We start from the raw sequence: 115,343 nt of genomic DNA on the forward strand, positions 1-115,343 counted from the left end.
GAGAAGCTCGGCGTCGTCGACCTGGTCGACCTTGTTGAGGAACACGACGATCGCCGGAACGCCAACCTGACGAGCGAGCAGGATGTGCTCGCGGGTCTGCGGCATCGGGCCGTCGGCAGCCGAGCAAACCAGGATCGCGCCGTCCATCTGCGCAGCACCGGTGATCATGTTCTTGACGTAGTCGGCGTGGCCGGGGCAGTCAACGTGGGCGTAGTGGCGGGCCGGCGTTTCATATTCGACGTGCGCCGTCGAAATGGTGATGCCGCGTGCCTTTTCTTCCGGAGCGGCGTCGATCTGGTCATACGCCTTGAACTCGCCGAAATACTTGGTGATCGCGGCCGTTAGCGACGTCTTGCCGTGGTCGACGTGACCGATCGTGCCAATGTTGACGTGCGGCTTGTTCCGCTCAAACTTGCTCTTACCCATTGTAAGCTCTCCATTCTATCACCCCATGAGGGGTTGCAATTTCTTCAATTCGTTTGGGGTATTCCGATCAACGCTGACCGGAATACTTAGCCTGGATTTCCTGGGCGACATTCGCAGGAACCGGTGCGTAGTGATCGAACGTCATCGTGTACTGGGCGCGGCCCTGGGACATCGAACGCAGCTTGTCAACATACTTGAACATGTTGGCGAGCGGCACATTTGCGTTAATCACGACAGCAACGCCACGTGCTTCCTGGCCCTGGATCTGGCCACGACGGGCATTGAGGTCACCGATGCAGTCACCCACATAGTCCTCAGGCGTCACGACTTCGACCTTCATCATCGGCTCGAGAAGCTGAGCACCGGCCTTCTTCGCGGCTTCGCGGAAGCAGGCGCGGGATGCGATTTCGAACGCCAGAACCGACGAGTCGACATCATGGAAGGCCCCGTCGATCAGCGTCGCCTGGACACCGAGCATCGGGAAGCCAGCCAGCGGACCGGAGCTCAGAACGCTGAGGATACCCTTTTCGACGCCTGGGATGTATTCCTTCGGCACCGCACCACCGACAATCTTGGACTCGAACTTGAATTCGTCGCCATCGGGATTCGGCTTGAAGACGAGCTTGACGCGGGCAAACTGGCCAGTACCGCCAGACTGCTTCTTGTGAGTGTAGTCTTCGGTATGCTCGCGCGTGATCGTTTCGCGATAAGCGACCTGCGGCTCGCCGACGGTTGCTTCAACCTTGAACTCGCGACGCATGCGGTCAACGAGGATATCGAGGTGAAGTTCACCCATGCCGGCGATGATTGTCTGGCCGGATTCTTCGTCGGTCTTGACGCGGAACGAAGGATCTTCGGCCGCCAGGCGGCTAAGCGCAAGGCCCATCTTTTCCTGGTCGCCCTTGGACTTCGGCTCGATGGCGATCTGAATGACCGGCTCGGGGAATTCCATGCGTTCCAGGATGACCGGCTTCAGCGGATCGCAGAGCGTGTCACCGGTCGTGGCATCCTTGAGGCCAGCGAGCGCGACGATGTCGCCAGCAAAGGCTTCTTCGATGTCTTCGCGGCTGTTCGAGTGCATCTGCAGCATACGGCCGACGCGCTCGCGCTTGTCCTTGACCGTGTTCATCACAGACGAGCCCTTCTCGAGCTTGCCGGAATAGATGCGGCAGAACGTGAGCGAACCGACGAACGGGTCGTTCATGATCTTGAAGGCCAGCATCGAAAGCGGCTCGCTGTCGTCAGGGTGACGTTCGATTTCGGCTTCGGTCTTGAAGTCGATGCCCTTGATCGCCGGTATGTCGAGCGGCGACGGCAGGTAATCGACAACGGCGTCGAGCAAAGGCTGAACGCCCTTGTTCTTGAAGGCCGTGCCGCAGAACATCGGATGGAACTTGACGTCGATCGTGCCGCGACGGATGAGCGCGCGGATCTGGTCGTTGTCAGGCATGTTGCCTTCGAGGTAGGCTTCCATCGCGGCTTCGTCGATCTCGACAACGGTCTCGATCAGCTTTTCGCGATATTCTTCAGCCTTGGCCTTCATGTCCTCGGGGATCTCGACGACGTCCCACTGGGCGCCGAGCGATTCGTCGCGCCAGACCAGAGCGTTCATCTCGATCAGGTCGACGACGCCCTTGAATTCGGCTTCAGCGCCGATCGGCAGCTGGCAAACCACAGCGGTCGCACCGAGACGGGTCTTGATCATCTCCACCGAACGATAGAAATCGGCACCGGTCTTGTCCATCTTATTGCAGAAGATCATCCGCGGGACGTTGTACTTTTCAGCCTGACGCCAGACGGTTTCGGTCTGCGGCTCAACACCGGCATTGGCGTCGAGCAGCGCAATGGCGCCGTCGAGAACGCGGAGCGAACGCTCGACTTCGATGGTGAAGTCGACGTGGCCTGGTGTGTCGATGATGTTGAAACGACGAGCCTTGCCGTCACGGCCTTTCCAGTAGGTCGTGGTGGCAGCAGACGTGATCGTGATGCCGCGTTCCTGTTCCTGCTCCATCCAGTCCATGGTGGCTGCGCCGTCATGAACTTCGCCGATCTTGTGCGACTTGCCGGTGTAGTAAAGAATACGCTCGGTGGTCGTCGTCTTGCCGGCGTCGATGTGCGCCATGATACCGAAATTGCGGTAGTCTTCGATTTTATATTCGCGAGCCATAACAGACTGCCTCTCTTTCGATGATTACCAGCGGTAGTGCGAGAACGCACGGTTGGCTTCCGCCATCTTGTGCGTGTCTTCGCGCTTCTTCACAGCAGAACCGCGGTTGTTCGCGGCATCCAGCAGTTCGCCGCAGAGGCGATCGATCATCGTGGTTTCGTTGCGCTTGCGGGCAGCAGTGATCAGCCAACGGATCGCGAGAGCCTGACGGCGCTCGGGACGAACGTCGACCGGAACCTGGTAGGTGGCACCACCGACGCGGCGCGAACGGACTTCGACATGCGGCGCGATGTTGTCGAGCGCCTGATGGAAGAGACCGATCGGCTCAGCCTTCGCCTTCGCCTGGGCAGCGTCGAACGCGCCGTAAACGATGGTTTCAGCGACGGACTTCTTACCATCATACATGATGGCGTTCATGAACTTGGTGACCACCAGATCGCCGAACTTCGGGTCCGGGTTGATCTCGCGCTTTTCTGCTTTATGACGTCTGGACATATCTATCGTCTCTTAACTGTTGCTGGCGCTCATCACGCGGAGAACCTCGCGCAGCGCCGAATTCCGTTAATCCGAATTACTTCGGACGCTTCGCACCGTACTTGGAGCGGCGCTGCTTACGGTTCTTGACACCCTGAGTATCGAGAACACCGCGGATGATGTGGTAGCGAACGCCCGGAAGGTCCTTTACGCGGCCGCCGCGGATCATCACAACGGAGTGCTCCTGCAGGTTATGGCCTTCGCCGGGAATGTAGCCGATGACTTCGAAGCCATTGACCAGGCGGATCTTTGCAACCTTACGAAGCGCCGAGTTCGGCTTCTTCGGGGTCGTTGTGTACACGCGGGTGCATACACCACGCTTCTGCGGGTTTTCCTGCAGAGCAGGCACCTTGTTGCGCTTTACCTGTGCCTGACGTGGCTTGCGGATCAGCTGGTTTACGGTAGGCATGTAACCATCCCTTTAGAAAACTGTTTTCCTAACCCTTTCGGGCCATACGACGCCGTCTCCGGCACTTTCCACACAATACATCATGCGCAAAAACCGGACCGATCCACCATAGTTGGCAGATGACCCGAAAAAACAGAGGATACCCCTCGTAAAAGGAGCATCATGCGTGCAGCAATCTCGTATCAACGTGCTTTAGCGAACCTTGTTTGGAGCGAACTTCAGGACGCGTCGTCCCGAACCAGCCAGCCCCACATCGGCTCTGATGGGCCGGGTACTAAAGCCATTCACCTTTACAGTCAAGGGCCTCCGGTAATATTTTGCTCCGAAGCGCTGGAAACCACGGACTTGCAAGCGTGGCACCATTCTCAGCCGGCCTGCAAAACACCGCCTTGCGGGCAATTTACCACTTAACCTCCCGTTAACACAATATTCCGTTTGAACGGCGTCGGCTAAAGCGATAATTTGCGGCGATTGGGCCGGTGGATTGTCTTTGTCCGGTCACTTCTGATTCTTAAGACAGAATCACAAGCAACTGCGCACCAGGAGAAACTCCGCTGCCCGCGCCAACAGGAAAGAAAATGCCATGGAAGACGCCGTCAACGACAACGACCCTAAAGAGGGTTTCGTCTTCATCATCATTGGCAAAGCATATGCAGAAGGCGACAACGAGGGTATCGACATCCATGTGATGCTGCGCGCGCCTGACGACGACACCGCGGTGCGCGACGCGCTGAACGCCCTGTCGGAAGAGGGCTTCCACGAGGCCGACCTCGACCAGATCGGCACCATCATGGGTGAACCCGACGAAGAGCCACATGCTTCGGCTTATCAGGGTGCACTCGAGGGCGAAGTGGCGATCATCCGGTTTAGCTAGGATCGCGCACCTTTGCGCGATCTAGCTGCAGGCGAGGTTTCACAAGAGCAGATCGCCACCGACAAGGTCGACCGTACCTTTCAGTTCGAGCGCAAAATCAGCCGTTCCATCGCCATTGGCATCTCCCAACAGGAATGTGTTGTTGCCGGCCTGCAGATAGCGCAGTTCGCCTGCGACGTTGCTAAACGCGTTGGTGCCTATGAAGCTCAGTCCATTGATTGCAGAGAGATCGATTTGATCGTTCCCCTGCTCGAAATCGTCGATGACGCTGTGCGTTCCACTTCTGGTGCCGATGCTCAAGGACGTGAGAAAGACGAAGGTGTCGTCGCCATCTCCGCCCTCGAGCGAGTCTCCCGCAGCACCCGCCGTCAGGATGTCATTGCCTCCCTTGCCATTGGCCCAACCTCCTGAAGAACCCAGTGTCAGCTTGTCGTCGAAATCTCCGCCTCCGAGCGCTTCAATGCTCTTTGTCGTTTCAGTGTTGCCGAAGCCGTCATCCTTGATCTGGTTGCTGGTTAGAGACAGATCAACTTCTACACCGTGTTGCCCCAGATCCTCCCACCAGTCGAAGTTCACTTCATCCTTGCCCTTGCCGCCATCGAATGAATCGACGCCGCTGATACCCCTAAACTGGTTATCACGGCTGTCTCCAGTAAACCTGTCGTCAAAATAGGTGCCGTAGACTGCCTCGATGTTTTTGACTTTGTCGATCGTGCCGAAACCATCCAGAATTGTGCCATTGGCTAGACTGGCGACAATACCATCGTCACCATTAAAGCGTTCGTCTCGGTGATAGCGCAGCTCATCCCACCCTCCGCCACCATCGATGACATCCGCCCCTTTCATTCCAGCAAAGGCTTCGTCACGACTGCTGCCTTTCATCACATCCCGGTAGACCGAACCATCGAACTCCTCGAACCTGGTGTCGAATTTGTCCTTGTCGCCCCAACTGTCTGATATTGTTCCCTTGGTCGCATCCAGAGTGATGCCGTGCTTGTCATCTGCACTCCAGAAAGTGCCTGCAAATGATATTGTGTCCCAACCGGCACCGCCCCTCATCGTATCGTTGCCCTCGGAACCTGCCATATAGGACCCTGCTTTCCCCGCCACGATCAGATCATTTCCGTGGTTTTCGCCGAAACCGAAATCGTTGCCGACGTTGCTTCCGTAGATCTTGTCATTGCCGGCCGTGAGCTGTGTCATGAACTCCCAAATGTCGTCATTCTTGATAAATGCTTGCGAAAGCTTGCGTGCGTCGAAGGTGCCGTCTGACACGGAAATCAGGGTGCCGCCGCTGCCATCCAGGAACAGTACACCCGTAACTTTGCCCTTGGTGATATTGTCCCCCGCAAATGCAAGCCCATTCCCCTGCAAGACAATCTGGGCGCCGCTCACATCCTCATAGACCGCCCTTTTTCCGGTGTGAGATTTCAGCACAAGGCTGGTTTCATCATAGAAATCTCCGAAGAAGCCATATTCCGGCATCGCGTTGCCGACCTTTATCCTGGCCACAGTCATCTCCTCCCTTTACATTACCGGGATGGTTCCCGCGAAAGGCACTCACATCCATAGCGCCGAGATCTGCAATGAAGCCGGTTGGGGTGGCATGTTGGATAAAGATCCCTCCCCGGCTTGCTATCCGGATAAACATATTGGCAATTTGCCCGACGCCGATTGAGATGAACTGGCACAACTTAAAATGACGGGCAACGGCGCTGCCGCAGTCAGCATGGACGCAGGCTACAGACGCGGCCGGGCATTCCCCAGCGACAGATCGCGGTAAGGCGCAGATACAAGTATTCGGCGGCAAGTAACGGATAACATACTTATTTTAGATCTTTATTACAAGCGCTGCGAGGTATTAGGTCGTTACGGTTAAGTTGCCCGGAAGAAATGCTGCTTGAGCAGGATGGTCGCAACAAAAAAACCGCCGGGCTGCCCCGGCGGTTTTCAATTCTAGTACTTGGTCAGCGATTATTCGCCGGCAGGAACTTCGCTTGCGAGGTCCTGCAGCATCGGGGTTGCGTCTTCCGCACCCGAGCCACGCTTGCGCTCTTCGAGGATCATGTCGTCGCGGGCCATGGCGATCCGGCGGATCTGGGTCATGGTGCCGCCAGTACCGGCCGGGATGAGGCGGCCGACGATGACGTTCTCCTTAAGGCCCTGCAGCGTATCACGCTTGCCGGCGATCGCAGCCTCGGTCAGCACCTTCGTCGTTTCCTGGAAGGACGCGGCGGAGATGAACGACGGGGTCTGCAGCGACGCCTTGGTGATACCGAGAAGGACAGGCTCGCCGTAAGCAGGCTTCTTGCCTTCCTCGATCAGGCGCTCGTTGACTTCCTCCAGTTCAATCCGATCGACGTTGTCGCCCGGAATATAGGTGGTGTCGCCCTGCTCCGTGATCTCGACCTTCTGCAGCATCTGGCGAACGATCACCTCGATGTGCTTGTCGTTGATCAACACGCCCTGCAGACGGTAGACTTCCTGGATTTCATTGACGAGATAGGAAGCGAGTGCCTCCACGCCCTTGATGGCCAGAATGTCGTGCGGCGCCGGGTTGCCATCGAGGATGTAGTCGCCCTTTTCGATGAAGTCGCCTTCCTGAAGGTGGAAGGGCTTGCCCTTCGGGATCAGGTATTCGACCGGCTCGACACCGTCTTCCGCTGGCTCGATGATGACGCGACGCTTGTTCTTGTAGTCACGGCCGAGGCGGATCGTACCATCGATTTCGGCGATGATCGCGTGATCCTTCGGGCGGCGTGCTTCGAAGAGTTCGGCAACGCGCGGCAGACCACCGGTGATGTCCTTGGTCTTGGCGCTTTCCATCGGCGAACGTGCGAGCACGTCACCCTGGGAAACCTTCTGACCCGGCTCGACCGAAAGAATGGCCTCGACGGACAGGAAGTAACGGGCGTCACCACCACGGGCGAGCTTCAGGATGTTGCCGCTCTCGTCCTTCAGAACGATTGCCGGCTTCAGATCCGTCCCGCGCGGGGTCGAACGCCAGTCGATTACCTGGCGCTTGGTGATACCCGTGGATTCGTCGGTCGCTTCGAGGACCGAGATGCCGTCGACGACATCTTCGAACTCGATACGGCCGGCGACTTCCGTCAGGATCGGACGCGTGTACGGGTCCCACTCTGCAAGACGCTGACCGCGACGAACCTTGTCGCCGTCATCGACATGGATCTTCGAACCGTAGGCGACGCGCTGCGAGGAACGTTCCACGCCGCGCTCGTCCAGGATCGTGACCGCCATGTTGCGGCCCATGGCGACGAGAACGCCTTCTGAGTTGCGCAGCATGTTGCGGTTCTTGATCTGGATCGTACCCTCGTAGGAGGCTTCCAGGAACGAGCTGTCGACCACGGTTGCCGTGCCACCAAGGTGGAACGTGCGCATGGTCAACTGGGTGCCCGGCTCGCCGATCGACTGAGCGGCGATGACGCCGACAGCTTCACCCATGTTGACTGGCGTTCCGCGAGCAAGGTCGCGGCCGTAGCAGACGCCGCAGATGCCGGTGCGGATTTCGCAGGTCAGTGCCGAACGGATACGGACCGACTGGATACCGCACTTCTCGATGGCGATGACATCGATTTCCTGGATCATCGTACCGGCCTTGACGATGTTCTCGCCAGTCAGCGGGTTGTCGATGTCATCCAGTGCCGTACGGCCGAGGATACGCTGGCCGATGGAGGCAACGACCTGGCCGGCGTCAACGATGGCGGTCATGGTCAGACCGGTCTCGGTGCCGCAATCGACATGCGTGACGATGCAATCCTGGGCGACGTCGACAAGACGACGCGTCAGGTAACCGGAGTTCGCCGTCTTCAGCGCGGTGTCTGCAAGACCCTTACGGGCACCGTGGGTCGAGTTGAAGTACTCGTTAACGGTCAGACCTTCCTTGAAGTTCGACGTGATCGGCGTTTCGATGATCGAGCCATCCGGCTTGGCCATCAGGCCGCGCATGCCGCCGAGCTGGGACATCTGCTTCGGAGAACCACGAGCCCCCGAGTGGCTCATCATGTAGATCGAGTTCATCTGCTTCTGACGACCGCTCGGCAGGAACTCAACAGCCTTCAGGCGCTGCATCATTTCGTCAGCGACCTTTTCGGTCGCCTTGCCCCAGGCGTCGACAACCTTGTTGTACTTCTCGCCCTGGGTGATGAGGCCGTCGTTGTACTGCTGCTCGTATTCCTTGACCAGGCTCTCGGTGTCATCGACGATCGTGTACTTCGATGCCGGGATGACCATGTCGTCCTTGCCGAACGAAATGCCGGCGCGGCAGGCGTGGGCAAAGCCGAGCTGCATGATGCGGTCACAGAAAATGACCGTGTCCTTCTGGCCGCAATGGCGGTAGACCGTGTCGATCATCTTGGAGATGTTCTTCTTGGTCAGTTCCTGGTTGCAGACATCGAAAGGAACGTCAGGGTTCTTCGGCAGCAATTCGCCGACGATCATGCGACCAGGCGTGGTCTCATAGATCTTCGAAACGGGGTTGCCCTCGCGATCAACGGTCTTGAAACGACCGCGGATTTTCGAATGCAGCGTGACCACCTTATTTTCGAGCGCATGCTGGAGTTCACCGAGATCGGAGAACACCATGCCTTCGCCCGGCTCACCCTGTGCGACAATCGACAGGTAGTAGAGGCCGAGGACCATGTCCTGTGACGGAACGATGATCGGTGCGCCGTTGGCCGGGTGCAGGATGTTGTTGGTCGACATCATCAGCACGCGGGCTTCAAGCTGGGCTTCCAGCGACAGCGGCACGTGAACAGCCATCTGGTCGCCGTCAAAGTCGGCGTTGAAGGCGGTGCAGACGAGCGGATGCAGCTGAATGGCCTTGCCTTCGACCAGCGTCGGCTCGAACGCCTGGATGCCCAGGCGGTGCAGAGTCGGTGCGCGGTTGAGCAGGACCGGATGTTCGCGGATGACCTCGTCGAGAATATCCCAGACTTCCGGCTTTTCCTTTTCGACCAGCTTCTTGGCCTGCTTGACGGTCGAGGAGAAACCCTTGGCGTCAAGGCGTGCGTAGATGAACGGCTTGAACAGTTCGAGCGCCATCTTCTTCGGCAGGCCGCATTGGTGCAGCTTCAGTTCCGGGCCGGTCACGATGACCGAACGGCCGGAATAGTCGACGCGCTTGCCGAGCAGGTTCTGACGGAAGCGGCCTTGCTTGCCCTTGAGCATGTCGGACAGCGACTTCAGCGGACGCTTGTTGGCGCCGGTGATGACGCGGCCGCGGCGGCCGTTGTCGAACAACGCATCGACAGCTTCCTGCAGCATGCGCTTTTCGTTGCGGATGATGATGCCCGGGGCGCGCAGTTCGATCAAGCGCTTCAGACGGTTGTTACGGTTGATGACGCGGCGATACAGGTCGTTCAGGTCCGAAGTCGCGAAACGGCCGCCATCCAGGGGAACAAGCGGGCGCAGGTCCGGCGGGATCACCGGCACGACCTTCATGATCATCCATTCCGGCTTGTTGCCGGATTCCATGAAGTTTTCGACGATCTTCAGACGCTTCATCAGCTTCTTCTGCTTCAGATCAGACGTCGTTTCCGCCAGATCCGTGCGCAGTTCGCCAGCGATCCTTTCAAGCTCGAGGCTCGCCAGCATCTCATAGATGGCTTCAGCGCCGATCATGGCGGTGAACTGGTCTTCGCCGTACTCGTCAACAGCAAGCATGTACTCTTCTTCCGAGAGCAGCTGGTGTTCCTTGAGCGCGGTAAGGCCGGGCTCGGTGACGAGATAGTTTTCGAAGTAAAGAACGCGTTCGACATCCTTCAGCGTCATGTCGAGCAGCGTCGAAATGCGGCTCGGCAGCGACTTCAGGAACCAGATGTGGGCGACGGGCGCGGCAAGCTCGATATGGCCCATGCGCTCGCGGCGAACGCGCGACAGCGTGACTTCGACGCCGCACTTTTCGCAGATGATGCCCTTGTACTTCATGCGCTTGTACTTGCCGCACAGGCATTCGTAATCCTTGATCGGACCGAAGATGCGCGCGCAGAACAGACCGTCACGTTCCGGCTTGAATGTGCGGTAGTTGATGGTCTCCGGCTTCTTGATTTCGCCGTAGGACCAGGAAAGAATCTTCTCGGGCGAAGCGATCGAAATCCGGATGGAGTCGAACACCTGCGCCGGGGCCTGCGGGTTGAAAAGATTCATGACCTCTTGGTTCATGCCTGTCTCCTTGGGGTCGCCATACCCTGAAAATGGAAGCGGGGCTGGTTTTCTGGAGCAAAAACCCGCCGCCTCCTTAATGTTTCATACCGCTTCTCGCGGCGTTTCACCGTCCTGATCCGCTCGACGCATTGACATGCGAAACGGAAAAACGGCGAGGCCGCGCGCAAAACATCAGCTTTGCGCGCGGCAAGTGACAGAACCTTACTCGGCCGCGTCAGGCAATTCAGCCTGCGCTTCGTCGACGATCGTGTTCTCGAGTTCGACCGACAGACCGAGTGAGCGCATTTCCTTGACGAGAACGTTGAAGCTTTCCGGGATACCGGCTTCGAACGTATCGTCTCCGCGAACGATGGCTTCGTAGACTTTGGTACGGCCGGCGACGTCGTCCGACTTCACCGTCAGCATTTCCTGCAGGGTGTAGGCGGCGCCGTAGGCTTCCAGAGCCCAGACTTCCATTTCCCCGAAGCGCTGACCACCGAACTGGGCCTTACCACCAAGCGGCTGCTGGGTGACGAGCGAGTACGGACCGATCGAACGGGCGTGGATCTTGTCATCGACTAGGTGGTTGAGCTTGAGCATGTAGATATAGCCCACAGTCACCTGTCTGTCGAATTCCTCGCCTGTGCGGCCGTCATACAGAGTCGACTGTCCGGTATTGGACAGGCCGGCCTGCTCGAGCAGCACGTTGATGTCGGCTTCATGCGCACCGTCGAAGACCGGAGTCGCGATCGACACACCCTTCCTGGACTGTTCAGCGAGGCGCACGAGCGACTCGTCGTCGAAATCCTTGACCGGTTCGGCCTTCGGACCGGAGCCCATAAGCTCGGTCATGGTTACCTTCAGCGGTTCGATATTGCCCGAGGCCTTGTAGGCTTCGATCATATCGCCGATCTGGCGGCCCATGCCGGCGCAGGCCCAACCCAGATGGGTTTCGAGGATCTGACCGACATTCATGCGCGACGGAACGCCGAGCGGGTTGAGCACGACGTCAACCGACGTACCATCCGCGAGGAACGGCATGTCTTCGACCGGAACGATGCGAGACACGACACCCTTGTTGCCGTGACGGCCGGCCATCTTGTCGCCTGGCTGGATCTTGCGCTTCACAGCGACGAAAACCTTGACCATCTTCATGACGCCCGGCGGCATTTCATCACCGCGCTGGACCTTCTCGACCTTGTCCATGAAACGCTGTTCGAGCAGCGACTTGGACTCGTCGTACTGGCCGCGGAGCGATTCAAGCTCGCCCTGAGCCTTCTCGTCCTCGACAGCGAACATCCACCATTGCGAGCGGGGATATTCGGTGATGATCGGACGAGCCAGTTCGGTGCCCTTCTTGAAGCCCTTCGGACCAGCAATCGCCACATGACCCTGCAGCATCTCGACTAGGCGGCCGTAGACGTTACGGTCGAGGATTGCCTGTTCGTCGTCACGGTCCTTGGCGAGACGCTCGATTTCCTCGCGTTCGATGGCCATGGCGCGTTCGTCCTTTTCAACGCCGTGGCGATTGAAAACGCGAACTTCGACGACTGTGCCGTAGGTGCCCGGGGGCATGCGCATGGACGTGTCGCGAACGTCGGAAGCCTTTTCACCGAAGATGGCGCGCAGAAGCTTTTCTTCCGGCGTCATCGGGCTTTCACCCTTCGGCGTGATCTTGCCGACGAGGATATCGCCTGGCGTCACTTCCGCACCGATGTAAACGATACCGGCTTCGTCGAGGTTCTTCAGCGCTTCTTCCGAAACGTTCGGAATGTCGCGGGTGATTTCTTCCGGACCAAGCTTGGTGTCGCGGGCCATCACTTCGAATTCTTCGATGTGAATGGAGGTGAACACGTCGTCCGACACAATCCGTTCGGAAAGCAGGATCGAGTCTTCGTAGTTGTAACCGTTCCAAGGCATGAACGCGACGAGCGCGTTGCGGCCGAGCGCCAGATCGCCGAGATCGGTCGAGGGACCGTCAGCGATGATGTCGCCCTTGTTCAGGATGTCACCAACAGTGACCAGCGGACGCTGGTTGATGCAGGTGTTCTGGTTCGAGCGCTGGTACTTCTGCAGCCGGTAGATATCGACGCCGGACTTGCCCGGATCGAGGTCTTCGGTTGCACGAATAACGATACGCGTCGCGTCCACCTGGTCGACCACGCCGCCGCGACGAGCGCCGATAGCAGCGCCGGAGTCACGAGCAACGACCGGCTCCATGCCGGTACCCACAAACGGGGCTTCGGCGCGGAGCAGCGGAACGGCCTGACGCTGCATGTTCGAGCCCATGAGCGCGCGGTTGGCGTCGTCGTTCTCGAGGAACGGGATGAGCGCCGCAGCGACCGAAACAACCTGCTTCGGCGAAACGTCCATGAGATTGATCGTGTCGCGCGGTGCGAGCATGACGTCGCCGGCATGACGGCAGACGACGAACTCTTCCGCAAACGTGGCGTCGTCATTCATCACGGAATTGGCCTGTGCGATGTAGTACTTCGCTTCTTCCATTGCCGAGAGATAGATGACTTCGCTGGTCAGCTTGCCATCGACGATCTTGCGGTACGGGCTCTCGATGAAGCCGTACTTGTTGACGCGTGCGAAGGTAGCGAGCGAATTGATCAGACCGATATTCGGGCCTTCCGGCGTTTCGATCGGGCAGATACGGCCATAGTGGGTCGGATGCACGTCGCGGACTTCGAAGCCTGCGCGTTCGCGGGTCAGACCACCGGGTCCAAGAGCCGAAAGACGACGCTTGTGGGTGATTTCCGACAGCGGATTGACCTGGTCCATGAACTGCGACAGCTGCGAGGAGCCGAAGAATTCGCGAACGGCGGCAGCCGCCGGCTTCGCGTTGATCAGGTCCTGCGGCATCACGGTGTCGATTTCGATCGAGGACATACGTTCCTTGATCGCGCGCTCCATGCGAAGCAGACCGAGACGGTACTGATTTTCCATCAGCTCGCCGACCGAACGGACACGGCGGTTGCCGAGGTTGTCGATGTCGTCGATTTCGCCCTTGCCGTCGCGCAGGTCGACCAGCATCTTGACCACTGCCAGGATGTCGTCCTTGCGCAGAACGCGAACCGTATCGGCGACGTCGAGGTCGAGACGCATGTTCATCTTGACGCGACCGACGGCCGAAAGGTCGTAACGCTCGGCGTCGAAGAACAGCGACTGGAACATCGCTTCAGCCGATTCCATTGTCGGCGGTTCACCCGGACGCATGACGCGGTAGATGTCGAACAGAGCATCCTGACGGTTCTCGTTCTTGTCCACGTTGATCGTGTTGCGGATGTAGGCGCCGACATTGATATGGTCGATGTCGAGAACCGGGATTTCTTCGAAACCGGAATCGAGGATCAGCGGAAGCGTCTTTTCGTCGATCTCGTCACCAGCTTCGAGGTAGATCTCACCGGTGGCCGGGTTGACCATGTCCTCGGCAAGGTAGTTGCCGTAGAGCTCTTCGTCGGTTGCGCGCAGCGCCTTCAGACCCTTCTCCGTAAGCTGACGAATCAGGCGCGGAGTGAGCTTCTTGCCGGCCTCGACCACCACTTCGCCGCTATCGGCATCGATGAGATCGGTAATGACCTTTGTGCCCTTGAGCGTTTCGGCATTGAACGGCACACGCCATCCCTTGCCGTCGCGTTCGTAAAGGGATTTGGTGTAGAAGGTCGACAGGATGTCTTCGCTATCCATGCCAAGCGCCATAAGCAGCGACGACACCGGAATCTTTCGGCGGCGGTCGATACGCGCATAGACGATGTCCTTGGCATCGAATTCGATGTCCAACCAGGAACCGCGATACGGAATCACGCGGGCAGCAAACAGCAGCTTGCCCGACGAGTGGCTTTTGCCCTTGTCGTGGTCGAAGAACACGCCCGGAGAACGATGCATCTGCGAAACGATGACGCGCTCGGTGCCGTTGACAATGAAGGTACCATTGTTGGTCATGAGCGGCATGTCGCCCATGTAAACGCTCTGTTCCTTGATGTCCTTGATGGACTTGGAACCGGTGTCTTCATCGATATCGAACACGATAAGACGCAGCGTCACCTTGAGTGGAGCTGCGTAGGTCAGGTCGCGCTGGCGGCATTCATCAACGTCGAATTTCGGCGGCTCGAATTCGTAGGACACGAATTCCAGCATTGCCGCGCCCGAGAAATCGGTAATCGGGAACACGGACTTAAAAACAGCGTTCAAGCCTTCATCGGGGCGACCGCCAACTGGCTCGTCCACCATCAGGAATTGGTCGTAGGATGCCTTCTGAACCTCGATGAGGTTCGGCATTTCTGCGACTTCCGGGATTTTTCCAAAAAACTTGCGTACGCGCCTACGACCATTGAATGAAAGGGTCTGAGCCATCGTCGCTCCTATCGGTTTTAGCATTCGGGCCTGCAACAGACGGTTACCGCTGGCCAAACGGCTCCGTCATCAACTCGGGTACTCTTATCTTTAGAACCCAATACCCAAAAGCCTGTTTCAGGCTTTTGGGTAACCGGTTCGGCAGAACGGACAGTGGGAGATGGTGAAACACCATCCCCCGCCGTTATGTGTGTTACTTAAGTTCGATCTTGGCGCCAGCGGCTTCAAGCTTCTTCTTAAGGTCTTCGGCTTCTGCCTTGGAGACAGCTTCCTTGACAGTCTTCGGAGCGCCGTCGACGAGGTCCTTGGCTTCCTTGAGGCCGAGGCCGGTGATGGCGCGGACTTCCTTGATCACGTTGATCTTGTTGGCGCCGGCATCGGCGAGAACAACGTCAAATTCAGTCTTTTCTTCAACGGCAGCAGCCGGAGCAGCAGCAGCGGCAGCAGCAGCAACCGGAGCAGCAGCGGAAACGCCCCACTTTTCTTCAAGCATCTTGGAGAGTTCTGCAGCTTCCAGCACGGTCAGGCTGGAGAGGTCTTCAACGATCTTTGCGAGATCAGCCATTTTACTATTCCTTATTTTCAGTTCGAACTTGGTTGGTATTGTTGACAGCGAAGTACCGCCTTATGCGGCTTCGCTCTTCTCGGCATATGCTGCGAACACGCGGGCGAGCTGGCCTGCCGGTGCGTTGACAACCTGCGCGATGCGCGAAGCAGGGGTCTGAATCATACCCACCAGCTTTGCACGCAGTTCATCAAGCGACGGAAGGGTCGCAAGCGCTTTGACGCCATCAGCATCAAGACTTGTTGCGCCCATGGAACCGCCAATAATGACAAGCTTGTCATTGGTCTTGGCGAATTCAGACGCAATCTTGGGAGCCGTGATCGGGTCTTCGCTGAAACAAATCAGCGTCTGTCCCTTGAAAAGATCAGCGATCTTTTCCGACTCCGTGCCCTGAAGAGCGATCTTGGCCAGGCGGTTCTTCGCGACTTTGACGGTGCCGCCGGATGCGCGCATTCTTGAACGAAGATCGTTCATCTGCGCGACCGTGACGCCAGCATAGCTCGCCACGACGACTGAGCCCGAAGCCTTGAAGACCTCGTTCAGTTCGGAGACGAATTCGCGTTTTTCCGCTCTATCCACTGTCTCACTCCAGTTAAGCAGGACCACATTGAAGCCGTGGACCCTGCCGGGTTGCCTTTTGCCGCATGGGAATGATCCCAAGCGGCGCTCGAGGATCCTGTCCCCTCGCGTCTCATTTCTCGCGAAATGCAACACAAGGCATCCAAGGTTCGAACCGTTCTTTGCGACTTGCGTCGCGGAAACCGGATCTCAACCGTCTCATGCAGGCCAAGTGATTAAGGTTGACCACCTGCAATCTCGGACAGGAAATTCGATGGGTTGCCCCATCATTCCCCGGCCCGAAGGCCGGGAAATTCTTGAGAGAGCCCGATGGAAGGCTCCCATGAAACCAATCAAGCGGCCGAGATGGTGGCCGGATCGACCTTCACGCCAGGACCCTGGGTCGAGGAGATCGCGATCTTCTTGAGATAGTTGCCCTTGGCGCCAGCCGGCTTCGCCTTGACGACGGCGTCAGCGAAAGCGCGGATGTTTTCTTCAAGAGCCTTGGCTGCGAACGAAGCCTTGCCGATACCGGCATGGACGATACCAGCCTTTTCGACGCGGAACTCGACAGCGCCGCCCTTGGACGCCTTGACGGCGCCAGCGACGTCGACGGTCACGGTGCCGACCTTCGGGTTCGGCATCATGCCGCGCGGGCCGAGTACCTTACCGAGGCGACCGACCAGCGGCATCATGTCCGGGGTAGCAATGCAACGATCGAAATCGATCTTGCCGCCGAGGACGATGTCGAGCAGGTCTTCTGCACCAACGATGTCTGCACCAGCAGCCTTGGCTTCGTCAGCCTTGGCGCCACGGGCAAATACAGCAACGCGAACGTCGCGGCCAGTGCCGTTCGGCAGGTTCACAACGCCACGAACCATCTGGTCGGCATGACGCGGGTCAACACCGAGGTTCATCGCAATTTCAATGGTTTCGTCGAACTTGGCGACGGCGCGAGCCTTCACCATGGAGATCGCCTCATCAAGACCGTAGGACTTGTTGGGGTCGACGCCTTCGCGGATCTTCTGAATACGCTTTGCAATCTTCGGCATGATCAACCCTCAACCGTCAGGCCCATGGAGCGGGCGGAACCTTCGACCATGGCCATAGCGCCTTCGACGTCGGCAGCGTTCAGGTCCTTCATCTTGGCTTCAGCAATCTTGCGGACCTGATCACGGGTGATCGAGCCGGCCTTTGCCTTGCCAGGAGTCTTGGAACCAGCAGTAATCTTGGCTTCCTTCTTGAGGAAATAGGATACCGGCGGCTGCTTCATCGCGTAGGTGAAGGACTTGTCCTGGTAGTAGGTGATGACGACCGGGATCGGCATACCCTTTTCCATTTCCTGGGTCGCTGCGTTGAACGACTTGCAGAATTCCATAATGTTGATGCCGCGCTGACCAAGTGCAGGGCCGATCGGCGGGGACGGGTTTGCCGATCCTGCCTTTACCTGCAGCTTGAGCTGGCCTGCTACTTTTTTAGCCATTTCTCTGCCTCTTCTTCAGGTTCCGTTCGCAACATGCGATCCGGAACCGGTTAGAGCCGGTTTCCCGGCCCGAATGCCAACCCGAAGGCTGACGGCTGCGGTTGCGTGGTCCGACATTTATCGGGACCGGCTAAAGCCCCACGTCTCCCACGCGCAAAAGGGCGACGGGCAAGCCCGCCACCCAGTTTTTCATCAGACCTTTTCGACCTGACCGTATTCAAGCTCGACCGGCGTAGCGCGGCCGAAAATCGAGACTTCCACCTTGAGGCGGGAGCGTTCCTCGTCGACATCCTGCACGATGCCGTTGAACGAAGCGAACGGCCCATCGGCCACACGCACTTGTTCACCAACTTCGAAGGATACGGACGGCTTCGGATGCTCGACGCCATCCTGAACCTGGTTCAGAATGCGCTCAGCTTCGGAGTCCGGAATCGGCACCGGCCGGGAATCGGAACCCAGAAAGCCGGTGACCTTCGGCGTATTCTTGATCAGATGATAAGCCTCATCCGTCAACGTTGCGCGAACCATCACGTAGCCCGGGAAGAACTTGCGCTCGCTGTCGACCTTGCGACCACGGCGAATCTCAACAACCTTCTCGGTCGGCACGACGATGCGCTCGAAGAGATGGCTCAAGCCCTTCTGGCGAGCCTTATCTTCGATGGATTCAGCGACTTTCTTCTCGAAATTCGAATATGCGTGAACAATGTACCAGCGTGCCGCCATCTTCATCTCCGTCCGAAATTAGAAGCCGACATTCAGGATAAGGCCAATGACCCAACCCATCAGCCAATCGGCGAGAAAGAAAAAGATCGCCGCCAAGCCAGCCATGATGAATACCATCATCGTGGAGATCATGGTTTCGCGCCGGGTCGGCCAAGTCACTTTTGCCGTCTCAGAGCGGACCTGCTGCAGAAACGAAAACGGGTTGGTTTTGGATGCCATTGACTGCTCACGCCATTTCGGCGCGTAAAGCTGACTATGCCAGCCCCACGCACCGCGTGTCTGATTTAAACCTTACATAAACTCCGATTCCCTTTTTAACAAGGGGCAATCGAAGCTTTTTCCAGCGATGGTAACATTGCGCCATGCGCGCGTCGCCGCAACGCTGCTGTTGAATGGCAGGGGCAGCCGGGCTTGAACCGACGACCTGCGGTTTTGGAGACCGCCGCTCTACCAACTGAGCTATACCCCTACGCCCCTGTCCAGACTTCGCGAAACGCGCCGCTCTGAATGGGATGGCCGCGTGATATTCAATTTGATCTGAAAAGACAAGCGGTTTTGCGAAGAAAGTTTGGGATTGCCCACAATCGCCTTCCCCGATGCAACGGCGCGATCGCGTTTGAAATGAAAGAACCCGGACGAGCAGCCATTCGCCGTCCGGGTTCACTCACTATTCTAGTACTGAAGACCGGGTGCAAACCTAGCTTCATGCCGTCGGGCCCGCCGAACCTTTAATCCTTGCCGGTTCGGCGCACTTAGCCTTACGCCAGATCGTCCACAACGGCATCAGCCTTGCCCGAGATTCGGTGGGCAAGCGCGGCTTCCATGAACGGGTTCAGATCCCCGTCCAGCACGTCGGAAGGCGCCGAACTTTCCACGCCGGTCCGCATGTCCTTGACCATCTGGTAGGGCTGCAGAACGTAGGAACGAATCTGGTGTCCCCAGCCGATATCGGTCTTGGATGCGGCTTCGGCATTGGCCGCAGCCTCGCGCTTTTCGAGCTCGACCTCGTAGAGGCGCGAGCGCAGCATGTCCCAGGCCTTGGCCTTGTTCTTGTGCTGTGAGCGCTCCTGCTGGCAGGCCACCGCGATTCCCGTGGGAATATGTGTGATGCGCACCGCCGAGTCGGTCGTATTGATGTGCTGACCACCCGAACCGGAGGCGCGGTAGGTATCGATTCGGCAATCGCTTTCGTTGATCTCGATGTTGATCGAGTCGTCGACGACCGGATACACCCAGATTGACGAGAACGAGGTATGGCGCCGCGCATTGCTGTCATAGGGCGAGATCCGCACCAGACGATGAACGCCAGATTCGGTCTTCAGCCAGCCATAGGCGTTGTGGCCCTTGACCATGATGGTCGCTGATTTGATGCCGGCTTCTTCGCCATCGTGCATTTCGAGCACTTCGACCTTGAAACCCTGGCGCTCCGCCCAGCGTGTATACATGCGCAGCAGTATGTTCGCCCAGTCCTGGCTTTCAGTGCCGCCCGCACCCGAATGAACTTCGAGATAGGTGTCGTTGGAATCGGCCTCGCCGGAAAGCATCGCCTCGACCTGCCGGCGATTGGCCTCGACCAGCATTGCCTTGAGCGAGTTTTCCGCGTCGCGGATGACCTCCTGGTCACCTTCCATTTCACCGAGCTCGATAAGGTCGATGTTTTCCTGCAGATCCGCTTCGAACTTGCGGACGCTGGAAATTCCATCATCGAGCTGCTGGCGTTCGCGCATCAATTTCTGCGCTTCCTGCGGGTCGTTCCAGAGGTTGGGATCTTCGGCCTTGTTGTTCAGCCAATCCAGTCGTCTTACCGCCTGGTCCCAGTCAAAGATGCCTCCTCAGCAAGCTTACGGCCTGCTTGATTTCATCGACTACATTCACGATTTCATTGCGCATTCAGTTTTCCACCGTTTGGAATTCATCATTCGGCCCGTCACATAGTGACTGGCGCTTTCAAAGTAAAGCCGCAGAAAAGGTCAAAAGGCCGGTCAGAAGAGACCGCCCTGCCCCTTCTGGACGGCATCCTTCGCCTGCTGGGAGGAGTTCAGGATTTCTTCCGGAGAGGCATAGCCCTCGGCACCGATGACCGAGAATACATCGGCCGGTCCGGTCCCGGGCTTAAAGGCTTCCATGATCGTCTCAGGTTCGCCTTCCATGGCCTGCATGCCGGTCTTGCGATTGACCGCGATCAACTTCATGCCTTCAGGCACGATGAACTTTTCAGGCTTCTCGCCCTTGAGCGCTGGCTGCATGAAATTATTGAACAGCGGAGCTGCAAGCGAACCGCCCGTTGCACCGCGACCGAGCGGCTTGGGGTCATCGAAGCCCATATAGACGCCGGCAACGAGATTTGGCGTATAGCCAACGAACCATGCGTCCTTCTCATCGTTGGTGGTGCCGCTCTTGCCTGCGACCTCGCTGTCGAGCTTGACCTTGCCGGCGGCTGTGCCGCGCAGGATGACACCCTGCATCATCGAGGTAATCTGGTAGGCAGTCATCGGATCGAGAACCTGCTCGCGATTATCGATCACCTCCGGTTCGCCTTGTCCGGCCCATTCGTCAGCATTGCAGGTCTGGCAGATGCGCTCTTCGTGCTTGAAGATCGTCTTGCCGTAGCGATCCTGGATACGGTCGATCACTGTCGGCTTTATCTGCTTGCCACCATTGGCCAACACCGAATAGGCAGCCACCATGCGCATGACTGTCGTTTCGCCGGAACCCAGCGACATCGACAGCACCGGCTGCATCTTGTCATAGATGCCGAAACGCTCGGCATATTCGGCAACGAGGTTCATGCCCATGTCATTGGCCAGTCGCACCGTCATCAGGTTTCTCGACTTTTCAATGCCCAGGCGAAGCGTCGAGGGGCCGGCCGAGCCGCCGCCGTAGTTCTGCGGCCGCCATACCTGACCGCCGGACACTATTTCGATCGGTGCATCGAGAACAACCGAGGCTGGCGTGTAACCATTGTCGAGCGCGGCTGCATAGACGAACGGCTTGAACGAAGATCCAGGCTGGCGCATTGCCTGCGTCGCGCGGTTGAACTCCGATTGGCCGTAGGAAAAACCACCAACCATGGCAAGCACGCGCCCCGTATGCGGGTCCATGGCGATGAAACCACCCTGCACCTTCGGGGGCTGGCGAAGCCTGTAGCTGCCCGTATCGGCCAGCCGCTCCACGTAGACAACATCGCCAGGCGTCAGGACACCTGTGGGATTCTTTGCCGTCTTCCGCTCGCCGGTGGGCGATCTATAGGCCCATTTCATTGCTTTGGCGTCGATACGACCGGTAGCGCGGGCTTCATCGATCTTGCCTGCGGCGTCGACCTCGGGGCGAATACCGATATCGACACCCCCCTCATCCGTCGCAAGCACAATTGCGAGCTTCCACTCCGGCACGTCGCGGAACGGCACGACCTTCGAGAGCGGTATTCCCCAATCGGCGCCCGCATCGATTTGCTTGATCACGCCGTGGAAACCACGCATTTCGTCATAGTTGATCAAGCCGTCTTGCAATGCTTTGCGGGCAAACAGCTGCAGCTTGGGATCGAGCGACGTGCGCACCGAAAGGCCGCCTTCGTAAAGGGCATCCTCGCCGTACTTGTCCATCAGCTGACGACGGACCTCACTGGCAAAATAGTCCGACGCGAACAGGTACGGCGTGGTGCGCTTGGTGCTTACGCCGAGATCGGATTCCTTGGCCTGCTCTCCGTCCTCTTTGGTGACGTAGCCGTTCTCGACCATCCGATCGATCACCCAGTTGCGACGCTCGAGCGCCGCTTCCCGATGGCGGAAGGGATGATAGTTGGATGGTCCCTTCGGCAAGGATGCGAGATAGGCAGCCTCAGCGATTGAAAGCTCGGTGACGGGCTTGTCAAAATAGGTGAGCGCGGCGCTCGCAAGACCATAGGAATTCAGGCCGAAGAAAATCTCGTTGAGATAAAGCTCGAGAATGCGGTCCTTCGAATAGGCCTGCTCGATGCGGAAGGCCAGGATCGCTTCCTTGACCTTGCGGTCGATCGTCTGGTCTGCACTCAGAAGAAAGTTCTTGGCGACCTGCTGGGTAATCGTGGACGCCCCGACGGGCCGGCGACCGGACCCCATGTTCTGGACGTTTACGGCGACGGCGCGGACAAGGCCCTGAAAATCGACGCCGGCGTGCTGGTAGAAATTCTTGTCTTCTGCCGACAGGAACGCAGCCTTGACGCGGTCGGGGATCGCCTGGATCGGCAGGAACAGACGCCGCTCGCGGGCAAACTCGGCGATCAGTCGGCCGTCGTCCGCATGCACCCGGGTGGTCACGGGCGGAGAGTAGCTCGCCAGCACCTCATAATCCGGAAGATCCTTCGTGACTTCCCCGAGATAGGCAGTGAGCACCATCGCCGCTCCCAAAAACAGCACAGTGCCCAAACCGAAGAAGTAGCCGATCAGTCTTATCATTAAACTCTTTCCACGGATTGCACCGGCACGCCAGATTCGCCGGTTTTACCCCATCCGCCATGCCGTTTCCAGCATGGGGGCGACCTTTGCCTTCATGGTCCATACAGCGCGGAATGTGAGGAAAATAGGGCCAGAGGCGTTTTTCCACGCCCACCTGCACCGTCCGGGCCATTTTTGCGTGGAGTGGTTCTCATCCGCCACGCGCCACACCGGCTGTATCGAGATACCTGTCCACCGCCTGAGCGATGAGGTCGGCTATCTTCTTCTGCCAGTCCGGATCAGTCAGGAGTTTCTCATCCTTTGGGTTGGAAAGGAACCCCAATTCGAGCAGAATGGAGGGTACGTCAGGTGCTTGCAGCACCCGGAATCCGGCGTGACGAAGCGGATTGTTGATGAGCTCTATCTGGCCTTCGAACGATTTCACCAGCTTTTCGGCAAGCTGGATCGAAAACGCCTGGGTCTCGCGGCGCGTCAGATCGATGAGGATGTCGGTGATTTCCTCGGGCTCATCCTTGATTTCGAGCCCGGCGATGCGATCGGAAAGGTTTTCGCGTTCAGCAAGGCTTTCGGCCAGCTTGTCGGATGCCTTGTCCGAAATGGTGTAGACGGTCGCGCCGCGAATGTCTTTCTGGCGCAACGTATCGGCATGCAGGGAAATCAACAGGCGCGCCTGGTGCTGGCGGGCAATGACGACGCGTTCCGATAGGGAAACGAAGGTGTCGTCTTCCCGCGTCAGGAAGGCGCGCACTCCCTTTTCCTTGTTCAATCGCTCGACGAGCGCCTGTGCGAAGGAAAGCGTCACCGTTTTTTCTTCCACCTTGGTGGTCGTTCCGCGCGCGCCGGCGTCAATGCCGCCATGCCCGGCATCGACCGCGATGATGAACTCATCCGGTTTGACGGGGCCGATCTGCACGCCGACCCGATCGTTCTTGCCAGGGGCGACTTGTTCGGCGCCTTTCCATTGCTGGTTCTGGACGAGATCGGCAAATTGCTTTTCGGGGACCACTTCGGATTCAATTACCAGGCGAAACCCCTTGTCGGTTTCGTTGGGCCTGACCTCAGCCACGACAGCCTTGATTGGCCGATGTGCAGTCAAGACGATGCGGGACACGCCCTCACCCATCGTTCCGTATCTAATGTCGGAGTATAGTCCGATAGCCGCAAGATTCTGTTCGCCGAAGCCGAAGACCGTCTCGTCCAGATCGACAATGAGACGATTTGGACGCGCCGTATAGTGCAGCCGGAACGTCGGCTTGCGATCGAAATCAATGACGATGCGGGTCCGCGCGTCGTCACCAGCGATACGCGCCTCGTATGCGATCAACGGTTTTTGTTCCGGAAGCTCAGATTCCACAGCGGCCGCACTGAGTGCCGGCAACAGGATGGCAGCAATCGACAGGGCAATGGTCGCAACGGATTTCAACATGATTTAACCGAAAATTCCAACTCGAGCGCGGACCGTCAGCCTTGTAAGCTCAATCGACTCGTCACTCATCCTTGCCCGATTCGCGGGCGGCCGTATCCGCCTAGATGCAAAGACCGGCGTGAAGCTTGTCAAACCCCGTCAAGACAAATCACGGATTTCCCCGGAGGCGAGACATCCAATTGAGCAATATTGTGACGGTTTTGCGTCACCACTTGATATTCCATGCGATAAACCATAGAAGAAGGTAGGGTGAAAGGCGAAGACGGGATTCATTCGCTAGCGAGGCTGCCAGCCTATTGGCGCCATGGAAGCGATAATATCTGCCGCCGAAACGTGCTCACCCCAGGCTCAATCCGTTCGTGCGGGACCGTCCCGCATGTTGTTATGGCAGTTCGCTGCAGCACGCCCGTGCTTCGGGCAAATTCATCGGACCGCAAGGTCTTGGACATTGGCATTCTCGCTTGGTATTTCGACGTTGATGCAAGGGAAGTTGTTCTTAGCGGCTCATTTGGCAAGACCGGTTCAACCGGCTTCCAGCCGCCCCTTGGCACAGGCGCCTGTCGATACCGGGAGAGGCAGAAAATCCGGCACCAGTCGCTTGAACCGCTTACCGGACCCTAAGGGTCACCGGCGGTCTCCAGGCAGCTATTGCCGAGGAGTTGTACTTACATGGCAGACAAGATGCTTATTGACGCGTCTCACGCTGAGGAGACGCGGGTCGTTGTTGTTCGCGGCAACCGCATAGAAGAATTCGATTTCGAATCGGAGCACAAAAAACAGATCCGCGGAAACATCTACCTTGCGAAGGTCACACGCGTAGAACCATCGCTTCAGGCCGCATTCGTGGACTACGGCGGCAACCGCCATGGCTTTTTGGCATTTGCCGAAATTCACCCCGACTATTATCAGATCCCGCTTGCCGATCGCCAGGCGCTTCTGCGCGCCGAGGCTGAAGAGCACAAGCGCGACGACGACTTCGAGCCCGTAAGTGCCGGAGCCGACACCCCGGCTGAAGCATGGCCGGTATCGCCTGACCTTTCGGCAGATGACACGCCGCAGCCGGATATTGCTGCTTGGCAGGGCGAGCCGAAGGCGGCACCCGTTGCATCGGTGGAAACCGAGGTTGTTGTTGAAACCGCAGAAGTAATCGAAGCTGTTGAGGCTGCGGAACCTGAGCCAGCAGCCAAGCCAAAGCGCGTGCGCAAGCCTCGTGCGAAGAAGGCCAAGCCAACCGACGAAGCGGAAGCCGCGGAAGCTACTGCTGCGGACAGCGACGATAGCTCGACCCCGCCGGCAATGGCGATGGCCGCCGACATCGATTCGGTTTCCGAGGATGTGCCGCGCCGCTCGAACGATGATGACGACGACGACGATCATGACGAAGAAAAGGAAGTCATCGAGTCGGTCGGCGCCGAAGACGCCATGGAAGAGGTTCCGGACCGCATCGTCCGCAAGCCCCGCAAGCAGTACCGTATCCAGGAAGTGATCAAGCGTCGGCAGATCCTGCTCGTTCAGGTCGCCAAGGAAGAACGCGGCAACAAGGGCGCCGCGCTGACGACTTACCTGTCGCTGGCCGGCCGTTACTCGGTTCTGATGCCGAACACGGCGCGCGGCGGCGGCATTTCCCGCAAGATCACCAGCCCGCAGGACCGTAAGCGCCTGAAGGAGATCGCCCGCGATCTCGAGGTGCCGAACGGCATGGGCGTCATCCTGCGCACCGCAGGCGCCAACCGCACCAAGCCGGAAGTCAAACGCGACTTCGAGTACCTGATGCGCCTCTGGGAAAACGTCCGCACCAAGACGCTGTCCTCGACCGCTCCTTGCCTCGTTTATGAAGAAGGCAGCCTGATCAAGCGCTCGATCCGCGACCTTTACAGCAAGGATATCAACGAAGTCATCGTTGCCGGCGAGGAAGGCTATCGCGAAGCCAAGGACTTCATGAAGATGCTGATGCCGAGCCACGCCAAGGTGGTTCAGCCGTATCGTGATCTTCACCCGATCTTCTCGCGCGCCGGCATCGAAGCACAGCTCGACCGGATGCTGCAGCCGCAGGTGACACTGAAGTCCGGCGGTTACATCATCATCAACCAGACGGAAGCCTTGGTTGCGATAGACGTCAACTCGGGCCGTTCGACACGTGAGCATTCTATCGAAGACACCGCTCTCCAAACCAATCTCGAAGCTGCCGAAGAAGTTGCTCGCCAGTTGCGCCTGCGCGACCTGGCCGGCCTCGTGGTCATCGACTTCATCGACATGGAGGAGAAGCGCAACAACCGTCATGTCGAAAAACGCCTGAAGGACTGCCTGAAAAACGACCGGGCACGCATCCAGGTCGGACGCATTTCGCATTTCGGCCTGCTTGAAATGTCGCGCCAGCGCATCCGCGCATCGGTGCTCGAAAGCACCATGCAGGTCTGCTCGCATTGCGGCGGCACCGGGCATATCCGTTCGCAGTCGTCCGTCGCACTGCATGTGCTGCGCGGCATCGAAGAGTTTCTGCTCAAGAGCACGACACACGACATCATCGTGCATACGACGCCCGACACAGCCCTTTACCTGCTGAACCACAAGCGCGGCACGATCGTCGACTACGAGAACCGTTTCGGTGTCTCCATCCTGATCGACGCCGTTGGCGTAGCCGGCGGCCAGCATTTTGCCATCGAGCGTGGCGAAGCCGTTGAAAATCCGGTGAAGATCGAGCAGCTCATCCACTTCCCCGTCGAGGAGGAAGAGGACGATGACATCCCCGTCTTCGAGGACGAGGAAGAAGAAAAGGAAGAAAAGCCCGCAGCCGTCGAACCGGCTCGCAACGACGACCAGAGCGGCAAGAAGAAGAAGCGCAGGCGCAGGCGTCGCGGCGGAAATCGCAACGGTGCCGAAGGGGCAAATGCGCAGTCCGATTTCGTCTCCGACTCGTCGGAAGATTCCGATGATGGTGATGACAGCGACGACAAGGGCGACGCAGAAACCGAAGAAGCTGCAGCCGTTTCCGATGTTGACGCCGAAGCTGCCGAAAGCGATGCGCGCAAGCGCCGTCGCCGTGGCAAGCGGGGCGGACGTCGCGGTCGTGAAGGCGGCGAGACCGAACAGTCGGCTGACTCCGATGCAGATGCCGAAACCGTGGTATCCGAAGAGCCGGCAACCGATGAAGCTCCTGCTGTCGAAGCCGTGGCAGAAGCCGTAACCGAAAAGCCGAAGCGTCCGCGCCGCACGAAAGCCGCCAAGGCGGCTGCCGAGGCAACCGAACCAGCTACGAAGGTTGTTAAAGCGGCCCCTGCAGCGCCCGTTGCCGAAGCAGTGGAGGAAGCGCCCGCTACGGTTGACGAGGCCGTCGCAGACGCAGCTCCGGCAGAGCCGGCTGCCGAGGCTTCAGAGGAAGAGTCTGAAGCGTCAAAGAGCAAGGCACGCGCCAATCGTGGCGAGGCAGCGATCGCTGCCTCCAAGCCAGCGGTCGTATCCTCGAGCTCGACCGAACCGACTGAAGAAGCAGCCAAGCCCAAAAAGGGCGGCTGGTGGCAAAAAAGGGGGTTTCTTTGATCTAGTTCAAAAACTGATCAAAGGTTCCTAAACTACAAAAGCCCGCTTCTTGCGGGCTTTTTCATGCCATAAAGGTCACCGAATATACGCCGCGCTTCGACGACTTGTCGGACGATCACATTCCTGCGAGGCGGCTAGAGCCAGGTGCCTTTTCTATTCCCCGCGGGACAAACTGCCTCTATAGGTTAGCCCAGCAAATTCATCGCATTGCCCGCGTTGACGACAAGGATCGACTTTATGAAATTCAGGACTCTGCTTACCGCGACGGCGCTTTCCGCCTCCATTTTCGCCGCAGCGGCCACCAGTGCCAACGCCTTCGATGACACCGAGAAGAAGGAAATCGGCGAAATCGTCCGCGAGTACCTGCTGCAAAATCCGGAAATCATGATCGAGATTCAGCAGACCCTGCAGCAGAAGCAGGAAACCGAGCGGCTGGCCCAGGCCAAATCGGCCGTGAAGGACAATTACGACGCGATCTTCAACGCGCCGTACGATCTCTCCATTGGCAACCCGAAGGGCAAGGTCACCATTGTCGAGTTCTTCGACTACAATTGCGGGTACTGCAAGCGCGCCCTCTCGGATATGAACGCGGTCATCAAGAGCAATCCGGACGTACGGTTCGTTTTGAAGGAATTCCCGATTCTCGGCCCCGATTCGCTTGCCGCCCATAAGGTATCGGCGGCGTTTCGCCTGATCGCGCCGGAAAAGTACGGCGAGTTTCATCATGAACTGTTGGGCAACAAGGCGCATGCAGACGAAGCGCGTGCACTGGCGGTGGCTGAATCGCTTGGTGTGAGCGAAAAAGCCATCCGCGAAAAGATGACGTCTTCGCCGAGCGACGAAAGCGTGCAGGATGCCTACAAGCTGGCCACCAAGCTGGGCATCTCCGGCACCCCCTCCTACATCATCGGCGACGAGGCCGTCTTCGGCGCTGTGGGCGCCGATGAACTCAACGAAAAGATCGCCAATATCGGCCAGTGCGGCAAGGCCAGCTGCTGATTTCGCCGCCTTCCGGTGGCTTTAGTCAACAATTCGACACATTTGGGGGCTTGCAGCTTGTGGACAAGCTGCAAGCTGCCTGTTGCCTCTTTTCCTGTAACGCTCCGGGGTTTATAGGGGATCATGCGTAAAACCGGAAAGAATTGATGGCACACACTGTATTTGTCTTGAATGGCCCCAATCTCAACATGTTGGGAAAGCGGGAACCGGGAATTTACGGTGGGCAAACTCTCGAGGCGATCGCCGACGATTGCAGGAAATTGGGGGCTGAGCTTGGCCTTGAAGTCGACTTCCGTCAAACCAACCATGAAGGCGTTCTCATCGACTGGATTCACGAGGCCAACGACAAGGCGGCTGCGGTCCTCATCAATCCCGGCGCATACGGACACACGTCTATTGCATTGCATGACGCCTTGCGCGCAATCTCGGTGCCATCCATCGAACTGCACCTTTCCAACATTCATGCGCGCGAAGAGTTCCGTCACAAGACGTGGACTGCCCCCGCCGTCAAGGGTGTGATTTGCGGCTTCGGAGCCGACTCCTATCTTTTGGCGCTCCGCGCCGCCACGACACTCATCAAGTAACAAGAATCGGGACATTGAAAAATGGCTGACAAAAAAACGGGCATCGATCAGGAATTGATCCGCGATCTCGCCAACATCCTCAAAGATACGGATCTGACCGAAATTGAAGTAGAACAGGACGACCTGCGCATTCGCGTGTCTCGCAACAGCCAGTCGAACCAGCCTGTCTACGCCCCCTACCCGGCATATGCGCCGCAGCCGATGGCCCAGCCGCTCGCGGCAGCGGCTTCGCCTGTTGTTGCTGCCCAGGCAGAACCGGCAGTCGTCAACGGTTTCACGCTGACCTCGCCGATGGTAGGCACGGCCTATCATAGCCCGGCGCCCGGTAGCCCGGCATTCATCGAAGTCGGCTCGATAGTCAAGGAAGGCCAGACCGTTCTCATCATCGAAGCGATGAAGACGATGAACCAGATCCCCGCGCCGCGGTCCGGCAAGATCGCCGCCATCCTTGTGAGCGATGCCGCACCGGTCGAATTCGGCGAGCCCCTCCTGATCATCGAATAAGGCGGTATCGGCATGATTTCCAAGATCCTGATCGCCAATCGTGGTGAAATCGCCCTTCGGGTGCTGCGCGCCTGCAAAGAGCTCGGCATAGCAACCGTTGCTGTGCATTCGACCGCCGATTCGGACGCAATGCATGTTCGACTCGCCGACGAAAGCGTCTGCATCGGGCCTCCCCCCTCGCGCGACAGCTATCTGAACATTCATCAGATCGTTGCCGCCTGCGAAATCACAGGAGCGGATGCCGTTCACCCAGGCTACGGGTTCCTTTCGGAAAACGCCAAGTTTGCTGACATACTCGATGCGCACGGCATCACCTTCATCGGGCCGACCGCCGATCATATCCGGATCATGGGCGACAAGATCACCGCCAAGCAGACGGCCATGGACCTCGGCATCCCCGTCGTTCCGGGCTCTGCTGGTGAGGTGTTGAACGACGCAGACGCGCTGAAGACCGCCCGCGAAATCGGTTATCCCGTCCTGATCAAGGCCACCGCCGGCGGCGGCGGACGCGGGATGAAAGTGGCCAAGACCGAAGCCGACCTTCTCGAAGCTTTCAATACCGCACGTTCGGAAGCCGCCAACGCATTCGGTAACGATTCCGTCTACATGGAAAAGTATCTCGGCAAGCCCCGCCACATCGAGATCCAGGTATTTGGCGACGGTGCCGGCAATGCCATCCATCTCGGCGAGCGCGACTGCTCGCTGCAGCGGCGCCACCAGAAGATCTGGGAGGAAGCAAACTCCCCGGCCCTCAACGTCGAACAGCGCATGAAGATCGGCCAGATCTGCGCCGACGCGATGAAGAAGCTGAAGTACCGCGGCGCTGGCACGGTCGAATTCCTCTACGAAAATGGCGAATTCTATTTCATCGAGATGAACACCCGTCTTCAGGTGGAGCATCCGATCACCGAGGCGATCACCGGCATCGACCTGGTGCACGAACAGATCCGTGTTGCTTCCGGCGGCGGCCTCAGCGTGACGCAGGAGGAAATCGAATTCTCCGGCCACGCCATCGAATGCCGCATCAATGCCGAGGATGCACGCACGTTCGTGCCCTCTCCCGGCACGATCACCCACTTCCATGCTCCGGGCGGCCTGGGCGTACGCGTTGATTCCGGTGCCTATCAGGGCTACCGAATCCCGCCTTACTACGACAGCCTGATCGGCAAGCTGATTGTGCATGGACGCACACGCGTGGAATGCATGATGCGCCTGCGCCGTGTTCTCGATGAGTTCGTTATCGACGGGATCAAGACCACGCTTCCGCTCTTCCAGGATCTGGTGACCAACCCAGATATTGCCAATGGGGACTACGACATCCATTGGCTCGAAGACTACCTGGCGAAAACGTCTGTTTGACGGAAATCGTGATGGCGCGGCCTTTCAATCCCCTCGCCCTCACGCCCGAAATCCTTCTGCGCGCCTATTCCGCCGGACTTTTCCCCATGGCGGAATCGGCTGACGATCCGGATATCTATTGGGTGCAGCCGGAATTGCGCGGCGTTATTCCGCTCGACGCTTTCCACGTCTCCCACAGCCTGCAGAAGTCGATCAGGAAGCGGATATTCGATATCCGCTTCGACACTGCTTTTGATTCTGTCATGGAACACTGTGCCGAAGCCACCTCGGATCGGCCAAGCACCTGGATCAATCCACTCATCCTGACGCTTTACAAGGAACTTCACCGGATGGGTTATGCCCACTCGGTCGAGGCTTGGGAAGGTGATACGCTGGTCGGTGGTCTTTACGGCGTTACGCTCGGTTCGGCCTTCTTTGGCGAGAGCATGTTCTCGCGGCGGACGGACGCGTCGAAGATCTGCCTCGTCCATCTCGTCGAGCGCCTTCAGCAACAAGGCTTCGCCCTACTCGACACGCAGTTCACAACCGAACACCTCAAGACGTTCGGGGCGATCGACGTGCCACGAAAGGCCTATGAAAAGCTGCTCGAGAAGGCGATGCGCTCAGAGGATCTGGCGTTCTGAACGCCTACTGACCGTTGACTTTGGTCTCTTCCGGAGCAGGAACATCCGAGGATTGCTTGCAATCTGTCAACCACACATCGTAGATCGGGTGATCCACGGCGTTGAGGCCGGGAGATGCGGCAAACATCCAGCCGGTGAAGATCCGGCGTATTTTCCGGTCAAGCGTAATCTCGTCGACTTCGATAAAGCCGGAAATCTTCTGTGGCTCGGATTCGTCACGGCTGTAGCAGACTTTCGGCGTTACCTGCAGCGCACCAAACTGTACGGTCTCGTCGATATAGACGTCGAAAGACGTGGTCCGGCCGGTGATCTTGTCGAGACCCGAAAAGACGGCAACCGGGTTCTTGATCTTTTCGGCAAATGCAGGGGCCGGCGCAAGCGCCGTCATGAGGGCGAGAGCGGCAAATGCCATGCTTCCCGCCGTCCTGCTGCCGATCGCCATTGCTCGTGTCATGTATGCCTTCCGCTGCCGCTACGATTTGATCCGTGGGCCCAGCGTTAAAGATCAAATATGGCCGGAAAAAGAGATCAGCCGCGCGGCGTCCAGGCGTCGTAGTCGCCAGTCACGCGGGGACGTTCGCCACCGGCTGCGAGCGAACCCTTGGGGCGGTAGGCATTGGCCGTACCCGTCGCATTGGCACGGTGCGGTTTCTGCCATTCGCGTGGCTTATAGTCTTCGCGGCTCGGCGGGGTATTGGTACGGTGATGCATCCAGCCGTGCCAGCCGGGCGGAATGGCGCTTGCCTCGGCATAGCCGTTGTAAACCACCCAGCGGCGCTGCAGCCCGTAGGACGAAAGCGGACCTTCGTAGTAGACATTGCCGAATTCATCCGAACCCACCCGCTTGCCGTGGCGCCAGGTGAAGAAACGCGTTCCGATGGTCTGATGATTCCACCAGGTGAAAATCTGCAACAGCAACTTCATATCGTAGTATCCTGAACGATGCGGGCCACGCGCAGCAGGCATGGTCAATCACATCAGCTTATGCCGCCTGCCGCCGGAATTGTCCAGAGCGTTTCGCCCTTGCAGCACGCTTTCGCGCTTGCAATCCACCCCTTGCGCAGCCATCCTCGCCCCTGCTTAACAGCCGTTTGGCACCTGCATTAGGGGGAGACTGACATGACCCGCATTGGCCGCCTGGTCATTGCCATCCTGCTTGTGATTCTCATGCTGCCGAGCGCCCGCGCCGAAGGCATCGCCATCGTCCAGGCGCCGGAACAATCATTCGGCATTTGCAAGGGCCCGACGGCAAAAGAGGCCTTCGCCTGCGCCAGGAAGCAGTGCGTCAAGGGCGGGGCTGCACCGGACGACTGCCTGGAAATGGCTTACTGTGCCTATGGCTGGACGGTCGATGTGTTCATGCAGAGCAAGGAAGGCAATCACTGGCACGAATATCACTGCGGCTGGAAAACACACAAGGAAGCCGAAGCAGCCGGAAAGCTCGCCTGCAACAAGCAACGCATGCTCGAGTTGATGGAATGTAGCGTCGTGCAAATTTACGACCCAACCGCCAAACCGCAGATCAAAGACTGAATGGAAATGACAGGATGAACACCATCGCAGATATGGGCGCCAAGGCCCTTTCCGAACTCGGCGCCTGTCTCGATGCCGTCGATGAAGACCAGATGGTCGCCTTGATCGAGACGCTCGTAACCTCGCGGCGCATATGCCTTTATGGCTGCGGGCGAGAGGGACTGATGATGCGGGCGCTTTGCATGCGCCTCTATCATCTGGGGCTCGATGTCCACATGGTCGCCGACATGAACGCACCGCCGGTTGGCCCCGGAGACCTGCTGCTTGTCAGCGCGGGCCCCGGCTATCTCTCGACCGTGGAAGCCTTGCTGGGTGTCGCGCGTGCGGCCGGGGCGAAAACAGCGTGTTTTACTGCCGAACCCGGCTCGCAAGTTACCAAAAGCTCCGATTCGAGCTTTATCATTCCCGCGCAGACAATGGCGCGGGACCAGAATGTGCCAACATCGTTTCTGCCGATGGGCAGCCTTTATGAGGGCGCACAATTCCTGCTGTACGAAATTCTGGTGATGCGGCTGCGCGAACGATTGGGCGAGACGAGCGAGAGCATGCGCGCCCGCCACACCAATCTCGAATAATCAGAAAACGAGGCTTTTTTCGAGGATGGCCACCTCAGCGTCATGTGGCCGATCGCTACCCTGCTTGGCCCAGCCAATTTCGGCAAAGCCCAGGCTGGTAAAGAAGCCCTGAGACGCCTCATCGGCCTTCTCGACCTCGACGCGCATGCGCTTGGCATCGGGAAAACAGGTTTCCAGCTCGGCAAAAATGTCGCGGCCAATTCCCTGCCCCGTCAGATTGCCAGAGACATGGAGCCGGTGCAGGATGACGACACCCGTCTCTTCCTTGGCCATGGCGGCATAACCCATACCGCCAAGCTGGCGCCCGTCATCAGCCACGACGAACTCGGAATCAGGCCGCTTCAGGTCTGCCTTGAGGTTCTGTACCGAGCGTGGGGCCCTGGGTTCACACGCCTCGATTATTTTCGATACGGCGGCGAGGTCACCCTCGCCTGCCGAGCGTATGAAGAACAGGCCACTCACTCTTCGATGCCGAGCTTGGCCTTGACCAGGGCCTGTACGGCCTGTGGGTTGGCCTTGCCGCCTGTCGACTTCATCACCTGACCGACGAACCAGCCGGCAAGCGAAGGCTTTGCCTGGACCTTGGCAACCTGATCGGGGTTGGCGGCAATGATCTCGTCGACGGCCTTCTCGATGGCGCCGGTATCGGTGACCTGCTTCATGCCGCGGGATTCGACGATCTCGCGGGGGTCGCCACCTTCGGCCCAGACGATTTCGAACAGATCCTTGGCGATCTTGCCGGAAATCGTGCCATCCTTGATGAGGTCGAGGATGGCGCCGATCTGGGCGGGACCGACAGGCGTCTCATCGATCGACTTGCCTTGCTTGTTGAGCGCGCCGAGCAGATCGTTGATCACCCAGTTGGCGGCAATCTTGCCGTCGCGGCCATCAGCCAACTTCTCGAAATAGTCGGCAATCGCCTTTTCCGACACCAGCACCGAGGCATCATAAACAGTCAGGCCGAGATCCTTGACGAACCGCTCCTTCTTGTCGTCAGGCAGTTCAGGCAGGCTCTTCAAGAGTTCGCCGACGAATGCGTTGTCGAACTCCAGCGGCAGCAGGTCCGGATCGGGGAAATAGCGGTAATCGTGCGCATCTTCCTTGGAGCGCATCGAGCGGGTTTCGCCCTTGGCAGCGTCGAAGAGACGCGTTTCCTGATCGATGGAACCGCCCTCTTCCAGAATGGCGATCTGGCGGCGCGCTTCATATTCGATCGCCTGACCGACGAAGCGGATCGAATTGACGTTCTTGATTTCGCAGCGCGTGCCGAATGCACCGCCCGGCTTGCGGACGGAGACGTTGACGTCGGCGCGCATGGACCCCTCGTCCATATTGCCGTCACAGGTGCCGAGATAACGGAGAATCGTGCGCAGCTTGGTCAGATAGGCCTTGGCCTCATCCGACGAACGCAGATCCGGCTTGGAGACGATTTCCATCAGCGCCACGCCGGATCGGTTGAGATCGACATAGGACATGGTCGGATGCTGGTCGTGCATCGACTTGCCGGCATCCTGCTCGAGATGCAGGCGCTCGATGCCGATTTCCACATCCTCGAACTGGCCCTGGCGATCCGGGCCGATGGAGATGACGATCTTGCCTTCGCCGACGATCGGATCCTTGAATTGCGAGATCTGATAGCCCTGCGGCAGGTCCGGATAGAAGTAGTTCTTGCGGTCGAAGACCGAGCGGTGATTGATCTGCGCCTTCAGACCAAGGCCGGTGCGCACAGCCTGCTTGACGCATTCCTCGTTGATCACGGGCAGCATGCCGGGCATGGCGGCATCGACGAGCGAGACGTTGGAGTTCTGCGGGCGGCCGAACTCGGTCGAAGCGCCGGAAAAGAGCTTCGAATTGCTCGTCACCTGCGCATGTACTTCCATGCCGATCACCACTTCCCAGTCGCCTGTGGCGCCTGGAATGAAGCGTTTGGGATCGGGCGTGCGGACATCGACTAGGGTCATTTTCGGGCCTTTTGACATGCAAAACGATTCAACAACTCCGGTAGAGCAATTGCTCCGGAGAGGCAAGCGTTTGCGCGCAACTGAAGGCTGGCACCACGGTCCTCGACTTTTCTGTCGGCGCGCGAAATTAACGCTAAACGTTGAATTCCTGAATCAAAACAACGATGGGCTTCAATTCGAGAATCCTTTCTGTTACGTTTCAATCCAAGAGAACAAGAATATCGGGGCCATGCGTAGATTTTCGGCACATATTCGAGCCTCAACTGTCGTTGCCGCGTTCGCGCTTCAAGGAGGAGCGCTCGTTATACCACAAGCGGCACAAGCGTTCGAAATCTTCGGGATGAAGTTCTTTGAAGGCGACGACGAGGAGCTCGCCGTTTCCAACCCTGTCAGCTACACTGTGGAACTGTCTGGTGGCGACAAGGAACTGGACGAGAAACTGCAAAAATCCTCGCTGCTCTATCAGGAAAGCGCCAAGCCGGTATCTGGCGACCTCGGCCTTGTCATCAAGGCGCGTGACGACAGGGACCGATTGCTTGCTGCGCTGTACGAAGACGCGCGCTACGGCGGAATCGTCACTGTCATCGTGGACGGCACAGAGCTCGATGCGTTGCCGCCATTGCCGACATTTGCGCGCGACAAGCCGGTGCCTGTGGTCATCAAGGTCGATCCCGGACCCGTCTTCACGGTCAAGGACGTTTCGTTCAGGGGCGATGCGGGCAAATACAATCCGGCCGACTACGGGCTGTCTCCAGGCGTAGCGGCCGGCTCGAACCTGGTCGTCAAGGCCGCGGACAAGGTTGTCGCCGACCTCGAGGCGGAAGGCCGGCCACTGGCAAAACTCACCGAACGCCAGCTGATCGCCGACCATGCTACCGACACCGTCTCCGTCGTCATTGGTGCCGAGGGCGGTCCCGTTACCCCATTGGGCGAGATCAGCGTCAGCGGATCGAAACTCGTCAACCCCGAATTCATCACGAAATGGTCGCGCCTGCATGAAGGTGAACGCTACTCACCAGAAGAGATAAAGGATGCTTCGGAACGCCTGCGCAAGCTGGGGGTGTTTTCGTCCGTCGCCATCACCAAGGCCAATCAGCTCGACCAGAGCGGCCAGATGCCGCTGGCGATTGCGGTTGCCGACGGCAAACAGCGCTATTTTGGCGCAGGCGCACAGATATCGTCGATCGATGGCGCGGGCGTGCTGGGCTACTGGGGACACCGCAACCTGTTCGGCAACGCGGAATCCCTAAAGATTTCGGGTTGGGTTTCAAGGCTCGGTCAGGCGACAGACTGGTTGGATCTCGACTACAACGCCTCGATCGTCTTTTCCAAACCGGCTGCGTTCAACGAAATCACCACATTCAACGCCGGCGTCCTCGCGTCATCGGTCCATCCAGACAGCTACCAGTCAGCCCAGGTCTCCGCCTATGCAAACGTAGCCTGGGAGCTTTCAAAGCGGGATACGGTCACCGCCGGCACTGACTTCGCGTGGAACCAAACGGAAGACACATTCGGGACGCACGAATATCTGATCAAGTCCCTGCCGGTGACCTGGGCACGGGATGCCAGCAACGATTCGCTCAACCCGACCGATGGCTACAAGTTCAATCTGAGTACGAAGCCGAGTTACGAGTTCTACTACCAGAATATATTCACGTCGCTTGAAGGTTCCGCATCCGGTTACTACGCCCTCGACGCCGAGGACGATATCGTTCTGGCGGGCAAGCTGTCGCTGGGTACGCTCGTCGGCGTCGACGAAATCTCCCAGATCCCGGCAACGCGCCGCTTCTATGCCGGCGGTGGGGGTTCGGTTCGAGGTTACGCCTTTCAGGAGATTTCTCCATACAACAAGCAGGGCGACGCACTTGGCGGTCGCTCCTATGCGCTGACATCGCTGGAAGCCCGTATCGCGATCAACAAGACATTCGGCGTGGTCCCATTTCTGGACGTTGGTACGGTTGGACGGGAAATGTACCCGGATTTCAGCGATATACGCGCCGGCGCAGGTATAGGTATCCGTTATGCGACTCCGTTCGGGCCGCTCAGGCTCGATGTCGCCGTGCCATTGAACCGCTACGAGGACGGCAGCCGCTTCGGCATTTATGCCGGCATAGGCCAGTCGTTCTGAGCCGGCCGATGCCAGCTGGATGGCGGTTCGGCCTTCACGCAATGAGGAAACCGGGCTAGACTTCTGAACATGAACAATTTTCTCCGCTTCCTCTGGACCTTCTTGAAGGGACTGGCCGCCGTACTCCTGCTGGCTGTGGTGCTGCTGGTCGCAGCTGTGGCCTGGCTTGGCTTCACGACCTCGGGCAATCGATTTGCCGCCGACCAGGTGGCGCAGCTGATTTCGACGCCGGACATGCAGGTGTCGCTCAAGGGTGCAAGTGGCCTGCTGCAGGGCAAGTTCAGGCTGGACAGTGTTGTCCTCGCCGATACGCGCGGTCAATTCGCCAAGATAGACGGCATCGCACTCGACTGGGTGCCGTCCGCGCTCCTGAAGATGCGGTTTCATGCCACCAACATTTCAGCGGCAAATGTAGCTTTGGATCGGCTTCCGATCAGCACAGTGGAGCCCAAACCGTCGGAAGGCTCGTTCTCGTTGCCGGTAGAGATTGCCGTGGATCATATCGACCTGCCGGCCATACTCCTGGCGGCTGCAGTCGCCGGACGCGACACTGACGTTGCGCTCGCCGGCTCGGCGAAGGCGGTCCGCGACCAGATTTCGCTCGACATAGAAGCCAAGGAAAAGGCGCGTCCCGATTCCAGAGCGATCGCAAAGCTGGCCTATGGGGTCAATGCACGCACGCTCACGCTCGATGGATTGCTCGCCGAGCCCGGCGACGGGATTATTGCCCGATTGCTGCGCCTGCCCGGGCTGCCGTCGCTTGAAATCGCGGTCAAGGGCGATGGATCTCTCGACGACTGGAAAGGCAACATCAACGGCCGGGTCAACGGCGTCGAAACGCTCAACCTCCGCGGCAGCCACACGCGGTCGCAATCGGGGCTTCACTCCGTGCTCCTGAACGGCGGCGGTCAACTCGCCGAGCTGCTGCCGCCTTCCCTGCGGCCGCTGTTTGCAGGCCAGACGGATGTCGATGTCGACGCACAGTTTTCCGAAAGCGGTCTGCTGGAAGTGCGGTCCGGCACGATCGCCAACGACAGCCTGCTGCTGGATGCTTCTGGAAAGATAGACCCGAAGGGCGAAGCAACACTCCAGGCGCGACTTGGATCGCCAAGCGATGTCATCGATATCCTGCTGCCGATGGGAGCTGACCAGCTGCATGCGCAGATTTCGTCGGCGACGCTTTCTGTGACCGGGCCATTTCATAGCACGCAGATCGATTTCAACGCCATCATTCCCTCTCTGCAGACGGCTAAGGCCGGCGTGCGGAGCCTGTCGCTCAGCGCTGCGGCACCAAAATTCAACCTGGCCGACCGGGCGGGCGCCCTGTCGCTGTCGCTGTCGGCCGGAGAAACGCGATTTGACAACGAGCAGGCAGCCAAGATTGTGCAGGGCCCACTCGCAATCCGTGGCGATGTTTCGCTTGCCCCCGAGAAAATCGTCGCAGAGAAAGTTACCATCGAAAGTCCCCGCCTTGGCGGCACCATTTCCGGCGCATTTACGCCGGCATCGCAGGACCTGACGTCGGACTTCAATATCTTCCTTTTGCCGGAGGGCGTTCTGCCGCCTGACCTCGCCGCAAAGATCGAGGGGACGCTCGGCCTTTCGGGACATGCCAGTGCCAGCCTGCCGGGGGCGTTTGCCCTCGAGGGCCTGACGCTCAAGTCAAACCTGGTGACGGCGTCTGGCAGCGCGACCTATGACGAAGGCGCGATCACAGCCGCGCTGAAAGGTATCGTCGCCGACCTTGGCGCGCTTCAACCCGGTATCTCAGGCAAGGCGGAATTTGCCGCCGACCTGTCAGGAAACGCAACGGCCCCTGCCCTGACCGCGCAACTAACGATCCCCGAAGCCAGGCTTGCCGACCGAATCCTCAAGGCACTTACATTGAAAGTCCAGGGGATACTCGACCCGAAGCAACCAAACGGCAAGCTTGCAGCAACCGGAACACTCGAAGATCAGGTCATCGATCTGACTGCCGAAGCGCAAGCCATCAATGGCGCCGTTTCCATCCCTGCCCTAAACGTCAAGGTGGGGCAAAATACGCTTGCTGGCGCAATGACGCTCGATGCATCCCTGATGCCCTCGGGCAAGATCGACTTCGACTTCCCCGATCTTGGCCTGCTTGCCGCGCTCGGCAACCAGAAAGCAGAAGGAGCGATCAAGGGAACAGCCACGATCGCATCAGCCGACGGCAAGATGACCGGCGCCGTCAAGGCAAATGGCTCCAGGATCGTTTCCTCCGGCGCCGAAATCGTCAATCCGGTCATCGACCTGACGATTGCAGACCTCGCCAAGGTGCAACTAAGCGGCCTTGTTTCCGCTGATAGAATCGTCTCCGGAACCAACAGGCTCGATGCCGTTGCCCTGGACTTTATCCAACGCGGACTGCTGACCGAGTTCGGATTGAAAAGCCAGTTCGATGGTGCGCCGATGACGGCCGACGGCACGGTGGAGCCGAAGGACAGCGGCATCACGATCACGCTTGCATCCTTCTCGGCGACACCAAAGAAAATTCCCGTGAGGCTGGCGCAGCCCTCGATGATCCGCATTGCCGGTGGCACAGCAGTCATCGAAAGCCTGGTGATAGGAACTGGCGATGGCAGCGTCAGCGTCAAGGGATCAGCGGGCAAGCAGTTGGACCTCTCCGCGCAAATCTCGGCACTGCCGCTCAGCCTCGCCAATGCTTTTTCGGAAGGGCTTGACGCTGAAGGCAAACTGTCCGGGGACATAACTGTCATCGGCGAAAGCAGCGCGCCGGTTGTTGCCTTCCGTGCCAACGCGCAAGGCGTTTCGACGGCGCAGATGCGCGACGCGAAAGTCGGTGCCCTGTCTATCGAGGCAACCGGCGAACTGGCCAATGAGGCGCTGAAACTCGACGCCACCGGCACCATCGGCAAACAGCCGGTGAAGGCAGCACTTCAGGCAAGCCTCGCAAAGGGCACCTTTGCCCTGCCCTTCCTGAAACTCGATGTCGGCCCCAACACCATTTCGGGTCAGATCAAGCTGGACGAGACCTTTCAGCCATCCGGCAAGGTGGATTTTGACTTGCCCGATGTGGCAATGCTGGCTGCAATTGCGGGCAAGCAGGCGGAAGGCGCGGTCAAGGGTACAACGCTCATCAGTTCCAATGCCGGCAAGATCGTCGCTGAAATCGATGCAAGCGGCGAGTTCCGAGGCCAGCCACTCACGGCAAGCCTGACTGTGAATTCAGAAAAAGGGGCAGTATCACTTCCCGCCTTCAAGCTCGACGTCGATCAGAACAAGCTGTCAGGCGCCATCACGCTGGACGCCGCATTCAAACCGAATGGCAAGGTGAAATTCGATCTGCCCGATATCGGCCAGCTCGCAGCACTTGCCGGTCAGAAGGCCGAAGGCTCACTCAAGGGTACGGCTGACATAACATCAGCAGGCAACAAGATCACGGCAGCGGTCATCGCCACCGGCGATATCCGTGGGAACCCCATCGATATCGACGTGGATGCAACGACCGAGAACGGAGCCGTGGCAATTCCCGCATTGAAGCTTGGTATTGGCCCCAACAATCTCACCGGCGCCATCACGCTCAACGAAACCTTCCTGCCGACCGGCAAGGTCGATTTCGATTTTCCCGATGTTTCCCTGCTTGCGGCTATCGCCGGGCAAAAAGCCGAAGGCTCCCTCAAGGGCAAGGCGGACATAACATCAGCAGGCAGCAAGATCACTGGCGCGATTAATGCCGACGGCGCCATTCGCGGCCAGACAATCGGCATCGATCTGAACGCTACGTCGGAAGGCGGCGCTATTTCGCTTCCCGTTATCAAGCTCGATGTCGGATCCAATACGGTCGCAGGGGCGATGACCCTGGACAAGTCTTTCCTGCCTTCGGGCAAGATCGAGTTTGACTTGCCGGACATTGCCCTGCTCGCTGCCATGGGTGGGCAGAAGGCGCAGGGCGCAATCAAAGGAGCGGCCGAGATAAAATCAGCCGATGGCAAGATTACCGGCACCATCAAAGCCAATGGGACCAAACTGACATCGAACGGCGCCGAAATCGTCAAACCTGTTATCGATCTTGCGATAGGAGATCTGGCAACCGGGCAGATTTCCGGGACGGTCGGCGCCGACCGTGTCGCGTCCGGGGCGAACGAACTGCGCAGGCTTGCTATGACGTTTACCCGTCAGGGAAACCAGACTGCGTTCGATCTCGGTGGCCAGTATGATAGCGCGCCGCTCGTCGTAAAAGGCGCAGTGCAACAGAAGGCCGACAGCGCCATCGCGCTTAAGCTTACCGCCTTTTCGGCAACCCCGAAGAAGATCCCCGTCAAGCTGAACGCTCCCGTCGATATAGCCATCAAGGACAGCACCGTCACATTCCCGGCTTTTGCATTGGCCATCGGCCGTGGCACCGTTCAGGTCTCAGGCTCCGCCGGGAAAGCTCTTGATATCAAGGCGAAGATCAGCGCCCTGCCCGCAGCACTGGCAAACAGCTTTGCGAGCGGGCTCGGAGCATCCGGCATGATATCGGCCAATATCGCGGTGGCGGGCAATTCCTCCAACCCAGCAGTCACGTTTGACACCAACTGGCAGGATGCAGCCCTGGCTCAAACACGCAGCGCCGGCCTTAAGAACTTCGCTATTTCGGCAAAGGGCAAGCTGGCAAACAATGTGCTGTCGATCGACACCACGGCCCGCAATGGCGACGGCATGTCGCTCAACGCCAAAGGGACCGTTGGCACGACAGGCTCCATGCCGCTTTCGATTGCCGTCAAGGGGCAACTGCCCTTCACCGCGCTGGCGGTTCAGCTCGCCCAGCAAGGCATCGCGCTCAAGGGCACCGGCAACATCGACATCACAGTCAAGGGCGCGGCGACCAAGCCCGTAGCATCCGGCAAGATCACCACAAACGGCACGACGCTGACTGTCATCCGCCAGAACCTGACGCTCAAGAACATCGCCGCCGCCATCAACCTCGAAGGCGACCGGGCACGTATCGCCAGCCTCACCGGCGCGTTCGAAGGCGGCGGCTCCGTAGCCGTCGATGGCACGATCGGCTTTGCGCCCGGCTCTGGCCTGCCGGTGGATATCAAGGTCGCACTGAAGAATGCCGTCTACACCGACGGCAGGGTCGTGGCAGCGAAGCTTGGCGGCGATATGAGCATCAAGGGCAAGCTGCAACAGTCCCCGGTTCTGGCCGGAAATATCAAGCTCAGCCGCGTCGACATCACCATACCGGAACGGCTTCCCGGTTCGTTGTCCAAGGTCGACGTCAAACACAAGAACGCGCCGAAAGCAGTTGTCAATCAGGTGAAGGAAGTCCGCCAGGAACCGAGCTCCGGCAACAAGGGCGGCGGACCAGCCGGTATCATGCTCGATCTGAAGATCAATGCACCCGGCCAGATCTTCGTGCGCGGCCGCGGCCTCGACACGGAACTGGGTGGAGAAATTTCGATCTCGGGCAATTCGAGCAAGCCGAATGTTACAGGCGGTTTCACCATGCGGCGCGGACGTCTTGCTATTATCGGCAAGCGGCTGGACTTCACCTCCGGCACCATCACCTTCGCCGGCGGTTTGATGCCGTCGCTGAACATGGTGGCATCGACGACCGTGCAGTCGACAACCGTCAGCGTCACGGTCAGCGGGCCGGCCAACAGTCCATCCTTCGCATTCACTTCCTCGCCTGCCCTGCCGCAGGACGAGGTCCTGGCCCGGCTGATCTTCGGACGATCCTCTACCAGCCTGTCGCCGATACAGATTGCCCAGCTCGCAGATGCCGTGGCGACGCTCGCCGGCGGCCAATCCAACTCGCTGTTCAACAAGCTCCGGCAAGGGCTTGGCGTCGATGATCTCGACGTCGGCACAGACGAGAACGGCAAGACGAACGTGTCTGCCGGAAAATATCTCAACAAGCGCACCTATCTTGAACTCAAGCAGGGCTCCGATTCCAATTCGTCCAAGGCAGCCATCAATCTCGACATCGGCAAAGGCGTAAAGCTGCGAACCGAGGCGGGAGCGGACGGCTCAACGGCGACGGGCATATTCTACGAGAAGGAATATTGAGTCTTTTCAGGTGTTTCCGCCCATGTGTCGACAAGGCGAGTCAAACGGCTGACAAACTGATTCAGCCGAGGGCTAGAATTCACCGTAGACGACCGGGCGTTCAGGAACAGCCAGGTGCTTGATCAGACCAACGGTATCGACTTCTCGGTCCAGCTTGGGAGACCATGTGGCGGTCATCCAGTTGATCGCATAGCCGCATCGCTTGAGGAACTCTATCGCCCTGATGTTCTGCGCATGTGTTTCGATGGTAATTGTTTCATAGGCCTGGGCTTCGATCTCTGTTTCCAGGCGCGTCAGAAGCGCATAGCCCAATCCCTGACCCTGCCAGTTCGGCTCCACCCAGAGATCACTGATGTGGTTGTCGAGCCGCTCGCGGGCGGCCCAGGCAACGACTTGGCCGGCGCGCTCGGCAACATCGATTGCCAGATACCTTTGGCGAGTGAAATCCACGAACGCGCGTTGCGCGTTGGCTCGGAGCAAGTCGAGGTTGATCCAACCGACCACCGCGCTTTCCCAGGCGCGTATCCCTATCGCCGCCAGCTCGTCAGCCTCGTCCTCTCTTGCAGCCCGGATTATCGTCATTCACTCGTTCCTCTACCGCGTGATCGAAACTTGGATTCACGATCAGGTCAAGAACATATCCCTGGGTTGCATGGATGTTGACAAGTTTGTTCGCCGCGGGCATTAAGCCACTCTCTATGGAGTGTTGATGTCTAATCAGTCTGAGATTGTCTGAGGGCCCTGCCCGCTGGAACTACACCTCTCGAAGAGAGGTCGCCATCGTGCGCAGGGACGAAACATGAGCCTGACCCGGTATCCGGCGTCAGAACGTTTTGTTGCGCCCGCATACGGGCATCTCGGAAATCTCACACATGGACATTACACGCGCGGAACAGCGCATTCTTCACCTGCTCGCACAGGGCGGATGGATCGAGCACACCCGACTGGAAAACGCCAAGATCAAGCATGTCAAATGCTTCAGCCGCGACGGCTGGCTCTATCCCGGCTTTGATCTCGAAGTCTTTCGAAGGCTCAAGCGCCTGAAGGCGATCACCTCATCCGGAGGCAGGCCCTACCGCATCAGCCAACGCGGGCTGATACTGGTCAGATCGCAGCAGGATAACAGATAGCGAAAAGAGAAAGCCCGCCTGACGTTGCCAGGCGGGCTTTCGTAAATTCAGTTTTCAGAAGCTCTTACCACCACTTGGCGGGAGAGAACCGGCCCGCTGCCTGCTCGATCACATGGGCACTCTGGAACAGCATTTCCTCGTCGAACGGCTTGCCGATCACCTGCAGGCCGAGCGGCAGGCCCTTGTGGTCGAGGCCGGCGGGAACCGCGATACCCGGCAAACCGGCCATGTTGACGGTCACCGTAAAGATGTCGTTGAGGTACATCTTGACCGGATCGCTCGCCAGATCCTCGTCGGCGATGCCGAAGGCAGAGGACGGCGTGGCTGGCGTCAGGATCGCATCGACGCCCGCGTTGAAGGCGAGTTCGAAGTCGCGCTTGATCAGCGTACGCACCTTCTGGGCGCGGATGTAGTAGGCGTCATAGTAGCCGGCCGACAGCACGTAGGTGCCGATCATGATGCGGCGTTTGACTTCCTTGCCGAAGCCCGCAGCACGGGTCTTCTCATACATGTCGGAGATGTCCTTGCCCTCGACGCGCAGGCCGTAGCGGACACCGTCGTAGCGGGCGAGGTTGGAGGACGCTTCCGCTGGCGCCACGATGTAGTAGGCCGGCAGGGCGTATTTGGTGTGCGGCAGTGTGATGTCGACGATTTCCGCGCCGGCATCCTTCAGCCAGGCGATGCCCTGCTGCCAGATGGCTTCGATTTCCTCTGGCATGCCGTCGACACGGTATTCGCGTGGAATGCCGATCCGCTTGCCCTTCAGCGACTTGCCGATCGCGGCCTCGTAGTCGGGAACCGGGATATCGACCGACGTCGTATCCTTGGCATCGACGCTGGCCATGGATCGCAGCATGATGGCGGCGTCACGGACATCGCGGGCGATCGGGCCGGCCTGATCCAGCGACGAGGCGAAGGCTACCGTTCCCCAACGCGAGCAGCGCCCATAGGTCGGCTTGATGCCGACAGTGCCGGTGAAGGCTGCAGGCTGGCGGATCGAGCCGCCGGTATCCGTGGCCGTCGCACCGGCGCAGAGATGTGCAGCGACAGCGGATGCCGAACCGCCGGACGAGCCGCCGGGAACCAGATCCAGGTTCGAGCCATGCGAACGCCAGGGGTTCTTGACCGCGCCGTAATAGGATGTCTCGTTCGACGAGCCCATGGCGAACTCATCCATGTTGAGCTTGCCGAGCATGACCGCGCCATCATCGAACAGGTTCTGGGTCACAGTGGATTCGTATGCCGGCTTGAAACCGTCAAGGATGTGGCTGCAGGCCTGCGTGTGAACGCCCTTGGTCGCAAACAGATCCTTGATGCCGAGCGGAATGCCTTCCAGCGTGCCGGCGGTGCCGTTGGCGATCCGTGCGTCCGACGCCTTTGCCTGGGCGCGGGCGATATCCGGCGTCACAGCCACATAGGCGTTCAAGGCGTCATTCGCAGCCTCGATCGCACCGATATAGGCCTCGGTCAGTTCGACCGAAGTGATTTCCTTGGCCAGAAGCTTCTTGCGGGCTTCGGCAATGGTCAGGCTGGTCAGTTCGCTCATCGGGTTCATTCACTTTGCGTCAGGCAGCAAGCTGCTTGTGATAAAATACGGAATATTCGGAATCGGGGTAGTCGAGCACGGGTCCGCAGCGAACAAAGCCCGCCTTCTCATAAATGGCCCAGGCCGCTGGATGGCGGTCACCCGTCTCCAGCACCAGTTCCTCCAACCCGTCGGTGATGGCGGTGCTGACGATCTCGCCGAGCACGCGGCGACCAATCCCCTGGCCCTGCCAATCGGGCCGCGTATACATGCGCTTGACCTCGCCGATCCTGTCGGTGTGGCGCTTCAACGCCCCACAGGCGACAGCCTTGCCAGCTTCGCGGGCGACCCAGACTGTAACGCCGGGTTCGGCCATCTGCTCTACCGTCAGGTGAAAACAGAATTCCGGCGGCGACAGCGTCAACAGATGCTCGTTCAGTTCCGCGACAAGTTCGCGGATTTCGTCCTGCAACGGGCTTTCTGTCGTCAGCGTGATAGCCAAGACGCTTACTCCACCACCTTCGGTACCTGGAAGAAATTGTTGTCGGTCAGCGGCGCGTTTGCCACGATCGTCTCGGGTATGTTGCCGTCATTGACGACATCGGCACGCTTTTTCATGACCATCGGCGTCACCGACGTCATCGGCTCGACGCCGTCCACATTGACTTCGGCAAGCTGCTCTACGAATCCAAGAATGCCGTTGAGTTCGCCCATCATCTTCTGGGCCTCATCCTCGGTCACGGCAAGCCGGGCAAGGCGAGCTACGCGTTTCACAGTCGCCACATCAACGGACATGTCCCACTCCAGTCACAATTCCAGAAAGCCCGCTATAAAGGCGCGGGCGGATACGTGCAACGCTTTTTCGTCGCACTCTACAGCCGAGACGGTCAGACCGTAACGGTTCCACCGGGGGCCGGCGCCTCGACCCGGGTCTTCGATCCTTCCATCCCACCGATGAATTTCTCGGCAGTTGGATCGATAAGGCCAAATGTGCCGTAGTGGCAGGGAATGGCCACACCGAAATTGAAGTAACGCTGGCAGGCAAGTGCTGCCACCGCGCCGCCCATGGTAAAGCGGTCACCCACCGGCACCAGGCCGATATCGGGCTGATGCAGCTCGTTGATCAGCGCCATGTCGGAAAAGATATCCGTGTCGCCCATATGCAGCAGCGATGGCTCGTCATCGAAGTGGAACATCAATCCATTGGCGTTGCCGAGCGAATGGGTCACGCCGTCCTCGGTCGTATGCGCCGAGGAATGCAGGGCATTGGTGAAGGTGACGGAAAAGCCGCCGGTGTGAATCGTACCACCTGTATTGCCGGGATTTACCTTCTTGACGCCGCGATGTGACAGCCAATCGCCGAGATCGGCATTGGCAACGACTTCGGCATCGAGTTCCCCGGCCAGTGCGATGGCATCGCCCACATGGTCCATGTGGCCGTGCGTCAACAGGATATGGGTGACACCTTTCACCGCGTCCTTGAGATCCTGCCCCTGGAATTTCGGATTGTGGGTCAGGAACGGATCGATCAGCAGCGTCTGCTTTGCAGTTTCGATGCGGAAAGCGGAATGGCCTAGCCAGCGGATTTTCATCGCCAATCTCCAAAATTCTGAATGCGTTTGGCGATCAGTAGCGCGAAGCGCCCGTATTTCCAAGACAGAGGGAACAGTTTATGAGGCGCAATCGAAGACCAAATACCAGCCCCGGCGGAGCGACATGACCATCCTTGCAATCGAAGATCTGGCATCTGCGCTCAAACCTGGCGATATCATCGCCGGGCTCGACCTGGGCACCACCACCATCGGATTGTCGCTGTCGGACAAAGGTCGACGGTTTGCAACGCCGCGAACCGTCATCAGCCGCAAGAAGTTCTCGATCGACGCCGAAGCGCTTCTGGCCTTTGCCGGGAAGGAGGTCGTCAAAGCTTTCGTGATCGGGCTTCCCATCAACATGGATGGCAGCCAGGGGCCACGGGCGCAGGCGACGCGCGCCTTCGTCCGCAACATGGCCGAAAAGACCGACATCCCGTTTACCTTCTGGGACGAGCGGCTCTCGACGGTTGCTGCAGAACGGGCGCTGATCGAAATGGATGTGTCACGGAAAAAGCGGGCGGACAGGATCGATTCCGCCGCCGCGTCGTTTATCCTTCAGGGGGCTCTGGACAGGTTGTTGTCCATTGCCAGGGCGGAATCGCCGGATGCCGGTTTCTGACGGCTGTTCCACCAGGCGAGGATGGCCTTGCGCCGCCGGAAACCGAAAAGCAGGAACAGCACGGCTGAATCGATGATCACCGCCTTGAACACCAGTGGCGGGATATCCTTCGGCGGGATGCCAAGCACATTGCCATAGATTTCGAAAACCAGATCATGCATCTGGCGGGTCAGCATGATGTAGCCGAAATTGATGTCGTAGTAGGACAGGTAATACCAGCCGCCGAGAATGGCGAGCGGCAGGGCCCAGAAGAACAAGATCCATTTCATTACCGGGTTTCCCCTATTCCTGATGTCGCTGGCGCCGCATGCAAAGCGGTCCCGTTCAATCCTGCTTCAAGCCATATCCGCGGCCCTGTTCTGGACCGGAATCCCTGTCCGTTACATGTCGAAGCGTGGCGCCTTAAGGCTGCCCCGGCCGATCACGCGATCGACGAGTCCAAAAGACGCAACCACCACCAACGGCACCACCAGATCCTTTGCGATGAAAGCAAAGGCAACCGCCAACGCGGCCGTGGCGAGATATCCTGTACGCATGAAACACTTTACCCATTGAACCGAACGAGATCAGTCTCACAGGTTAACAGTTTCCACGCAACGTAAACCATTTGTTAAGGTTAATATCCACGGCCGGACAAAGCGCCATGCGACGGCGATCGCTCGACAGATCCAGCAACGTAAGAAATGTTTGCAATAATTACAAATACTTAGTTAATTCTATCCCTCAGGGATAGACGCCGCGCACCAGCTTGCTGACGGCCTGTGCGGCCTTTTGCCAATCCTTGTCACTCTTAAGTGACAAGCCAGCCAGGCGTCCTGCCGCCTCCCCCGCCAGCACCAGGTGCTGGACCGCGCCGATCAACAGCGCATTCATGGCGGTGGTGTCCAAACCCTTGGGCGGCTGCATGTTGCCGCCAACCCTGTCGATCCATTGCGCCAGCGCTTTGGAACGGGCCTCCGACAGCATCCGCACCTCAGGCGCGTTATCGGACATTTCCCAAGCGATGATCTTCTTCATCAGCGGATCGCTGCGCAGCGCATCCATGAACAGCACCAGAAGCCGCTCGACAAGATCGCCATAGGTGAGAAGGAAGCCGCCGCCGCTATTTTCAGGCATGCGGGCCTCGACCCAACCGGCAAGGTCGGCGCCTATTGCTTCCACAAGCCCATTCATGCCGCCGAAATAGCGGTAGATCAGTTGCTTGTCGCAGCCTGCCCTGCGGGCGACGGCATTGATGCCGAAATTCTGGAACCCCTGTTCCGCGAGCAGCTCGGCCGCCGATTTCAAAATGCGGGCTGACGTCGCCAACCTGTCGCGAACCGGCGTTACGTCGATATTGCCCACAAGGGCGTCGGCCTGAACAGGCATGAAATTCCTCAAAATATTGCATATGCGCCGCCTGCCTTATTTCCCGACAGGCAACCGCGCAACATCGGCAACGACATGTCCACCGGTTTAATCTCCAGCCGGTGACATCGATAAAAATCAATGACCCGCAGGCGGATAGAGCAGATCGACGACGAAACGGGAATCGAAGCGCGAATCGAGCATTCCGTAGGTCGAACGCCAGCCACCGGCCAACCGCGTCTCGAGAAATGCATCAGCGATGCGCCCTGCCCCCATGCGCATGAGTTCAGCAGCGCCTGCTGCCAAGGCCAATTGCTCAGCGAGGAAACGGGCCGAGCCTTCGTCGCGCTCGCAGAGCAGGACCGCCGCGCGCAGCACATCCACGGTCTTGGCGCCGGCAGGCCCAAGATCGTGCTGCAGCCGTGAGAACAGCATCTCAAACTGCTCTCGATGCTTGGTGAGCACACGCAGCACGTCCAGCGCCATCACGTTGCCGGAGCCTTCCCAGATCGCATTGACAGGCGCTTCCCGGTAGTGGCGCGCCATAGGGCGCTCTTCGACGTAGCCGCTGCCGCCAAGGCATTCCATCGCTTCATAGATGAGCGAGGGCGCAATCTTGCAGACCCAGTATTTGATGACTGGCGTCATGATGCGCTGATAAGCCAGCTCCTCGGGATTGCTGGCGGCATTGTCGAACGCATGCGCAAGCCTGAACACCAGCGCGCTTGCAGCGGCCACATCGAGCGCCATATCGGCCAGAACGCGCGTCATGATCGGCTGATCGATCAGGTTCTTGCCGAATACGATGCGATCACGAACATGATGCACGGCCTCAGCGATCGAGGCCCGCATGATGCCGGCCGAAGCAACAGCACAATCGAGCCGCGTTAGCGTCACCATGTCCAGGATGGTGCGAATGCCCTGATCGGGTTGCCCAAGCAGGAAGCCATAGGTATCGGAGAACTCGACTTCGCTCGAGGCATTCGAGCGGTTGCCGATCTTGTCCTTCAGGCGCTGGAAACGCAGTCCGTTGCGGCTGCCGTCCTCGAGCAGGCGGGGCACCAGGAAACATCCCATCCCCTGCTCCGTCTGTCCCAGCATCACGAAGGCGTCGCTCATCGGCGCCGACATGAACCACTTATGGCCGGTCAGCCGATATACGGATTCACCAACCGGTTCGGCTACTGTGCGATTAGCACGAACGTCGGTGCCGCCCTGCTTTTCAGTCATGCCCATGCCGATCGTCAGGCCGGACTTTTCCAGGGCGGGCTTGTTGGTCGAATCGTAGCGCCGAGATGTGATCTTGCCGAACCAGTTCTTCAGGACCGCCTCGTTGGTGCGCAACGCCGCAACTGAGGCCGACGTCATGGTCAAGGGGCAGAGATGCCCGCATTCCAGCTGTGACGTCAGAAAGAAGCGGACAGCGCGGGCCTGATGGGCGATACCCTTCTCATCCGGCCGGTTCTCCCAGACCGAAGACGACAGACCGTTCGACACCGACCGGCGCATCAAAGCGTGATAGGCGGGATGAAAATCCACCACATCCAGCCGCTCGCCGCGAGGACCGTGCGTCCTCAGTGTCGGCGTGCCATCGTTGGCCATGCGCGCCAACTCTTGCGCTTCGTGCGAAGTGGCATAACGCCCGATTTGCTCGAACTCCTCACGCAGAGCTCGCGGCATAGTGGATGAAATATCGACCAGCAGCGGATCGGAGCGATAGGCGTTGACGCCGCTCCAAGGCTCGGGCTGGTTTACTTCTTCCGGGGTGAGATCAAGAGACGTTGTGCTGGTCATATCGGCCGTCTAAGAGGATTCGCACGAGATTGCATGCGCAGTGAAGGCATGTTGCGTGAATCCCTGTTGAAAACAAGTATGCAGTGCTTGGTTTTGTCGAACCGACGATGCTTGCGTATTCCGTAACTTGCATTTTATGATTGCAGGATATCAGCTAAAGCAGAGTGCGCCGTGCCAGCCGGCGCTACCGGAGAGGATGGGCTGCTCCGGCTGCGGCGACAGCCTCGCTGATATCTGGAGGTGCATGCGATGTGGTGGAAACCATTAAGCATCACGCTTGAGGTGAAGAAGACCCGGACGGGCTGGCAAGTCACTATCCGGATCTTCATTAGCCACTAAGCAAACGGAAGACAGGCGAAAGCCTGTCTTCCACTCCGGGATCATAAACTTTGCGGCCGCACCTTTCAAGTCGGCTGGGGATCCGGGTATTTTCGCCCGCATCCGTACTTGCCCCTTGCCTATCCTGCCCTTATAGAGCCTCGGAAATAAAGGAAGGATCTTCGCAAATGGTCTCTTTTCCGCACCGTCATCTGCTCGGCATCAAGGGCCTGACTGAACAGGATATCGGCCTCCTCCTCGACAAGGCCGATGAAGCGGTCAAGATTTCGCGCCAGCGCGAGAAGAAGACGTCGACGCTTCGCGGTCTTACCCAGATCAACCTGTTTTTCGAGGCATCGACACGCACCCAGGCGTCGTTCGAACTCGCGGGCAAGCGCCTCGGCGCCGATGTCATGAACATGTCGGTCGGCAACTCCTCGGTCAAGAAGGGCGAAACGCTCATCGATACGGCGATGACGCTGAATGCGATGCGGCCCGACGTGCTGGTGATCCGCCATTCCGCAGCGGGCGCTGCGGCGTTGCTTTCGCAAAAAGTCTCCTGTGCGGTCGTCAATGCCGGCGACGGCCAGCACGAGCATCCGACACAAGCGCTGCTTGATGCCCTGACTATTCGCCGGGCCAAAGGCAAGCTGTCCCGGATCATCGTGGCGATCTGCGGCGACGTGCTGCATTCGCGTGTCGCGCGCTCCAATATCCTGCTGCTGAACGCGATGGGCGCCCGTGTCCGGGTCGTCGCGCCGCCGACGCTTCTGCCTTCGGGCATCGCCGAGATGGGTGCTGAAGTTTACCACGACATGAAGGAAGGTCTGAAAGATGCCGACGTCGTGATGATGCTGCGCCTGCAGCGCGAGCGCATGTCGGGCGCCTTCGTGCCCTCGGTGCGCGAATACTTCCACTATTTCGGCCTCGACGCCGAAAAGCTGAAAGCAGCCAAGGACGACGCGCTGGTCATGCATCCCGGCCCGATGAACCGCGGCGTCGAGATCGCTTCGGAGATTGCCGACGGTCCGCAGAGCGTGATCGGCGAGCAGGTCGAGATGGGGGTCGCGGTGCGCATGGCCGTGATGGAAGCGCTGCTGATCAACCAGAACCTTGGAGAACGCGCATGAGCGACATCACCGTTCTCAAGAATGCCCGCATCGTCGATCCGTCGCGAAACCTCGATGAGGTCGGCACGATCATCATCCGCAACGGCAAGATCGAAGCCGCCGGCAAGGATGCGCTCAACCAGGGTACGCCTGATGGCGCAAAGGTCCGCGACTGCAACGGACTTGTTGCCGTTCCGGGCCTGATCGACGCGCGCGTCTTTACCGGCGAGCCCGGCGGCGAACATCGCGAGACCATCGCCTCGGCCGGCAAGGCAGCTGCTGCCGGCGGCATCACCTCGTTCATCATGATGCCGGACACCGATCCTGTCATCGACGATATCGCGCTGGTGGAATTCGTCCGCAAGAATTCCCGCGATGCCTCGGCGGTCAACATTTATCCGGCCGCAGCCCTGACCAAGGGTTTGAGCGGCGACGAGATGACCGAGATCGGGCTACTTCGGGAAGCCGGTGCCGTGGCATTCACCAATGGCCGCAATGCGATCCACAATGCGCAGGTGCTGCGCCGGGCGCTGACCTATGCGCGCAATTTCGATGCCGTAATATCGCTGGAAGCGCGCGACAAGTATCTCGGCGCGGAAGGCGTGATGAACGAAGGCCTGCTTGCCTCCTGGCTCGGCCTTTCCGGCATTCCACGCGAGGCAGAAATCATTCCGCTGGAGAGCGATCTCCGGATCGCGGCGCTCACGCAGGGCCGCTATCATGCCGCGCAGATTTCCGTTCCGGGTTCTGTTGAGGCAATCGCGACCGCGAAAAAGCGCGGCGCGAAAGTGACATCGGGTATCTCGATCAACAATCTGTCGCTGAACGAAAACGACATCGGCGAATACCGAACCTTCTTCAAGCTCTATCCGCCGCTGCGCTCCGAGGACGATCGCGTGGCGATGGTGGAAGCTTTGAGCAACGGCGAGATCGACATCATCGTCTCCTCGCACGATCCGCAGGATGTCGACACCAAGCGTTTGCCCTTTGCCGAGGCAGCCAATGGTGCAGTCGGCCTTGAAACCATGCTGGCTGCGGCGCTGAGGCTTCATCATAACGGATCTGTCAGTCTGATGCGGTTAATCGATGCCATGTCGACCAAGCCCGCTGAAATCTTCGGCCTGCCCGGCGGCACGCTGAAGCCGGGTGCCGCGGCCGATATCACGCTGATCGATCTTGAGGAACCATGGGTCTGCGCCAAGGACCAGTTGGTGTCCCGTTCCAAGAACACGCCATTCGAAGATGCGCGTTTCTCGGGGCGGGCGGTCGCAACCTATGTGGGTGGCAAGAAAGTATTTTCTTTGTAATAGATATTCGTCGTGTGGGGGATAAATAGCAGATGGGCGCACTGACAATCTGGAACATCGCGGGAGTGCCGGCGCTGATTTGCGCCGTGATGGGCTATCTGTCGGGCTCGGTGCCGTTCGGGCTGATCCTCACGAAGATGGCCGGCCTCGGTGACGTGCGCTCCATCGGCTCGGGCAATATCGGCGCCACCAACGTGCTGCGCACCGGCAACAAGGGACTGGCGGCAGCGACACTGATCCTGGATGCGCTGAAGGGCACTGTGCCAGCGCTTCTTGCCACCCATTTTCTCGGTTTCGAAGCCGGATTGATCGCTGGCTTCTTCGCCTTCATCGGCCATATCTTCCCGGTCTGGCTCGGTTTCAAGGGCGGCAAGGGTGTGGCAACCTTTATCGGTGTTATGTTCGGCCTCGCCTGGCAGATGGGCCTGCTTTTCATGCTTGTCTGGATTGCAACCGCTGCAATCACTCGCTACTCTTCCTTGTCGGCTCTGGTTGCAAGCGTGGCAGTCCCGCTGGTACTGTGGGCGACGGCAGATCCCAAGCTGGCGGCACTCGCCACCATCATGACTGTCATTATCTGGATCAAGCACCGCGCAAATATTGAAAGGCTGCTTTCCGGAGGCGAAAGCAAGATCGGCAAAAAGGGATAGGTTGGTATGGATGCAGTGAGCGCAGGTTCCAAAGGTATAGCGCTCACCGACCGGCAACGGATTGCCTGGCTTCGTCTCATCCGCTCCGACAATGTCGGGCCTGCTACATTCCGCGACCTCATCAATCATTTCGGCTCGGCTGAAAGCGCATTGCAAATGTTACCCGAGTTGTCGCAGCGCGGCGGCTCCACCAAAGTCGTGCGGGTAGCCACCAGGCAAGAGGCAGAAGCCGAACTTGACTTTGCCAGGCGCCAAGGTGCGCGCTTTGTCGGGATCGGCGAACCCAACTATCCCATGGCTCTCCGCCAGATAGAGGGCGCGCCGCCGCTCATTGCCATCAAGGGCGTTGCAAAAACGCTGATTCGACCTGCAATCGGCATCGTCGGTTCCCGTAATTGTTCGGTATCGGGAGCAAAACTGGCGGCAATGTTCGCACGCGATATCGGCAGAGCCGGATATGCCATTGTATCGGGTCTGGCGCGTGGCATCGATACGGCAGCGCACCTCGCCAGTATCGAGACCGGCACTGTGGCCGTTCTGGCCGGTGGACTTGACCAGCCCTACCCTGAAGAAAACCGCGCGCTGCTAGACCAGATTGCTGCGGGCGATGGCGTCGCGCTCTCCGAAATGCCTTTCGGCTGGGAACCGCGTGCGCGGGATTTTCCGCGCCGGAACAGGCTGATCGCCGGCATCGGGCTCGGTCTCGTGGTGATCGAGGCCGCCGCCAAATCCGGCTCGCTGATTACGGCACGCTACGCCGCCAATTTCGGACGCCAGGTATTTGCCGTGCCGGGCTCGCCGCTCGATCCACGCAGCCACGGTGGAAATGGCTTGCTGAAGGATGGAGCGCAGATCGTGACGGAGGCGGAAGACGTGCTGCGATCAATGGCACCGGTCAGCCAGCTCGATCTGTTCCAGAGCCAGGATATGCAGGAGCCTCCCATCGAGGATGAAAAGCCGATCGGGCTGCCGCCAAGCGACGGAGAACGGGCCCGTATTGTCGATGCCCTCGGGCCAACCCCCACCGAGATCGACGACGTCATCCGCCACACCGGATCATCAGCCCAAACGGTCTATCTCGTCTTACTCGAACTTGACCTTGCCGGCCGACTGCATCGGCACGCGTCCGGTCTCGTTTCGATTGACATGAGCTAAGCTCGTCACCGATTTGCCCGACAGCAGATCGCCTGCTTCAGTGAAGGCCATTTCCAGCAGATAGACCAGCAATTCCGCACGCTCCGTTCGTGCAACCTGGGAGAGTTCCGCCAGCATCTGCTTGATGTAGGAAATCCGCTCCAGAGTGCCTCTGGGCAGAGGACTATCCGAATTCGCCTTTGCAATCATCGTTGCACCGCTTTTCTATTTTTGGCTGCAGGTCCAACCAGCAAAACCATTGGCCTCACGATACATTATTTATCATTAATTGCAATACGGTTGCATTCTATTCTAGGTTGTTTTTCGTTGCAATTCGGCACATCATCGCCATCTAAGCCTTTCGCAAAACCCCTCAATGCCCGGTTTAACAGGAATGTCGGGCCAGTGGATTGCATTGCGCTGGCGGTGAAGGCTATAAGCGCGCGATTGATGGATAGAGAGACGGAGCGACCGGAACCCTAAAACGTACCGGTTTTGCGCATGGGCGTGGCGACCGGAAGGCCATCTGGCGGAAACAAATATGAATGTAGTGGTGGTGGAATCGCCTGCAAAGGCAAAGACAATCAACAAGTATCTCGGACCCGGCTACAAGGTGCTTGCCTCCTTTGGTCACGTTCGGGATCTACCGGCAAAGGATGGATCAGTCCGGCCGGATGACGACTTCAGCATGTCCTGGGAAGTCGACGCCGCCTCTGCAAAACGCCTCAACGAAATCGCCGACGCCGTCAAGAAGTCCGACGGACTGTTTCTCGCGACCGACCCGGATCGCGAGGGAGAAGCCATTTCCTGGCATGTGCTCGATGTCCTGAAGAAGAAGAAGGTGATTGGCGACAAGCCCGTCAAGCGGGTCGTCTTCAATGCCATCACGAAGAAGGCGGTTCTCGACGCGATGGCCGATCCGCGCGACATCGACGGCCCGCTGGTCGATGCCTATCTCGCCCGCCGCGCGCTGGACTACCTCGTCGGGTTCAATCTTTCTCCTGTCCTTTGGCGCAAGCTTCCCGGCGCCAGGTCCGCCGGCCGCGTCCAGTCTGTCTCTCTTCGGCTGGTCTGCGATCGCGAGACGGAAATCGAGCGCTTCGTATCCGAAGAATACTGGAACATTTCCGCCCTGCTGCGCACGCCGCGAAACGATACGTTCGAAGCACGGCTCGTCAGCGCCGATGGCAAGCGTCTGCAAAAGAACTCCATCACCAACGGCGATCAAGCCAAGGATATCAAGTCGATGCTCGACGGCGCGACCTATCGGGTCGAAAGCATCGAAGCCAAGCCGGTGAAGAGGAACCCCTCCCCGCCGTTTACGACCTCGACGTTGCAGCAGGCTGCTTCCTCGCGCCTCGGCTTTTCCGCTTCGCGCACCATGCAGGTGGCCCAGAAGCTCTATGAAGGCATGGAAATCGGCGGCGAAGTCACAGGTCTGATCACCTACATGCGTACAGACGGCGTGCAGATGGCGCCCGAAGCGATCGAGGCCGCACGTCTCGCAATCGGAGGCCAGTTCGGAGCCCGCTACGTACCGGAGAAGCCGCGCGCCTATTCCACCAAGGCCAAGAACGCCCAGGAGGCGCACGAAGCAATCCGCCCGACCGATTTCAACCGCACGCCGGAAAGCGTGCGCAAATTCCTCGATGCCGACCAGTTCCGACTCTATGATCTGGTTTGGAAGCGCGGCATCGCCAGCCAGATGGCGAGCGCCGATATCGAACGCACCACCGCCGAGATCGAGGCGAAGAATCAGGGCCGCGTCGCGGGGCTGCGGGCTGTCGGCTCGGTGATCAAGTTCGACGGCTTCATTGCCGCCTACACCGAACAGCGCGAGGAAATCGAAGACAATTCCGGCGAAGAGGAAGATGGCCGCCTGCCGGAAATTCGCGCCCAGGAAATGCTCGCCAAGGAAAAGATCGACGCCAGCCAGCATTTCACAGAACCGCCGCCTCGCTATTCGGAAGCCACTCTGATCAAGAAGATGGAAGAGCTCGGCATCGGCCGGCCCTCGACCTATGCCTCGACGCTCGCCACCCTCAGGGATCGCGGCTACGTGGCGATCGACAAGCGCAAGCTCATTCCGGATTCCAAAGGACGGATCGTCACGGCCTTCCTGGAAAACTTCTTCACCCGTTATGTCGAATACGACTTCACGGCCTCGCTCGAGGAAAAGCTCGACAGCATCTCGGCCGGCGAACTGAACTGGAAGGATGTGCTGCGCGACTTCTGGAAGGATTTCTTCTCCCAGATAGAGCAAACGAAGGAACTGCGCGTCAGCGACATCATCGATGCGATGAATGAAGCACTCGCGCCGCTTTTGTTTCCCGAGCGCACTGATGGCAGCGATCCGCGGGTCTGCCAGGTTTGCGGCACGGGCAAGCTATCGCTGAAACTCGGCAAATACGGCGCCTTCATCGGCTGCTCGAATTACCCGGACTGCAATTTCACCAGGCAGCTGTCTGCCGATGGAGCCGATGGCGAAGCGGCTGTGGCAGAAACAGTGTCGTTCGGCACCGACCCGATTACCGGCGAGGACATCACCCTGCGCTCGGGCCGGTTCGGACCCTATGTCCAGCGTGGCGACGGCAAGGAAGCCAAGCGCGCCAGCCTTCCCAAGGGCTGGACGCCCGACAAGATGGACCAGGAAAAGGCGCTCGCACTGCTGAACCTGCCGCGCGATATCGGCCAGCATCCGGAGAGCGGCAAGATGATCTCGGCCGGCATCGGTCGCTACGGTCCTTTCCTGTTGCACGATGGCGGCTATGCCAACCTGGAGACCGTCGAAGACGTCTTCTCCATCGGTCTCAACCGGGCCGTTTCCGTGATTGCCGACAAGGCTTCGAAGATTGCCAATGGCGGCGGTCGTGGTGGCAGGTCGACACCGGCAGCGCTCAAGGAACTCGGCGATCATCCGGATGGCGGCAAGATCACCGTGCGCGATGGAAAGTACGGTCCGTACGTCAACTGGGAAAAGGTCAACGCCACCTTGCCAAAGGGCAAGGATCCCCAGTCGGTGACGATGGAGGAAGCCATCGCATTGATCACAGAACGCGCGGCAAAGGCGCCGGCCGGCAAGGCCAAGGCGCCTGCAAAGAAAAAGGCTGCAGCGGCCAGCAAGACAACCGAAAAGGCAGCCGCCAAGCCGAAAGCTGCGGCCAAGCCGAAAACGGCTGCAAAGGCCAAGGCACCAGCGAAGCCCAAGGCGAGCGCGAAAACCAAAGAGGCCTGAGACACGTGCCAAGAGTTCCCAGATCGAACGACAAGAAACAGCCCGCAAAAAAAGGCGGGGCCGATCCCAAAGGGCTCATTCATGGCGTCGTGCCGCCACGGGAGATCCTGCTGGAATTCATCCAAGACAACCCTGACCGTGCCTCGAAACGAGAGATTGCCAAGGCTTTCGGGCTGAAAGGCGACACCCGCATCGAGCTGAAAGCCGCGCTCAGAGCGCTGGAAGACGATGGGCTGCTTGAAAAGAACCGCAAGTCGCTGATGCGCCCCGGCGCATTGCCACCTGTTACGGTCCTCGACATCACCATGCGCGATTCCGGTGGCGAACTGATTGCCCGGCCGGCGGAATGGCCGGAAGAAGCGGGCGTCGCGCCAGCGGTTCTGGTGCGCCAGTCCGGCGGTGAACGCTCGAATACCAAGGCGCCAGTGGCCGGCATTGGCGACCGCATCGTCGCCAAGATCTTTCCGAACAAGGAGCGCGGTGGCCCGGCCTATACGGCACGGGTTATCAAGATCATCGACAAACGCAAGAATGCCGGCCTCGGCGTCTTCCGCTCCATGGAGGACGGCAAGGGCCGGATCATGCCGATCGAGAAGCGTGGCAACGAGATGGATGTCGATCCGGAATTCGTTGGCGGCGCCAAGGACGGCGATCTCGTGGAGATCGAAGCCGCGAGCACCGGCCGTTTCGGCCTGCCGCGTGCCAGGGTTCTGTCTGTCGTCGGTTCCGTAGCGACGGAGAAGGCAATCTCGATGATTGCCATCCATTCGCACGGTATTCCCTACATCTTCCCCGATTCGGCGTTGCGCGAGGCCGAGGACGCCGGCCCCGCCGACATGAAGAACCGGGAGGACTGGCGGCACCTCCCGCTGGTCACCATCGATCCCGCCGACGCCAAGGACCATGACGACGCCGTCTACGCCGAACCGGATGCGTCGCCGGACAATCCGGGTGGTGTGATCGTCGTCGTCGCCATCGCCGATGTCTCCTGGTACGTGCGCCCGCAATCGGCGCTCGATCGCGAAGCATTGAAGCGTGGCAATTCGGTCTACTTCCCCGACCGCGTCGTGCCGATGCTGCCGGAGCGGATTTCCAACGAACTGTGCTCGCTCAAGGAGAATGTCGATCGGCCTGCGCTTGCGGTGCGGATGGTGTTCTCCAAGGATGGCCGCAAGGCATCGCACACATTCCACCGCATCATGATGCGCAGCGCGGCTAAACTCGCCTACCAGCAGGCGCAGGCAGCCATCGATGGCGCGCCTGACGACAAGACCGGTCCACTGCTCGAACCGATCCTCAAGCCGCTATGGGAAGCCTATCGCATCCTGAAGGCCGGCCGCGACCGCCGCCAGCCGCTCGAACTCGATATGCCCGAGCGGAAGATCCTGCTCAAGCCAGACGGCACCGTCGACCGCGTTATCGTTCCGGAACGTCTCGATGCGCACAAGCTCATCGAAGAAATGATGATCCAGGCCAACGTTGCCGCAGCCGAGACGCTGGAAAAGAAAAAGCAGGCGCTGGTCTACCGGATCCACGATGCCCCTTCGATGGCCAAGCAGGAGACGCTCAGGCAGTTCCTCGCGACGCTCGACATGTCGCTTGCCCACGGCAATCTACGCTCGAATCACTTCAATCAGATTCTGTCGACGGTCGGCGGCAAGCCCTACGAGATCATGGTCAACGAGATGGTGCTGCGTTCGCAGAGCCAGGCCATCTACAGCCCCGAAAATATCGGCCATTTCGGCCTGAACCTGCTTAAATACGCGCATTTCACCTCGCCCATCCGCCGCTACGCCGATCTTATCGTGCATCGCGCACTGGTTGCGACACTTGGTCTCGGCGTTGGCGGTTTGACCATGGAGGAAGAAGGCCAGCTCGATGACATCGCGGCAGAGATTTCTACCTTCGAGCGCCGGGCAATGGCGGCCGAACGCGAAACTGTCGACCGCCTCATCGCGCACCATCTGGCAGGCCGGGTAGGCGAGGAATTCGACGGCCGCGTGAATGGCGTGACCAAGTCGGGACTATTTGTCTCACTGCCTGCCTATGGCGCTGACGGCTTCGTTCCCATATCTACCATTGGAAACGACTACTTCATTTATGACGAGGCGCACCAGTCGATTGCGGGTGAACGTTCGGGGCTGGGTTACCGGCTCGGGGATCAGGTCCGTGTAAAACTTGTGGAAGCAGTTCCCCTGGCGGGCGCGCTTCGTTTCGAAATCACCAGTGAAGGCCGGAAAATGCCGACGGCAATCCGCTCCTTCCACAAATCGGCCAAACGCGGGCGCGAACCGGCAAGAAAGAAGCCGGGCACGAGACCACCACGCGGTCGCCGGTAACGGCCCTCAGGAGGGGCTAGTTCGATGCAGACAAATGCCCCTACCCAGACCCACTGGCAGAGCAACCAGACCGTGCCGGCCGGCGAGCGCAACACAGTCCAGGCCATGAAGCGCGGCTTGTTCTGTACCTGCCCCGCCTGCGGCAGCGGCAAACTGTTCAAGAGCTTCCTGAAGTCGGTGGACCATTGCGCTGCCTGCGGCGAGGAAATGAGCCACCATCGCGCCGACGACCTGCCCGCCTACCTGTCGATCGTCCTGATCGGCCACATCGTCCTGGGCGGTTTCATGATGACCGACCTCGTCTGGCCAGTATCGAGCTGGATTCATCTCGCAATCTGGACCCCTCTCACAGTCATCCTGGCGCTGGCGACCATCCAGCCGATCAAGGGCGCTGTCATCGGCCTGCAATGGGCTACGCGTATGCACGGCTTCGGCGGCCAAGAGCCTAAGGCGGAATCCGGCATTTCCCACCCCAGTGGAAATACATGAATTTCGCCACAAAGTTCATGCATGGCCTTTGAAATCCGGTCGCCAGCCGTCTAACTGTCTGTCAGGGGAGGCTTTCACGGATGTTTCCGTGGAAGCTTGTCAATCGGACAGAGCGGCATACGCTCAGAGGCTGGGCAGATCGAAAGTGAGAATGCATGACTGAGAAGTTGGCCGGCGCGCAAGACGATATCCACTGGCCATCGCTGATCGCCGCCATTTCCTCGATCTCAGCCGTAGGCATCGCCATCGGTCTCGGCCTGCCCCTGCTGTCGCTTATCCTCGAAAACCGGGGCATTCCGTCATCGCTTAGCGGATTGAATACGGCGACAGCCGGCATTGCCGCAATGATGGCGGCTCCGGTCACCACCAAGCTCGCGCATCGATTCGGCGTCGCCACGACGATGATCTGGGCTGTTGTGATTGCAGCGATAAGTTCGCTCGGTTTCTTCTATATCGAGAATTTCTGGGCATGGTTTCCGCTGCGCATCGTTTTCCATGGCGCAACGACGACGCTGTTCATCCTGTCTGAATTCTGGATCAACTTTGCTGCGCCGCCGGGCAAGCGCGGCCTGGTTCTCGGTATTTATGCAACCGTGCTGTCTGTCGGTTTTGCTCTCGGAACGCTGATATTCTCCGCCGTGGGCACGCAAGGCTTTCTCCCGTTTGCGGTTGGCAGCACCATCATTCTGTTTGCGGTAATCCCGATTTATCTGGCCCGAGGCGAAAGCCCCTATCTGGTCGAAAAGCCGCAGCACCATTTTCTCAGGTACACACTTGCCGTTCCAACCGCGATAATCGGCGTGTTCGTATTCGGCGCGGTGCAGGCGGGCGGACTGGCCCTTTTTCCGGTTTACGCAACCCGACTCGGCTTCACTGAGTCGCAGGCGGGCGTGTTGTTGACCACGATGGCGGTGGGCAATGTGATTTTCCAGATACCGTTGGGACTGATTTCAGACAGGATGAAGGACCGGCGCAAGCTGCTGGCTGCTATGGGCGCCATCGGGCTCGTAGGCGCCTTGCTGCTGCCTTACGCGGCGATGGCCTGGAGTTCGCTGGCGCTGCTGCTGCTGCTCTGGGGCGGCGTCGTGGCGGGGCTCTATACGGTGGGCCTCAGTCATATCGGCCACCGCTTCATGGGCGCCGACCTGGCGGCTGCCAACGCGGCGTTTATCTTCTTCTATGCAATCGGCACGGTTGCCGGCCCTGCAGCAATCGGTGCCGGCATGGATATCGGCGGCGCCGATGGTTTTACGTGGATGCTGACAGCATTCTTCGGGGTGTTCGTGGCATTTGCGCTGTACCGGCTGATTTTTCACCCGCAGCGGACTTGACTTTCACCGGTTAATGCGTAGTTTCCGCGCAGATTTCGCCGTGGCTGAAAAGGATTCCACGGCGTCAAGTTTTTAAAGGCAGGACGACCATGGCGAAAGCGACCAAGATCAAGATCAAGCTTCTTTCGACGGCTGATACGGGCACCTTCTACGTCACGACGAAGAACAGCCGTACGATGACGGAAAAGATGACCAAGACCAAGTACGACCCGGTCGTGCGCAAGCACGTCGAGTTCAAGGAAACCAAGATCAAGTAATCCTTGATCTTTCCGGTTTGACGGATCGAGCGCGCAACCAACCGGTTGACGCGCTTTTTTCGTTTTGGATGCCCAGGCGAATTGAGGCAGCAGCCATTCCGTCCACTCCCGGTCTCGTCTAACGTCTTGCCAAAGATTCGCGTAGCATGAGGGAAACATGGGCCAGCCGGTCGTCATTCATTGGGGTATTTCCAGCTTTTTCGGCTGGGGCGTGTATGGGCTCAACCTAGCGCTCAATTGGGCAGGTGACAGCGGTATCGATGCACGGACATCATACCCCTTCCAGCCGGACCAGGTGGTGATCGACCCACTGCGCCGTCTTTCGCTCAAGCCTTTCGAGCAGCAGTCGCGACAACTTGCCGAGCAGCTTCGGGGGCGTGAGGGACGTAGCGTCAATATCGAAGCGCCGGTACTGGTGGCCCTCGGCAACGACTTCAGCAGCAGCAAAGGACCGCAGAATACCGAGATCGTCGGCAGCCCTTCGATCGGTGTCGTCTTCTACGAGCTTCCGCAACTGTCGGCGGATACGCTCGAGCGCGCGCGCAAGTTTCCTCTGATCGTTTGCGGTTCGACCTGGAACGAGCGCATCCTGCGAGCGCACGGCGTCAACAACGTGACGACCGTCATCCAGGGCATCGATCCTGCTCTCTTTCATCAGGCGCCGCGCCAGGGCATCCTCTCGGACCGTTTCATGGTGTTCTCCGGCGGCAAGCTTGAACTCCGCAAGGGCCAGGATCTGGTCATGGCGGGTTTTGCCCGCTTCGCCAAGCGCCATCCCGAGGCAATGCTGGTAACTGCCTGGCATAGTCCGTGGCCGCAGCTGGCAAAGAGCATCGACATCTCGGGCAAGGCAGCCCCCCTGAGCTTCAACGACAAGGGCAAGCCGGATCTCAATGCCTGGGCGCGCGAGAACGGCCTCGAAGCCGGCCAGTTCCTCGATCTCGGCAGCGTGCCGAATGCGCTGATGCCGCCGATTCTCCGCGAAATGGATGTCGCGCTTTTCCCGAACCGTTCGGAAGGCGGAACCAACCTCGTGGCGATGGAAGCGATGGCCTGCGGCGTGCCGGCCATCCTGTCGGCCAATACCGGCCACATGGATCTGATCGACGGCAACAACTGCTATGCCCTCGAACATCAGCGCAGCGTGGCCGGAGACGGCGCTGGCGTCGGCGACGTTGCCGGCTGGGGCGAAAGCAGCGTCGAGGAGATCGACGACAAGCTCGAGCAGGCGTATCGCGACCGCAACGACGCACGCCGCAGAGGCGAGCGCGGGGCTGCCAAGCTCGCCGGCTACAGCTGGTCGCGCACCGCCGACCAGATGCGCGCAATCATCAGGACGATGACGAAGTGAGTAGCCGGGTGCGTGCGATCTCCGCCGCCCGGGCAATCGCCGGCCGGTAGCCCTCACCCGCAAGCTGACGCACAAGCGTCATCCGCGGATACCAGGGAGTGTCGGAGCGCTCCATCATCCAGCGCCAGTCAGGCACTGGGCGCAGCAGCCCCAGAGCTGGGCGCCCCAGCGCACCGGCAAGATGCAGGGGCGCCGTGCAGACGGAAACGATGAGATCGAGCGAGGACATGATCGCCGCCGTGTCGATGAAGGCGTCACGGCCGTTGTCCATGTCTGGGCCTGGGTGTTCCATGGTGAAGGACAGCCCGCCAACCTTCCAGCCCGACACTGTGTCGGCTGTCTCCAGTTCGTCCGCATCGAGTTTCTGCAGGGCAATCAGGCGAACGCCGGACAACTCGGCGAACGACACGAACTCCTCAGCCGAGGCCAGGCTGCGCCCTCGCTCAGCCGGAGAATTGGGATTGCCTCGCCAGACGAAGCCGATCGTCGGAGCGCGCCCATCCAATTGCAGCCGCTGCCGCCACATGTCGCTGATTTGAGGATCAGATTGCAGATGGTTCGACATCTGCGGTATTGAGCCGGGTGTCAGCTTTAACCGGTGCGGCAGGCTGAGGAGCGGGATCTGGTAATCCGCATCCCCTGCCCCATGCGCCGATGCCACCTGCACGTCGAAAGGCATGGTCTTCAGCAGACGCTCCAGATTTGCCGGAATATGAAACACCACATCGTCGCAAAGCGACCGGATCAGGCCAAGCAGCCTGGAGAACTGGATCGTGTCGCCGAGCCCCTGCTCAGCATGCACCAGCAGCCGGCGCCCCTTGAGTGACTCCCCGTTCCAGACTGGTATGTCGCGGTAATTGGGCCGCGTGAAGAAGTCAGCCGTATCCCAGCGCCACTCGTACTCCTTAAAGCCGTTGGCAAAATCGCCAAGCCGCAACAGCACGAGGCCGAGATTGTAGTGACCTTCAGCCAGCCCCGGCTCATTGCGGATGGTCTGACGAAAAAGCGCCGCGGCTTCGTGAGAACCGCCCGCTTCAGAAAGGATATTGCCAAGATTGTGGGCCGCGATCCGGTGACCTGGCTCGATGGCAAGCGCTTGCCGATAGTGGGCGGTGGCGCTTTCAGCCTGCCCGATCTTCATCTCGGCGATTGCGAGATTGGCAAGTACGGAGGCGTTGTCCCGGTCGATCTCAAGAGATCGGTTGTAGGACGAGATCGCATCGTCGAATCGACCGATATCGGACAAGGCATTGGCGCGGTTGAACCAGAACTCCGCTCGCTGCGGGTTTTCCGCAGCAATATGATCATAGAGCGCGACCGCGTCGTCCAGATTTCCGAGGGATCGCAGTCCCGAGGCTAGAAGCACCAGCACATCCCGGTTTGTCGGCTCCACTTCAAGAATGCGCCTATAGATCGCGACCGCATCCTCGAACCGGCGATGCTGGTGCAAGCCTGTGGCACGTGCCAGTTCGTCGCCGATGCTTATCGACTTCATGGCATACCCACGCGAGCCCCCAGTGCATCCCTCAGCGGAAGGACCACGCTCGACCAGTCGAACACCGTTTTCTGCTGGAAGATCTGCATCGAGGGATACCAGGGGCTTGTCTGCCGCTCGTGCAGCCAGCGCCAATCGGCATGGTACTTGAGCATGGCGAAACACGGCACGCCCAGGCTTGCCGCCAGATGCAACGTGGCCGTACAGGACGAGATCACCAGATCGAGCGCCATGATGGCAGCGGCGGTCTCATGGAAATCGCCCAATGCCGCTCCCGGCACGATCATGTCCCTTGCAAAAGGTGTATCTGCCAACTGAGCCAGCCCATCTGTCTTCTGCAGGCTGATGAACTGTACTCCGGGGACTTCGAACAGCGGCTGAAGGGCCGAGAGCGGCGGCGAGCGCCCCTGATCGGCACGGGCCTTCGGATTACCCTGCCAGATAAGTCCCACACGCAACCGGTCATGGGGAAATTCCGTTTCCCAGAAATCAATGCGATCCGGATCGATTGCGAATCTGGCCGGTGGCGGCAGGCTATCTACCGTGGTCTTGAACACGTGCGGCAGGCTCATCATCGGCACTTCGAGATCGAAACTGCCGTCGAATTTCCCCTGCTCCACGACGGTTATCGGCTTTCCGACATCAAGGGTCCGGAACAACGTCAAGAGCGGTTCGCGCACCTCGACGATCACCTGTCCGACGCGGCGGGCCGCCTCTTCAATGAACCGGCCGAACTGAATATTGTCGCCAAACCCCTGCTCTCCATGAATAAGCACCGTCTTTCTGGTTCTGGCCCTGCCATCCCAGCGGGGCACATTGAAAGTCCGGGGTTTCATCTCGCGGCTTTTCCAGCGGACTTCGTAGTTCTCGAAGCCCTTGATGTAGTCTCCCGCGTATAGTTCGGCGTGTGCCTGATCCAGGAGCAGGTCGGCATCGTCAGGATCAAGCGACCGCGCCACGGCAAACGATTCCAGCGCCGCCATCGGCCGGTGCATATCGCGCATCAGGTTGCCCATGCCGCGATGGGCTTTCGACATTTTGGGGTTGATCGCGATGGCAGCCCGATAGTTCTCCCGAGCTTCATCGAAACGGCATTCATCGCGATAGATATTGCCGAGCGATAGATGTGCCTCGGCTGTTGGCTTGATCTCTATCGCGCGCGTGAGATAGCCGATTGCTTCATCGATCTTGCCGATCCGGCGGAGCCCGATCGACAGGTTGGTATAGAACTGTGCCGTCGCCAGGCCCTGCCGTTCCGCCTCCCTGAACATCACGACAGCACGGTGGTTCCGGTCCTTGTGCAGGGCAATCACGCCAAGCATGTGCAGCGCATTGAGGCGCAACGACTTGACGCTCAGCACTTCCGCATAGAGTGCTTCAGCTCTGGCATGCTGGCCGGCGCGCTGGGCATCAAGCGCACTGTTATAGGTCTTGACGGCATCGAAGGACCGCAACTGCTTGGGCTGATCCGGCGCGGAGACATGCCGCTGGGAAAGATCGCCGCCCGCAAGTTTGGCAAGGGCAGCCGCCAGCCTCTCCATGACGGCGGCGAATGGCGTATCCTCTTCCTCATCCTTGAACCTGCGGAACAGCCGACTCGAAGGATACCACGGGCTGTCGGAACGCTCCGTCAGCCATCGCCATTCGGGATGCGCCTTGAGCACGACCCAGCAAGGCTTGCCGAGCGCGCCCGCAAGATGCGCCACGGCAGTATCCGATGTCACGACCAGGTCGAGGTTCATCATCATCGCCGCGGTATCGGCAAAGGCGTCGGTGCCGGTGTCAAAATCGTCGTCCGGCCGTTCCACCTCGAAACGGCCGCCAAGAGCCTCGATCTGCTCTTCACCCGGCCCCTTCTGCAGCGCAATCAACCGAACGCCGGGTATCCGCGACAGCGGCTCGAGTGCGGCGAGAGGATAGGATCGGCCCTTGTCGACCTTTGGATCCGGATTGCCCTGCCAGACAATGCCGACGCGGAAACCTGGCTTGGCGGCGAGCCATTCCGCCCAGCGCGTCACGCGGACCGGATCTGCCGTCATGTAGCTTTCATGGGCAGGGATGGTATCCAGGCGCATGCCCGTCAGCGCCGGCATGCTCATGATGTAGGCCATGGCATCGGCCTTCGGCAGTTTGGCGCCATCGCCGAAAACGGCATCTACGCCAGGTATGGTTCCGAGCAGATGTGCGATCTTGCTGCGGCAACCGATATAGACCTTTGCCGCGCCTCGCTCCTTGAGCCAGATGGCATAGCGCGAAAACTGGAAGGCGTCGCCAAAACCCTGCTCCGCCATCAGGAAGATGGAAAGCCCCTTCGGATCATCGCCACGCCAGAGCGGGATGTTCGGGCGGTTGGTCGCGATGCCGAGCTTGTCGGCCATAAGCCGCCACTCGTAGTGCTTCAGGCCATTCTCGAAATCGCCGCTGTTCAGCAGCGCCATCCCCAGCGCCAGATGCGCGTCGGGATAGCCCGGCCGCACCGCGATCGCCTGGCTGAACGCCTCGATTGAGACCTGGTCGCGGGTTGCTTCCAGCTCTGCGATACCCAGATTGTTCCAGGCTTCGGCATGCTGCGGATCGCATTCCACGGCTCGACGCTGCAGATAACAAGACAGCTCCAGCGGCCCATGCGTCCGCTCATGCACACCAAGATTGCTCCAGGCATCGGCATTGACCGGGTTCGCAGCCAATGCGCGCTCCCAACTCACGGCCGCATCGAATGGCCGTTCCGCTGCGGAGTATTCCGCGCCGAGCTGCACCCAAAGCTTCGAATTCTCCGGTTCGACATCGACCGCCCGGCGCAACGCGCGCGCACCATCGAGATGACGGCCCATATCGGCGTAGACATTGGCCAGTGCCGACAACGCGGGCACCGTGTTCGGAGCACGATCGAGGATCGTCTTCAGCGTTCTCAGCGCCTTTTCCGGATCACCATCGGCAGATTCCTTCTTGGCGAGAGAAACGAGCGACGGTACGTGGCCCGGATTGACGGCAAGTGCAAAACGTAGCGCTCGTTTGCTGTCCGCCCTGTTGCCCATACTGTCGAGAAGGACCGCAACATTGCTCCAATAGTCGCCGACGCCGGGTGCCAGCGCCACCGATTGCATGCCAAGCGCCAGTCCGGAACGTGCAGCAGCAGCATTGCGCGCGCCCGCTTCGAGTATCGCCATGGCATGAAAATTCAGAAACTGCGGGTCGCTTCGGCGCGCGCCATGCTCCGCCTGATAGATTGGAGCGGCCTCCGCGACTTTGCCCCGCATATGCAATTGCAACGCCTGGCGAACAGCGTTGTCGCTGTCATCGGTTCGTTCCTTCGGCGACACGACCAGCCGTTCGAGTTCGCCTGCGACCTCCTCCAGCAAGGTTCGCCAGTCACCTTCGGTTTTCTGACGAAATAGCCGCATCGTCGGATACCACGGGCTCAGAACGCCTTCGGGTCCCCAACGCCAATCCGGCGTTTTCTTCAAGAGCAGCCAGACCGGGCGACCCATCATGCCGGCCAGATGAGCGACCGCCGTGTCCGATGTGATCACCAGATCGAGCGACATCATCAGCGCTGCCGTATCGACGAAAGCCTCCTCGCCACTGTCGAATTCCTCGCCCGGGATCGTCAGATTCAAACCGAACGGCAACGGCTGGTCTGTCCCGAAATGCCGCTGCAAGGAAAGAAAGCCCACCCGGTCGCCAAGGGCACTCAGCGGTTCGAAATCCGCAAGCGGGATGGAGCGGCCACGATCAACCGCCGCGGCGGGGTTGCCCTGCCAGGACAAGCCGATCCGCCATGGCCTGCTCGGCTCATCAAGCTGCCTGCCCAGCGAACGCCAACGTTCAATTCTCGACGACTCGAGAGCGAGCTTCGGAAACCCGATCGGAATATTGTCAGGGCCGATCTGGAAAATGCGTGTCAACGACATCAACGGGATGTGGACATCATGCGGGGGCAAGCTGCCTTCGTCGGCGATCAACTCGATCCGCCCGCTTGCAAAAATGTCCAGTCTCGAAAGCAGACTATAGAGCCGCTTGTGGCAGACGAAAATCACTTTCGCCGCCCGGTCCGTGAGACCATAGATGAAGCGGATAAACTGGAAGGTATCGCCGAATCCCTGCTCGTGCAGCACCAGCAGTGTCTTGCCGGTGATTGCTCCACCGTCCCACAGGGGCATTGTGGAGCGTGTCGTTTTGTCGAGCGATCCCGCCAACTCGGCGCGCAACTCGTAGTCCGGCCAGCCTTCTCGCCACTGGCCGAGATAGAGCCGGCTTACGGCGAGATTGTACCTGAGCGCCGGCAGATCGGGCCAGCGCGCGAGGCCGGCGGAGAAATGCCGCACGGCATCGTCTACTCGTCCCAGGTTGCGCAGGGACACGCCCATATTGACGAAGGCGGCTTCATGGGTCGGATGAGCAGTGAGAACCTTGCTGAAATCCGCCAGCGCCTCGGCATGTCGCCCCTGATGCTGACGCAGCACGGCCATGTTGTAGATGGCGTCAATGCTGCCGGGATCTGCCTGCAAAGCTGCGCGCGTATAGTCTTCCGCTGCCGCCCAATCCTTCGTCTCGATCGCCAGATGGCCCGCCTGCGTCAGCAGGCCGGCGTGTCCCGGTGCGATCCTGAGACCCTCCTGCAGCATGGTGGCTGCTTCATCGTAGCTCTTGCGCTTTATCAACGGAAGCACCAGGTTGACATAGCCGCCGGCATTGTCGGGCCTGAGTTCGACCGCGCGTGCAGCGGCTGCCACCGCGCCATCGGCGTCGCCGGCACTCAGCAGTGCTATCGCCTGGTTCTGGTAGACGGAAGCCTGATCGGGTTCGAGCGCATGGGCCTGTTCGAAATGCGGCAGGGCCTCTTTCGAGCGGCCGACAAGATGCAGGGCAACACCCAGGAAATGCTGCAGCGAGGCGTCACCCGATAACGATGGCTCCAGCGCCTCAAGGGCCCGCAATGCTTCGGAAGCACGGCCCTCGCCGAGCAACCTCCGGCAATCCTCGAGAGTCAGCCGCTCAACCTCGGCCCGCTGCTCCATCATCCGCATATGCTCCTCAAACGCCTCACATCCCCCTAAGTATATGGGGGCCGTCCCGGTCTATTGCCGTGCCTCTACACTTTTCTCTACTGAATCTTGTAGCTCTGATAGGACTTTTCTTCCATCAAACCGGAGCCGAGGACGAGATTTACCTGCCGCTTCAGCTCGGCACGCTTGTCGTTGGTTATGTAGACCGAACGCGCCAGCGATACAAATTTATCGCCGAAATCACCAGCATTCTCGTAATCGCGGATATCGTCTTCGATGTCCCATAGCGCGGCATTGACCGTATAGAGGTCGCCGGTCAGTTTCTTGACTTCGGGGTTCTCGGAATTGACACCCAGCTTCTCGCCCAGCAGCGCCAGTTCCTTGCGGACATTGGCGAGCTTGCCTTCATCTCGCATGCGAGCGGACTTGATTTGCAGAATGGTGATCTTGTCGACCAGCTCACCCCAGGACACAGGCACTTCGATCATAAAACTTCCCCGCTTGGAACCCTATAGAATCACGGCATCGCACGTTTGCCCGTCTTATAGAGGCAGGTGCACGCAATTGGAATTCGGAGCTAACAGCGGAGGCTGGCCCGAGGCAGGAATGGCTCCCCTGCCTGAGCAAAATCGAAATGCAAAAGGGCGCGGCTTTCGCCACGCCCTCCAGTTTCAACTTGTCAAAACGGCTTAAACGATCCAGCTGAAGTCATCAGCAGTCAAAGAACCGGTGCCCGACAGCTTGATCTGCAGTTCCGCTGTGCCACTCCCATCGGCGTCGATGTGAACTGTTTTCGTCACTGTATCGAAATAGGCTTCCGAATTGTCATTGCCGCCTGAGAACGCCACGGCAGTTGCACTGTTTCCTAGGAAGGTGAACGTAGAATTCCCCTTGATCACAAGCAGATCGGTGCCGCTTAAGAAGTCGGTGATCTCATCGTTTATGGAAGCCGCATTGAAGATGAACTGATCTTCACCCGTTCCACCCTTAACGACATCCGCACTGGCGCTGTTCAGGGTGATGATATCGTGGCCGGCACCGAGATCTACCTTGGCGCCTTGGGCGCCATTGATGACGACGACATCGTCACGGCTGCTGCCGGTGACAGTTTCGACGTTTTCAAGCGTTGCCGTCGTAGCTCCCAGGAACACTACGGTATCGCCGCCAGCACCCAGGTCGATCGTGACACCATCGTAGTTGGCCTTGAGGGTGACCTTGTCGTCGCCAGTCCCACTGTTAATCGTCTCGACACCCCCGAAGGTTGCCGTAACGCCAGCCGAGAAGGTTACGCTATCGATGCCTTCGCCGAGGTCGAAGCCACCGCCGGTGAAGGCAGTATTCACAGTGATCGCATCTACCTTATCGCCACCGACGACCGACTCGACATCCTTTATTATGAGGTCGTTGGCGAAGTTTCCGAGGGTAATCTTGTCTCCAGGGCCTGTACCTAGATCCACAGTGATGCCGGTAACCTGTTCCGCAAAAGTGACGCGGTCTGCCCCGGCGCCGCCCTTGAGCACCTCAACTCCGGAAATGGTCACGACGCTACCATTGGCGCCCAGATCCAGCGTGTCGTTACCGCCACCGAGGTTGAACGTACCCCAATATGTTGCACCACCCGTAAGGACGACGGTGTCGGCGCCAGCATCGCCGATGACAACTTCCACGTTCTTAACGTTGACCGAGTTGATAAAGTTGCCGAGCGTCAGCGTGTCCTCGCCGCCACCCAGGTCGATAGTCTCGCCATTGACTACAGAGCCGAGGGTGATGACATCATCGCCAGAACCACCGACCATGGTTTCAATGTTGGTCAACGTTGCGGTCAGGCCAGTGGTAGCCGTGCTCCAGTTCAGGGAGTCGTTGCCACCCTTGAGATCAATGGTGCCAGCAGAGCCACCAGTAAGCAGCGTCACGATATCCACGTCCGCGGCGCTCGAGCCGGTGATGTTTTCGACGTTGGACACGGTAACCGTGCTCGCAGCCCCAAAGGTCAGGCTGTCGACGCCGGCACCGAGATCGATCGTGCCGCCGGTGAAGACACCGACGAGCTCGACCGTATCGGCCAGCTTCCCGCCCTTGATCTCTTCGACATTGGAAACCCTAACGCCAGTGTTACCGCCGTCACCAAGCGTAAGCTTGTCATTACCAGCCTTGAGATCGATCAGATCGGCTGGACCGCCGGTGTAGATGCCCGCCAGGGTGACCTGGTCGTCAGCAGCGCCGCCGGTGACTGTTTCCACGCCCGCGAGGGTGACAGTGGCGCCGGTGGCGTCGAAAATCACCGTGTCTTTGCCGTCGCCGAGGTTGATCGTGCCGACAGTGTATCCGGCACCGAGCGTAATCTTGTCATCGACGGCGGAGCCGGTAACACTTTCGATATTGAGGATCGTGACCGTATTGCCAGTTGCGTCCAAGGTCAGCGCGTCGAGGAGCCCGCCCCCAAGGTCGATAGTTCCGGTATCTCCAGCACCGATCGTCACCTTATCGGCACCCGTGCCACCGGTGATCGTTTCGGCGCCCAAGACCGTTACAGTGCCGCCAGCGTTCGAGAATGTCAGCTGGTCGATAGCCGCGCCGGTGCCGAGGGTGAACGTGCCGCCGGTATAGGCCGCACCAAGCGTGACATCATCAATTCGGCCATCCTTGCCCGTGAATGTCTCGACGCCCATCACCTTTACCTTGACATTGCCAGTAGCCAATGAAAGGTCGAGCGTATCGTTTCCGAGGCCGAGATCAAACACGCTGTCGACAGTAACTGCGCTCGCAGTGACGGAAACCTTGTCGTCCAACTTGCCGCCGATAACCGTTTCGATCGCCTCGACGATCACCGTGTTGCCTGAGGCTCCGAGCGTCAGTGTGTCGTTGCCGCCGCCAAGTGCAATGACGGTTCCGTCTGCCACCTTGCCCAAGACCACGACGTCATCCTCGGTCAGGGAAGTGCTGACGATTGTTTCAGCATTGGACACTGTTACCGTGCCCGTGAAAGCGGTGATGTCGAGTTTGTCTGCCGTTCCATCCTTGAGGTCGACAACAACCATGCCGCCCTCCTTGAGAGTAACGACATCGTTGCCAGTGTTACCGGTGATGGTTTCGACATTCTGCACGGTGATCGTGTTGTCAGCGGCAAACAAGTCCAGCGAGTCGTTGCCTGCTTTGAGATCAACAAACGAGCCCGTGGATTGCGATCCGATCGTGACAACATCAACCTTGTCGCTACCGGTAATGGTCTCGACGTTCAAAACCGTCAGCAAGGTCGCCGCCCCGGACAGAGTGAGCGAATCATCGCCGCCCTTAAGATCGATGGTCGCCTTGCTGATCGCACCGGTAATGGTAACGGTATCATTATTCGTACCACCCGTTACCGTTTCGATGCCAGCGACCGAAATCAAATTGACGAAGTCACCAAGCGTCAGCGAATCCTCGCCCTTGCCAAGGTCGATCAGCCCGCCCGTAAGCGCAGCTTTCACCGTCACCAGATCGGTGGATGCGCCACCAACAATGTTTTCGACATTCTTTACATCAAGACTATTGGCAAACTTGCTCAACACCAGTTTATCGACGCCATCTCCAAGATCCAGCGTCATTCCGGAAATGCCAGTCGTGAATGTGACCACATCGCCAAGGGTGCCGCCCGTAAGGGTCTCGACGCCGGAAACAGTAACGTTCGAGCCGCCATTTCCAAGCGTCAGCGTATCGATGCCATCGCCGAGGCTGAACACACCGGTCACCAGGCCCGTATCCTTCACGACAATGACATCAGCGCCCGTGCCGCCGGCCACGGCTTCAACACCGGTGACATTGACGGAATTGGCGTAATTGCCCAGGACCAGCTTGTCCTTGCCAGCCTTGAGGTCGATTTCGGCACCGTCTGCGCGTCCGGAAAGCACGACCGTGTCGGCACCGGTACCGCCATTCACCGTTTCGACATTCTTGACATTGACGCTGTTGGCGCCGTTCGTCAGGTTGAGCACATCGTTGCCCGCACCGAGATTGATCAGGCCGCCCTTCATCGCTGTCGCCAGAGTGATAACGTCGGCTGCGTCGCCACTCTGCACCGTCTCCACATTGGCGACCGTTAGAGTCGCGCCGGCGTCGGCCAGCACCAGCTTATCGTTGCCAGCCAGCAGATCGATCTTGCCAGAAGCCGTGGCCGTGTCGACCGTCACCGTGTCAGCCATGGCGCCGCCGGTGATGTTCTCGACATTGCTCACATAGACATTGTTGACAAACTTGCCGAGGACGATCTTGTCCTCACCGCCCCCAAGATCGATTTCCGCGCCCTTTGTAGCAGCGCCGAAGGTGACAATATCCACACCTGTGCCGCCGATGATTTTCTCGATGTTGGCAACAGTCAGCGTACCACCTGCGTTATCGAATGTCAGCTTGTCGTCATCCGCACCGAGATTATAGTTGCCCGCGACAGCTCCACCCAAGGTTATGAGATCCGAACCGACGGAGCCAACAACGGATTCAGTATTCGAAAGCACGAGCGTATTGCCGTCGCCACGCAGTTCCAGCCGATCAGCTCCCGCAAGCAGGTCGAGCGTACCATCAACTGACTTCGTCAGAATATAGCTATCCGCCTTCGTGGTGGCTTCTACATCCCCTATGCTTCCTACAGTCTTGCCTGCACCAGTCGCCGCCGCGCGTTTATTCGACATCCCATTGCCCCATATGGCTAAATAAAATTACAGGGCCAAACTAACTCGCGAACCTTACCCAATCCTTTACAACTGACTATCAATAGGCACACAAAATAGTTGTAATGACCGATTGGATGCTATTTCGGACGGCCGAATCGCTGCCTTTTCATGCGCGACAGCTAATATACAAGCAAATTGACGGCGCGCATGTGACATAAGCCTGAATTATACTTATATAATTCGGGAAGAAATGACTCTATCCGGTATTCGTTCGCAGCACTTATCCGAAATGCGATTCTCTACTCAAGAAAATCGACTATATTACCAATGCAGAATATTGAATATCATTGCCTCAGGCATTACCTGGCACGGGTATAGATCGGGATTATGGCAATAGACGCAATCTTGCCATCAATCCGCGACGTCAACATCTGCAACAGTTCTTTGGGTGCCACCCCACGTTCCATGGCCCGGCCAACCGCTTCAAGTGGTTCGTCTGATGAGATCTCGACGAGATGATCGGACCCGAACGGGGGAACGACCCGCATTTCCCTAAGGAACGTCTTTTTCACCGGCTCCCCATTCAGGACCATGTCGAGGAATTGCACCTCGCCCGTATTGGCCAAGTTAAATACAATGGTGTTGGAATATTTTCCGGGCTCGGCATCGAATTTGATCTTTTCGTTCGCGTAATACAGCGGTTTTTCAGGATCTATCCGAACCAGCGATGTGTTTCGCGTTGCCATTGCCTGAAGGAAATCAAGCAGTATGTATTTCTGCACGACGTCATTGACAGTAAATGGCGAGATATTTTCCGCAGCCAAATCTCCATTCGGCGTCTTGAATACGCCTTTTCCGGCATCCCAGACATAGGGATGCTTACCTTCGACGGTATTCTCCGGCCGCGTTGCAGAGCCTTCTACAGATACGGTCAGCACAGGCGTGAAGCCGAGCTCACGCGCCACCGGGATGGGGTTCTGACCGGTTTGTCCGGCCGGCCTGCTGGCCACCAGCATCTCCCCGTCCGGCTTCAGCGAGAGGAGAAGTTCGCGACTGCCGCGCGCAGCGACGGGAGTAAAGACAGGCGTCTGCAAAGACTCCGAGCGCATGCGCACGGTGGCAAACACATAATCCTCCAATTCATGGCGCATCAGGGCGCCATCGCCGTCCCGATCCGCCATCCCCTCCAGGGCGCGCGCGACACTCCAACTCAACGCACCACGCGGCTTACCGTTGATAACGACTTCCGGCACGGGCAGCGCTTCCGCGGTGGCCGCCAGCAAGGTGACATTTTCCGGCAGCACCGATTCGACTGTCGGTTCCGGTTGCTGTTCCTTCAGCATCAAAGAGATCAGTTCACCAAGCAGCCGATCCTTGCCGAACTCCACGTAACGGAACTTGCCTGTCACTGCGCGGTCCATGCCACCCGCATGACAGGAGTCGGAAACGTAGACCACGTGGACACCGCGCGATGATACCTCACTGAACCATTGGTGAAGTTCGTTGTCGAACACTGTCTCATGCCACGTCCCGCTGATGTTTTTCGGGTCGAAACCAGGCAACACCCAGAACTCATCGAGCTTGTCTTTCTCGCTGCCCGCGACACGTTCTGGCGCCTGGGCGCCGTGGCCGGCGTAGGACATGAAAATGACGTCGCCGGCCTTGGCTTGCGAGGCCAGCAAATGCCAGGCCTGCACGATGTTCTGCTTGGTGACATCGGCGTCGACTAGCGTGACGATCTGGTCCGCTCCCATGCGGCCGAGTGCGGAGGAGATATCGCGCGCATCGTCGCGCGCACCATCGAGCACAGGCACAAATCGATAATCATTGACGCCGATCACCAGCGCAAAGGTACGCCCCGCCTGCGCAAGTCCGGGAGACGCGAGCATCAGGGCGACGGAAAGAAAGCGCAGCAATGCAAGCATCGACATTTGTCCTCGTGAAAACCGACCCTGTGCGATGGGCGCCAACGCATGTAGCCATTTCAGACTCCGACGTTCAATAGGGGGGATTTATTCTGACGGCCTTGGTGGTAAAACGCACAGGCGAAACGGTTTCAGTTGCGGATCTGCACCAAAGGATGGACCGATGGCCAATACAGCGCGAGGGTCAAAGAAAGCGATCGCCCAGCAGGTCGCCGGGAAGCCGATCCTCCTTTCGGGCGGCAACCCTCAGATCGCCAAGGCCGACGGCGACGCGCCGGTGCAGGCCTATATTTCGGCCATGCCGGGCTGGAAAAGCGACGTCGGGCGCCGTCTCGACGCGCTTATCGTGCACACCGTCCCCGACGTGCGCAAGGCCGTGAAGTGGAACTCGCCCCTCTATGGCATTGAAGGACAAGGCTGGTTCCTCGGTTTCCATTGCCTGACCAAGTACATCAAGGTGGCTTTCTTCCGCGGCATGTCGCTCGATCCTCTCCCTCCCGGCACGTCGAAGAATGCGGAGACACGCTACCTCGACATTTATGAGAACGACGGGATCGACGAGGAGCAGCTGGCGGCGTGGGTTCGCCAGGCGGCCGACCTTCCCGGATGGGTCCCCTAGCCCCGGAGGGAATACCCGCATGAATTTAAGCGACGCTACGCAAGTCGTGGCATTTTGCCGAGAGTTGTCGCGCATACTCTCATCAGAAAATTTACAGAGGGAAGACAGCGGTGACAGGAATCTATCTCAATGACGGCTTGACGGGCGACGACCTTGGCAATGCGATGCTTTATGGGGCAGCAGGGCGGCAGGCTGTCATGCATGTGAACAGCACTGGAAACAACTTCATCGACGGCGTTCTATCCGGCCTGGCATGGCGCGGTAGCGGGATCAGCTATTCATTCCCAGACAGCAAGAACGACTATCACTACAAAGGCGAAAAGGATCACGGTTTCGGCGAGGTTGGCGCCAAAATCAAAGCGGCGGCACAATTTATCCTCGACAAGGATTACGGGGGCAAGGCAAACGACGGGTTTTCCGTCGAAGGCTTTACACATCTTCGGGTCAGCAAAGGATCTGACGCAGGTGCGACGGTTCGGTACGCGGAATCCTCGTATCAAAACCCGACCGCGAAAGGCTACTACCCGAACTCGAGCGAACCTGGCGGCGATGTCTGGTTCGGCCCAAATGCCCATCACTATTCGAATGCGATTGCCGGAAATTACGAGTTCGCCACCGTAATCCACGAGACGGGACATGCACTCGGCCTCAAGCATGGTCACGAACCCGGCTTCGGCAATCCTGCCATTCCCCGCCAATGGGACTCGGTCGAATACTCGGTCATGACCTATCGCAGCTATGCTGGTAGCCCTCTGCACGGCTTTGTCAACGAACGCTTCGGCTTTCCTCAAAGTTTCATGATGGCCGATATTGCGGCGCTCCAGCATATGTACGGAGCGAATTTCGACGTCAATGACGGCAATACCACCTACTTCTGGCGGCCAGGCAACGGCAACACCTATGTCAATGGAAACGTGGCGATCCATCCCGGAGCCAACAAGATCTTCGCGACGATCTGGGACGGTGGAGGCAGCCACGACAAGTACAATCTGAGCGCTTATGACAACAATGTATACGTCGATCTGAGGCCCGGCGCTTGTTCGACATTCAAGCAGTCCCAGCTCGCGGACCTCGATGCCTCGAGCAATCTTAGAAGCCGGATTGCTGGTGGCAATATCTACAATGCCCTGCAATACCAGGGAGACAACAGGTCGCTGATCGAAGATGCCGTTGGCGGCGACGGAAACGACCTGATCTCCGGCAACCACGGCAAGAACCGTCTCGTTGGAAATGACGGAAATGATCGGTTTCTGGGCAGGGAGGGCGTTGACGTTCTTATTGGCGGCGCGGGCAGCGACACCTTCTTTTTCCGCGTCGGCTGGGGCACCGATACGATCGGCGACTTCGCCGGCAACGACCGGATAAACCTGACGAGCTTTGATTTTTCCAATTTCAGCCAGGTTCTGGCCATCAGTCAGGACAGTGGCAACAATGTCGTTCTAAGTTTCGGCAATGGGGACAATCTCATCCTCAAGAACACCGAAATTGCCGATCTGCATGCCAGCGATTTCATTCTCTGACAATACGTTAGATAAATTTCTTCACTCAATGCAAGAAGGCCGCCGGATCGCTCCGGCGGCCTTCTTCATAATATGCGAAGTAGGGCTTACTCAGCCTTGTCGTCGGCGGCCTTCTTCTTCGGCGCAGCCTTCTTCTTCGGCGCGGCTTCGTCGCCGTCAGCAGCTTCGGCTTCAGCCTTGGCAGCCTTCTTCTTCGGCGCAGCCTTCTTGGAGACGGCGGCGTCGTCTTCGTCTTCCGCCATCAGTTCTTCCTTGGTGACGGTCTTGTCGGTGACCTTCACTTCGCCGAGCAGGTGGTCGACGACCTTCTCTTCGAAGATCGGCGCGCGCAGGCCGGCGATCGCACCCGGGGACTTGCGGAAATACTCGATGATTTCCTTTTCCTGGCCGGGGAACTGCTGGATCTGCGCATAGAGGGCGCGGTTCATTTCGTCTTCGGTCACTTCGACGCCGATCTTCTCACCGATTTCGGAGAGAACCAGGCCGAGACGAACGCGACGCTCTGCGAGCTTGCGATAGTCTTCGCGCGCCTTTTCTTCAGTCGTGTCTTCGTCTTCGAAGGTCTTGCCGGACTGGGCGAGATCCATGGAGATCTGGCGCCAGATCTGCTCGAACTCGGCATCGACGAGGCGCGAAGGCGTTTCGAAGGCGTAGAGTTCGTCCATCTGGTCGAGAAGCTGACGCTTGACCTTCTGGCGGGTGATCGAGCCGAACTGGTTTTCAAGCTGGCCGCGAACGATTTCGCGCAGACGTTCGGCAGATTCGATGCCGAGCTTGGTGGCGAGTTCGTCGTTGATTTCGATCTTGCCGGGAGCCGAAACAGCCTTCACGGAAACATCGAAGGTGGCTTCCTTGCCGGCCAGGTTCGCTGCCGGGTATTCAGCCGGGAACGTTACTGTGATGGTCTTCTCGTCGCCAGCCTTGAGGCCAACCAGTTGCTCTTCGAAGCCCGGGATGAAACGGCCCGAACCGAGGACGAGTTCAGCGTTGGAATCCTTGCCGCCGTCGAAGGGAACGCCGTCGACCTTGCCTTCGTAATCCATCGTGACGCGGTCGCCATTGGCGGCCTTGCCGTCCTTTTCAGTGTACTCGACGGCGCTTTCGGCAATCTTGAGGATCTGCTCGTCAACTTCGCTGTCGGGGATTTCAACGACTTCGCGTGTGACGGAGATTCCGCTGGCGTCCTTGATCTCGATCGCCGGGATCACTTCATAGGAGAGCGTGAATTCGAGGTCGGCTTCGGCGGCGAGAATCTTCTCGGCGACAGCCTGGTCTTCGGTCATGGCGACTTCCGGCTGAGTCGCCGACTTTTCGCCGCGCCCAGAGAGGATTTCGCTCGGACGATTGTTGATGATCTCGTTGACGAGTTCGGCCATGACCGACTTGCCATACATCTTCTTCATATGCGCGAAAGGCACCTTGCCCGGACGGAAGCCGTTGATCTTGACGCGGCCCTTCACGTCTTCCAGGCGCTCAAGCATCTGAGCTTCCATGTCCTTGGCCGGAATGACGACCTTCAGTTCGCGCTTCAGCCCTTCAGCGAGCGTTTCGATAACCTGCATGTTCCTACCTTCATAAGTCGCGGCGGCTCGATGGTGCCTGCCTGTCGTTACGATGAACTCCAAAAAAGCTCATCCGCCGGGAACGGCTTTATGCAAATTCACAAAAGTTTTGCAAGCGAAATGGGTGAATTGCACCCTATGGCCAGTCTTTTTCCTGGCTTTGCAGCCTATTGGGAACTTCGTGGTGCGGGTGGAGGGACTCGAACCCCCACGCTTTTGGCGCCAGAACCTAAATCTGGTGCGTCTACCAATTCCGCCACACCCGCATCCTCAAAACATTCACACGGTCCTTTGGAGCGGCATTCCTGTTTCGGTGGGGCGCTCATAACACTGTCATTCCGCCATGGAAAGGGGTGATCTGTAAAATGCAGCCAGCAAAATGCTCTGGAGGGTACATTTACCTTTTCTAAATCTACCTCTGGTATTCATGGATCACAGGCTGGCAAACAGCCATGCATCATCCGCATGACGCCTATGAAATTATTGCACTGCACAAATTCATTTGCTGCCGCTATATTCAAATCATCGAAAGGCGGACAGCTTCTCGAAAACACCCAGCGGCACTGGCGAGCCGCAGCCGGGAAACCGGAAGAGCCCTCTCCGCAAGGAGCGAAAAGAATTCGGAGCAAGCGCACTCCTCCTCCCAGCGCCCTCCGATTTGACTGACGACACTCCTCCTCCCAGTCGTCAGTCATACCCAACGACGCCCACCGGATCTCCTCCCCCGGTGGGCGTTTTGTTTTTGCTCACTTTTCTTACTGACGCGTTATTCTCCTGCCCAGACGGGGACAGGGGTGGGCGACCAGGCATTTCAGCGTTCGCATTTGCCAACAGCCCCCAGCCATCTGCCAATGCGTGTCCAGTCATATACAGCCAAGCCGACCGCGGGTGTCTTCGCCATCTCGATTGGCCCGCAGCGAACGCATTGTCGATAAAAAATGCGACTTCTACCTGCCCCCGAACCGTCGCCACAGATTCGCCGCAATTTTGACGCGGAAAAGCGATCATCATGAACAAATATTAAGCATTCATAACTACTTAACGCGTAACCATGCATTTGACGCATAGGTGAGATGTCGCTTTCGCTCTGGTAATTGATGCGTCGCAACATTATCTTCAGGTCAACAAATTGAAGGGCGGCTCAGAGAGATGCCGCCGGACCGAAGAGGAAAACGAACATGAACATCGCACGCGCTTACAACAATTGGGTCAAGTATCGCCAGACCGTTTCTGAACTGGGTCGCATGAGCAACCGCGAACTTGGCGACCTCGGCATTGCCCGCGAAGACATCCGCAAGGTTGCACGTCTCGCAGTTCGCTAATCAACGATAAGCGACACCAACACAGACATAGGCCGCCGGGCAATCCCCGGCGGCCTATTCTTTTGTGCGCGTCACAGTTTAGGCAAGCAGCCGTAAATCGATATTGCGTCGCACCATTTTAGTTCCTCCCATCAGCAACTGCAGCCCTGCGATGATGGCGAAACGCGTTGGCACTGCCCTGCTCGCTACGACTGGCGGCAAAGGCACGGAACCCGGCTTCCCGTTAACGAACAATTAAGTCGAATTTTCAAAGAGATGATCTGGATTTTTGCGAGCTTCGCAGCGGCCTTGAGATCTGCGTTAACGGAAGCTCAAAAACCGACCTGCGCCTGTTTTTGGTGCAACGCATGCTTATTTGCATGGCAGGTGCATTTTTTTTGCACTGCACATTCTTATTACACAAGTGTATAAGGACCTCAAGTGTGAAGCACGGAACAAATCCGGTGCACAAAAGTCTAAAGAGGAAACATCATGAACCCGCTTCGTCTCGCCCTCAATTGGGTACAGTACCGCCGCACGATTTCTGAACTGTCCAACCTGTCGAACGACACGCTGTCCGACATCGGTGTGAACCGTTACCAGATCCGCAACATTGCGGCCCGCTCTTTCCGCTAATATCAAGCGATCAGAGTAGAACAACAACGGCGCCCACGGGCGCCGTTTTGCATTGGGCCATTGGTAATCCGTACCGATCGTGATAATGAGCCCGCCATGACGACACTCCCCTCTCCCATACACATCGTTGGCGGCGGCCTTGCCGGTTCAGAAGCAGCCTGGCAGATCGCCAATCGCGGTGTCCCCGTGATCCTGCACGAAATGCGCGGCGTCCGCACGACGGATGCCCACAAGACCGATAGCCTTGCCGAGCTCGTTTGTTCCAACTCCTTCCGCTCCGACGATTCGACTGCCAATGCCGTCGGCGTCCTGCATGCCGAGATGCGCCTTGCCGGCTCGCTGATCATGGCTGCGGCGGACCGCAACCAGGTGCCGGCCGGCGGCGCGCTGGCCGTCGACCGCGAGGGCTTCGCCGAAGCGGTGACCCACGAGATCGCCAACCACCCGCTGATTTCAGTCGTGCGCGAGGAAATTTCAGGCCTTCCGCCTGAGGAGTGGGACAACGTCATCATTTCCACAGGCCCGCTGACCGCACCATCGCTGGCAGAAGCGATCCGCGCCGCGACCGGGGCCGATTCGCTCTCCTTCTTCGATGCAATCGCACCGATCATCTATCGCGAAACAATCAATATGGACGTTGCGTGGTTCCAGTCACGCTACGACAAGGTTGGCCCAGGCGGCACAGGCAAGGACTACATCAACTGTCCGATGACCCGCGAGCAGTACGAGGCATTCGTCAACGCGCTGAAATCAGGTGAGAAAACCGAGTTCAAGCAGTGGGAGCACGTCCCGTATTTTGACGGCTGCCTGCCGATCGAGATTATGGCCGAACGCGGTGTTGAAACACTTCGCCACGGCCCGATGAAGCCGATGGGCCTGACCAACGCCCATAACCCGACCGTAAAAGCCTATGCGGTGGTGCAGTTGCGGCAGGACAATGCGCTCGGAACGCTCTACAACATGGTCGGATTCCAGACCAAGCTAAAATACGGCGCCCAGACCGACATCCTGCGGATGATACCAGGGCTCGAGAATGCGGAATTTGCCCGTCTCGGCGGCCTGCATCGCAATACCTACATCAACTCTCCGATCCTGCTCGATTCGTCACTGATGCTGAAATCTCGCCCTGGCCTGCGTTTTGCCGGTCAGATCACCGGGTGTGAAGGGTATGTCGAAAGCGCGAGCGTCGGCCTGTTGGCCGGGCGTTTCGCCGCCGCCCAACGGCTCGGCCGGGAAATCGTGCCGCCGCCGGCCACCTCGGCGCTCGGCGCCCTGCTTGGCCATATCACTGGCGGCCATCTGTCGACGGACGAGGAGCCCGGCAAGCGGTCCTTCCAGCCGATGAACATCAATTTCGGCTTGTTCCCCGAGCCCGAGCCGGGCAGCGTCGTCACAACGGTTGACGGCAAACGCCTGAAGGGCAAGGATAAGACCGTCGCCAAGCGCCGGGCGATTGCCGCGCGCGCACTTGTCGATTGCCGCGCCTGGCTGGAAGCTGCGCCGTAATCTTAACGCTCAGGCGTGGCTGGGGATTTTCAGATGAGAATCGTTGGCGGCCGTGAGGCTGCCGAGAATCCACAGAGATACCTCGGCGGCCTCCTTCTGTGTCCGGAACTCGAAATCGCCCGACAGCGCTTTCGAGACCGGAAAATCAAGCACGAGCCCTTTGCCGTTCGATGACGGTGTCACCTGCACCATGGCGGCGTCGATGAGATGGCAGAGATGGCGTGCGCCGCTGCGACGCATGCATCCGGTGCGGCCCGACCACAATCTCAAGAACACCATTTCGCCATCGGCGGAAATTATGACGCTGCGGATCGCTTCCCTGGGATACGCCCGGCCGAATTCGACGATGGCAAGTCCCGCATCAAAACACTCGTTATCCGCTTCCTGCTTCACCATACTGGTCGCCCAGAAAAAGAAGCCCAGGAATGCACCGATGATGACTACCCAGAGCGCAAGCACCATAACCCTGCTCCAATCCAATTTTGCAGAGATGCCTTAAACGACGAAGCTTGTGTGAATATAATATATCTGCGGGATTGCCAGAATGACAAAGGCGTCTGGCAGATTTTACTAAAACTGTCTCATGCAAAAAAGCCGGGGCACTAGGCCCCGGCTTCGTTTCAAAGCAATCACTTGCGATCGCGCGATTTTACTGCTGATCGTCGTATTGCTGGTCTTCACCTTGCTGGTCGTCGCCCTGCTGATCATCATACTGCTGATCATCGCCTTGCTCATCGTTGGCGCTCTCGACCGGCCGAACAAGCGAGGTAATGCGGCGAATGGTGACGCGGCGGTTCATTCGCTCTGCCTCATCCGTATCGACCTTCAGGAAACGCTCACCGTAACCCTGCGTCACGAGATTTTCGGCCGGAATGTCGAAGAGATCGGAAAGCACATTGGCAACCGACTCGGCGCGTTCGTCCGAAAGCACCAGGTTCGATTCATCCGAACCGATCGCATCGGTGTGGCCTTCGATCAGGAAGGTTTCACCAGGGTCACGATCCAGGATGTCCTTCATGGCTGCAGCGACACGGCGAAGCGACGACGCCTGGCCCATATCGACCTCCGCGCTGCCGGTTTCGAACGTGATCGTGTCGAGATCGATACGACGCACCTTGTCACGAATACGCGCGGAATACTTCACTTCGTCGACAGAGTAGACGCGCTCCACCGGCTCGACAGGAGGCTGCGCAAGGAACTCCTCATAGTCGCGATCCGGCTCGCTCGACACATCGGCGATGTATTCGCGCACCGGCACGCGCAGACGCATTGGCGGCAGGCTGGCACCCGGATCACGCATGTAGAGGCGGTCGCGGCCACGCTCCAACAGCGGCGCATAGAAGATCACGACTTCCCGGTGACGGCCATCGATGCGCGAGCGGCGGACGATTTCACCCCAGCGATTGCGGACCGTTACGATGCGATCGCCGTTCGGACGAACCACGACTTCGCGGATGAGTCCGTTGTTGAGGCGCTCGTAGCGGATCTTGCCATGGCGGCTCAGGCGGCCGCGATCGTCGTCGCGGACCACGACGCGGCCGTCGATGTTGATGATCACCCGGAAGTCATCATCTTTCCTGCCGACGCGGCGACCATTGTCGTTGTCATAGCCCTTGAAGCCGGTGATGCGCTCCCCCTTTTCGCTGAGCACGGGTCGGATGCGGATGGGCTTGCCATTGTCGTTCTTGAGACCAGCCTGTGCATCCCGGTCGGACTTCGGCACGCGCACGGGCTTGACTTCCTCGCGCTCGCGCTTGCGGCGCTCACGCTCCTTCAGGCCGCCGCGATTGTCGGCATCCTTATCACTATCGAGGACTGCGGCTCCCTTTTCGACGGGAAGCACAATCGTGTCCGTCGACTTGGAAGGATCCTCGGCAATCTTCTTGCGCTCCTTGACGCGCTCCGGCTTGTCTTCCGCCGCCCTGTCGATCTTCTGGTAATCGCCAGTCTGCTCAGCCTTGTTCTTGTTGCGCTTGGGCGTCTGGATCTCTTCGATCGAGCCGTTGGCATTATCCTGCTGTTCGGCATCCTGCTGCTTTTTGCGGCGCGGCTTCACAGGCTCTTCGCCCTGTTGCTGCTGCTCCTGCATCTGCTGCTGCTCGGCTTCCTGCTGCTTCTTGCGGCGCGGCTTCACAGGCTCTTCGCCCTGTTGCTGCTGCTCCTGCATCTGCTGCTGCTCAGCGTCCTGCTGCTTCTTGCGGCGCGGCTTCACGGGCTCTTCGCCCTGTTGCTGCTGCTCCTGCATCTGCTGCTGTTCAGCTTCCTGCTGCTTCTTGCGGCGCGGCTTCACAGGCTCTTCGCTCTGCTGCTGCTGTTCCTGCATCTGCTGCTGTTCGGCGTCCTGCTGCTTCTTGCGGCGCGGCTTCACAGGCTCTTCGCTCTGCTGCTGATCCTGCATCTGCGGCTGTTCGGCTTCCAGTTGCTTCTGGCGGCGCGGTCGCACTGGCTCTTCGGCCTGCTGTTCCTGCATCTGCTGCTTCTGGCGGCGAGGCTGGACCGGCTCGGAATCGCCCTGACCGGCATTTTCCTGATTGTTGCGTTTTTCGCGACGCTGTTCCTGGCGTTGTTCCTGGCGTTCCTTGCGCTGCTGCTTGAGCAATTCCTCTTCGTCGGACTGCACCTTTATGACCTGCGACTGGACCTCGAAGGGAGCGTCCATACGCACCATGCCGGTTGCCGAAGCAGGCCCCATCCAGGCAAGCGCAATCACCGGGATTGCGGCCGTGGCAAGAAGCTTGTGTTTGAATGCCATTAGGAATTTTCCTCTTTGCTCTTTCTGATTCCGTGAACGGAATCTGCCTAGTTTCAGGGCTTTTTTGTGATGTTTCCCCGGTCAGCCGATCGCCAAACTATTGCCTCGTGCCTTTATCAACGCTGAACTGGCGGTTCAGTTTCCATTCATAGTCGTTAAGGCGGACACCAAAGATTCTGTAACGATTTGTTCTTTGTTGTTGCATTTCCTTCGCAGATTGTACGAGTATTCAGACAGCGCGAGGCAAAAAGCCACGCCATGAACCAATCGTACCGCGTCAAAACAAACCCTGCGGTACGACATCAACACAGGGGAATATCTCATGCGCATGACCACCCGTCTCGCACTCGCAGCCACAGTGTCGCTTCTTACGGCTGTCGCTGGTGCGAGCCTTGCCGCCGACAAGATCACCATTGGCACTGAAGGCGCCTATCCTCCATTCAACAACCTGGAGGCTGACGGCACACTCACCGGCTTCGATGTGGATATCGCCAAGGCGCTTTGCGAAGAAATGAAGGCCGAGTGCACCTTCGTCACCCAGGATTGGGACGGCATTATTCCGGCTCTGCAGGCCAAGAAGTTCGATGCCATCGTCGCGTCGATGTCGATTACGCCCGAGCGCAAGGAAAAGGTCGACTTCACCAACAAGTACTACAACACGCCGCCGGCGATTGCCGTGCCGAAGGATTCGACCATCGCTGAAGCAACCGAAGCCGGCCTCGATGGCAAGGTTCTCGGCGCCCAGGGCTCGACCACGCACTCCAATTATGCCGAAGCGCATATGAAGAAGTCCGAACTCAAGCTTTACCCGACTGCCGACGAATACAAGCTCGATCTGGCCAATGGTCGTATCGATGCTGCGATCGATGACGTCGTCGTTCTGTCGGAATGGCTCAAGACCGCCGATGGCGCTTGCTGCAAGCTGCTCGGAACCCTGCCGGTCGACAAGCAGATCAATGGCGAAGGCGCCGGCATTGCAGTCCGCAAGGGCGACGATGCGCTGCGCGAAAAGCTCAATGCCGCGATCGTGGCGATCCGCGCCAATGGCAAGTACAAGGAAATCAACGCCAAGTACTTCCCGTTCGACGTCTATGGCGACTAATCTGCGGAAATCCGCATAAACGCAACGGCGGGAGGGTTGCCCTTCCGTCGTTTTTGTTTGAGAAAGTATGCAGAACAGAACCCGGAACCGGGACAGGGGAAAAGAATGCAGGGCGACGTTGCCGTTTCGGCAGAGAGTGCGGGGACCATCTTCGCGCCCCTATGGGCGGCAATAGACAGTTTATTTTCCGCGATCTGGTGGATTCTTCATCCAGTCCTCAAAACCATCGATCCCCTATGCGGACCGGTCGGTGTCTTCTCGCTTTTCTTTCGTGGGGGCCTGCTCTCATGCGGCAATGAAGGCTGGGGCGACGAGATCGCGCAGGGCTTTTATGTCACTGCCAGCCTTGCAATATGCACCCTGCCCCTGGGCCTGATCGTCGGCTTCTTTCTTGCGCTGGCAAAACAGTCTTCTGTGGGACAACTGCGAACAGCCGCGGATATCTACACGACGCTGTTTCGCGGACTGCCGGAACTTCTGACCCTTTTCATTGTCTTCTACGGGTTGCAGGTCGTCCTGCAGAATTTTGCCAGCTCGCTCGGTATGTCCGGGCCAATCGAAATCAACAGCTTCTTCGCCGGCATGATATCCATAGGCTTGGTGTTCTCGGCCTATTGCTCGGAAGTGCTGCAATCGGCATTCAAGGCCATTCCGCAAGGCCAGTATGAAGGCGGATTTGCCATCGGATTGACGCGTGGCCAGACCATGCGGCTGGTGATCCTTCCACAGCTTGTGCGGATCGCCCTGCCCGGTCTCGGCAATCTCTGGATGACGCTGCTCAAGGATACGGCCCTGGTTTCGGCAATCGGCTTGCCAGACATTTTACGGCAGACCGGGGTGGCGGCAAAAGTCACCAAGCACGCCTTTCTGTTCTTCTCGGTCGCCTGCATCCTGTTCCTCGTGCTGGCGCTGCTGTCCTCCATCATTTTCGGCTGGATAGAAAACCAGTCCAGACGGGCGGAGGTACGCAAATGACCTATGTCACCGAAATCATTCCTCCGCAGGCCCCACCTCCGGCCGAAATCAAGCCCTATTCGCTGGCGCGTTTCGCCGGAAGTCTGTTCATGGGACTGTGGCTTGCCGCATTCGTCGCAACTGCCTTCTTCATGTATGAGGGCTTCAGTCAGGAAAAATTCTTCAAGTACGGTCCGCGAATGATCTCCGGTCTGGGAGTGACGTTGCAGCTCGTCATAATCTCGATCGTCCTCGGTGCTATCCTGTCGCTGCCGATTGCCTATGCTCGCATGAGCAATTCGAAGATCCTGTCCTCGCTCGCCTATGGCTACGTGTACTTCTTCCGCGGCACGCCATTGCTCGCCCAGCTCTACCTGATCTACTACGGCATCGGCAGCTTCAAGCCGTTCTTCGAAACCGTCGGCCTGTGGTGGTTCTTCCGGGAAGCGTTCTACTGCGCCCTCTTCTCCTTTACTCTCAACACCGCCGCCTACCAGGCAGAAATCCTGCGCGGAGCAATCCGAAGCGTTCCACGTGGGCAGACTGAGGCCAGCAATGCACTCGGGCTGCACAAGTTTGCCGCCTACTGGAAGGTCATCTTGCCGCAAGCGATCATCGTGGCATTGCGTCCCTACGGCAACGAGATCATCCTGATGATCAAGGGCTCGGCCATCGTCGCCATCGTGACCGTCTTCGACCTGATGGGCGAGACACGCTACGCATTCTCCCGGACATTCGATTTCCAGATGTATCTCTGGGCGGCGATCCTCTATCTGGCGATCGTCGAAGTGCTCCGCAATGTCTGGAACGCGCTGGAACGACGCCTGACCAGACATCTGAAACGATAGCGAGACGGTTGGCAGCACTCGCCACGACGTGCTGCCAACCCATTGTTTTTTCGTTGAATTCTTCAAACGAAGCGCCCATATTAAGGTTCGGTAAAGCATAAGAGCGTTCAATCGACAGGCAAACTCACCGCACTCACATGAGGAGGTTGCCATGACTAGGGAATTGGATCTCCGGCTGAAAGGCTATGGCCTGACGACTGCCGAAATCATCTATCGCCTGCCCGACCATCCGAGCTTGCTGCAGAGCTTTGTCTGGCAGCATTACGACCTCGCCCCGGATTTTCCCGAGATGAAGCATTTCCTGACATTCTGGCGGGAAAAGCTGGATGGGGCGCTGCATTCCGTCCGCTACGTGCATAACAGGCTGATCACCCCCACCGAATGGCGGGCGCTGAAAGGCGAGTTCATCCTGCACTGAGCATTGCTTTTAAGGCATGCGCGACTTATGAGCCTGTCAAACGGCTCGGAAGGCACGCAGACCATGGCGAAAAAGAAGAAGATCGAAGAGAAAGCACTGGCGGATGCCTACAACGAGGCGCTTGCGCTCGAAAAGGCCGGCAAGCGCGAGGAAGCCGCCAACGCCTACCGCAAGGTTCTGGAGCTTGATCCGGAGGATCATGGCGGTGCTGCGGTTCGCATCGCGTCGATGGGACTGGGCGAAGTACCTCCCAAGGCGCCCGATGCCTATGTCGCGACGTTGTTCGACCAGCATGCCGAAGCATTCGAGTCCATCCTGGTGGACCAGCTTGAATATTGCGTGCCGCTACTCGTGCGCCAACGCATCCAGGCTCTCGGTCTCGGACCGTTCAAGAAGCTGCTCGATCTCGGCTGCGGCACGGGCCTGACAGGTGGGGCGCTGCGCGACATCGTCGATGACATTACCGGCCTCGATATCTCCGAGAACATGGTCGAGATCGCTCACGAAAAGGATCTCTACGAGACCCTCTACGTCGCCGAGGCAGCCGACTATCTCGAGGACAATGACGACGGACCATTCGATATCGTCACGGCAACCGACGTGCTTCCCTATCTCGGCTTCCTGGAGGAGCTGTTCTTCGGCGTATCCGAAAATCTCGAAGCTGGCGGCCTCTATTTCTTCTCTTCCGAAACGCTTCCCACCGATGTTTTGGGCGACCGCGACTTCATGGTCGGGCCGCATCAGCGCTTCGTCCATGCCGAAAGCTATGTCCGCAAAGTGCTGGCCGCTGCTGGTTTTGACGTCGTGGAATTGACCGATATCACCGTCCGGCTCGAGAATGCCGAGCCGATCAAGGGACATTTGGTGGTTTCGAGGAAGAAATAACAACCACAGATACTTACAGCATACTTGTGGTTGCACTTGATTTGTTGCAGCGACGATGAATTAAGGCTCAACTCTCCCTCAATCTTAGATTGGGGGAGATGGGTATGGACACGAGTACGTGGCAGGCGTTGGGTGCGGCGGATTTCCTGCATCGGCATTTCATACACGGCATCAACTGGTATGCCGTGTTGCTGGCTTTTCTGGTTCCCGTCCTGCTGATCTGGGCGAAGCACGAAATCCTGCTCAAGCGCCTACGCGCCATCCTGGATTTTATGCTTTCCTTCCAGCTTTATGACGGGGGGAACAACGGCAATAGCAAGCCGGACCGCTACAATCCGAGCTTCGAGTTCGTAAAGTCGAAATACATCTCCGACATCGACATATCGCCACAACAACAACAAGTGCTGGACAGTCTCGACGGCACGGAGGACAAGCCTAATCAGCATGCCGAAGAGGACAGACTGAAGAAATACATCGAGTTCGCGACCAGAAGCGGATCCAGGACCAATAAGGGGATCTACCTGGCTGCGATCGGCTTCATCATTACCTGCTACTACGGTTTCAAGGCAATATTTGGCGCCGTCGACTGTAACTTCACCGCGATATTATCCCCCTGTTCCACCAATGCCGGTTCGATCAATCAGCAGATGCTGGTGATTGGTGGCCTGGCTTTTGCCGGTGCATTTGTCGCCTCCGTCCGCATGCTGTTGCGCGCCCTCGCCCTCTACGATCTCACTGCCTACTCGTTCCTCCGGCATACCGGCGAGATGATTTTCTCCATCCTGCTGGTCATGCTGATCTACCGCGCTTTCCCCGATCCATTTTTCCATTTCGGAAAACTGATGCTGTCGGACAGCGTCGTCACGCAGCTTACCAATATCGAGAACCAGCAACGGGAACTGATCGAAAAGCAGCAGCAACTAGAGAACCAGAATGCCATGGCCCGCGCAGAGTCCGAGGCGGGCGAGGCACAGCCGACCTCCACGCAATCAAGCGGCAGCGACGAGCCGGCTCCTGCCACTGATAGCACGACAGATCAGAAGAGTGGCGCCGAGCTGGCCCAAATCGGAACCGACGACCAGCCCAAACCTTCGATCAACCCTGCAAGCGACACCAGCCAAGAGCAAGCCGTTGCCAAAGGTGAGGTTGACACCTCGCCCTCCAGCCTGACGCCCAATGTCTTGCCCACCCGGATGGGGCCAACGGACAAGGGGATTCCCTGGGTCTGGTTCGCATTTGCACCGGTGCTCGGACTGTTGCCATTCAGCGCCAGCAAGTTCCTGCTGATCAAGATGCAGTCGCTGGTCTCGTGGACGAAGACGACCGACGACCGTTTCGCTGACGTCTCGAAAGTCATTTCTCTCGATATCATCGACGGCATCGATTTCGAGACCCGGTTTCGTCTCGAGGAATGCGGGATCTACGATGTCCAGAACCTTGCCACCTATAATCCGGTGATGCTGCACATCGAGACGCCCTACGGCATCTACCAGACGATCGACTGGATCGCGCAGGCCCAGCTTTGCCATATTGTCGGCCATGAAAAGTTCCTGATGTTCCGGGAGGTAAACATCAGGACGATCTTCGACCTTGAGCGCGCCATCGACAGCATCTACTCCCCCGAAGCCTTCGATGACATTTACGCCAGCATCCTGTTTGCTCCCACCGAAAATCTGAGGAAGGCTGCCGCCATCAGCCAGTTCAAGTTCCTGATAGCCGACCGCGACAATACGCTGAGACAGGTCTCGGTCGATGAGTTCTGCGCATGGGCGCGTGGCAAAATCCGGGCAAATGGGGGTACAGGAACGAACGGCGCGCCCGATCCCGAATTGACCAAGGCTGTCGAGCACCTGATGGCGTGGATCAGCGACGATCTGCATATCCGCCGGCTGCGCCGGCTCTGGATCGACATCAGCGACAGTCTTGGCGAGAGCGCCGAATTCTTCAAGGATTCAAAACGTTGTAAGGCGCGCCAGGCTTTCATCGACGGCCTTTGCACGAAATGGTGCGAAACCAAAGCGGAAGAACAGGCCAAAGCTGCGGAAGAGGGAGAGAACCAGATCAAGCAGGACGAGGTAGAGGCCGAGCAGACGGAGGGCGAGCCGGCGGCCGTGGAGCCTGTCGTAGAGCAGGCCGATGGGGCCGGAGATGGTCAGGTTGCGGGTCAGGATCCGCCCGCACCAGTTGTAGCAGCAGACCAGAACAATCCGGCCAATCCGGAGGATGACACCAAACCCACATAACCCGGTCCGAACTCTCCTCTTCCACCACCCCGCCATATCGGCTAATCCTGCGGGTGAAATCAGTCGATAAGGGGAGTATTTCATGGCGAAGGTGGCGTTTATCGGTTTGGGCGTGATGGGTTACCCCATGGCCGGTCATCTCAAGGTCAAGGGTGGACATGACCTCACCGTCTATAACCGTACCATCGCCAAGGCCGAGAAGTGGGTCGCTGAGTTTGGCGGCAAACATGCAGCAACGCCTGCAGAAGCGGCCAGAGATGCGGATTTCGTCTTCACATGCGTCGGCAACGATGACGACCTGCGCTCTGTGACGACCGGTGCGGATGGCTGCCTTGCCACAATGAAGCCCGGCGCGATCCTGATCGACAACACAACCGCCAGCGCCGAAATCGCGCGCGAACTGGAAGCGGCAGCGGAAGCGCGCGGCTGCCATTTTGTCGATGCGCCGGTTTCCGGTGGTCAGGCCGGCGCCGAGAACGGCGTGCTGACAGTCATGTGCGGCGCCCGACCCGAGGTCTTCGAAAAGGCCAGGCCGGTCATCGATGCCTATGCCCGCATGGTGGGTCTGATGGGCGCAGCCGGCTCGGGCCAGCTCGCCAAGATGGTCAACCAGATCTGCATTGCCGGTCTCGTCCAGGGGCTCGCAGAGGGCATCCATTTTGCCAAGCAGGCAGGGCTTGATGTCGAAAATCTCGTCAGCGTCATCTCCAAGGGCGCAGCTGGTTCCTGGCAGATGGAAAACCGGCACAAGACCATGAACGAGGGCAAGTTCGAATTCGGCTTTGCCGTAGACTGGATGCGCAAAGATCTGGCCATTTGCCTTGAGGAAGCACGGCGCAATGGCGCCAAACTGCCTGTCGCGGCACTGGTCGATCAGTTCTACGGCGATGTCCAGCAAATGGGCGGCCGACGCTGGGATACGTCTTCGCTTCTGGCGCGGCTTGAAAAATGACATCAGCCCCCGGCCCGACCTCAGATGCCGATGATATCATCGCTTACCTCCGCACCCTCGGAGGCGAAAAAAGCATCGAGGGCATGAGCCGGCACGGCATCAACACCGAAGCGGCATTGGGGATTTCCAATGCCGCTCTCAGGCCGCTGGCCAGACAGATCAAGCGCGACCATGCGCGGGCCGCCCTGCTTTGGGCGAGCGGCATCCGCGAGGCACGACTTCTGGCGACATTCACCGATGAGCCGAAGAAAGTCACGGCTGGGCAGGCTCGCCAATGGGCCAATGATTTCAATTCATGGGAAATCGTCGATCACGCAGCCGACCTGTTCGGCGATGCGGGTTTGCAAACCGAGCTGACCGAGGAATTTGCCGAAGACGATCGCGAATTCGTTCGCCGCGCCGCTTTTGCGATGGTGGCGTGGAGCGCCGTTCACATGAAAAAGGCACCGGATGCCGACCTGCTGGCATGGCTGCCGCTCATCGAGCGCCACGCATCCGATCCACGCAATTTCGTCAAGAAAGCCGTCAACTGGGCTCTGCGGCAGATCGGCAAGCGCAATGCCGCCTGCCATGCCCCTGCCCTCGCACTGGCGGAAAAGCTGGTCGCAAGCGCCGATAGGACCGAACGCTGGATAGGCAAGGATGCCGCAAGGGAACTGACGAGCGAACGCATCGCGATGCGCTTACCGCAGGACTAATTGCGCCATCTCAACGTCCAGCGTTGTCTATCTTGAAGAGCATCAGCGCCTTGGACCCTGCGATTGCCATCGGCGTCAGTCCGGGAACTGGATTTCCGGCCATCAATGACGACAAAAGCGGAAGTTTGTCCTCACCAGGCAATCCGGTGGGAGCACGGCAGAAAGCAAGATAATCGTAGCCGTCCAGAAACTCGGCGCGCAAGGCTGCATCGCGCGTCATGAAGCCACGCAGAAAACGGCTGATGGCAGGCGCGGACCGATGAAACGGAACGCTCGACACGGCTATTTGGTCGGAAACTTGACTCAATATCTGTAACCCAAGCGACGGCGGGGTCAGCAGCCGACTGGGCGGCAGCGCGTTGAGTGGGCTGAAGTCCTCGCCTTCACAAGTGCTATATAGCAGGGCGTCGGGAGCATCGACTTGATACGGACTGACGGGAATGGCAAGGTAGAGCAGCCCGACGATGAGGCCGGTTGCTCCAATCCCCACCGCAGGCAGCGCAAGCATCAGACCGCGCGCTTGATAGGCTTGGCGTGCGCCTGCCAGCGCCACTGGCAAGAGCAGCGGAAGGATGGCCATAGCCGTCCGCAAAGTGCGGTTGGATGCAAAGGTCAGCAGCAGGGCAGCTACGCAGATTGCAAAGAAGACCGCCAACTCCATCTTCCCCCTGCGGGCTGCGAACACAACAGCGGGTATCGAAGCGATCAGTATGACCATCGCTGCAGAAATCAGAACAATAGCACCATCATCACCACTGCGAAGGAACTGCAGCGCCGATTTTTCCTGATTTATGCGATCGAACCAGTAGGCGTGGACCAGAGGATCGATCATCGGAAACGGGCCGCCGAGCAAGGTCGGGTAAAGCCAAACGATACCGCCTATAGACGCCGCCCCGAGCAGCCCAAAGGCCATGGCGCGAATTGCAAAGCCGCGACGGTAAATGAACAGCGTCGGCAGGACCAAAGCCAGAATGCCGAAGGTCAGCAACGCCATGGCAAAGGGCGCAGAGAAAGCGTCCGGACGGGCTAGAAAATAGTCGCGCGGCGGAATGACTGCAATCGTCACCAACACCGTCGACAGCAGACTGGCCAGCCCTGCTGATTTCAGTATCCGGCTGCTGTTACGAAGATTGAGGCACCAGGTGACAACAATCCCGATCAGTGCGACAGCGAGCATAGGCAGTGTTTCGAGGCCAACTGCCAAGGCTATTGGTACTACTGCACCGGCAATGAAGGCGCCTCTGGCATTGCCAAGGCAGACACCGTAAGCCGTCGCCAGCAACAGCAACATCTGGACATTGTGATGGTCGACTCGACCTGGACTGAATTCCCATATCGCAAAGGGTGACAAAATCAGGATCAGCAGAATCAACGGTATCGATAACGCGCCACGGGCAGGCACAAGCTGTCGAAGAATACCGAGACAAAGCACGCCATAGATCGCGGCCATGGCGATCGGCCAGCACTGGAAGGCGAGATCGAGCGCGCGGTCTTGTCCCACAAACGGCGCCACTGCCATACCAAACAGGATATAGGGAAGATCCACGAGCCGCGACCACGGCGAAAGATAGGGCTCGGGGCCAAATATCCGCGGCAGGGTCAGGTTGTACCAGCCGCCCCGGTCCCACAAAGCCTGGACCTGCAGCATGCGTAGGACATCGTCGGGATCGCCATTGTACAATTGCCCATCGACAAGATCGATGCCGATATAAAAATAAATACCCGCCAGAAAAAACAGCAGGTACGGCCAGTAAAGCCAGCGCTCGCCAGCCGCAGGCATACCGCCCTGCTCCACACGTTCGATCATCGCCACGAAAATCCGCGCCATAGACAATGCCAAGAAAAGTAGCTCGGAGCCGTAACAATGCCGTTAATTGATGTCTACGACAAAATCGATCGGGGGTTGTCAGTCTTCCTGGCTCTTGGGCTGCTCGAGAATCATGTAGTCGAGCGGCAGTTCCGTCGAATACTTGATCTGCTCCATCGCGAAGGCCGACGAGACATCGCGGATCTCGATCTTGGCAATCATCCGCTTATAGAAAGCGTCGTAGGCCGCGATATCGGGAACCACGACCCGCAGCAGATAGTCGACGTCGCCGCTCATCCGGTAGAACTCGACCACCTCCGGGAACTCGGCGATGACTTCGGAGAAACGCTTCAGCCATTCGATCGAATGCGTGTTCGTGCGGATCGAGACGAAAACCGTCACCTTGGTGTTGACCTTCACCGGATCGAGGATGGCGACGCGACGGCGGATGACGCCTTCTTCTTCCATCTTCTGGATGCGGCGCCAGCACGGCGTGGTCGACAGGCCGACTTTCTTTGCGAGATCGGCAACCGCCAGCGTTGCATCTTCCTGCAACAATCTCAGGATTTTTCTATCGAGCCGGTCCATTTTCGTCTCCATGAGAAATATTATTCTCTGTCTTATAATAGAACAGGAATAAAGCAGCCCCCTGTTTCAAGAAATCCACCGTAAAACATGACGCCGCAGTTCCGGTAAAAGTTCCGCCTCGAACCACGGGTTCTTTTTGATCCAGCCAGTATTGCGCCAACTTGGATGCGGAAGCGGCAGGATTGCCCTTTCAAGATGCACCCGCCAGTCACGCACGGTCTCCGTCATCGAACCACCAGCCCTCTGGCCGAGATGCCAGCCCTGAGCGTGTCCGCCGACCGCCAGAACCAGCTCGATCTGTGGCATTGCGTCGATAACCGCTTGCCGCCACCGCGGCGCACACTCCCGTCTGGGCGGAAGATCGCTGCCTGCCTTGTCGTAACTCGGAAAACAAAACCCCATCGGCACAATGGCAAAATTGTCAGGGTCATAGAACTGTGCCCTATCGACCGCGAGCCATTGCCGCAAACGGTCGCCGGAGGCATCGTCGAAGGGAACACCGCTTTCGTGAACGCGTAGCCCCGGCGCCTGGCCGGCAATCAGGATTCGCGCCTTCGATGACAAGACCACGACCGGACGCGGTTCATGCGGCAGACTGTGGGCAGGGCCACGCGCGGGTGCATCGCGACAGATCCGGCAGGCCGCTATCTGCTGCCGCAGAAGAGCCAGTTGGCTATCCGAAACCGTCACGACTGGGAAGCGCTCGGACGCGACGACACGTCGTCATACCATCTGAGAACGTGGGTGCACTCTTGCGGACAACTCAATCTCGCCACTTTCATGAAATCGTAAGCGACGAGAAGCGTGATGTCGGCGATCGAGAAATCCTCGCCAGCAACGAAGGGCCTGTCGGCGATCTCCCGATCGAGTACGGCAAGGAAGGCCATCGCCTTGGGCTTGTTGGCTTCTCCCCACTCCTTTACCTGGGGAACCTCGGCGGCCGCCATACCGGGATGCATGTGCCGGAAGGCCGCCGACACGGCCGCAAAGAACCCCAGTTCCACGCGCCTGTTCCACATCTCGACGAGCGCCTTTTGTTTCGGCGTGCGTCCGAACAAAGACGGCTCGGGATAAAGCTCCTCGATGTAACGACAGATGGCGACGGATTCGGCGATCATTGTGCCATCATCAAGCTCGAGCACAGGAACCCGCTGCAACGGATTGATCTGGCTAAAGGTTACAGTCTTGTGCTCGGCCGACCTCAGATCGATGTTGAGGCGTGGCAGTTCCACCCCCTTCTCCTTGAGAAAGATACGCACCCTTCGCGGGTTTGGCGCCCAATCGGAATCATAGAGTTTCATCGCAATCCGCCTCCTCAAACTATTCGAACGCAAAAAGAGCGCCAAGGAAAGAAGAAACGTGCGGTGTTTCGCGATCGCCTGCCGGCTGATGTGTCTTCCGCCATTCCGCGGGCCTGATGAATTCCGCACTCCAGATGCCAGAGCCGCCTGACTGCGCCTCGGCCTCTTCCTGCTCGTAGTCGCCAAAGGCAACGGCCATGCCCATGCGTACCATTTCGCCATTGATATCGAGATCGTCACGATAGCAGCGGACCAGCTTGCGCCCGTACTTGTCACGCTCATTGCCCTGGCAGTTCGCACCGCCTCCTGCGACAAGGCGCGCCAGTGCCGCCTGCGCCTGACGCCCGCAATTCCAGGCAATACCGCGCCTCAAGCAGGTTTGCGCCAGTTCTGGCGCGTCGATTCCGGATAGGCGAAGGCGTTTATCGCCCAACACCAGACTGTCGCCATCCTGCGCACGGAAGGTGCCGTCAAAAAGCTCAGTATTGTCCCGCTCTAGTTTCATCGCAATCAGCAGCAAAAGCATGAGGAAACAAGTCACTACGATTATGTCGCGCAAACGACTGATTCTCATTGATCTGTCCAACGCCTCCTCGATGTGTCGAATTTGCGGGTGCTTCCGGTCATGGCAAACAAAGCCTTAGCGTGGAAGCATCTTTTTAAGAATTGCGGCTTATTGTCGACCAAGCTCAAGAGCCAGAGTTTCAGTTCAATATCATGAGTACCAGAAGCAGTTCTTCGCCCGACAAGAACATCGTCGATCGCTCCCGTATTTCAAAGAACCGCGACGTTGCGCGCACGGTGAGGAAGACACGTGACCGCTTGCAACTGGCAGGAGGTTCGGCAAGCAGTTTCGACCGGGAAATGCTGGCGCTGCACCTGAGCTCGCTTCAAAACACAGCGGTGCTGATGCCGCTCTTCGTGCTGTTGATCGGGATTTCAGCAAGCTATTTTTTCCCGAGCGTCAATCTTTACCCCTGGATGCTGGCCGCGCTGGCAACGCACTCATTCACAGTCGTGCTGCAGAGCAAAGCGCGAAAGTCCGAGCTGACACAGCAACATGCGGAGCGTTGGCGCATGCGCCTGCTTGGCGCCCAGTTGGTGTCGGGATTGTGCTGGGCCTGGTTTGCCTACAGCGACTGCTCCTCCTGCTCCGGCAGCGGCTTTTTCTATTTCAAGGGCGCGACTTTGATGGTGGCGCTTTCAACCACCTCGTTTACGCTGTTCATGCTGCGGGGCTCGACGCTCTACACATTCCTGCCCGTTGTAGTCTCACTCGGCATGGCCGTCATCCTCGGCGGAAGCCCGCTCGATCTGGCACTGTTGGCCGTCTTCACCATCGTACTGGTGTTCATGTCCTTCATCACCGACAGAATGTACAACACCAACATCAAGCTCTTGTCGTATCAGTCCGAGAAGGACGATCTGATTGCCGAGCTCGAAGTTGCCAACTCGATGTCGGATGAAGCTCGTCGTCGGGCTGAAGAGGCCAATCTAGCCAAATCGCGCTTTCTCGCATCGATGTCGCACGAGCTCAGGACACCGCTGAACGCCATCCTGGGTTTTTCCGAGGTTATGTCGACCGAGGTTCTGGGACCGCTCAACAACCCGACCTACAAGGAATATGTCGGCGATATCCACACGTCAGGCCAGCATCTGCTCAACCTCATCAACGAGATTCTCGACCTTTCGCGGATCGAAGCAGGCCGATACCAGCTCAGCGAAGAGGCTGTCCAGCTTGCTGATATCACCGAAGATTGCATCGGCATGGTGCAATTGCGTGCCAAGGCCAAGACCATCAGGATCGTGGATCAGTTCGAACCAGATATGCCCGACCTCTGGGCGGACGAAAAATCCATCCGCCAGGTCATTCTCAATCTGCTTTCGAACGCAGTGAAATTTACGCCCTCCGGCGGAGAGATCGTCGTCAAGGTGGGATGGACAGGCTCCGGCGGACAATACGTTTCCATCAAGGACAATGGGCCCGGCATTCCGGAGGAAGAAATCCCTGTGGTGCTGTCTGCCTTCGGCCAGGGTTCTATCGCCATTAAAAGCGCAGAACAGGGCACCGGGCTTGGTCTGCCGATTGTGCAGGCGATCCTGCACAAGCACGACGGACAGTTCCTGCTGAAATCGAAATTGCGCGAGGGAACGGAAGCAATTGCGATCTTGCCGGTCAAACGGGTCTTGCAATCGCTACCGGCAGTGGAGGAGGCTCAGCCTGTCGACCGCCGCAAGAAGAGCTTCGCCTGATCAGGAAATGACCACCCAGGCGATGTAAAGCGTTGCGGCAGCCAGCGTGCAGAACACGGCGAACGAGCCGAGATCCTTGGCATGCTTGCCGGTCGTCGACATTTCCGGAGACACCCTGTCGATCACTTCCTCGATGGCCGTGTTGAGCGCCTCGAAGCCGAAGGTGAGAAGGAAGATAATCACCAGCCCGAGAAATTCGGCCGGTGTCGCACCAACCGTCAAAAATATGCCTAGGCCGGCAAGAAAAAACAGGATTTCGTGACGGAACGCGGACTCCTGAAGGGCACGCGAAAAACCCGCATAAGAATAGCTGCCTGCCGCAAACAAATGTGCCAAGCCGGTCTTCTTGTCTACTGGTTCGTTCATTGAGTATGCCCCGTCGCGATATTTCGGCACTCTTTGAACACATCCAACTCAGGCTTGTAAACTGTTGTTTGGATGTTCATCAACCCGAGAACTGTGTGAAAGTAATTGTCGTGCGAGTAATGCCGGCCAGGCAATTGCTTCAGGCATGCATCATCCAACGAAGAAAGATTGCGGTAGTCCGGCGAAAGCCACGCAATCATCGGAATGTGCGTCTGTTCCGGCGGTGCGATCGCATAAGGCGCGCCGTGCAGGTAAAGCCCGTTCTCGCCGAGCGACTCGCCGTGATCGGACATGTAGAGAAATGCCCCGGCGGCAGTCTGATTGTGCTTTTTGAGAATGCCAATCACGCTTGCCAGAAAGTGGTCCGTATAAAGAATGGTGTTGTCATAGGCGTTGACGACTTCATCGATGGAACAGTTGGTCAGTTGCGGCGTGCGGCAATCCGGCTGAAACTTCCGGAACGCTTCGGGATAACGCATGTAATAGGCAGGACCGTGCGAACCGATCTGGTGCAGCACCACCACCGTATCCTTCTTCGCCGCACCGACAAGCGCATCCAGCCGCTTGAGAAACACGCTGTCCAGACAATCTCCGCGCGCGCAACTGACCGGGTCCTTCTCACCGGTTAGGCTGGTGAAGCTAATGAGGTCAGCCACACCCTTGGAGCCGGTATTGTTGTCCCACCAATAGGCATCCACCCCGGCGCGTCGCACGACATCCATCAGTGACTGGGTTGCCTTGGCTTTCCTCTTGCTGAACGCGTCGCGCGGATAGATCGAAAACATGCACGGCACCGAGTAAGCGGTATCCGTTCCGCAGCTTGTGGCATAGGGGAAATTCAGCACATCCAGCTTCTGAAGTTCAGGATTGGTCTGGCGCTGATAGCCGTTAAGGGAGAAATTCATGGAACGGGCCGTCTCGCCGACAACGAGAATGGTAACGACCGGCTTTTGCTCCGCCGATATCCACGGCCCACGATGGGCGTCGGTCGCTATCTGCTTGCGAACAAGGTTCCGCTCGCCATAGGCAGACAGCGAATAGTTGACCGCCGATGTGAGCGGACCTGAGGGATTGATGATCTCGAGCATGTCGTGGTTTTCCCTTATCGTCACGACAACAGCGCCAAGCTGTGAATACAGAAAGCCACCGGCGGCAAGCAGCAGTGCCGCCACAGCCGCAGAATTGTAGATAACCTTGCTGAAAAACGGCCGGTGGCGCACCCGTACCCAGAGTATCAGCAGACTGGGAAGAATGCCGAACAGCAATATGTGCAGACCGAATTGCCAGGTGACCAGATACTTTGCCTCGCCCGACGTCGTGGTCACCGCATTTTCGATCATCGCCCGATCGATGATCGTGCCGAACGTATCGGTGAAATACGCAGCCGGCGCCGAAACAAGGACAAGGAAAATATAGATCGGCTTGGCCAGGAAGCGGGAGGACACCGCAATCGCAGATGCAATGAACAGGGCTGCCACCATAAGCGCAAAGCCCCAGAAGACCGGCCCAACCCCAAAACCTTCAACCGCCCGCCTCCAGAAAGTGAGGTTGCCGACCGCCAGAAGATACAGCGACACAATGACTGCAAGCGTATTGCTGCCGATTTCAGGGCGTTTCGGAAACGTCATTCGTGGACATCCAGTTGAGTGGCCGCCAAGGCCGAACGGGCACCGGAAACTTCAGGTACTTTCCGTCAAAAGCGTCTGCCGACAGGTGGTGGTAGTTTCGGCGGAATTATGGCAAGCAAACCATCGGTCCGCAACCAATTCGCCTCCTGAGGCGGAATGCGCTGAAATCGTTCAATCCACAGAGCGAAAACCACGGATGCGCTATTTGCAATCGAGTCTTCGCGGTATTTACATGGACGGCGATTGCCGTGCATGCTCCGGGCGCGGCGAATTGCGCCACGTCCGGACCGCATTGTCAGCGATACCTACGCTTTGCCGGAAACGCCGGCGCTCTCGAATGTTGCCATGCCGGTGTGGCAGGCAGCAGCAGCCTTGACTATGCCGGCCGCCAACGCCGCTCCCGTGCCCTCGCCCAGGCGCATGCCCAGTGCAAGCAGCGGCGTCTTGCCCAGCCTCTCGATCGAACGCATATGGCCGGGTTCTGCCGACACATGGCCGATCAGGCAGTGATCGAGAGCCGAGGGATTGGCTGCCTTGAGGATAGAGGCTGCGGCCGTCGCAACATAGCCGTCGATGATGACGGGGATCTTCTCCATGCGCGCCGCGAGGATCGCGCCTGCCATCGCGGCAATCTCGCGCCCGCCCAGTCGCCGCAGGATTTCCAGCGGATCGTTGAGGTGATCCTTGTGAAACGCGACGGCTTTTTTTACCGCGGCGATCTTGCGTTCAAGCAGTTCGCCTTCCGATCCCGTGCCGGGACCAACCCAATCTTCCGCCTCGCCACCGTAGAGCGCCAAATGAATGGCGGCCGCAATCGTGGTGTTGCCAATGCCCATCTCGCCGATGCAGAGCAGATCGGTGCCACCGGCGATCGATTCCATGCCGAACGCCATGGTCGCCGCGCAGTCGCGCTCTGAAAGTGCCGCTTCCTCGGTGATATCGCCGGTCGGATAATCAAGCGCCAGGTCGAAGACCTTCAGACCAAGATCGTACGCCGCACAGATCTGGTTGATCGCAGCGCCGCCGTTGGAGAAATTGGCAACCATCTGCTTGGTCACTTCGGATGGAAACGGGGTGATGCGCTGGCGCGTGACACCATGATTTCCCGCGAAGATCGCCACCAGCGGCCGGTTCACCGCGGGCTTGCGTCCGCTCCAGGCAGCAAGCCAGAAGGCGATTTCCTCAAGCCGGCCAAGCGCACCGGGCGGCTTGGTCAGATGGCTGTCACGCTCGCGCGCATCGACCAGAGCGCGGGAATCCGGGCCGGGCAGATTGGCGATGAGGTTGCGAAAGTCATCGAAAGGCAGGCCGCTGACACTCATTCCGGGTATGCTCCTTAATTCTCTTTGCCTCTCTCGGGCGGACTTCTATTATCGGCAGACTCAGGCTGCGGCAATCGCCAAAAACGTCGCGTCACGCCGTTATATTAGAGCTTATGGAGATTGGCCGCATGAAGTTTGGCGATTACATCGACGATATTGCGCGCTCAACAGGCTTTCTCAGCCGGTTACCGGTGCCGGATCGCTTCTTTTCCGGCTACGATGGCGGCATGGGCCGGGCTGTGGGCGCCTTTCCAATAGCCGGGCTGCTGATCACTATACCGAGTGCGGCCATTTTTGTAGTTCTGCGCATGGCGAGTACCGAACCACTGCTGGCAGCAATGATCGCTTTGGCCGTTCAGACCCTATTGACCGGCGCGCTGCACGAGGACGGCCTGAGCGACACCGCCGATGGCGTGGGGGGCGGCCAGACGCGCGAGCGGGCGCTGGAGATCATGCGCGACAGCCGGATTGGATCATACGGCGCCAGCGCACTGGTCATCTCCTATGGAATTCGCGCCGCAGCGCTGGCTTCGATCGCGGCCTTGCTCAACCCCATTCAGGCCGGGCTATGCCTCGTCGCCGTCGCCGCCCTGAGCCGCACCGCCATGGTCTGGCACTGGTCGGCACTCCCGCCCGCCCGCCGGGACGGGGTTGCCGCATCTGCGGGACTGCCGGAGGCGGATGCAGTCAAGGCGGCTTCCGTTTTTGCCTGCGTCATCGCGGTGGTGGCGTTGTGGCCTGCGGCTGGCCTGGTGCCGATGTTCGCTGCCTTCGCCGCTTCAATTGCCGCCTCATGGGCCATGACCACCTATATCAGGTCAAGGCTCGGCGGGCACACGGGCGATACAATCGGAGCAACCCAGCAATGTGCTGAAATGGCTGCCCTTTGCAGCCTTGCACTTGCGCTGTAACGACACTACCTGCTTGATACCGTAAGTGATGGTGAACCATGGAATCCCCCTGCATTCTCGTCTGTTCGATCGATGACAAGACCGGCTTCTGCTTCGGTTGCGGCCGGACGCGCGAGGAAATCGGCGCCTGGATCGACTACTCGTCGTCGGAGCGCAAAGCGATAATGGCCGCGTTGCCGGCCCGCCTCGAAACGGTGGAGCGCAAACCGCGCCGCGAGACGCGCCGCAGCCGCATAGCCAGGGAGCAACAGAGCTGATGCGCAGGATTATCCTTTATGTGATCGCCGCTGTACTGATATTCCTTTTGATCAGTGCGTTTGCCGGCAAGAATAATGACCTCGATGGCGACAGCGCCGTGCACTTTTTCTATCTCGCGGCTCTGATGGTGCTGATCAGTTCCGGTGTTTTCGCCGCACAACGCAATCTGGGCGAGACATTCCGAAATCTGTCCCTCTGGGTGCTCATCATTCTTGGGCTGGTTACCGCCTATGTCTACCGCAATGACGCGCAGAACTTCGCCTCGCGGATTACCGCCGGACTGGTTCCCGGCCGAGCGGCCAACATCGTGGACGAAAATGGCTTCAAAACAGTCATTCTCTACCGCGCCGACAATGGCCACTATCAAGCTGACGTAACGGTCGACGGCATTTCAACGCCGATGATGATCGATACAGGCGCCTCGACCATCGCCCTGTCCTTCGAGGATGCCGAGCGTCTCGGCCTCAATCCGTCACAGCTCGATTTTACCGCCACAGTGATGACGGCGAACGGCCCAGCCCGCACCGCCTACGTCACACTGCCCGAAGTATCGATCGGCGGCATAACGCGGACGAATGTCCGCGCCGGCATCGCTGAACGCGGCAAGCTCGGCCAGAGCCTGCTCGGAATGAACTTCCTTGACACTTTGAGTTCGGTCAATTTTGCCGGCGACGAGCTCAGGCTTCGGGACTGAGCCTCAGGACAGACTGACGAAGAACCGGATCGAAACCGCCGTCAGGAAGAGGCCGAAGCCGATCTCGAGTTGCCGCCTGGAAAGTGAGTGGGCCAGCCGGACGCCGTACGGTGCGACATAGAGTGTCAACGGCATGACCAGGGCGACGGTGATCCAGTTGACGAAACCCGTGGAGAACGGCGGCAAACCGGACGCACCCCAACCGGCCCAGATATAGCCTATCAGGCCGGGGATCGAGATCAGCACGCCGACCCCAGAGGAAGTCGCAACCGATTGATGGACGGTCTTGCCGAAAAGCGTCATCCAGAGATTGGACATCACGCCTCCGCCAATGCCCATCAATCCCGAAAACAACCCGATTCCGAAACCCGCAGCCGTGTTGGCCACTCCCTTGGGGACATCATCACCCAGCCGCCAATGTTGCCGGTTGAGAAACATCCGGATGGCGATCAGCAACGACAGCACGGCGAAGATGATCCTGAGTTCGCGACCCGCAATGTAGGCGGCGATGACAGGTGCACAGATCGTGCCCAGCGGCACCCAGATCGTCCAGTTCCTGAGGATGTCCATATCGACTGCGCCACGCTTCCAATGTGCATGGAAGGAGCGGATCGACGTGGGGACGATGATCGCCAGCGATGTCCCCACCGCCACATGAGTGCGCACGGCTTCCGGCACGCCGAACAAGCCATACACCTGATAGAAGACGGGAACGAGGATCGCGCCTCCGCCGACGCCGAAAAGGCCAGCCAGCAGACCGGCGACCGCACCTGCGGCGATCAGCGCAAGCGCGAAAACAGCGAGTTCTTGAAAGGGAGGCATTCGATCAGATCCGACGACAATGGGTCCGGATCTGCTATCGCCTGTGCGTGATCGCGACAAGCTCACATGTGGGCGAAATGGTACGGTAGATCGGGATCAGGCCCAGCGGCCCGCGCCATCGCATCCCTTGGGCGGAATCGGAACGGTGCCGAAGCGCTTTTTCAGCATGTCGCAGCCGACCCTGTTGATTGGACCTGGCATGATCGCGTTGATACTGGCGCCAAAATTGTCATAGGGCGTATCGGCATGGGCGACATAAGCATACCATTTGCCGCCGATCAGAAGCACCACGGTCGCCAGGAATGTAACCCGTATAAAAATTGGATGTCGTTTTCTCTGCTTCGTCATGACCCGCAAATCCCGCTGATGTCGTGACAGTAACGGGCGGCTGTTAATCTCTATTCAGCCGGGTCCGGAAAAGTTTAAATATCTGTGTCAAAAATGGGGCAGTCTACAGGCTGCAATGTCTGTATCCGGACTTGCGGTAGCGCAGGTCAAAGTGAAAATGGTCGCCGTGATAGGCATCGCCCGGTCCCAGAACTGTGCTGAAATATTTGCAGGAATCGGATCTGACCGTCTTGAGCAGCCCCTTCTCGCGGAAAGCGAAGAAGCCCTTCTTGCGCACATCGATGACCTTGTTCGATTTCAGCACGAATTTGCCGATGTCGATCGCGTTGCCCTTGGCGTGCTCCGACCACGGATTGCGCGATCGGGAGTTCATCTTGCGGCAGGAATAGGACGACATCTGATAGATCGTCTTGATCCCGGAGAAGTAGCGCAGTTGCGCCGCCGGCACGAGTTCGTTCTTCACCCACTTTGCGAAGATCCGCGTCATGCTGCAATTCAGCTTGGCGGCTGGCTTCAGCTGTATGCCTCCAGCAAAGCCCGTCACTTCGATGGGATGGGCAATGCCACAACTTGGCCCGTTCGAAATCGGCTCGAGATCCCTGAACCTAACACCCATCCTGGTGAGTTCGGCGCGACAGGCTCGATCCGCCGAGGTCAGACCACCATAAGATTCGGGAACCTGACTGGGATCCGAAAAACGAGGAATGAACGCAACCTGTGTCTCGGCCTGCCGGTCCCGGCGCTTGCTTGGCAGGGTAATCTGATTGGCTGAATTGGCCGCTTCGGATGAGATGTCATCGCTGGCAGCAGACGCCCTGCGCTTCATTTCCACGGGTGCGTCGGTGCCGATGCCATCGACTACCGGCTGATCTGTATTGCCCTCGGCGATGTCCATGGATTGCTCTTCAGCAAGTCCCATTGGGGCCACGCCGAGATTGGCATCCATGTTAACGCCCTGATCCGAAACGGGCTGTTGGTCGGCCACCGGCTCTTCGTCGAGCTTCGGCAGCCGCTTGGTATCGACTCCCGAGAGATTTGGCGTATCGAGATAATCGCCCCGCTCAGCGCTTTCTGTATTCGTTGACGAGTCGTCCAGGTTGCTCTCAGGAACGGCATAGGTTGCCGTCTGCTCACGTCGCACGGGCTCAATTGCGGAAACCGTTGAAGATCCGTCGATATCGGCTGGCGGAATCATGGGACCGGAGCAGCCCGTAAGCGCAACCGAAAGCGCTATTGGCAGGCAGGCCCGCCACAAATCGATACCAAACGCAAAACTCATGGTCACACACGCCGGTCAATCCGGTCCAAGCGTAAACCCTATCGCGAGACTGGTTACCGAAACATGAATCGGTGCATTCGAAAACTCTGTTTTAGAACACACCCCGGCGGGCGGCGCGCCACATCCGCCACTGCCGAGCCAGCTGCGATGGCTGGACCATCCGCTCTCGCAGGCTGGCTCCCGCTCGGGCGGCACGGTCGAAAACCGGCTCGGCAAGTGCAGCACCAAGAAACGCAAGGTTGAGCGTCGGGCTTACGTGCCCCCTGGCCGCGGCACGCGCGCTGGCCAGATGGTCGCGCCCGAGTCCGACGAACGCGTCGATTGCCGCCTTGCAGCGATCATGATCGGCGCCGTCGATGAATGCGCCGGCATTCAGTCCCGTCGCCTGCAGAATCGTTGCCGGGATATAGACCTGATGGCGTCTGATGTGGATCGGCATGAGCATGAGGCAGCCGGCAGTCGCCTGCGCAACACCCGCATGACCGGCCGCCTCAGCGCTGCGAGCAGCATTGGCTGGATCAAGGATCAGTGCGGCGAGCTGTATCAGGGTAGACGCGGTTTCGCCGGCATAGCCCTCAAACATCGCGGTGTCGCCCATCGGATCATCATAGAGGTCGAAGATCCTGGCGTCGGTCATTGCAAGCAGGGGTGATCTGGGAAGATCGTACTCGGCAATCACCTGGAGCAGTCCCGCAGCAAGCGGGTTGGCGAGACTGTCGCCTTCCGCGGTTCCTTCAAGGACATCCCGCCACCACTGCAGGCGGATTTCACCGGGCAACGGTTCACGGATAACATCGCGAATACGGGCTATTTCAGCATTGAATGTGTAGAGCGCGGCAACCGCGCCGCGCTTGTTCTCTGGCATCAGCAAGCAGGCCAGATAACGATCGAAATCGGTCGATCGCAGCGTATCGAGGCAAGCCTGGTACGCATCGGCACGCGATAGACTCATCTCCTACTCCACGGCAACGAGCGCTGCCGCCGCAGCCCTGTCTTCGCCAAGCAATATGTTGAAGGTCCTGACGGCTGCACCGGTAGACATTGAATCCGCGGAAATGCGGCTCTCCCGGAACAGCGCCCGAAGTTCTTTGGGCAGAAGCTGCATGGACATGCCGGTGCCAACCAGCAACACTTCTATTTCAGCTGCTTCGGCAAGAACCCGCTCAAAATCCGCGGCAGTGAGCGGCTGCCCTTCCCCGACATCCCAACCGTAGATGCCGGAAGGCAGGCAAAGGATCGAACCCCGATGGCTCATGTCGGCAAACCGGAAACCACCATTCCCGTAGGCATCGATGGGCGCGCGTCCCGGGAAATGCTGTTCGCGAATGATGATTCCCTTGGCCAATGGTCAGACCGCCGGGCTCTGGATTTCGGCCGTCGCCTTGTTGTCCTTGTCCTTGTCGAACGTATCAGGGCGCAGCTTGAAGAGGATCAACACCGGCGCGGCGATATAGATCGACGAGAATGTACCGACGACAACACCGAACAGCATCGAGATCGTGAAGCCGCGGATAACATCGCCGCCGAACACCACCAGCGCCAATATGGCGATCATCGTGGTCACCGACGTTAGGATCGTTCGTGACAGCGTCGAGTTGATCGATGTGTCGATCAACAGCGGCAAAGGCATCTTCTTGTATCGCCTGAGGTTCTCACGCAGGCGGTCATAGACGACGACCGTATCGTTCAGGGAGTAGCCGACAATCGTCAAAACCGCCGCGATACTGGTTATGTCGAACTCCAGCCCCGTGAAGACAAAAAGTCCAATCGTCAGCAACAAGTCATGCAGCGTCGCGATGATGGCGCCGATCGCGAATTGCCATTCGAACCGGACCCAGATGTAGCCCATGATCGCAATCAGCGACAATCCGACACCGATAATGCCAGTCATCGCCAATTCCCCGGAGACCGAGGGGCCGACGACTTCGACGCGGCGGAACTCGTATTGCTCGCTCAGTTCCCCACGAATCTTGTTGACCGCCGACTGCTCGGCATTTTCGCCGGCTTCCTGGCTTTGTACACGCACGAGCACATTGCTCGGTTCGCCAAAGCCCTGCACCTGCAGGCCGCCCAGGTTGAGCGTCCCGAGCCTTTCGCGGATATCGCCGATATTCGCGTCACCCTGCTTGGCCTTCAACTCGATGATTGAACCACCGGTGAAGTCGATACCAAGGTTGAGGCCAAGCGTTGCGAAACCGGCAATGGCACCGATGGTCAGGGCCGCCGAGATTGCGAAGGTATAGTTACGGATTGCCATGAAGCGAATCTGGGCGAAATCGAAGAAGCCTGTGCGGACACCCTTGGGCAGCGCCTTCGGACGCGTCCGGCGCATCCAGATCGCAATCATCAACCGCGACACGGTGTAGGCCGTAAAGACCGTCGTGATGATGCCGATGGAAAGCGTGATCGCGAAGCCGCGAACCGGGCCGGATCCCATGTAGAACAGGATCACGGCAGCGATGAGCGTCGTCAGGTTGGCGTCGATAATCGTGCCGAATGCCTTGTTGAAGCCCGCTTCCATGGCCTGCGGGATGGATCGGCCCGCTTTGACCTCTTCGCGGAAACGCTCATAGAACAGAACGTTGGAGTCAACGGCCTGACCGATCGTCAGCACGATGCCGGCGATGCCTGGTAATGTCAGCGTGGCGCCCAGCAGCGACAGGATCGCGATGATCATCAACACGTTGATAATCATCGCCAGGTTGGCGATCATGCCGAGCGTTCCGTAGAAGAACGTCATGAAGGCAATAACAGCGATCAAGCCGATGACACCGGCGATGAAGCCGGCCCGGATCGAGTCGGCGCCGAGGCCAGGCCCGACCGTACGCTCTTCAACCACGGTCAAGGTTGCCGGCAGTGCACCAGCGCGCAGCAGCACAGCCAGGTCATTGGCGGACTCAACGGTAAAGTTACCGGAAATCTGCCCCTGACCGCCTAGAATCGGCTCATTGATGACAGGCGCGGTAATCACCTGATTGTCGAGTATCACCGCGAAGGGTTCGCCGACGTGCTCCTGCGTGACGCGTCCGAATTTCTGTGCACCAGCTGAATCGAAACGGAAGGAAACGATCGGCTCGCTGTTCTGCTGGTTGAAGCCCGGCTGCGCGTCGACCAGGTTCTCGCCCGACAGGATCGCAGTTTTCTGGATCAGGTACGGAACCGGCGGGTCGTCATTGGAATAGACCACTTCCGAGTTTGCCGGAGGACGGCCATTGACGGCGTCGACTGCAGGCATCGAATTGTCGACCAGATGGAAGGTCAACTTGGCGGTCTGGTTGAGGATTGCCTTCAGGCGCTGCGGATCGTCGAGACCCGGCACCTGTACGATGATACGATCGCTACCCTGCCGCTGGATCAGCGGCTCGGTCGTGCCGAGTTCATCAACGCGGCGGCGAACGACTTCAATGGACTGCGAAACCGCCGACTGGACGCGATAGTTGATGCCCTGATCCGTCAGATCCAGCTCGAAAGCACCGTCATCGGTGTTCGAAAGCGTTGCTTCCTGAATGGAGCCGCCGGAAAGGCCTCCGAGGCTTACCAGTGCCGTCAAATCCTTCAACGCATCCCTGGCGGCGTCGATCTGGGTCACGTCGCGCAGTTTGAAGGTCAGCTTCTGGCCCGAGCCGTTCAGGCCGGTATAACCGATGCCCGCCTTGCGCAGATTGGTTCGAACATCGTCGAGTGCGGTCTGCATCCGCTCCTTGACGATGTCACCGCGCTCCAGCTTCAGCATTATGTGCGAGCCGCCCTGCAGATCGAGGCCGAGCGTCATGGTCTTCTTCGGAACCCACGAAGGAAGCGCGTCCAGCGTCGCCTTGGGCAGGAAATTGGGAATTGCCACAAGGATGCTGAGCGCCGTGGCCAGCCAGATCAGGATTGCTTTCCAGCGGGAAAAATAGAGCATGGGTCTCTCGATGCGCGTTTTATGACTGGCGTGGCCTTGAGTTGCGGGCCTTGCCGGCCCGCGCCAGAAGCGATTACGGCTTGTTGGCGGCCGTCGGTTCCTTGACCGGCTCGCTCTTGACCCGAACTTCGGCGATCATGCTGCGTGCAACACGAACCTTTACGCCGTCGGAGATTTCGGCTTCGAGCTCATTGTCGTCGACCACCTTGGTCACCTTGGCGATCATGCCGCCGCCGAGAACAATCTGGTCACCGCGACGAATGTTCTTCAGAATCTCTTCGCGCTTTTTCACTTGCTGGCGCTGCGGCCGGAAGATCAGGAAATAGAACACCACCAACATCGGCACGAACAGAATGATAATATCAAACCCCGAGCCGAGCGACGACGAAGATGGTGCTGCCGACTGGGCAAAGGCTTCAGTGAAGAACATAAGTTACTCCCGGACAAATTCATTGATGCGGCAGACTCTAAGCCGCTTTCTGGAGGCCGGAATATAGGAACATGGCAGTCCTTTGCAACAGCACTGTGGAAAATTTGCCCGTGAAACCACCGTTTTGGACCGTATCCGACCTTTTCGTGCTGCGGCCCCCATGCTACCCGGCGGCAATACAGCTCGGCGCGTCACAATCGACGTGAAAAGGAGGCTGTAGACTTTGAGCGAGCACACTGCTCCCCGCCGGCCCATTGCGGTGAATGAGACAGCGTGCCGACAGATAAGCAGGAGCCGGACCATGCGTGAAGACCTATTGAAATCGATCCTCGGCGAACTGAAGCGCCTGGCCGATGCGGCCGACCGCGCGGCGGGACCTGCCCCTACCCCCATAAGCTGGGATGATGCGGATTGTTTCGTCTGGAACCCTGAGCGGCATTCGCTGACTCCGGTCAAGCGCCCGAACCGGGTCGATCTGACGCTCATTCGTGGGGTCGATCACGTTAAGACCATCCTTCACGAGAACACCGACCGGTTTGCCGAGGGTTTTGCCGCCAACAACGTTCTACTGTGGGGTGCGCGTGGCATGGGCAAGAGCTCCCTGGTCAAGGCCATACATGCCTCGATCAACGTCGAGCGCAAGACATCCATGAAGCTCGTGGAGGTGCATCGCGAAGACATCCAGACGCTGCCGGTGCTGATGGACATCCTCAAGGCAGCACCTCATCGGGTGATCCTTTTCTGCGACGACCTATCCTTCGACAATGACGACACCTCCTACAAGTCGCTGAAGGCAGCACTCGACGGCGGCATCGAAGGCCGGCCGGAGAATGTCATTTTCTATGCGACCTCGAACCGCCGGCACCTTCTGCCGCGCAACAT

Annotated in this window: 94 protein-coding genes and 2 tRNA genes (1 of these 96 running past the window's edge); 41 read left to right on the forward strand and 55 right to left on the reverse strand. The window is 58.7% G+C overall.

Going from position 1 to position 115,343, the window contains the following annotated elements; genetic code table 11:
- The 4 genes from JJB09_RS22500 to rpsL all read right to left on the reverse strand — a co-directional run.
- Positions 1-426: GTP-binding protein (locus JJB09_RS22500; protein WP_201663340.1), on the reverse strand; the 426-nt coding region annotated here is incomplete at its 3' end.
- A 67-nt stretch (positions 427-493) separates the two neighbouring features.
- Positions 494-2,593 carry an elongation factor G gene (fusA, locus tag JJB09_RS22505; RefSeq protein WP_201663341.1) on the reverse strand — a complete coding sequence of 700 codons (2,100 nt, stop codon included), beginning with the start codon at positions 2,591-2,593 and terminating at the stop codon, positions 494-496.
- Positions 2,594-2,617: 24 nt separating this feature from the next.
- Positions 2,618-3,088, reverse strand: a complete 471-nt coding sequence (gene rpsG, locus JJB09_RS22510) for a 30S ribosomal protein S7 (RefSeq protein WP_201663342.1) — start codon at positions 3,086-3,088, stop codon at positions 2,618-2,620.
- Positions 3,089-3,164: 76 nt separating this feature from the next.
- Positions 3,165-3,536 carry a 30S ribosomal protein S12 gene (gene rpsL, locus JJB09_RS22515; protein WP_137153564.1) on the reverse strand — a complete coding sequence of 124 codons (372 nt, stop codon included), beginning with the start codon at positions 3,534-3,536 and terminating at the stop codon, positions 3,165-3,167.
- Positions 3,537-4,119: 583 nt separating this feature from the next.
- Here rpsL and JJB09_RS22520 point away from each other — a divergent pair.
- The gene (locus tag JJB09_RS22520; RefSeq protein WP_201663343.1) at positions 4,120-4,410 is read left to right on the forward strand and encodes a transcriptional regulator; all 291 of its coding nucleotides are present in this window, start codon (positions 4,120-4,122) and stop codon (positions 4,408-4,410) included.
- Between the two features lie 39 nt (positions 4,411-4,449).
- Here JJB09_RS22520 and JJB09_RS22525 read toward each other — a convergent pair whose 3' ends face one another.
- The 13 genes from JJB09_RS22525 to JJB09_RS22585 form a co-directional block, all read right to left on the reverse strand.
- A complete protein-coding gene (locus JJB09_RS22525; RefSeq protein WP_201663344.1) occupies positions 4,450-5,895 on the reverse strand; it encodes a calcium-binding protein in 1,446 nt (481 codons plus the stop codon).
- Positions 5,896-6,384: 489 nt separating this feature from the next.
- Positions 6,385-10,590, reverse strand: coding sequence for a DNA-directed RNA polymerase subunit beta' (gene rpoC / locus JJB09_RS22530; protein ID WP_201663345.1), 4,206 nt, complete (start codon positions 10,588-10,590; stop codon positions 6,385-6,387).
- Between the two features lie 204 nt (positions 10,591-10,794).
- Positions 10,795-14,931, reverse strand: a complete 4,137-nt coding sequence (gene rpoB / locus JJB09_RS22535; RefSeq protein WP_201663346.1) for a DNA-directed RNA polymerase subunit beta — start codon at positions 14,929-14,931, stop codon at positions 10,795-10,797.
- Positions 14,932-15,124: 193 nt separating this feature from the next.
- Complete coding sequence (gene rplL, locus JJB09_RS22540) at positions 15,125-15,496, reverse strand: 50S ribosomal protein L7/L12 (protein WP_201663347.1); 372 nt, start codon at positions 15,494-15,496, stop codon at positions 15,125-15,127.
- Between the two features lie 60 nt (positions 15,497-15,556).
- Entirely contained in the window at positions 15,557-16,075 is a 519-nt protein-coding gene (rplJ, locus tag JJB09_RS22545; RefSeq protein ID WP_201663348.1) for a 50S ribosomal protein L10, read from the reverse strand.
- Between the two features lie 332 nt (positions 16,076-16,407).
- Positions 16,408-17,106 (reverse strand): 50S ribosomal protein L1, encoded by a 699-nt coding sequence (rplA, locus tag JJB09_RS22550; protein WP_201663349.1) that lies wholly within the window; start codon positions 17,104-17,106, stop codon positions 16,408-16,410.
- Between the two features lie 2 nt (positions 17,107-17,108).
- Positions 17,109-17,537, reverse strand: coding sequence for a 50S ribosomal protein L11 (gene rplK / locus JJB09_RS22555; protein WP_201663350.1), 429 nt, complete (start codon positions 17,535-17,537; stop codon positions 17,109-17,111).
- Positions 17,538-17,729: 192 nt separating this feature from the next.
- On the reverse strand, positions 17,730-18,260 hold the full coding sequence (nusG, locus tag JJB09_RS22560) for a transcription termination/antitermination protein NusG (RefSeq protein ID WP_201663351.1): 531 nt from the start codon (positions 18,258-18,260) through the stop codon (positions 17,730-17,732).
- A gap of 18 nt (positions 18,261-18,278) precedes the next feature.
- A complete protein-coding gene (gene secE, locus JJB09_RS22565; protein WP_201663352.1) occupies positions 18,279-18,479 on the reverse strand; it encodes a preprotein translocase subunit SecE in 201 nt (66 codons plus the stop codon).
- Between the two features lie 174 nt (positions 18,480-18,653).
- Positions 18,654-18,729 (reverse strand) — tRNA-Trp (locus JJB09_RS22570).
- 289 nt (positions 18,730-19,018) lie between these two features.
- A protein-coding gene (gene prfB, locus JJB09_RS22575; protein ID WP_201663353.1) for a peptide chain release factor 2 occupies positions 19,019-20,150 on the reverse strand; the annotation gives its coding sequence in 2 pieces (ribosomal slippage) (positions 19,019-20,080 and positions 20,082-20,150; 1,131 coding nt in all).
- Positions 20,151-20,242: 92 nt separating this feature from the next.
- Positions 20,243-22,693, reverse strand: coding sequence for a penicillin-binding protein 1A (locus JJB09_RS22580; protein ID WP_201663354.1), 2,451 nt, complete (start codon positions 22,691-22,693; stop codon positions 20,243-20,245).
- 190 nt (positions 22,694-22,883) lie between these two features.
- Positions 22,884-24,119 carry an N-acetylmuramoyl-L-alanine amidase gene (locus JJB09_RS22585; RefSeq protein ID WP_201663355.1) on the reverse strand — a complete coding sequence of 412 codons (1,236 nt, stop codon included), beginning with the start codon at positions 24,117-24,119 and terminating at the stop codon, positions 22,884-22,886.
- 669 nt (positions 24,120-24,788) lie between these two features.
- Here JJB09_RS22585 and JJB09_RS22590 point away from each other — a divergent pair.
- The 6 genes from JJB09_RS22590 (at position 24,789) to aat (ending at position 31,725) form a co-directional block, all read left to right on the forward strand.
- A complete protein-coding gene (locus JJB09_RS22590) occupies positions 24,789-27,656 on the forward strand; it encodes an Rne/Rng family ribonuclease (RefSeq protein WP_201663356.1) in 2,868 nt (955 codons plus the stop codon).
- 237 nt (positions 27,657-27,893) lie between these two features.
- The gene (locus tag JJB09_RS22595; RefSeq protein WP_201663357.1) at positions 27,894-28,655 is read left to right on the forward strand and encodes a DsbA family protein; all 762 of its coding nucleotides are present in this window, start codon (positions 27,894-27,896) and stop codon (positions 28,653-28,655) included.
- A 146-nt stretch (positions 28,656-28,801) separates the two neighbouring features.
- On the forward strand, positions 28,802-29,239 hold the full coding sequence (aroQ, locus tag JJB09_RS22600; RefSeq protein WP_201663358.1) for a type II 3-dehydroquinate dehydratase: 438 nt from the start codon (positions 28,802-28,804) through the stop codon (positions 29,237-29,239).
- Between the two features lie 21 nt (positions 29,240-29,260).
- Complete coding sequence (gene accB, locus JJB09_RS22605) at positions 29,261-29,743, forward strand: acetyl-CoA carboxylase biotin carboxyl carrier protein (protein WP_201663359.1); 483 nt, start codon at positions 29,261-29,263, stop codon at positions 29,741-29,743.
- Positions 29,744-29,755: 12 nt separating this feature from the next.
- Positions 29,756-31,102, forward strand: a complete 1,347-nt coding sequence (gene accC / locus JJB09_RS22610) for an acetyl-CoA carboxylase biotin carboxylase subunit (RefSeq protein ID WP_201663360.1) — start codon at positions 29,756-29,758, stop codon at positions 31,100-31,102.
- A gap of 11 nt (positions 31,103-31,113) precedes the next feature.
- A complete protein-coding gene (gene aat / locus JJB09_RS22615; RefSeq protein WP_201663361.1) occupies positions 31,114-31,725 on the forward strand; it encodes a leucyl/phenylalanyl-tRNA--protein transferase in 612 nt (203 codons plus the stop codon).
- Positions 31,726-31,729: 4 nt separating this feature from the next.
- On the opposite strand, the gene JJB09_RS22620 is transcribed toward aat, so the two are convergent.
- Complete coding sequence (locus JJB09_RS22620) at positions 31,730-32,179, reverse strand: DUF2155 domain-containing protein (protein WP_201663362.1); 450 nt, start codon at positions 32,177-32,179, stop codon at positions 31,730-31,732.
- A 74-nt stretch (positions 32,180-32,253) separates the two neighbouring features.
- Positions 32,254-32,649: an NADH:ubiquinone oxidoreductase subunit NDUFA12 gene (locus JJB09_RS22625; RefSeq protein ID WP_201663363.1), complete on the reverse strand. Its 396-nt coding sequence runs from the start codon at positions 32,647-32,649 to the stop codon at positions 32,254-32,256.
- A gap of 195 nt (positions 32,650-32,844) precedes the next feature.
- On the opposite strand from JJB09_RS22625, the gene JJB09_RS22630 reads away from it, so the two are divergent.
- Together JJB09_RS22630 and JJB09_RS22635 are read left to right on the forward strand one after the other, a co-directional pair.
- Positions 32,845-33,258, forward strand: coding sequence for a hypothetical protein (locus JJB09_RS22630; RefSeq protein WP_201663364.1), 414 nt, complete (start codon positions 32,845-32,847; stop codon positions 33,256-33,258).
- Positions 33,259-33,272: 14 nt separating this feature from the next.
- Positions 33,273-33,833 (forward strand): SIS domain-containing protein, encoded by a 561-nt coding sequence (locus tag JJB09_RS22635; RefSeq protein ID WP_201663365.1) that lies wholly within the window; start codon positions 33,273-33,275, stop codon positions 33,831-33,833.
- Here JJB09_RS22635 and JJB09_RS22640 read toward each other — a convergent pair whose 3' ends face one another.
- Together JJB09_RS22640 and gatB are read right to left on the reverse strand one after the other, a co-directional pair.
- Complete coding sequence (locus JJB09_RS22640; protein WP_201663366.1) at positions 33,834-34,295, reverse strand: GNAT family N-acetyltransferase; 462 nt, start codon at positions 34,293-34,295, stop codon at positions 33,834-33,836.
- The gene (gatB, locus tag JJB09_RS22645; protein WP_201663367.1) at positions 34,292-35,794 is read right to left on the reverse strand and encodes an Asp-tRNA(Asn)/Glu-tRNA(Gln) amidotransferase subunit GatB; all 1,503 of its coding nucleotides are present in this window, start codon (positions 35,792-35,794) and stop codon (positions 34,292-34,294) included. The genes JJB09_RS22640 and gatB overlap by 4 nt, the downstream gene beginning before the upstream one ends.
- A gap of 229 nt (positions 35,795-36,023) precedes the next feature.
- Between gatB and JJB09_RS22650 the strand changes: the two genes are divergently transcribed.
- Both JJB09_RS22650 and JJB09_RS22655 read left to right on the forward strand, forming a co-directional pair.
- Positions 36,024-37,922: an autotransporter assembly complex protein TamA gene (locus JJB09_RS22650; RefSeq protein WP_201663368.1), complete on the forward strand. Its 1,899-nt coding sequence runs from the start codon at positions 36,024-36,026 to the stop codon at positions 37,920-37,922.
- Between the two features lie 69 nt (positions 37,923-37,991).
- A complete protein-coding gene (locus JJB09_RS22655) occupies positions 37,992-43,958 on the forward strand; it encodes a translocation/assembly module TamB domain-containing protein (RefSeq protein ID WP_201663369.1) in 5,967 nt (1,988 codons plus the stop codon).
- Between the two features lie 72 nt (positions 43,959-44,030).
- On the opposite strand, the gene JJB09_RS22660 is transcribed toward JJB09_RS22655, so the two are convergent.
- On the reverse strand, positions 44,031-44,540 hold the full coding sequence (locus JJB09_RS22660; protein WP_201663370.1) for a GNAT family N-acetyltransferase: 510 nt from the start codon (positions 44,538-44,540) through the stop codon (positions 44,031-44,033).
- A gap of 290 nt (positions 44,541-44,830) precedes the next feature.
- Here JJB09_RS22660 and JJB09_RS22665 point away from each other — a divergent pair, with 290 nt between their 5' ends.
- Positions 44,831-45,088 (forward strand): YjhX family toxin, encoded by a 258-nt coding sequence (locus JJB09_RS22665; RefSeq protein ID WP_201663371.1) that lies wholly within the window; start codon positions 44,831-44,833, stop codon positions 45,086-45,088.
- Between the two features lie 64 nt (positions 45,089-45,152).
- Here JJB09_RS22665 and gatA read toward each other — a convergent pair whose 3' ends face one another.
- The 4 genes from gatA to JJB09_RS22685 all read right to left on the reverse strand — a co-directional run bounded on the left by gatA (position 45,153) and on the right by JJB09_RS22685 (position 48,205).
- Complete coding sequence (gene gatA, locus JJB09_RS22670) at positions 45,153-46,634, reverse strand: Asp-tRNA(Asn)/Glu-tRNA(Gln) amidotransferase subunit GatA (protein ID WP_201663372.1); 1,482 nt, start codon at positions 46,632-46,634, stop codon at positions 45,153-45,155.
- A gap of 19 nt (positions 46,635-46,653) precedes the next feature.
- A complete protein-coding gene (locus tag JJB09_RS22675; protein ID WP_201663373.1) occupies positions 46,654-47,115 on the reverse strand; it encodes a GNAT family N-acetyltransferase in 462 nt (153 codons plus the stop codon).
- Between the two features lie 5 nt (positions 47,116-47,120).
- The gene (gene gatC, locus JJB09_RS22680; protein WP_201663374.1) at positions 47,121-47,408 is read right to left on the reverse strand and encodes an Asp-tRNA(Asn)/Glu-tRNA(Gln) amidotransferase subunit GatC; all 288 of its coding nucleotides are present in this window, start codon (positions 47,406-47,408) and stop codon (positions 47,121-47,123) included.
- Positions 47,409-47,500: 92 nt separating this feature from the next.
- Positions 47,501-48,205, reverse strand: coding sequence for a metal-dependent hydrolase (locus tag JJB09_RS22685; RefSeq protein WP_201663375.1), 705 nt, complete (start codon positions 48,203-48,205; stop codon positions 47,501-47,503).
- A gap of 124 nt (positions 48,206-48,329) precedes the next feature.
- Between JJB09_RS22685 and ruvX the strand changes: the two genes are divergently transcribed.
- Positions 48,330-48,824: a Holliday junction resolvase RuvX gene (ruvX, locus tag JJB09_RS22690; protein WP_201663376.1), complete on the forward strand. Its 495-nt coding sequence runs from the start codon at positions 48,330-48,332 to the stop codon at positions 48,822-48,824.
- Here ruvX and JJB09_RS22695 read toward each other — a convergent pair.
- The 4 genes from JJB09_RS22695 to JJB09_RS22710 form a co-directional block, all read right to left on the reverse strand.
- Positions 48,761-49,093 (reverse strand): DUF6105 family protein, encoded by a 333-nt coding sequence (locus JJB09_RS22695; protein WP_201663377.1) that lies wholly within the window; start codon positions 49,091-49,093, stop codon positions 48,761-48,763. The genes ruvX and JJB09_RS22695 overlap by 64 nt on opposite strands.
- 111 nt (positions 49,094-49,204) lie before the next feature.
- Positions 49,205-49,360 (reverse strand): hypothetical protein, encoded by a 156-nt coding sequence (locus tag JJB09_RS22700; RefSeq protein ID WP_201663378.1) that lies wholly within the window; start codon positions 49,358-49,360, stop codon positions 49,205-49,207.
- A gap of 187 nt (positions 49,361-49,547) precedes the next feature.
- Complete coding sequence (locus JJB09_RS22705; RefSeq protein WP_201663379.1) at positions 49,548-50,192, reverse strand: TetR/AcrR family transcriptional regulator; 645 nt, start codon at positions 50,190-50,192, stop codon at positions 49,548-49,550.
- 117 nt (positions 50,193-50,309) lie between these two features.
- Complete coding sequence (locus JJB09_RS22710) at positions 50,310-51,965, reverse strand: acyl-CoA dehydrogenase family protein (protein WP_201663380.1); 1,656 nt, start codon at positions 51,963-51,965, stop codon at positions 50,310-50,312.
- A 506-nt stretch (positions 51,966-52,471) separates the two neighbouring features.
- Here JJB09_RS22710 and JJB09_RS22715 point away from each other — a divergent pair.
- From JJB09_RS22715 to dprA, 4 genes are read left to right on the forward strand one after another with little or no spacing between them, the layout of a single operon-like run.
- The gene (locus tag JJB09_RS22715; RefSeq protein WP_201663381.1) at positions 52,472-53,413 is read left to right on the forward strand and encodes an aspartate carbamoyltransferase catalytic subunit; all 942 of its coding nucleotides are present in this window, start codon (positions 52,472-52,474) and stop codon (positions 53,411-53,413) included.
- The gene (locus JJB09_RS22720; protein WP_201663382.1) at positions 53,410-54,699 is read left to right on the forward strand and encodes a dihydroorotase; all 1,290 of its coding nucleotides are present in this window, start codon (positions 53,410-53,412) and stop codon (positions 54,697-54,699) included. The genes JJB09_RS22715 and JJB09_RS22720 overlap by 4 nt, the downstream gene beginning before the upstream one ends.
- A 32-nt stretch (positions 54,700-54,731) precedes the next feature.
- The gene (plsY, locus tag JJB09_RS22725) at positions 54,732-55,349 is read left to right on the forward strand and encodes a glycerol-3-phosphate 1-O-acyltransferase PlsY (protein WP_201663383.1); all 618 of its coding nucleotides are present in this window, start codon (positions 54,732-54,734) and stop codon (positions 55,347-55,349) included.
- A gap of 6 nt (positions 55,350-55,355) precedes the next feature.
- Positions 55,356-56,504, forward strand: coding sequence for a DNA-processing protein DprA (dprA, locus tag JJB09_RS22730; protein WP_201663384.1), 1,149 nt, complete (start codon positions 55,356-55,358; stop codon positions 56,502-56,504).
- Here dprA and JJB09_RS22735 read toward each other — a convergent pair.
- The gene (locus tag JJB09_RS22735) at positions 56,433-56,693 is read right to left on the reverse strand and encodes a hypothetical protein (protein WP_201663385.1); all 261 of its coding nucleotides are present in this window, start codon (positions 56,691-56,693) and stop codon (positions 56,433-56,435) included. The genes dprA and JJB09_RS22735 overlap by 72 nt on opposite strands.
- 331 nt (positions 56,694-57,024) lie before the next feature.
- On the opposite strand from JJB09_RS22735, the gene topA reads away from it, so the two are divergent.
- The 6 genes from topA to JJB09_RS22765 all read left to right on the forward strand — a co-directional run bounded on the left by topA (position 57,025) and on the right by JJB09_RS22765 (position 65,485).
- Complete coding sequence (gene topA / locus JJB09_RS22740) at positions 57,025-59,718, forward strand: type I DNA topoisomerase (RefSeq protein ID WP_201663386.1); 2,694 nt, start codon at positions 57,025-57,027, stop codon at positions 59,716-59,718.
- Positions 59,719-59,795: 77 nt separating this feature from the next.
- Positions 59,796-62,057: a ribonuclease R gene (gene rnr, locus JJB09_RS22745; RefSeq protein ID WP_425523766.1), complete on the forward strand. Its 2,262-nt coding sequence runs from the start codon at positions 59,796-59,798 to the stop codon at positions 62,055-62,057.
- Between the two features lie 24 nt (positions 62,058-62,081).
- The gene (locus tag JJB09_RS22750) at positions 62,082-62,546 is read left to right on the forward strand and encodes a DUF983 domain-containing protein (RefSeq protein ID WP_201663387.1); all 465 of its coding nucleotides are present in this window, start codon (positions 62,082-62,084) and stop codon (positions 62,544-62,546) included.
- 155 nt (positions 62,547-62,701) lie between these two features.
- Positions 62,702-63,877 carry an MFS transporter gene (locus JJB09_RS22755; protein WP_201663388.1) on the forward strand — a complete coding sequence of 392 codons (1,176 nt, stop codon included), beginning with the start codon at positions 62,702-62,704 and terminating at the stop codon, positions 63,875-63,877.
- 89 nt (positions 63,878-63,966) lie between these two features.
- A complete protein-coding gene (rpmG, locus tag JJB09_RS22760) occupies positions 63,967-64,134 on the forward strand; it encodes a 50S ribosomal protein L33 (protein WP_201663389.1) in 168 nt (55 codons plus the stop codon).
- A gap of 157 nt (positions 64,135-64,291) precedes the next feature.
- On the forward strand, positions 64,292-65,485 hold the full coding sequence (locus JJB09_RS22765; RefSeq protein ID WP_201663390.1) for a glycosyltransferase family 4 protein: 1,194 nt from the start codon (positions 64,292-64,294) through the stop codon (positions 65,483-65,485).
- Here JJB09_RS22765 and JJB09_RS22770 read toward each other — a convergent pair.
- From JJB09_RS22770 to JJB09_RS22790, 5 genes are all read right to left on the reverse strand, one after another.
- On the reverse strand, positions 65,466-66,980 hold the full coding sequence (locus JJB09_RS22770) for a tetratricopeptide repeat protein (RefSeq protein WP_201663391.1): 1,515 nt from the start codon (positions 66,978-66,980) through the stop codon (positions 65,466-65,468). The two genes, JJB09_RS22765 and JJB09_RS22770, sit on opposite strands and share 20 nt — an antisense overlap.
- The gene (locus JJB09_RS22775; protein ID WP_201663392.1) at positions 66,977-72,001 is read right to left on the reverse strand and encodes a tetratricopeptide repeat protein; all 5,025 of its coding nucleotides are present in this window, start codon (positions 71,999-72,001) and stop codon (positions 66,977-66,979) included. Before JJB09_RS22775 ends, JJB09_RS22770 begins: the two co-directional genes overlap by 4 nt.
- 83 nt (positions 72,002-72,084) lie before the next feature.
- Positions 72,085-72,474, reverse strand: a complete 390-nt coding sequence (locus tag JJB09_RS22780) for a DUF6165 family protein (RefSeq protein ID WP_201663393.1) — start codon at positions 72,472-72,474, stop codon at positions 72,085-72,087.
- Positions 72,475-72,675: 201 nt separating this feature from the next.
- The gene (locus tag JJB09_RS22785) at positions 72,676-76,647 is read right to left on the reverse strand and encodes a beta strand repeat-containing protein (RefSeq protein ID WP_201663394.1); all 3,972 of its coding nucleotides are present in this window, start codon (positions 76,645-76,647) and stop codon (positions 72,676-72,678) included.
- 341 nt (positions 76,648-76,988) lie between these two features.
- The gene (locus JJB09_RS22790; protein WP_201663395.1) at positions 76,989-78,554 is read right to left on the reverse strand and encodes a caspase family protein; all 1,566 of its coding nucleotides are present in this window, start codon (positions 78,552-78,554) and stop codon (positions 76,989-76,991) included.
- A gap of 163 nt (positions 78,555-78,717) precedes the next feature.
- On the opposite strand from JJB09_RS22790, the gene JJB09_RS22795 reads away from it, so the two are divergent.
- Together JJB09_RS22795 and JJB09_RS27075 are read left to right on the forward strand one after the other, a co-directional pair.
- On the forward strand, positions 78,718-79,173 hold the full coding sequence (locus tag JJB09_RS22795; protein ID WP_201663396.1) for a DUF1801 domain-containing protein: 456 nt from the start codon (positions 78,718-78,720) through the stop codon (positions 79,171-79,173).
- Between the two features lie 110 nt (positions 79,174-79,283).
- Positions 79,284-80,693: a M10 family metallopeptidase gene (locus JJB09_RS27075; protein ID WP_201663397.1), complete on the forward strand. Its 1,410-nt coding sequence runs from the start codon at positions 79,284-79,286 to the stop codon at positions 80,691-80,693.
- Between the two features lie 86 nt (positions 80,694-80,779).
- On the opposite strand, the gene tig is transcribed toward JJB09_RS27075, so the two are convergent.
- Together tig and JJB09_RS22810 are read right to left on the reverse strand one after the other, a co-directional pair.
- The gene (gene tig / locus JJB09_RS22805) at positions 80,780-82,255 is read right to left on the reverse strand and encodes a trigger factor (RefSeq protein ID WP_201663398.1); all 1,476 of its coding nucleotides are present in this window, start codon (positions 82,253-82,255) and stop codon (positions 80,780-80,782) included.
- A gap of 182 nt (positions 82,256-82,437) precedes the next feature.
- Positions 82,438-82,521: transfer RNA gene (locus JJB09_RS22810), tRNA-Leu, on the reverse strand.
- 912 nt (positions 82,522-83,433) lie between these two features.
- Here JJB09_RS22810 and JJB09_RS22815 point away from each other — a divergent pair.
- The 3 genes from JJB09_RS22815 (at position 83,434) to trmFO (ending at position 85,698) form a co-directional block, all read left to right on the forward strand.
- Positions 83,434-83,577: a DUF1127 domain-containing protein gene (locus tag JJB09_RS22815; RefSeq protein ID WP_201663399.1), complete on the forward strand. Its 144-nt coding sequence runs from the start codon at positions 83,434-83,436 to the stop codon at positions 83,575-83,577.
- Positions 83,578-84,048: 471 nt separating this feature from the next.
- Positions 84,049-84,192: a DUF1127 domain-containing protein gene (locus tag JJB09_RS22820; RefSeq protein ID WP_201663400.1), complete on the forward strand. Its 144-nt coding sequence runs from the start codon at positions 84,049-84,051 to the stop codon at positions 84,190-84,192.
- A 96-nt stretch (positions 84,193-84,288) separates the two neighbouring features.
- The gene (gene trmFO / locus JJB09_RS22825; RefSeq protein ID WP_201663401.1) at positions 84,289-85,698 is read left to right on the forward strand and encodes a methylenetetrahydrofolate--tRNA-(uracil(54)-C(5))-methyltransferase (FADH(2)-oxidizing) TrmFO; all 1,410 of its coding nucleotides are present in this window, start codon (positions 84,289-84,291) and stop codon (positions 85,696-85,698) included.
- A gap of 9 nt (positions 85,699-85,707) precedes the next feature.
- Here the strand turns inward: trmFO and JJB09_RS22830 are convergent, their stop codons facing one another.
- Both JJB09_RS22830 and JJB09_RS22835 read right to left on the reverse strand, forming a co-directional pair.
- Positions 85,708-86,160 carry a hypothetical protein gene (locus JJB09_RS22830; protein ID WP_201663402.1) on the reverse strand — a complete coding sequence of 151 codons (453 nt, stop codon included), beginning with the start codon at positions 86,158-86,160 and terminating at the stop codon, positions 85,708-85,710.
- A 187-nt stretch (positions 86,161-86,347) separates the two neighbouring features.
- Complete coding sequence (locus JJB09_RS22835) at positions 86,348-88,450, reverse strand: OmpA family protein (RefSeq protein WP_201663403.1); 2,103 nt, start codon at positions 88,448-88,450, stop codon at positions 86,348-86,350.
- A 322-nt stretch (positions 88,451-88,772) separates the two neighbouring features.
- On the opposite strand from JJB09_RS22835, the gene JJB09_RS22840 reads away from it, so the two are divergent.
- From JJB09_RS22840 to JJB09_RS22875, 8 genes are all read left to right on the forward strand, one after another.
- Positions 88,773-89,552: an ABC transporter substrate-binding protein gene (locus JJB09_RS22840; protein WP_201663404.1), complete on the forward strand. Its 780-nt coding sequence runs from the start codon at positions 88,773-88,775 to the stop codon at positions 89,550-89,552.
- 171 nt (positions 89,553-89,723) lie between these two features.
- Positions 89,724-90,527: an ABC transporter permease gene (locus JJB09_RS22845; protein ID WP_425523767.1), complete on the forward strand. Its 804-nt coding sequence runs from the start codon at positions 89,724-89,726 to the stop codon at positions 90,525-90,527.
- Positions 90,524-91,354, forward strand: a complete 831-nt coding sequence (locus JJB09_RS22850; RefSeq protein WP_201663406.1) for an ABC transporter permease — start codon at positions 90,524-90,526, stop codon at positions 91,352-91,354. The genes JJB09_RS22845 and JJB09_RS22850 overlap by 4 nt, the downstream gene beginning before the upstream one ends.
- A 151-nt stretch (positions 91,355-91,505) precedes the next feature.
- Positions 91,506-91,772: an usg protein gene (locus tag JJB09_RS22855; RefSeq protein ID WP_201663407.1), complete on the forward strand. Its 267-nt coding sequence runs from the start codon at positions 91,506-91,508 to the stop codon at positions 91,770-91,772.
- 63 nt (positions 91,773-91,835) lie between these two features.
- Entirely contained in the window at positions 91,836-92,657 is an 822-nt protein-coding gene (locus tag JJB09_RS22860; RefSeq protein ID WP_201663450.1) for a methyltransferase domain-containing protein, read from the forward strand.
- A gap of 104 nt (positions 92,658-92,761) precedes the next feature.
- Positions 92,762-94,900: a hypothetical protein gene (locus JJB09_RS22865; RefSeq protein ID WP_201663408.1), complete on the forward strand. Its 2,139-nt coding sequence runs from the start codon at positions 92,762-92,764 to the stop codon at positions 94,898-94,900.
- 82 nt (positions 94,901-94,982) lie between these two features.
- Entirely contained in the window at positions 94,983-95,852 is an 870-nt protein-coding gene (locus JJB09_RS22870) for an NAD(P)-dependent oxidoreductase (protein ID WP_201663409.1), read from the forward strand.
- Positions 95,849-96,550 (forward strand): DNA alkylation repair protein, encoded by a 702-nt coding sequence (locus JJB09_RS22875; RefSeq protein WP_201663410.1) that lies wholly within the window; start codon positions 95,849-95,851, stop codon positions 96,548-96,550. The genes JJB09_RS22870 and JJB09_RS22875 overlap by 4 nt, the downstream gene beginning before the upstream one ends.
- A gap of 10 nt (positions 96,551-96,560) precedes the next feature.
- On the opposite strand, the gene JJB09_RS22880 is transcribed toward JJB09_RS22875, so the two are convergent.
- From JJB09_RS22880 to JJB09_RS22900, 5 genes are all read right to left on the reverse strand, one after another.
- On the reverse strand, positions 96,561-98,378 hold the full coding sequence (locus tag JJB09_RS22880; protein ID WP_201663411.1) for a hypothetical protein: 1,818 nt from the start codon (positions 98,376-98,378) through the stop codon (positions 96,561-96,563).
- Between the two features lie 78 nt (positions 98,379-98,456).
- Positions 98,457-98,945, reverse strand: a complete 489-nt coding sequence (locus tag JJB09_RS22885; RefSeq protein WP_201663412.1) for an Lrp/AsnC family transcriptional regulator — start codon at positions 98,943-98,945, stop codon at positions 98,457-98,459.
- A 66-nt stretch (positions 98,946-99,011) separates the two neighbouring features.
- The gene (locus JJB09_RS22890) at positions 99,012-99,635 is read right to left on the reverse strand and encodes a uracil-DNA glycosylase family protein (RefSeq protein WP_201663413.1); all 624 of its coding nucleotides are present in this window, start codon (positions 99,633-99,635) and stop codon (positions 99,012-99,014) included.
- Complete coding sequence (locus tag JJB09_RS22895) at positions 99,632-100,246, reverse strand: glutathione S-transferase (RefSeq protein WP_201663414.1); 615 nt, start codon at positions 100,244-100,246, stop codon at positions 99,632-99,634. Before JJB09_RS22895 ends, JJB09_RS22890 begins: the two co-directional genes overlap by 4 nt.
- A gap of 19 nt (positions 100,247-100,265) precedes the next feature.
- Complete coding sequence (locus JJB09_RS22900; RefSeq protein ID WP_201663415.1) at positions 100,266-100,820, reverse strand: thermonuclease family protein; 555 nt, start codon at positions 100,818-100,820, stop codon at positions 100,266-100,268.
- 143 nt (positions 100,821-100,963) lie between these two features.
- Here JJB09_RS22900 and JJB09_RS22905 point away from each other — a divergent pair, with 143 nt between their 5' ends.
- Positions 100,964-102,499, forward strand: coding sequence for a sensor histidine kinase (locus JJB09_RS22905; RefSeq protein WP_201663416.1), 1,536 nt, complete (start codon positions 100,964-100,966; stop codon positions 102,497-102,499).
- On the opposite strand, the gene JJB09_RS22910 is transcribed toward JJB09_RS22905, so the two are convergent.
- The 3 genes from JJB09_RS22910 to cobT form a co-directional block, all read right to left on the reverse strand.
- Positions 102,500-102,865 carry a diacylglycerol kinase gene (locus JJB09_RS22910; RefSeq protein WP_201663417.1) on the reverse strand — a complete coding sequence of 122 codons (366 nt, stop codon included), beginning with the start codon at positions 102,863-102,865 and terminating at the stop codon, positions 102,500-102,502.
- On the reverse strand, positions 102,862-104,493 hold the full coding sequence (locus JJB09_RS22915) for a phosphoethanolamine transferase (protein WP_201663418.1): 1,632 nt from the start codon (positions 104,491-104,493) through the stop codon (positions 102,862-102,864). The genes JJB09_RS22910 and JJB09_RS22915 overlap by 4 nt, the downstream gene beginning before the upstream one ends.
- A 305-nt stretch (positions 104,494-104,798) precedes the next feature.
- A complete protein-coding gene (gene cobT / locus JJB09_RS22920) occupies positions 104,799-105,815 on the reverse strand; it encodes a nicotinate-nucleotide--dimethylbenzimidazole phosphoribosyltransferase (RefSeq protein WP_201663419.1) in 1,017 nt (338 codons plus the stop codon).
- Between the two features lie 128 nt (positions 105,816-105,943).
- On the opposite strand from cobT, the gene JJB09_RS22925 reads away from it, so the two are divergent.
- The 3 genes from JJB09_RS22925 to JJB09_RS22935 are packed head-to-tail and all read left to right on the forward strand — an operon-like array spanning position 105,944 to position 107,678.
- The gene (locus JJB09_RS22925) at positions 105,944-106,726 is read left to right on the forward strand and encodes an adenosylcobinamide-GDP ribazoletransferase (RefSeq protein ID WP_201663420.1); all 783 of its coding nucleotides are present in this window, start codon (positions 105,944-105,946) and stop codon (positions 106,724-106,726) included.
- Positions 106,727-106,764: 38 nt separating this feature from the next.
- On the forward strand, positions 106,765-106,983 hold the full coding sequence (locus JJB09_RS22930) for a DUF1289 domain-containing protein (protein WP_201663421.1): 219 nt from the start codon (positions 106,765-106,767) through the stop codon (positions 106,981-106,983).
- A complete protein-coding gene (locus tag JJB09_RS22935; RefSeq protein ID WP_201663422.1) occupies positions 106,983-107,678 on the forward strand; it encodes a retropepsin-like aspartic protease family protein in 696 nt (231 codons plus the stop codon). Before JJB09_RS22930 ends, JJB09_RS22935 begins: the two co-directional genes overlap by 1 nt.
- A 3-nt stretch (positions 107,679-107,681) precedes the next feature.
- Here the strand turns inward: JJB09_RS22935 and JJB09_RS22940 are convergent, their stop codons facing one another.
- The 7 genes from JJB09_RS22940 to yajC all read right to left on the reverse strand — a co-directional run bounded on the left by JJB09_RS22940 (position 107,682) and on the right by yajC (position 114,461).
- Positions 107,682-108,500 (reverse strand): sulfite exporter TauE/SafE family protein, encoded by an 819-nt coding sequence (locus JJB09_RS22940; protein ID WP_201663423.1) that lies wholly within the window; start codon positions 108,498-108,500, stop codon positions 107,682-107,684.
- 96 nt (positions 108,501-108,596) lie between these two features.
- The gene (locus tag JJB09_RS22945) at positions 108,597-108,848 is read right to left on the reverse strand and encodes a hypothetical protein (protein WP_201663424.1); all 252 of its coding nucleotides are present in this window, start codon (positions 108,846-108,848) and stop codon (positions 108,597-108,599) included.
- Positions 108,849-108,951: 103 nt separating this feature from the next.
- On the reverse strand, positions 108,952-110,127 hold the full coding sequence (locus JJB09_RS22950; protein WP_201663425.1) for an extensin-like domain-containing protein: 1,176 nt from the start codon (positions 110,125-110,127) through the stop codon (positions 108,952-108,954).
- Positions 110,128-110,218: 91 nt separating this feature from the next.
- Positions 110,219-111,079 carry a phytoene/squalene synthase family protein gene (locus tag JJB09_RS22955; protein WP_201663426.1) on the reverse strand — a complete coding sequence of 287 codons (861 nt, stop codon included), beginning with the start codon at positions 111,077-111,079 and terminating at the stop codon, positions 110,219-110,221.
- A gap of 3 nt (positions 111,080-111,082) precedes the next feature.
- Positions 111,083-111,472 carry an Mth938-like domain-containing protein gene (locus tag JJB09_RS22960; RefSeq protein WP_201663427.1) on the reverse strand — a complete coding sequence of 130 codons (390 nt, stop codon included), beginning with the start codon at positions 111,470-111,472 and terminating at the stop codon, positions 111,083-111,085.
- 3 nt (positions 111,473-111,475) lie between these two features.
- Positions 111,476-114,031, reverse strand: a complete 2,556-nt coding sequence (gene secDF / locus JJB09_RS22965) for a protein translocase subunit SecDF (RefSeq protein WP_201663428.1) — start codon at positions 114,029-114,031, stop codon at positions 111,476-111,478.
- 73 nt (positions 114,032-114,104) lie between these two features.
- Positions 114,105-114,461 carry a preprotein translocase subunit YajC gene (gene yajC / locus JJB09_RS22970; RefSeq protein ID WP_201663429.1) on the reverse strand — a complete coding sequence of 119 codons (357 nt, stop codon included), beginning with the start codon at positions 114,459-114,461 and terminating at the stop codon, positions 114,105-114,107.
- A gap of 301 nt (positions 114,462-114,762) precedes the next feature.
- On the opposite strand from yajC, the gene JJB09_RS22975 reads away from it, so the two are divergent.
- Positions 114,763-115,343 carry the 5' portion of an ATP-binding protein gene (locus tag JJB09_RS22975; protein WP_201663430.1) on the forward strand. 283 nt of this gene lie beyond the right edge of the window, so 581 of the gene's 864 nt are visible here — the first part of the coding sequence; its start codon is at positions 114,763-114,765; the stop codon falls past the right edge of the window.

It is taken from the genome of Phytoamicus setariae, from assembly GCF_016722925.1.
Classification (GTDB): domain Bacteria; phylum Pseudomonadota; class Alphaproteobacteria; order Rhizobiales; family Rhizobiaceae; genus Rhizobium_E; species Rhizobium_E setariae.

Bases quoted from the DNA above. Each gene is read 5' to 3' on its own strand.
- fusA (WP_201663341.1), bottom strand. From the start codon at position 2,593: ATGGCTCGCGAATATAAAATCGAAGACTACCGCAATTTCGGTATCATG.
- rpsG (WP_201663342.1), bottom strand. From the start codon at position 3,088: ATGTCCAGACGTCATAAAGCAGAAAAGCGCGAGATCAACCCGGACCCG.
- rpsL (WP_137153564.1), bottom strand. From the start codon at position 3,536: ATGCCTACCGTAAACCAGCTGATCCGCAAGCCACGTCAGGCACAGGTA.
- JJB09_RS22520 (WP_201663343.1), top strand. From the start codon at position 4,120: ATGGAAGACGCCGTCAACGACAACGACCCTAAAGAGGGTTTCGTCTTC.
- JJB09_RS22525 (WP_201663344.1), bottom strand. From the start codon at position 5,895: ATGCCGGAATATGGCTTCTTCGGAGATTTCTATGATGAAACCAGCCTT.
- rpoC (WP_201663345.1), bottom strand. From the start codon at position 10,590: ATGAACCAAGAGGTCATGAATCTTTTCAACCCGCAGGCCCCGGCGCAG.
- rpoB (WP_201663346.1), bottom strand. From the start codon at position 14,931: ATGGCTCAGACCCTTTCATTCAATGGTCGTAGGCGCGTACGCAAGTTT.
- rplL (WP_201663347.1), bottom strand. From the start codon at position 15,496: ATGGCTGATCTCGCAAAGATCGTTGAAGACCTCTCCAGCCTGACCGTG.
- rplA (WP_201663349.1), bottom strand. From the start codon at position 17,106: ATGCCGAAGATTGCAAAGCGTATTCAGAAGATCCGCGAAGGCGTCGAC.
- rplK (WP_201663350.1), bottom strand. From the start codon at position 17,537: ATGGCTAAAAAAGTAGCAGGCCAGCTCAAGCTGCAGGTAAAGGCAGGA.
- nusG (WP_201663351.1), bottom strand. From the start codon at position 18,260: ATGGCGGCACGCTGGTACATTGTTCACGCATATTCGAATTTCGAGAAG.
- secE (WP_201663352.1), bottom strand. From the start codon at position 18,479: ATGGCATCCAAAACCAACCCGTTTTCGTTTCTGCAGCAGGTCCGCTCT.
- JJB09_RS22580 (WP_201663354.1), bottom strand. From the start codon at position 22,693: ATGATAAGACTGATCGGCTACTTCTTCGGTTTGGGCACTGTGCTGTTT.
- JJB09_RS22585 (WP_201663355.1), bottom strand. From the start codon at position 24,119: ATGTTGAAATCCGTTGCGACCATTGCCCTGTCGATTGCTGCCATCCTG.
- JJB09_RS22590 (WP_201663356.1), top strand. From the start codon at position 24,789: ATGGCAGACAAGATGCTTATTGACGCGTCTCACGCTGAGGAGACGCGG.
- JJB09_RS22595 (WP_201663357.1), top strand. From the start codon at position 27,894: ATGAAATTCAGGACTCTGCTTACCGCGACGGCGCTTTCCGCCTCCATT.
- aroQ (WP_201663358.1), top strand. From the start codon at position 28,802: ATGGCACACACTGTATTTGTCTTGAATGGCCCCAATCTCAACATGTTG.
- accB (WP_201663359.1), top strand. From the start codon at position 29,261: ATGGCTGACAAAAAAACGGGCATCGATCAGGAATTGATCCGCGATCTC.
- accC (WP_201663360.1), top strand. From the start codon at position 29,756: ATGATTTCCAAGATCCTGATCGCCAATCGTGGTGAAATCGCCCTTCGG.
- aat (WP_201663361.1), top strand. From the start codon at position 31,114: ATGGCGCGGCCTTTCAATCCCCTCGCCCTCACGCCCGAAATCCTTCTG.
- JJB09_RS22620 (WP_201663362.1), bottom strand. From the start codon at position 32,179: ATGACACGAGCAATGGCGATCGGCAGCAGGACGGCGGGAAGCATGGCA.
- JJB09_RS22625 (WP_201663363.1), bottom strand. From the start codon at position 32,649: ATGAAGTTGCTGTTGCAGATTTTCACCTGGTGGAATCATCAGACCATC.
- JJB09_RS22630 (WP_201663364.1), top strand. From the start codon at position 32,845: ATGACCCGCATTGGCCGCCTGGTCATTGCCATCCTGCTTGTGATTCTC.
- JJB09_RS22635 (WP_201663365.1), top strand. From the start codon at position 33,273: ATGAACACCATCGCAGATATGGGCGCCAAGGCCCTTTCCGAACTCGGC.
- gatB (WP_201663367.1), bottom strand. From the start codon at position 35,794: ATGACCCTAGTCGATGTCCGCACGCCCGATCCCAAACGCTTCATTCCA.
- JJB09_RS22650 (WP_201663368.1), top strand. From the start codon at position 36,024: ATGCGTAGATTTTCGGCACATATTCGAGCCTCAACTGTCGTTGCCGCG.
- JJB09_RS22655 (WP_201663369.1), top strand. From the start codon at position 37,992: ATGAACAATTTTCTCCGCTTCCTCTGGACCTTCTTGAAGGGACTGGCC.
- JJB09_RS22660 (WP_201663370.1), bottom strand. From the start codon at position 44,540: ATGACGATAATCCGGGCTGCAAGAGAGGACGAGGCTGACGAGCTGGCG.
- JJB09_RS22665 (WP_201663371.1), top strand. From the start codon at position 44,831: ATGGACATTACACGCGCGGAACAGCGCATTCTTCACCTGCTCGCACAG.
- gatA (WP_201663372.1), bottom strand. From the start codon at position 46,634: ATGAGCGAACTGACCAGCCTGACCATTGCCGAAGCCCGCAAGAAGCTT.
- gatC (WP_201663374.1), bottom strand. From the start codon at position 47,408: ATGTCCGTTGATGTGGCGACTGTGAAACGCGTAGCTCGCCTTGCCCGG.
- JJB09_RS22685 (WP_201663375.1), bottom strand. From the start codon at position 48,205: ATGAAAATCCGCTGGCTAGGCCATTCCGCTTTCCGCATCGAAACTGCA.
- ruvX (WP_201663376.1), top strand. From the start codon at position 48,330: ATGACCATCCTTGCAATCGAAGATCTGGCATCTGCGCTCAAACCTGGC.
- JJB09_RS22695 (WP_201663377.1), bottom strand. From the start codon at position 49,093: ATGAAATGGATCTTGTTCTTCTGGGCCCTGCCGCTCGCCATTCTCGGC.
- JJB09_RS22700 (WP_201663378.1), bottom strand. From the start codon at position 49,360: ATGCGTACAGGATATCTCGCCACGGCCGCGTTGGCGGTTGCCTTTGCT.
- JJB09_RS22705 (WP_201663379.1), bottom strand. From the start codon at position 50,192: ATGCCTGTTCAGGCCGACGCCCTTGTGGGCAATATCGACGTAACGCCG.
- JJB09_RS22710 (WP_201663380.1), bottom strand. From the start codon at position 51,965: ATGACCAGCACAACGTCTCTTGATCTCACCCCGGAAGAAGTAAACCAG.
- JJB09_RS22715 (WP_201663381.1), top strand. From the start codon at position 52,472: ATGGTCTCTTTTCCGCACCGTCATCTGCTCGGCATCAAGGGCCTGACT.
- JJB09_RS22720 (WP_201663382.1), top strand. From the start codon at position 53,410: ATGAGCGACATCACCGTTCTCAAGAATGCCCGCATCGTCGATCCGTCG.
- plsY (WP_201663383.1), top strand. From the start codon at position 54,732: ATGGGCGCACTGACAATCTGGAACATCGCGGGAGTGCCGGCGCTGATT.
- dprA (WP_201663384.1), top strand. From the start codon at position 55,356: ATGGATGCAGTGAGCGCAGGTTCCAAAGGTATAGCGCTCACCGACCGG.
- JJB09_RS22735 (WP_201663385.1), bottom strand. From the start codon at position 56,693: ATGATTGCAAAGGCGAATTCGGATAGTCCTCTGCCCAGAGGCACTCTG.
- topA (WP_201663386.1), top strand. From the start codon at position 57,025: ATGAATGTAGTGGTGGTGGAATCGCCTGCAAAGGCAAAGACAATCAAC.
- JJB09_RS22750 (WP_201663387.1), top strand. From the start codon at position 62,082: ATGCAGACAAATGCCCCTACCCAGACCCACTGGCAGAGCAACCAGACC.
- JJB09_RS22755 (WP_201663388.1), top strand. From the start codon at position 62,702: ATGACTGAGAAGTTGGCCGGCGCGCAAGACGATATCCACTGGCCATCG.
- rpmG (WP_201663389.1), top strand. From the start codon at position 63,967: ATGGCGAAAGCGACCAAGATCAAGATCAAGCTTCTTTCGACGGCTGAT.
- JJB09_RS22765 (WP_201663390.1), top strand. From the start codon at position 64,292: ATGGGCCAGCCGGTCGTCATTCATTGGGGTATTTCCAGCTTTTTCGGC.
- JJB09_RS22770 (WP_201663391.1), bottom strand. From the start codon at position 66,980: ATGAAGTCGATAAGCATCGGCGACGAACTGGCACGTGCCACAGGCTTG.
- JJB09_RS22775 (WP_201663392.1), bottom strand. From the start codon at position 72,001: ATGATGGAGCAGCGGGCCGAGGTTGAGCGGCTGACTCTCGAGGATTGC.
- JJB09_RS22780 (WP_201663393.1), bottom strand. From the start codon at position 72,474: ATGATCGAAGTGCCTGTGTCCTGGGGTGAGCTGGTCGACAAGATCACC.
- JJB09_RS22785 (WP_201663394.1), bottom strand. From the start codon at position 76,647: ATGTCGAATAAACGCGCGGCGGCGACTGGTGCAGGCAAGACTGTAGGA.
- JJB09_RS22790 (WP_201663395.1), bottom strand. From the start codon at position 78,554: ATGCTTGCATTGCTGCGCTTTCTTTCCGTCGCCCTGATGCTCGCGTCT.
- JJB09_RS22795 (WP_201663396.1), top strand. From the start codon at position 78,718: ATGGCCAATACAGCGCGAGGGTCAAAGAAAGCGATCGCCCAGCAGGTC.
- tig (WP_201663398.1), bottom strand. From the start codon at position 82,255: ATGCAGGTTATCGAAACGCTCGCTGAAGGGCTGAAGCGCGAACTGAAG.
- JJB09_RS22815 (WP_201663399.1), top strand. From the start codon at position 83,434: ATGAACATCGCACGCGCTTACAACAATTGGGTCAAGTATCGCCAGACC.
- JJB09_RS22820 (WP_201663400.1), top strand. From the start codon at position 84,049: ATGAACCCGCTTCGTCTCGCCCTCAATTGGGTACAGTACCGCCGCACG.
- trmFO (WP_201663401.1), top strand. From the start codon at position 84,289: ATGACGACACTCCCCTCTCCCATACACATCGTTGGCGGCGGCCTTGCC.
- JJB09_RS22830 (WP_201663402.1), bottom strand. From the start codon at position 86,160: ATGGTGCTTGCGCTCTGGGTAGTCATCATCGGTGCATTCCTGGGCTTC.
- JJB09_RS22835 (WP_201663403.1), bottom strand. From the start codon at position 88,450: ATGGCATTCAAACACAAGCTTCTTGCCACGGCCGCAATCCCGGTGATT.
- JJB09_RS22840 (WP_201663404.1), top strand. From the start codon at position 88,773: ATGCGCATGACCACCCGTCTCGCACTCGCAGCCACAGTGTCGCTTCTT.
- JJB09_RS22850 (WP_201663406.1), top strand. From the start codon at position 90,524: ATGACCTATGTCACCGAAATCATTCCTCCGCAGGCCCCACCTCCGGCC.
- JJB09_RS22855 (WP_201663407.1), top strand. From the start codon at position 91,506: ATGACTAGGGAATTGGATCTCCGGCTGAAAGGCTATGGCCTGACGACT.
- JJB09_RS22860 (WP_201663450.1), top strand. From the start codon at position 91,836: ATGGCGAAAAAGAAGAAGATCGAAGAGAAAGCACTGGCGGATGCCTAC.
- JJB09_RS22865 (WP_201663408.1), top strand. From the start codon at position 92,762: ATGGACACGAGTACGTGGCAGGCGTTGGGTGCGGCGGATTTCCTGCAT.
- JJB09_RS22870 (WP_201663409.1), top strand. From the start codon at position 94,983: ATGGCGAAGGTGGCGTTTATCGGTTTGGGCGTGATGGGTTACCCCATG.
- JJB09_RS22875 (WP_201663410.1), top strand. From the start codon at position 95,849: ATGACATCAGCCCCCGGCCCGACCTCAGATGCCGATGATATCATCGCT.
- JJB09_RS22880 (WP_201663411.1), bottom strand. From the start codon at position 98,378: ATGGCGCGGATTTTCGTGGCGATGATCGAACGTGTGGAGCAGGGCGGT.
- JJB09_RS22885 (WP_201663412.1), bottom strand. From the start codon at position 98,945: ATGGACCGGCTCGATAGAAAAATCCTGAGATTGTTGCAGGAAGATGCA.
- JJB09_RS22895 (WP_201663414.1), bottom strand. From the start codon at position 100,246: ATGAAACTCTATGATTCCGATTGGGCGCCAAACCCGCGAAGGGTGCGT.
- JJB09_RS22900 (WP_201663415.1), bottom strand. From the start codon at position 100,820: ATGAGAATCAGTCGTTTGCGCGACATAATCGTAGTGACTTGTTTCCTC.
- JJB09_RS22905 (WP_201663416.1), top strand. From the start codon at position 100,964: ATGAGTACCAGAAGCAGTTCTTCGCCCGACAAGAACATCGTCGATCGC.
- JJB09_RS22910 (WP_201663417.1), bottom strand. From the start codon at position 102,865: ATGAACGAACCAGTAGACAAGAAGACCGGCTTGGCACATTTGTTTGCG.
- JJB09_RS22915 (WP_201663418.1), bottom strand. From the start codon at position 104,493: ATGACGTTTCCGAAACGCCCTGAAATCGGCAGCAATACGCTTGCAGTC.
- cobT (WP_201663419.1), bottom strand. From the start codon at position 105,815: ATGAGTGTCAGCGGCCTGCCTTTCGATGACTTTCGCAACCTCATCGCC.
- JJB09_RS22925 (WP_201663420.1), top strand. From the start codon at position 105,944: ATGAAGTTTGGCGATTACATCGACGATATTGCGCGCTCAACAGGCTTT.
- JJB09_RS22930 (WP_201663421.1), top strand. From the start codon at position 106,765: ATGGAATCCCCCTGCATTCTCGTCTGTTCGATCGATGACAAGACCGGC.
- JJB09_RS22935 (WP_201663422.1), top strand. From the start codon at position 106,983: ATGCGCAGGATTATCCTTTATGTGATCGCCGCTGTACTGATATTCCTT.
- JJB09_RS22940 (WP_201663423.1), bottom strand. From the start codon at position 108,500: ATGCCTCCCTTTCAAGAACTCGCTGTTTTCGCGCTTGCGCTGATCGCC.
- JJB09_RS22945 (WP_201663424.1), bottom strand. From the start codon at position 108,848: ATGACGAAGCAGAGAAAACGACATCCAATTTTTATACGGGTTACATTC.
- JJB09_RS22950 (WP_201663425.1), bottom strand. From the start codon at position 110,127: ATGAGTTTTGCGTTTGGTATCGATTTGTGGCGGGCCTGCCTGCCAATA.
- JJB09_RS22955 (WP_201663426.1), bottom strand. From the start codon at position 111,079: ATGAGTCTATCGCGTGCCGATGCGTACCAGGCTTGCCTCGATACGCTG.
- secDF (WP_201663428.1), bottom strand. From the start codon at position 114,031: ATGCTCTATTTTTCCCGCTGGAAAGCAATCCTGATCTGGCTGGCCACG.
- yajC (WP_201663429.1), bottom strand. From the start codon at position 114,461: ATGTTCTTCACTGAAGCCTTTGCCCAGTCGGCAGCACCATCTTCGTCG.